The organism is Sphaerisporangium sp. NPDC005289 (assembly GCF_040607455.1).
GTDB lineage: Bacteria > Actinomycetota > Actinomycetes > Streptosporangiales > Streptosporangiaceae > Sphaerisporangium > Sphaerisporangium rhizosphaerae.
Window position 1 is genome coordinate 172,791 of the sequence record NZ_JBEXGS010000005.1, and the last position, 115,343, is coordinate 288,133.

90 protein-coding genes (1 of these 90 only partly in view) are annotated in these 115,343 nt (G+C 72.5%); 39 read left to right on the forward strand and 51 right to left on the reverse strand.

The genetic code is table 11. The features are described from left to right. The 6 genes in view from ABZT47_RS11500 to ABZT47_RS11525 are tightly spaced (at most 10 nt apart) and all read right to left on the reverse strand, a layout consistent with a single transcriptional unit that may run on beyond the window. Window positions 1-1,144 carry the 5' portion of a hypothetical protein gene (locus tag ABZT47_RS11500; protein ID WP_354839144.1) on the reverse strand. The gene continues 71 nt to the left of window position 1, outside the view, so only the first 1,144 of its 1,215 coding nucleotides appear in the window; it begins with the start codon at window positions 1,142-1,144; its stop codon lies off the left edge, out of view. Continuing rightward, window positions 1,137-1,649: a SigE family RNA polymerase sigma factor gene (locus ABZT47_RS11505; protein WP_354839147.1), complete on the reverse strand. Its 513-nt coding sequence runs from the start codon at window positions 1,647-1,649 to the stop codon at window positions 1,137-1,139. Before ABZT47_RS11505 ends, ABZT47_RS11500 begins: the two co-directional genes overlap by 8 nt. Further along, window positions 1,646-2,074 (reverse strand): hypothetical protein, encoded by a 429-nt coding sequence (locus ABZT47_RS11510; RefSeq protein WP_354839150.1) that lies wholly within the window; start codon window positions 2,072-2,074, stop codon window positions 1,646-1,648. Before ABZT47_RS11510 ends, ABZT47_RS11505 begins: the two co-directional genes overlap by 4 nt. Further along, entirely contained in the window at window positions 2,071-2,529 is a 459-nt protein-coding gene (locus ABZT47_RS11515) for a hypothetical protein (protein ID WP_354839153.1), read from the reverse strand. Before ABZT47_RS11515 ends, ABZT47_RS11510 begins: the two co-directional genes overlap by 4 nt. Window positions 2,530-2,539: 10 nt before the next feature. Beyond that, complete coding sequence (locus ABZT47_RS11520; protein ID WP_354839156.1) at window positions 2,540-3,373, reverse strand: carbon-nitrogen hydrolase family protein; 834 nt, start codon at window positions 3,371-3,373, stop codon at window positions 2,540-2,542. Between the two features lie 9 nt (window positions 3,374-3,382). Beyond that, window positions 3,383-4,402, reverse strand: coding sequence for a DUF418 domain-containing protein (locus tag ABZT47_RS11525; RefSeq protein ID WP_354839159.1), 1,020 nt, complete (start codon window positions 4,400-4,402; stop codon window positions 3,383-3,385). 251 nt (window positions 4,403-4,653) lie between these two features. Between ABZT47_RS11525 and ABZT47_RS11530 the strand changes: the two genes are divergently transcribed. The 3 genes from ABZT47_RS11530 (at window position 4,654) to ABZT47_RS11540 (ending at window position 6,519) form a co-directional block, all read left to right on the forward strand. Next, window positions 4,654-5,826: a pyridoxal phosphate-dependent aminotransferase gene (locus tag ABZT47_RS11530; protein ID WP_354839162.1), complete on the forward strand. Its 1,173-nt coding sequence runs from the start codon at window positions 4,654-4,656 to the stop codon at window positions 5,824-5,826. 89 nt (window positions 5,827-5,915) lie between these two features. Next, window positions 5,916-6,113: a ribbon-helix-helix protein, CopG family gene (locus tag ABZT47_RS11535; RefSeq protein ID WP_354839165.1), complete on the forward strand. Its 198-nt coding sequence runs from the start codon at window positions 5,916-5,918 to the stop codon at window positions 6,111-6,113. 25 nt (window positions 6,114-6,138) lie between these two features. Further along, window positions 6,139-6,519 (forward strand): Fic family protein, encoded by a 381-nt coding sequence (locus tag ABZT47_RS11540; protein WP_354839168.1) that lies wholly within the window; start codon window positions 6,139-6,141, stop codon window positions 6,517-6,519. A 22-nt stretch (window positions 6,520-6,541) separates the two neighbouring features. Here ABZT47_RS11540 and ABZT47_RS11545 read toward each other — a convergent pair whose 3' ends face one another. The 3 genes from ABZT47_RS11545 to ABZT47_RS11555 form a co-directional block, all read right to left on the reverse strand. After that, window positions 6,542-6,880, reverse strand: coding sequence for a hypothetical protein (locus ABZT47_RS11545; protein ID WP_354839171.1), 339 nt, complete (start codon window positions 6,878-6,880; stop codon window positions 6,542-6,544). 158 nt (window positions 6,881-7,038) lie between these two features. Next, window positions 7,039-8,151, reverse strand: a complete 1,113-nt coding sequence (locus tag ABZT47_RS11550; RefSeq protein WP_354839174.1) for a ring-opening amidohydrolase — start codon at window positions 8,149-8,151, stop codon at window positions 7,039-7,041. Between the two features lie 76 nt (window positions 8,152-8,227). Then, window positions 8,228-9,136 carry a carbamate kinase gene (locus ABZT47_RS11555; protein WP_354839177.1) on the reverse strand — a complete coding sequence of 303 codons (909 nt, stop codon included), beginning with the start codon at window positions 9,134-9,136 and terminating at the stop codon, window positions 8,228-8,230. Window positions 9,137-9,280: 144 nt separating this feature from the next. On the opposite strand from ABZT47_RS11555, the gene ABZT47_RS11560 reads away from it, so the two are divergent. The 7 genes from ABZT47_RS11560 (at window position 9,281) to ABZT47_RS11590 (ending at window position 15,094) form a co-directional block, all read left to right on the forward strand. Further along, window positions 9,281-9,856, forward strand: a complete 576-nt coding sequence (locus ABZT47_RS11560; RefSeq protein WP_354839180.1) for an SseB family protein — start codon at window positions 9,281-9,283, stop codon at window positions 9,854-9,856. Window positions 9,857-9,903: 47 nt separating this feature from the next. Continuing rightward, window positions 9,904-10,719, forward strand: coding sequence for an A24 family peptidase (locus ABZT47_RS11565; protein ID WP_354839183.1), 816 nt, complete (start codon window positions 9,904-9,906; stop codon window positions 10,717-10,719). Between the two features lie 186 nt (window positions 10,720-10,905). Beyond that, entirely contained in the window at window positions 10,906-12,084 is a 1,179-nt protein-coding gene (gene aroC, locus ABZT47_RS11570) for a chorismate synthase (protein ID WP_354839186.1), read from the forward strand. After that, complete coding sequence (locus ABZT47_RS11575) at window positions 12,081-12,587, forward strand: shikimate kinase (protein ID WP_354839189.1); 507 nt, start codon at window positions 12,081-12,083, stop codon at window positions 12,585-12,587. Before aroC ends, ABZT47_RS11575 begins: the two co-directional genes overlap by 4 nt. After that, on the forward strand, window positions 12,584-13,660 hold the full coding sequence (aroB, locus tag ABZT47_RS11580) for a 3-dehydroquinate synthase (protein ID WP_354839192.1): 1,077 nt from the start codon (window positions 12,584-12,586) through the stop codon (window positions 13,658-13,660). Before ABZT47_RS11575 ends, aroB begins: the two co-directional genes overlap by 4 nt. Window positions 13,661-13,877: 217 nt before the next feature. After that, the gene (aroQ, locus tag ABZT47_RS11585; protein ID WP_354839195.1) at window positions 13,878-14,312 is read left to right on the forward strand and encodes a type II 3-dehydroquinate dehydratase; all 435 of its coding nucleotides are present in this window, start codon (window positions 13,878-13,880) and stop codon (window positions 14,310-14,312) included. Further along, window positions 14,309-15,094 (forward strand): SGNH/GDSL hydrolase family protein, encoded by a 786-nt coding sequence (locus ABZT47_RS11590; protein WP_354839198.1) that lies wholly within the window; start codon window positions 14,309-14,311, stop codon window positions 15,092-15,094. Before aroQ ends, ABZT47_RS11590 begins: the two co-directional genes overlap by 4 nt. Window positions 15,095-15,369: 275 nt before the next feature. On the opposite strand, the gene ABZT47_RS11595 is transcribed toward ABZT47_RS11590, so the two are convergent. After that, window positions 15,370-17,898, reverse strand: coding sequence for a helicase C-terminal domain-containing protein (locus ABZT47_RS11595; protein ID WP_354839201.1), 2,529 nt, complete (start codon window positions 17,896-17,898; stop codon window positions 15,370-15,372). Between the two features lie 294 nt (window positions 17,899-18,192). Between ABZT47_RS11595 and ABZT47_RS11600 the strand changes: the two genes are divergently transcribed. Then, window positions 18,193-20,406, forward strand: coding sequence for a hypothetical protein (locus ABZT47_RS11600; protein ID WP_354839204.1), 2,214 nt, complete (start codon window positions 18,193-18,195; stop codon window positions 20,404-20,406). Between the two features lie 29 nt (window positions 20,407-20,435). Then, on the forward strand, window positions 20,436-22,034 hold the full coding sequence (locus tag ABZT47_RS11605; RefSeq protein WP_354839207.1) for a Na+/H+ antiporter: 1,599 nt from the start codon (window positions 20,436-20,438) through the stop codon (window positions 22,032-22,034). Window positions 22,035-22,112: 78 nt separating this feature from the next. Here ABZT47_RS11605 and ABZT47_RS11610 read toward each other — a convergent pair whose 3' ends face one another. Then, window positions 22,113-22,370 carry a UBP-type zinc finger domain-containing protein gene (locus ABZT47_RS11610; RefSeq protein ID WP_354839210.1) on the reverse strand — a complete coding sequence of 86 codons (258 nt, stop codon included), beginning with the start codon at window positions 22,368-22,370 and terminating at the stop codon, window positions 22,113-22,115. 42 nt (window positions 22,371-22,412) lie between these two features. Further along, window positions 22,413-23,159 (reverse strand): DUF2071 domain-containing protein, encoded by a 747-nt coding sequence (locus ABZT47_RS11615; protein ID WP_354839213.1) that lies wholly within the window; start codon window positions 23,157-23,159, stop codon window positions 22,413-22,415. 177 nt (window positions 23,160-23,336) lie between these two features. Between ABZT47_RS11615 and ABZT47_RS11620 the strand changes: the two genes are divergently transcribed. Genes ABZT47_RS11620 through ABZT47_RS11630 form a run of 3 tightly spaced genes read left to right on the forward strand, consistent with a single transcriptional unit; the run spans window position 23,337 to window position 24,556 of the window. Continuing rightward, on the forward strand, window positions 23,337-23,705 hold the full coding sequence (locus tag ABZT47_RS11620) for a hypothetical protein (protein ID WP_354839216.1): 369 nt from the start codon (window positions 23,337-23,339) through the stop codon (window positions 23,703-23,705). A 56-nt stretch (window positions 23,706-23,761) separates the two neighbouring features. Further along, entirely contained in the window at window positions 23,762-24,103 is a 342-nt protein-coding gene (locus ABZT47_RS11625) for a DUF202 domain-containing protein (RefSeq protein ID WP_354839219.1), read from the forward strand. A 24-nt stretch (window positions 24,104-24,127) separates the two neighbouring features. Next, window positions 24,128-24,556, forward strand: coding sequence for a DUF202 domain-containing protein (locus tag ABZT47_RS11630; protein WP_354839222.1), 429 nt, complete (start codon window positions 24,128-24,130; stop codon window positions 24,554-24,556). Window positions 24,557-24,575: 19 nt separating this feature from the next. Here ABZT47_RS11630 and ABZT47_RS11635 read toward each other — a convergent pair whose 3' ends face one another. Next, complete coding sequence (locus tag ABZT47_RS11635; protein ID WP_354839225.1) at window positions 24,576-25,691, reverse strand: ferritin-like domain-containing protein; 1,116 nt, start codon at window positions 25,689-25,691, stop codon at window positions 24,576-24,578. Window positions 25,692-25,780: 89 nt separating this feature from the next. Between ABZT47_RS11635 and ABZT47_RS11640 the strand changes: the two genes are divergently transcribed. Beyond that, window positions 25,781-26,485, forward strand: a complete 705-nt coding sequence (locus ABZT47_RS11640) for a TetR/AcrR family transcriptional regulator C-terminal domain-containing protein (protein ID WP_354839228.1) — start codon at window positions 25,781-25,783, stop codon at window positions 26,483-26,485. A 49-nt stretch (window positions 26,486-26,534) separates the two neighbouring features. Here the strand turns inward: ABZT47_RS11640 and ABZT47_RS11645 are convergent, their stop codons facing one another. Together ABZT47_RS11645 and ABZT47_RS11650 are read right to left on the reverse strand one after the other, a co-directional pair. Further along, a complete protein-coding gene (locus ABZT47_RS11645; RefSeq protein WP_354839231.1) occupies window positions 26,535-27,395 on the reverse strand; it encodes a hypothetical protein in 861 nt (286 codons plus the stop codon). Between the two features lie 477 nt (window positions 27,396-27,872). Next, complete coding sequence (locus tag ABZT47_RS11650) at window positions 27,873-28,871, reverse strand: LacI family DNA-binding transcriptional regulator (RefSeq protein ID WP_354839234.1); 999 nt, start codon at window positions 28,869-28,871, stop codon at window positions 27,873-27,875. Between the two features lie 167 nt (window positions 28,872-29,038). Between ABZT47_RS11650 and ugpC the strand changes: the two genes are divergently transcribed. The 4 genes from ugpC to ABZT47_RS11670 all read left to right on the forward strand — a co-directional run bounded on the left by ugpC (window position 29,039) and on the right by ABZT47_RS11670 (window position 34,071). Then, window positions 29,039-30,259: a sn-glycerol-3-phosphate ABC transporter ATP-binding protein UgpC gene (ugpC, locus tag ABZT47_RS11655; RefSeq protein ID WP_354839237.1), complete on the forward strand. Its 1,221-nt coding sequence runs from the start codon at window positions 29,039-29,041 to the stop codon at window positions 30,257-30,259. Window positions 30,260-30,564: 305 nt separating this feature from the next. After that, complete coding sequence (locus ABZT47_RS11660) at window positions 30,565-31,449, forward strand: hypothetical protein (RefSeq protein WP_354839240.1); 885 nt, start codon at window positions 30,565-30,567, stop codon at window positions 31,447-31,449. A 31-nt stretch (window positions 31,450-31,480) separates the two neighbouring features. Further along, entirely contained in the window at window positions 31,481-33,202 is a 1,722-nt protein-coding gene (locus ABZT47_RS11665) for a DUF4012 domain-containing protein (protein WP_354839243.1), read from the forward strand. Window positions 33,203-33,387: 185 nt separating this feature from the next. Further along, entirely contained in the window at window positions 33,388-34,071 is a 684-nt protein-coding gene (locus tag ABZT47_RS11670; RefSeq protein WP_354839246.1) for a hypothetical protein, read from the forward strand. Here ABZT47_RS11670 and ABZT47_RS11675 read toward each other — a convergent pair. The 5 genes from ABZT47_RS11675 to ABZT47_RS11695 are packed head-to-tail and all read right to left on the reverse strand — an operon-like array spanning window position 34,061 to window position 39,591. Further along, window positions 34,061-35,440, reverse strand: coding sequence for a polysaccharide biosynthesis tyrosine autokinase (locus ABZT47_RS11675; RefSeq protein WP_354839249.1), 1,380 nt, complete (start codon window positions 35,438-35,440; stop codon window positions 34,061-34,063). The genes ABZT47_RS11670 and ABZT47_RS11675 overlap by 11 nt on opposite strands. Window positions 35,441-35,444: 4 nt before the next feature. Continuing rightward, window positions 35,445-36,485 (reverse strand): MraY family glycosyltransferase, encoded by a 1,041-nt coding sequence (locus ABZT47_RS11680; protein WP_354839252.1) that lies wholly within the window; start codon window positions 36,483-36,485, stop codon window positions 35,445-35,447. Continuing rightward, on the reverse strand, window positions 36,482-37,471 hold the full coding sequence (locus ABZT47_RS11685) for an NAD-dependent epimerase/dehydratase family protein (protein ID WP_354839255.1): 990 nt from the start codon (window positions 37,469-37,471) through the stop codon (window positions 36,482-36,484). The genes ABZT47_RS11680 and ABZT47_RS11685 overlap by 4 nt, the downstream gene beginning before the upstream one ends. Window positions 37,472-37,483: 12 nt before the next feature. Continuing rightward, a complete protein-coding gene (locus ABZT47_RS11690) occupies window positions 37,484-38,437 on the reverse strand; it encodes an NAD-dependent epimerase/dehydratase family protein (RefSeq protein WP_354839258.1) in 954 nt (317 codons plus the stop codon). Further along, entirely contained in the window at window positions 38,434-39,591 is a 1,158-nt protein-coding gene (locus tag ABZT47_RS11695) for a glycosyltransferase (protein ID WP_354839261.1), read from the reverse strand. Before ABZT47_RS11695 ends, ABZT47_RS11690 begins: the two co-directional genes overlap by 4 nt. A gap of 484 nt (window positions 39,592-40,075) precedes the next feature. Between ABZT47_RS11695 and ABZT47_RS11700 the strand changes: the two genes are divergently transcribed. Together ABZT47_RS11700 and ABZT47_RS11705 are read left to right on the forward strand one after the other, a co-directional pair. Then, the gene (locus ABZT47_RS11700; RefSeq protein WP_354839264.1) at window positions 40,076-41,329 is read left to right on the forward strand and encodes a hypothetical protein; all 1,254 of its coding nucleotides are present in this window, start codon (window positions 40,076-40,078) and stop codon (window positions 41,327-41,329) included. Continuing rightward, on the forward strand, window positions 41,326-42,480 hold the full coding sequence (locus ABZT47_RS11705; protein ID WP_354839266.1) for a glycosyltransferase: 1,155 nt from the start codon (window positions 41,326-41,328) through the stop codon (window positions 42,478-42,480). Before ABZT47_RS11700 ends, ABZT47_RS11705 begins: the two co-directional genes overlap by 4 nt. A 154-nt stretch (window positions 42,481-42,634) precedes the next feature. Here the strand turns inward: ABZT47_RS11705 and ABZT47_RS11710 are convergent, their stop codons facing one another. The 5 genes from ABZT47_RS11710 to ABZT47_RS11730 all read right to left on the reverse strand — a co-directional run bounded on the left by ABZT47_RS11710 (window position 42,635) and on the right by ABZT47_RS11730 (window position 50,530). Next, entirely contained in the window at window positions 42,635-43,942 is a 1,308-nt protein-coding gene (locus ABZT47_RS11710) for a hypothetical protein (RefSeq protein WP_354839268.1), read from the reverse strand. 64 nt (window positions 43,943-44,006) lie between these two features. Then, window positions 44,007-45,116 carry a glycosyltransferase family 4 protein gene (locus ABZT47_RS11715; RefSeq protein ID WP_354839271.1) on the reverse strand — a complete coding sequence of 370 codons (1,110 nt, stop codon included), beginning with the start codon at window positions 45,114-45,116 and terminating at the stop codon, window positions 44,007-44,009. Between the two features lie 79 nt (window positions 45,117-45,195). Beyond that, window positions 45,196-47,547, reverse strand: a complete 2,352-nt coding sequence (locus ABZT47_RS11720; protein ID WP_354839273.1) for a hypothetical protein — start codon at window positions 47,545-47,547, stop codon at window positions 45,196-45,198. A gap of 67 nt (window positions 47,548-47,614) precedes the next feature. Beyond that, the gene (gene asnB, locus ABZT47_RS11725) at window positions 47,615-49,546 is read right to left on the reverse strand and encodes an asparagine synthase (glutamine-hydrolyzing) (RefSeq protein WP_354839276.1); all 1,932 of its coding nucleotides are present in this window, start codon (window positions 49,544-49,546) and stop codon (window positions 47,615-47,617) included. Further along, the gene (locus ABZT47_RS11730; RefSeq protein WP_354839279.1) at window positions 49,547-50,530 is read right to left on the reverse strand and encodes a methyltransferase domain-containing protein; all 984 of its coding nucleotides are present in this window, start codon (window positions 50,528-50,530) and stop codon (window positions 49,547-49,549) included. A 246-nt stretch (window positions 50,531-50,776) separates the two neighbouring features. On the opposite strand from ABZT47_RS11730, the gene ABZT47_RS11735 reads away from it, so the two are divergent. After that, window positions 50,777-54,943, forward strand: a complete 4,167-nt coding sequence (locus tag ABZT47_RS11735; RefSeq protein WP_354839281.1) for a DUF4082 domain-containing protein — start codon at window positions 50,777-50,779, stop codon at window positions 54,941-54,943. Between the two features lie 74 nt (window positions 54,944-55,017). Here ABZT47_RS11735 and ABZT47_RS11740 read toward each other — a convergent pair whose 3' ends face one another. The 3 genes from ABZT47_RS11740 to ABZT47_RS11750 are packed head-to-tail and all read right to left on the reverse strand — an operon-like array spanning window position 55,018 to window position 57,787. Continuing rightward, window positions 55,018-55,728: a class I SAM-dependent methyltransferase gene (locus ABZT47_RS11740; RefSeq protein WP_354839284.1), complete on the reverse strand. Its 711-nt coding sequence runs from the start codon at window positions 55,726-55,728 to the stop codon at window positions 55,018-55,020. 17 nt (window positions 55,729-55,745) lie between these two features. Next, complete coding sequence (gene rfbB / locus ABZT47_RS11745; RefSeq protein WP_354839287.1) at window positions 55,746-56,723, reverse strand: dTDP-glucose 4,6-dehydratase; 978 nt, start codon at window positions 56,721-56,723, stop codon at window positions 55,746-55,748. Next, entirely contained in the window at window positions 56,720-57,787 is a 1,068-nt protein-coding gene (locus ABZT47_RS11750) for a glucose-1-phosphate thymidylyltransferase (RefSeq protein WP_354839290.1), read from the reverse strand. Before ABZT47_RS11750 ends, rfbB begins: the two co-directional genes overlap by 4 nt. A 357-nt stretch (window positions 57,788-58,144) precedes the next feature. Here ABZT47_RS11750 and ABZT47_RS11755 point away from each other — a divergent pair, with 357 nt between their 5' ends. Then, window positions 58,145-59,131 carry a glycosyltransferase family 2 protein gene (locus tag ABZT47_RS11755; RefSeq protein ID WP_354839293.1) on the forward strand — a complete coding sequence of 329 codons (987 nt, stop codon included), beginning with the start codon at window positions 58,145-58,147 and terminating at the stop codon, window positions 59,129-59,131. A 339-nt stretch (window positions 59,132-59,470) separates the two neighbouring features. On the opposite strand, the gene ABZT47_RS11760 is transcribed toward ABZT47_RS11755, so the two are convergent. The 4 genes from ABZT47_RS11760 to ABZT47_RS11775 all read right to left on the reverse strand — a co-directional run bounded on the left by ABZT47_RS11760 (window position 59,471) and on the right by ABZT47_RS11775 (window position 63,242). After that, window positions 59,471-61,183, reverse strand: coding sequence for a PQQ-dependent sugar dehydrogenase (locus ABZT47_RS11760; protein ID WP_354839295.1), 1,713 nt, complete (start codon window positions 61,181-61,183; stop codon window positions 59,471-59,473). Window positions 61,184-61,581: 398 nt separating this feature from the next. Next, the gene (locus tag ABZT47_RS11765; protein ID WP_354839298.1) at window positions 61,582-62,013 is read right to left on the reverse strand and encodes an RICIN domain-containing protein; all 432 of its coding nucleotides are present in this window, start codon (window positions 62,011-62,013) and stop codon (window positions 61,582-61,584) included. 220 nt (window positions 62,014-62,233) lie between these two features. Further along, the gene (locus tag ABZT47_RS11770; protein WP_354839301.1) at window positions 62,234-62,437 is read right to left on the reverse strand and encodes a DUF397 domain-containing protein; all 204 of its coding nucleotides are present in this window, start codon (window positions 62,435-62,437) and stop codon (window positions 62,234-62,236) included. Next, on the reverse strand, window positions 62,427-63,242 hold the full coding sequence (locus ABZT47_RS11775; protein WP_354839303.1) for a helix-turn-helix transcriptional regulator: 816 nt from the start codon (window positions 63,240-63,242) through the stop codon (window positions 62,427-62,429). The genes ABZT47_RS11770 and ABZT47_RS11775 overlap by 11 nt, the downstream gene beginning before the upstream one ends. A gap of 233 nt (window positions 63,243-63,475) precedes the next feature. Here ABZT47_RS11775 and ABZT47_RS11780 point away from each other — a divergent pair, with 233 nt between their 5' ends. Continuing rightward, entirely contained in the window at window positions 63,476-63,817 is a 342-nt protein-coding gene (locus tag ABZT47_RS11780) for an ATP-binding protein (RefSeq protein WP_354839305.1), read from the forward strand. Between the two features lie 214 nt (window positions 63,818-64,031). After that, a complete protein-coding gene (locus tag ABZT47_RS11785; protein ID WP_354839308.1) occupies window positions 64,032-67,259 on the forward strand; it encodes a BTAD domain-containing putative transcriptional regulator in 3,228 nt (1,075 codons plus the stop codon). Here the strand turns inward: ABZT47_RS11785 and ABZT47_RS11790 are convergent. The 3 genes from ABZT47_RS11790 to ABZT47_RS11800 all read right to left on the reverse strand — a co-directional run bounded on the left by ABZT47_RS11790 (window position 67,234) and on the right by ABZT47_RS11800 (window position 70,562). Beyond that, window positions 67,234-67,923, reverse strand: coding sequence for an alpha/beta hydrolase (locus tag ABZT47_RS11790; protein ID WP_354839310.1), 690 nt, complete (start codon window positions 67,921-67,923; stop codon window positions 67,234-67,236). The genes ABZT47_RS11785 and ABZT47_RS11790 overlap by 26 nt on opposite strands. A 346-nt stretch (window positions 67,924-68,269) precedes the next feature. Next, window positions 68,270-69,043 (reverse strand): hypothetical protein, encoded by a 774-nt coding sequence (locus ABZT47_RS11795; RefSeq protein WP_354839312.1) that lies wholly within the window; start codon window positions 69,041-69,043, stop codon window positions 68,270-68,272. Between the two features lie 271 nt (window positions 69,044-69,314). Further along, entirely contained in the window at window positions 69,315-70,562 is a 1,248-nt protein-coding gene (locus tag ABZT47_RS11800) for a glycoside hydrolase family 16 protein (RefSeq protein WP_354839315.1), read from the reverse strand. 239 nt (window positions 70,563-70,801) lie between these two features. Here ABZT47_RS11800 and ABZT47_RS11805 point away from each other — a divergent pair, with 239 nt between their 5' ends. Further along, window positions 70,802-71,701: a helix-turn-helix transcriptional regulator gene (locus tag ABZT47_RS11805; RefSeq protein WP_354839318.1), complete on the forward strand. Its 900-nt coding sequence runs from the start codon at window positions 70,802-70,804 to the stop codon at window positions 71,699-71,701. 317 nt (window positions 71,702-72,018) lie between these two features. After that, window positions 72,019-72,636, forward strand: coding sequence for a hypothetical protein (locus ABZT47_RS11810; protein ID WP_354839321.1), 618 nt, complete (start codon window positions 72,019-72,021; stop codon window positions 72,634-72,636). A gap of 35 nt (window positions 72,637-72,671) precedes the next feature. Here the strand turns inward: ABZT47_RS11810 and ABZT47_RS11815 are convergent, their stop codons facing one another. The 6 genes from ABZT47_RS11815 to ABZT47_RS11840 form a co-directional block, all read right to left on the reverse strand. Then, the gene (locus ABZT47_RS11815) at window positions 72,672-73,109 is read right to left on the reverse strand and encodes a hypothetical protein (protein ID WP_354839324.1); all 438 of its coding nucleotides are present in this window, start codon (window positions 73,107-73,109) and stop codon (window positions 72,672-72,674) included. A gap of 189 nt (window positions 73,110-73,298) precedes the next feature. Further along, entirely contained in the window at window positions 73,299-77,069 is a 3,771-nt protein-coding gene (locus ABZT47_RS11820) for an AAA family ATPase (protein WP_354839327.1), read from the reverse strand. Window positions 77,070-77,169: 100 nt separating this feature from the next. Further along, window positions 77,170-77,841, reverse strand: a complete 672-nt coding sequence (locus ABZT47_RS11825; RefSeq protein ID WP_354839330.1) for a GNAT family N-acetyltransferase — start codon at window positions 77,839-77,841, stop codon at window positions 77,170-77,172. A gap of 284 nt (window positions 77,842-78,125) precedes the next feature. After that, window positions 78,126-79,280 carry a dTDP-4-amino-4,6-dideoxygalactose transaminase gene (rffA, locus tag ABZT47_RS11830; protein ID WP_354839726.1) on the reverse strand — a complete coding sequence of 385 codons (1,155 nt, stop codon included), beginning with the start codon at window positions 79,278-79,280 and terminating at the stop codon, window positions 78,126-78,128. A gap of 154 nt (window positions 79,281-79,434) precedes the next feature. After that, complete coding sequence (locus tag ABZT47_RS11835) at window positions 79,435-81,513, reverse strand: DUF4082 domain-containing protein (protein WP_354839333.1); 2,079 nt, start codon at window positions 81,511-81,513, stop codon at window positions 79,435-79,437. Between the two features lie 418 nt (window positions 81,514-81,931). Continuing rightward, complete coding sequence (locus tag ABZT47_RS11840; RefSeq protein WP_354839336.1) at window positions 81,932-83,062, reverse strand: ice-binding family protein; 1,131 nt, start codon at window positions 83,060-83,062, stop codon at window positions 81,932-81,934. 174 nt (window positions 83,063-83,236) lie between these two features. Between ABZT47_RS11840 and ABZT47_RS11845 the strand changes: the two genes are divergently transcribed. Next, a complete protein-coding gene (locus ABZT47_RS11845) occupies window positions 83,237-84,496 on the forward strand; it encodes a nucleotide sugar dehydrogenase (protein ID WP_354839339.1) in 1,260 nt (419 codons plus the stop codon). An 84-nt stretch (window positions 84,497-84,580) separates the two neighbouring features. Here the strand turns inward: ABZT47_RS11845 and ABZT47_RS11850 are convergent, their stop codons facing one another. Both ABZT47_RS11850 and ABZT47_RS11855 read right to left on the reverse strand, forming a co-directional pair. Beyond that, complete coding sequence (locus ABZT47_RS11850) at window positions 84,581-85,330, reverse strand: SDR family oxidoreductase (protein WP_354839342.1); 750 nt, start codon at window positions 85,328-85,330, stop codon at window positions 84,581-84,583. Between the two features lie 228 nt (window positions 85,331-85,558). Then, window positions 85,559-86,536 carry a pirin family protein gene (locus tag ABZT47_RS11855; RefSeq protein ID WP_354839344.1) on the reverse strand — a complete coding sequence of 326 codons (978 nt, stop codon included), beginning with the start codon at window positions 86,534-86,536 and terminating at the stop codon, window positions 85,559-85,561. A 243-nt stretch (window positions 86,537-86,779) separates the two neighbouring features. On the opposite strand from ABZT47_RS11855, the gene ABZT47_RS11860 reads away from it, so the two are divergent. Then, the gene (locus ABZT47_RS11860) at window positions 86,780-87,481 is read left to right on the forward strand and encodes a hypothetical protein (protein WP_354839347.1); all 702 of its coding nucleotides are present in this window, start codon (window positions 86,780-86,782) and stop codon (window positions 87,479-87,481) included. Between the two features lie 17 nt (window positions 87,482-87,498). After that, complete coding sequence (locus ABZT47_RS11865) at window positions 87,499-90,636, forward strand: AAA family ATPase (protein WP_354839349.1); 3,138 nt, start codon at window positions 87,499-87,501, stop codon at window positions 90,634-90,636. A gap of 247 nt (window positions 90,637-90,883) precedes the next feature. On the opposite strand, the gene ABZT47_RS11870 is transcribed toward ABZT47_RS11865, so the two are convergent. The 3 genes from ABZT47_RS11870 to ABZT47_RS11880 form a co-directional block, all read right to left on the reverse strand. After that, entirely contained in the window at window positions 90,884-92,425 is a 1,542-nt protein-coding gene (locus tag ABZT47_RS11870) for an aldehyde dehydrogenase family protein (protein WP_354839352.1), read from the reverse strand. A 283-nt stretch (window positions 92,426-92,708) separates the two neighbouring features. After that, window positions 92,709-93,686, reverse strand: coding sequence for a CHRD domain-containing protein (locus tag ABZT47_RS11875; RefSeq protein ID WP_354839354.1), 978 nt, complete (start codon window positions 93,684-93,686; stop codon window positions 92,709-92,711). Window positions 93,687-93,836: 150 nt separating this feature from the next. Further along, complete coding sequence (locus ABZT47_RS11880; RefSeq protein ID WP_354839357.1) at window positions 93,837-95,144, reverse strand: MFS transporter; 1,308 nt, start codon at window positions 95,142-95,144, stop codon at window positions 93,837-93,839. Between the two features lie 303 nt (window positions 95,145-95,447). Between ABZT47_RS11880 and ABZT47_RS11885 the strand changes: the two genes are divergently transcribed. After that, entirely contained in the window at window positions 95,448-96,359 is a 912-nt protein-coding gene (locus ABZT47_RS11885) for a site-specific recombinase (RefSeq protein WP_354839359.1), read from the forward strand. Here ABZT47_RS11885 and ABZT47_RS11890 read toward each other — a convergent pair. Together ABZT47_RS11890 and ABZT47_RS11895 are read right to left on the reverse strand one after the other, a co-directional pair. Next, complete coding sequence (locus ABZT47_RS11890; protein ID WP_354839729.1) at window positions 96,346-96,945, reverse strand: cupin domain-containing protein; 600 nt, start codon at window positions 96,943-96,945, stop codon at window positions 96,346-96,348. The genes ABZT47_RS11885 and ABZT47_RS11890 overlap by 14 nt on opposite strands. 56 nt (window positions 96,946-97,001) lie before the next feature. Then, entirely contained in the window at window positions 97,002-97,355 is a 354-nt protein-coding gene (locus ABZT47_RS11895; RefSeq protein WP_354839362.1) for a VOC family protein, read from the reverse strand. 87 nt (window positions 97,356-97,442) lie between these two features. Between ABZT47_RS11895 and ABZT47_RS11900 the strand changes: the two genes are divergently transcribed. From ABZT47_RS11900 to ABZT47_RS11930, 7 genes are all read left to right on the forward strand, one after another. Further along, a complete protein-coding gene (locus tag ABZT47_RS11900) occupies window positions 97,443-99,296 on the forward strand; it encodes an SWIM zinc finger family protein (RefSeq protein WP_354839365.1) in 1,854 nt (617 codons plus the stop codon). Further along, window positions 99,293-100,975, forward strand: coding sequence for a DUF5691 domain-containing protein (locus tag ABZT47_RS11905; protein ID WP_354839368.1), 1,683 nt, complete (start codon window positions 99,293-99,295; stop codon window positions 100,973-100,975). The genes ABZT47_RS11900 and ABZT47_RS11905 overlap by 4 nt, the downstream gene beginning before the upstream one ends. A gap of 348 nt (window positions 100,976-101,323) precedes the next feature. Beyond that, complete coding sequence (locus ABZT47_RS11910; protein ID WP_354839371.1) at window positions 101,324-102,388, forward strand: AAA family ATPase; 1,065 nt, start codon at window positions 101,324-101,326, stop codon at window positions 102,386-102,388. 325 nt (window positions 102,389-102,713) lie between these two features. Further along, window positions 102,714-104,948 carry a DUF5682 family protein gene (locus ABZT47_RS11915; protein WP_354839374.1) on the forward strand — a complete coding sequence of 745 codons (2,235 nt, stop codon included), beginning with the start codon at window positions 102,714-102,716 and terminating at the stop codon, window positions 104,946-104,948. A 120-nt stretch (window positions 104,949-105,068) separates the two neighbouring features. Continuing rightward, window positions 105,069-106,250 (forward strand): VWA domain-containing protein, encoded by a 1,182-nt coding sequence (locus ABZT47_RS11920; RefSeq protein ID WP_354839377.1) that lies wholly within the window; start codon window positions 105,069-105,071, stop codon window positions 106,248-106,250. Window positions 106,251-106,559: 309 nt separating this feature from the next. Then, window positions 106,560-108,080 carry an MFS transporter gene (locus tag ABZT47_RS11925; RefSeq protein ID WP_354839380.1) on the forward strand — a complete coding sequence of 507 codons (1,521 nt, stop codon included), beginning with the start codon at window positions 106,560-106,562 and terminating at the stop codon, window positions 108,078-108,080. A gap of 521 nt (window positions 108,081-108,601) precedes the next feature. Continuing rightward, a complete protein-coding gene (locus ABZT47_RS11930; protein WP_354839382.1) occupies window positions 108,602-109,717 on the forward strand; it encodes an enolase C-terminal domain-like protein in 1,116 nt (371 codons plus the stop codon). Window positions 109,718-110,146: 429 nt separating this feature from the next. Here ABZT47_RS11930 and ABZT47_RS11935 read toward each other — a convergent pair whose 3' ends face one another. From ABZT47_RS11935 to ABZT47_RS11945, 3 genes are all read right to left on the reverse strand, one after another. Beyond that, window positions 110,147-111,742, reverse strand: coding sequence for a BBE domain-containing protein (locus tag ABZT47_RS11935; protein ID WP_354839385.1), 1,596 nt, complete (start codon window positions 111,740-111,742; stop codon window positions 110,147-110,149). A 336-nt stretch (window positions 111,743-112,078) separates the two neighbouring features. Then, window positions 112,079-113,623: an LCP family protein gene (locus ABZT47_RS11940; RefSeq protein ID WP_354839387.1), complete on the reverse strand. Its 1,545-nt coding sequence runs from the start codon at window positions 113,621-113,623 to the stop codon at window positions 112,079-112,081. Between the two features lie 117 nt (window positions 113,624-113,740). Beyond that, a complete protein-coding gene (locus ABZT47_RS11945; protein WP_354839390.1) occupies window positions 113,741-115,234 on the reverse strand; it encodes a prolyl oligopeptidase family serine peptidase in 1,494 nt (497 codons plus the stop codon). Window positions 115,235-115,343: the final 109 nt, after the last annotated feature.

Here is a 115,343-nt window from a genome sequence, read left to right on the forward strand (position 1 = left end):
TCTCCTTGCCGCGGGCGTCGAAGCCGACGATCGTGTACCCCCCGGTGTAGAGGTCGCTCTCGCGCCCGCTGGGGGCGGAGAACAGGGCAAGACCGCGTCTCCAGGGGTCGCGGGCCGTGGCGGCCCAGATCGGGGCGCCCGTCCCGGCGGTCAGTTCGACCTTGGCCGTCCCCGCGGTGGCCAGGCCGAACCACCGGCCGTGCCCGAAGTGCCAGGAGATGATCCTCGCGGGCGCGCCCGCCGTCGCGCCGGTCCACAGGATCTCCGTCGCGGCGACCATGACCCCGTCGCGCAGCCAGGTGAACGTCCCGTCCGTGTGCAGCCGCGCGGTGAGCCCGCCGGGCAGGTCGACAGGGGGCGTCACGGGGGCCGCGCTCGTCGGGGAGAGCAGGAACGGATCGGGCGTCGTGCGGCCGAGGACCTCGCCGTCGGCGTCGCTGAACTCGAAGGCGCGCACCCGTGCCCGCGCCGGGTAGGTCACCGCCCACACGGCCGCGGGGGCGCCCTTCGGCCGGTAGATCACGCCGGGCAGCCGGGTCCCGTCCGCGGCGATGGCCGACACCTTCCTCACCTTGGAGCGGGCGACGCCGTAGGAGATCACCGTCTCCCCGCGCGACCAGTCGTCCGCCGTGCCGCCGACGTACCAGGCGTACTGGCCGGCGTGGCTAGGGTCGGCGTCCACAGGGCAGCCCGCGTACGTCCTACCGTGCAGAGCTGACTGCATGGCCCAGCAGAGGACGTCGTATCTTGGCGCATTGGACGGCACCGGCTGGTCGAGGCCCTGCTGTTGCGGCTTCCTGCTGAACCAGAGGCGCAGGTACCGGCCGTCGGCGGGGTTGACCAGGATCACCGGGTCGCCGACGGGAGGACTTTGCCGTGACTCGAGGTCGAAGGCGTCCTCGTGCCCCTTGGACGGGACCGCGGTGGTGGTCGCGCGGGTGGTGGGGTCGGACCCGGTGCCTGAGAGCACCAGCGGCACGCCGGCGGCCAGCGCGGCCACCGACAGCGAAGCGGCCGCCAGCGCGGCGAACCTTCTGCGCCGGGCCGTACGCAGGCGCCGCTGGACGCCGATCCACGCGTGCGGACTGGTCTGATAGGTCGAGGCACGGGCGCGCAGGGCCTCGCGGAGGTCGTCGTCAATCATCGTTGCTCTCCCTGAGGGCACGACCGAGGGCCGCGATGGCGCGGCTGGTGTGGCTCTTGACCGAGCCGGGGGACACGCCCATGGCATCGGCGATCTCGCGTTCCGACAGATCGAGCCAGTACCGCAGGACCAGGGCCTCGCGCTGGCGGCGCGGCAGCCGGTCCACGGCGGCGAGCAGGTCGCGGTGGCGTTCGGCGGTCAGGTACGCCTCTTCGCCGCCGCCCTGGGCGGGCGGAGGCTCGAGCCTGCGCAGGCGTACCAGCCGGAGATGGCGTATCCGGTTGCGGGTGAGGTTGCAGACGATCGCGCGGAGGTACGGCAGCGCCGCCGCGTCATCGCGCAGGCGCGCCAGCCGCGGGTGCAGGCGCGCGAAGGCCTCCTGCGCGATGTCCTCGGGATCGTCGGCGCCGAGCAGGCCCGCCAGCCGTACCATCGCCGGATAGTGCGCGGCGAAGATCTCGGCGAATGACGGCCTGCCCGGCGACAGCACGGGCGTTTCTGTCACACTCCAGAGACACTCAAGCCCTGGGCCGGTTGACAGGGGATCGGGACGCGCTCGACGCGGATGGAGTGGACCTCCTCGTGCGGCACGACCACCTCGTAGGCTCCGTGGTCGACCATCCAGTAGCCCAGCGCCTCGGCCTTGAGCCCGCTGTGACCGGTGTAGGCGATGTGCAGGCCGTCGTCGTCCTCGTCGAGGACCACGCACGGCTCGCCGCCGAACGCGCCGACCGTGCGCAGCAGCACCAGCCACTGCAGGTCTTCGCGCCGGACCTGCCGCCGCCAGTACGCGCCGGCGCGCTCGAAGCCCTCGCGCGGCTCCTCGCTGAACAGGATCACGTCGTCGGGGCCGGGGCCGAGGGCGGCCGCGTAGGTCTGGTCGTGCTGGTGGGCGATGAAGCCGAGACCGACGGGTTCGATGTCGGTCATGCGGCCGGCCGCCAGGTCAGGCCGTCGTAGTCGGCGAAGCGCCGCTCGCCGCGGGTGGTCAGGTGACGGATCTCGGCCCCCGCCGGGATGGGCATGGGCGGGGTGTGGAACTGGGGTACCACGTGCTGGCGGGAGGTGGTGAACCCGTTGCCCGCGAAGGGGGGCGAATCGTTCCAATCTCCGCCCATGTGCGGCCCGTAGGGGACGTCGTAGGTGTCGGTGTCGCGTACCAGCCACCGCAGGATGTACAGCTCGGGAACCGAGGGTTCGAGCTCGGACCCTTCGAAGGTCAGGTCGAGCGCGGACACGAGCTGCTCGGGGGAGGTCAGCCGCGAGCAGTCTTGGACGCGGTAGACGTAGCCCGAGATGATCGTGCGCTGGCCCGCGAGGTAGGGCACCAGCAGCCGAGGGGGAATGACCTTTTGCATCTGGGTGCTTGGTGCGGGCTCGCTCACATCCCGCATTTTACGATCTGCCGACCTCGGCGTTCCGCACGGAGCGATAAATATCTGGGCGCCGATGGGAAAGACAGGGCAGCGTGGCCCGCACCCGGTCGGTCTCGGCCGGGTCGATCTCGACCACCTGGACGGCGCCGCGGGGCCCCAGATCGGCGCGGACCACGCCCAGAGGGTCGACGAGCATGCTGCGGCCCACGCCGAAGCCGTCCCTGGCCTCCGGGTCGGGGGCCTGGCCGACGGCGATCGTCCACATGGTGTTCTCGATGGCCCGCGCCCTGACCAGGGTCGCCCAGTGCTCCTCCTTCATCGGGCCCGCGCTCCAGGCGGCGATGACGACGAACGCGTCGGCGCCCTGGTCGACCAGGGCGCGCGCCAGCTCGGGGAAGCGCACGTCGTAGCAGGTGATCAGGCCGAGGCGCAGACCCTCCAGCTCCACGACCACCGGCGTCTCGCCGGGGGCGACCAGGTCGGACTCGCGGGCGCCGAAGGAGTCGAACAGGTGGATCTTGCGGTAGGCGGCCCGCAGCCGCCCGCACCGGTCGAGCGCGACGGTCGTGTTGTGCACGCGCCCGTCGCCGTCGGGGTCCCCGGACTCGAACGTGCCGAGGACGACCGCGATCTCGTGGGCCCGCGCGGCGTCGGCCACGGCGGTCACGAACGGGCCGTCGACCGGCTCGGCGGACTCGGCGATCTCTTTGCCGAACCGGGTCAGCATCGCCTCGGGGAACACCGCGAGCGTCGCGCCGCGCGAGGCGGCCCGGCCGAGAGCGTCGCGGACGCGTTCGAGGTTGGTCTTGGGGTCGACGGACACCGGAAGCTGGCACAGGGCGATGCGGGTCACCCCACAAGCCTAAAGGTCCGGACCCCCGGCTGCCGAGGAGCGCGGGCGGCGGTTGGGGAGCGGCTCCCACCAGGTGACGCACCGCCACGCCCACTCCAGCGGCCCGTACCTGTACCGGGCGGTCCACCAGCGGGCGAAGGCCACCAGCGCCAGGATGGCGACCGCGGACACCACGAGCACGCCCGCGCGGCTGCCGTCCCTGGTGAGCAGCGGGAGCGCCGCCAAAGTGATCAGCGTGCCGGCCACGTACGCGGTGAGCGCGATGCGGCCGAGCGGCTCCAGCGCGGCCGTGAGCCAGGGCAGGCGCCTGGCGGCCAGCAGTAACCCGGTGCAGTACGCCGTGGCCGCGGCCAGACCGGCCAGCGGGTAGACGCTCACGGTGAAGGGGAAGCGGAACGTCGCGGGGTGCGCCCAGAGGTACAGCCACGCCCCGGTGAGCGCGACGGCCAGCGGCACGCTCACCAGGAAGGCCGCGCGCAGCGCGCGGCGCCCGGGGGCGTACGCGATCACGGCCATGCCCAGCAGGAACAGTCCAGGGATCAGCCACACGCCGCCCGCGTGGAACAGGACCGCCCACGACGTGGCGGCGGTCCCGGCGGTGAGCACCGCCCACCTGGGCAGGTAGGAGGCCGGCAGCAGGATGAGCGCGCCGGTCAGGGCGTAGGGGAGCAGCACTTCGCCCGGGCTCAGCGTCCGGTGGAGCAGCCCGAGGACGGCGAGCGCCGACAGCCGGCGGAGCAGCACGAGCCGGGGGTGGGACGTCCGGCGGGCGGCCGAGCGCAGGAACAGGACGAAACTGACGCCGAACAGCAACGAGAAGATCGGGAAGAAGCGGCTCTGCAGGAGGTTCTCGACCAGCCAGTCCGTGGGCGTGGTGGTGGTCCGGTGGACGGCGTCGGAGGTGTGCTGCCAGGTGTTGACCAGCGTGATCCCGCAGACGGCGAGGCCGCGCAGCACGTCCAGCTCCCGGATCCGGGCGGGGGCCGGTTCCCGGCGCTCTTCGGCATAGCGGACAAACCTGGCGACCACCTCAGCAGGCTAACGCCGCTGCGTCACCCGCGTCTTTCGGTGTGTGCGGATTTTCCGCCTGACATTACTTATTTCGGTATTTGTCCGCCTTTGACGGCGAAGCGGTGGGGTGTGGGGGTCGTGAAGTGGTTGGTCGCTGGCCGGTGGCCGGTGGCCGGTGGTCGATTCGGTCGATGGGGTTCGCGAACGCCTCCGGTGGGTGGGGGCGGAGGGTTCGGTGCGGGGAAGGGCGGCTGGGTAGGCTTGCCGGCGTGAACGAGCCACTGGTCGCCCGCATGCGCGAGTTCGGCACGACGATCTTCTCGGAGATGACGGCGCTCGCCGTGCGCACCGGGTCGATCAACCTGGGACAGGGCTTCCCCGACACCGACGGTCCCTCCTCCATGCTCGAACACGCCGTGACGGCGATCAGGGGAGGGCTGAACCAGTACCCGCCCGGCCCCGGGATGCCCGAGTTGCGGCAGGCCGTCGCCGAGCACCGCAAGCAGCACTACGGCCTGCTGTACGAGCCGGACGGCGAGATCCTGGTCACCGTCGGCGCCACCGAGGCGCTCGCGGCGTCGGTCCTCGCGCTGTGCGAGGCGGGTGACGAGGTCATCCTGTTCGAGCCGTACTACGACTCCTACGCCGCGGCCGTCGCGCTCGCCGGCGCGGTGCGCCGGACGGTGGCCCTGCGCCCTGCGGGGGACAGGTTCACCTTCGACCCCGACGAACTGCGCGCGGCCGTGGGCCCGCGCACCCGGGCGATCCTCGTCAACTCCCCGCACAACCCCACCGGCACCGTCTTCACCCGCGACGAGCTGGCGCTGGTCGCCGCCGTCTGCCAGGAGCACGACCTCATCGCGATCACCGACGAGGTCTACGAGCACCTGACCTTCGACGGCGTGGAACACGTGCCGATGGCCACGCTCCCGGGCATGCGCGAGCGCACCGTCATGATCTCCTCGGCCGGAAAGACGTTCTCGGCGACCGGATGGAAGATCGGCTGGGTGTGCGGTCCCCCGGAGCTGGTCGCGGCCGTCCAGTCGGTCAAGCAGTTCCTCACCTTCACCTCCGGCGCTCCGTGGCAGGTCGCGGTCGCCCACGCCCTGCGCGAGGAGCTCGGCTGGGTCGCCGGAGCGCGCGACGCGCTCGCCGCCAAGCGCGACCGGCTCATGGCGGGGTTGTCGGCGGCGGGCTTCGGCGTCTACCGGCCGGCGGGGACGTACTTCGTGCAGACCGACATCCGGCCGCTCGGCTTCACCGACGGGGCCGAGCTGGCCAGGCGGCTGCCCGAGCTGGCGGGCGTCGTCGCCGTCCCGACCCAGGTGTTCTACGACCACCCCGAGCTCGGCAGGCATTTCCTGCGCTTCGCCTTCTGCAAGAAGGACGAGATCATCGACGAGGCCGTCATGCGGCTGGCCCGCCTGGGACGGGCCGAGTAAAAAGCACTGACACCCGGTGTAAATGGTCATACACTCACCGTGTCCAAGCGTGACGCCGACACCGGATGCGTACCGTGGAGGTATTGGCCATGACGCTCAGCCTCAGTGAGGAGCAGACCGAGGCCCTGCGCCGGCGCGCGGAGAAGGAGGGGCGCAGCCTCCAGCAGGTCGTGCAGTCGGCCGTCGAGGAGTACATCGCCCGGCACGATGCCGACGAGGAGGTCCGCCGCCTGGGCCTCGCGGCGGCGAGCCGCTGGCGTTCGGTCCTCGACCGGCTCGCCGAATGACCGGCCACACCCCACCGGCGCGCGGGTGACGCGCTACCTGACCATGGAGCAGGTGGTGGATCTGGCACGGGTGACGCTCGGTGCTCCGCCTCGCCTGCGTGACATCGGGCTGCTCGACTCGGCCGTGCACCGGCCGCAGGCGTCCATGTTCGGCCACGAGGCCTACTCGCACGTGCTGGTCAAGGCGGCGGCACTGCTGCACTCGCTGGCCGTCCACCATCCCTTCGAGCGTGGCGCGCGGCAGGTCGCCTGGGTCTGCACCGTGGTCTTCCTCGCCTGCAACGGCGTCGAGGTTTACAGCGATGACGACGCGGTCCACGACCTGGTCACCTCCGTGGCCTCCGGCGCGTTCACCGAGGTGGACGAGATCGCCCAGGTCCTGTGGGGGTTCGCCGTACCGTTGTGAGGCGGCGCGCCCGGCCCAGTGGTCAGCCTCGCCGGCGGTTGGTGATCTTGCTCAGCGCGTAGGCCACGTTCACCGCGGCGATGAGCGCGAACAATAGGAGAAGGGCGGGGCCGGGCGACGGGATGCGGGCCACGATCGCGGCCAGCGGGATCGACATGGCCAGCGACCCGAGGCCCAGGGCCATCTGTGCCCAGTCGGGCCTCTGACGCTTGGCCGGGGTCGCGGCGAGCCGCGCGTCGATCACCGCGTTGACGCGGTCGACGAGCGACTCGGCGAGCTCGAGTTCGTACTGTGGGCCGAGCTCGCGGCGGGCGGCCATGGCGGCGGCGACTTCATCGCGCTCTAATCCCTGAGACTCCACGGCCCGATTCTGCCCTGTACGTCGGCCTCGTGGTGATATCCGGCGCAACGAATGTTCCCGGATGCTCGCCCCCGGTGCCCGGATCAGATCGGTGCCTCGCCGTCAGGCGACGGGGCGCACCCACCGGGAGGCGCTCACCTCCATCCTCACCTGCATCCTCACTGTCGGCCGAGGTCGGCGATGGCGGCGACGGGGCCGCCGCCAGAGGGGCCCTGGTGGACGGCGGCGACGGACACGAAGACGGCCGGGTCGCCGGTGACACTGGCCGCGACGCCGCCGACGGTGGCCTTGATCTGCCGGTGCCAGTGCACGTCGGAGTCGTCGAGCATGATGTTCCTGCGTCCGCGCACCCGGCCACTGGGGTCGGCCTCGCACTTCATGAACACGTTGACGAGCCGGTCGCCGAGGTCGCTCGGGTGCGGCCGGTCGGGCAGGTCGATGCCGCTGCCACGGATCGCCTCCCAGATCCCGTCGGCGTCGAGCGCGTCCTTCATCACGCTGTGCCCGATGCGGTAACGCCCGCCGATCCCGCGCACGTTGCCGACGACGACGATCTGGGCGCGGTCGAGTTCGACGCCGGAGGAGCACGAGGCGACGCTGGAGTACAGCGAGAGGTCCTTGTGGATCTGCCCGGCCGTGGGCATCTCGATCTCGCCGAGGGCGACGGCGATGCCCAGGGCGGTCGTGGAGTTGGAGATGTCCATGGAGGGGCCGGTGTCCTCGATCACGACCTCCTGGCCGCGCGACTTGGCCTCGGTGATCGTGGCGAGGGTGAGCAGCGGGGTCTTGGTCTGCACGTAGTGGACGTCGGCCGGATCCTCGATGCCCGCGATCTTCATGGCCTCGCGCACGCCGGCGGCGACCTTCTCCACCATCGCCGGGCGGCCGATGTCCTCGGGGAGGATGACCTCGCTCATGGCCACGCCGACGGAGACGCGCGGCTCGTCCGACGGCTCCACCGTGGACGGGTCGAGCGACGCGAAGATCGTGGCGTGCGGGCTGAGCACCCCGTCGGTGCCGCCGGACCACACCAGGGGCACCTGCGCGACCTCCTCCGGAGTCCGGGTGCCCTTGGCGATCAGCACCTCGCGGAACGCGCGGTCGGCCAGGATTCGGGTGTAGTCGTTGACACCGCCGTTCCCCTCGGTCTTGCCGATCACGGCGAGCACCCGGTCGGCGTCGATCACCCCGTCGTCGATGAGCCTCTCCAGCCCGGAGGCGTCGGTGACGCTCTCGATGGTGACCTTGCGCACCTCGATCGGATCCGGCATATCTCCTACCCTTCGGTCGTTCGCTCCGCTACGTCGGTCCATCTTCCCCACCGGCCGCGGCGTCGACCGGTCCGGCTCACCGGCCGACCACCGTGCCGGCGGCACCAATCAGCGCCTCGCCGAGGTGCTCCAGGGAGGTGATCACGGACCGGCCGCCGGCCTCGGCGAACCGTAGCGCGGCCTCCACCTTGGGTCCCATGCTGCCGCTCGCGAAGTGCCCCGCCGCCTGCAACTCGCGCAGCTCGGCGACGGTGGTGCGGCCGATGGGGCGGGCTTGGCCGGTTCCGTACCCCACGACGGCGGCGGGCACGTCGGTGGCCACGACCAGCACGGTCGCCCGTACGGCGCCCGCGAGCACCACCGCGGCCGCGTCCTTGTCGACGACGGCCTCGACGCCTTTGAGCGAGCCGTCGGCCTGACGGGCGACGGGCACCCCGCCGCCTCCGGCGACCACGACGGTGTACCCGGCGTCCATCAGGGCCAGGGCGGCGGGCGCGTCGAGGATCTCCAGCGGTTCCGGCGAGGCCACGACGCGCCGGAAGCCCCTGCCGGGGAACGCGCGCCAGGTCTGCCCGAACTGCTCGAACCTGCGCGCCTCGGCCTCGGTGAAGTACCTGCCGATCGGCTTGACGGGCGCGGCGAACGCGGGGTCGGCGAGGTCGACCAGGGTCCGGGACACCACGACGGCCGCCGGGTGGCCCAGGGCGTTGAGGATGAGCACCCCGATCGTGGCCTGGGTCTGCGCGCCGCACCAGTCGAGCGGGACGGGGGGCACGACCTCGGCGGCGAGCTGGTTCTTCAGCAGCAGGTTGCCGACCTGGGGACCGTTGCCGTGGGTCAGGACGACCTGGTGGCCGCCGGCGATGAGCGCGGACACCTGCGCCATGGCCCGCTCGATGGCCCGGCGCTGGTCGAGCGGGGAGGCGCTGCCGTCGGGCGCGGTCATCGCGTTGCCGCCGAGAGCGATCAGGACGCGTTCACCCACAGCCCGAAGCTATCGAGAGCAGTACGTCCCCCTCATTGGCGACATCTGCCCACGAAGAGCCGTCCCTTCGGATACATCCGCCGATTCAGCCGCCCTGTGGCCGCGTACCGGGGAGGGGAGAGGGGGTGGGTAGGCTCGTGAGTCGTGCCGAGCATTCCGCAGCCCCTGGTCCCCGACGACGACGGCGGCGCAGACGCGTCCGTGACGGCGGCGCTGGCCGCCTTCGCCGCGGGTACGGGGGACGCGGCCGCGGTGGCGTCCGCGCTGAGCACCGCGCGCCTGCTGGTCCCGGTGGTCGCGCTTCTGACGCGGGCCGAGGTCGGCGAGCACGGGCTCAAGCAGGAGAAAGAGAGCGAGATGGCGCTGCCGGTGCTGGTCGGCGCCGACGGCAGGAAGGCCGTCCCCGCCTTCACCGGCGTCGCGTCGCTCCAGTTGTGGCGCGCCGACGCCCGGCCCATCCAGGCGGCGACGCCCCAGGTCTGCCGGGCCGCGCTGAGCGAGGACGCCGCCGCCGTGATGGTCGACGTCGCGGGGCCGGTGCCGTTCGCGATCGAGGGCGGCCTGCTGCACGCCCTGGCGTCCATCGGCCGGATGCCGGCGGGGGACGACGCTTTGGAACCGATGCTGCGGGAGCTGTCCCGGCACGCCGAGGTGACGGTGGCCCGCGTCCCCGAGCGCAGACGCGGCCTGCTGCCCCGCCTGCGCCGACACGCGAGATGACCGCCGTTTCGCGGGAGAGGCGACCGCCGGGGCACTAAGGTCGGCGGGTGAGCCTCATCGTCGCCGAGGCCGCGCTCGCGGGTCTGCTCGCCGGAGCCTACGTCCGCGTCCTGGCCGGCGCTTTCACCCCTGCCGCCACCCGACCTGACGACGAGTCCCGCTTGCACGACGAGTTCGGACCTGACGACCAGGCCGGACCTGACGACGAGTCCCGACCTGACGCCCAGGCCGGACCTGACGACCGAACCGGGCCTCACGATCAGGCCGGGTACCAGGGGCCGGGGCGTGGGGCGTATTGGGCGGAGGGGCGGGAGGCGTTCCGGCGGGTGGTGCGGGCCGCGCCCGTGCCCGCGTGGCCGCCGGTGGTCGAGGCGGCGGTGGCGGCCGTGGTCGGGCTGGTCGTGTGGCGGCTGGAGGGCGATGGCCTGGTCGCCGCCTGGTTGTACATGGCCCTGGTGGGCTGCGCGCTCGCGGTGATCGACTGGCGGACCCAGCGGCTGCCCGACGTGCTGACCCTGCCCTCGTACCCGATCGTCGCCGCCCTGCTGGTCCCCACGGGACGGCTGGGGGACGCGCTGCTGGGCGGTCTCGCCCTGGCCGGCGCCTACGCCGTGCTGTGGTTCGCCCGCCCGGCCTCGCTCGGGCTGGGCGATGTGAAGCTCGCGGGCCTCGCCGGGATGCTCACCGGCGCCCTCGGCTGGGACGCCTGGCTCGCGGGCGCGATCGCCGGGCAGTTCCTCGGAGCCCTGTACGCCGTCGGCCTGCTCGCGACCCGCCGCGGCACGCTGAAGAGCCAGTTCCCCCTGGGGCCGTTCATCCTGCTCGGCACCCTCACCGCCCTGCTGGTCTCACCGTCCCCCTGACCGGCGCGTGGCCATGGCGGGCGGTGGGCTGTGGCGGCGCCTGGTCTCGCGTCCCTCTGACCGGTACGTGGTCCATGGTGGAGGGTGGGTGCGGCGTGCCTGGTCCCGCCGGTCCGTGAGCGGCGCGTGATCACATGGTGGACGGCGGGGTGAGGGCAGTGGGCCGTGCATGGAAGACTTGTCATCATGTTGCGCTGGTTGACCGCAGGTGAGTCCCACGGCCCTGAACTCGTCGCGATTCTGGAAGGGATGCCCGCCGGAGTGGCGGTCACGACCGCCGACGTCGAGCAGGCCCTGGCGCGGCGCCGCCTCGGGTACGGCCGCGGCGCGCGCATGAAGTTCGAGCAGGACGAGGTGACCATCGTCGGCGGCCTGCGCCACGGCCGCACGCTCGGCAGCCCCGTGGCGATCAGGGTCGGCAACAGCGAGTGGCCCAAGTGGGAGACGGTGATGGCGGCCGATCCGGTCGATCCCGACCTGCTGGCCGCCCAGGCCCGCAACGCGCCGCTGTCGCGTCCGCGTCCCGGGCACGCCGATCTGTCGGGCATGCAGAAGTACGGCTTCGACGACGCCCGTCCCATCCTCGACCGGGCCAGCGCCCGCGAGACGGCCGCCCGGGTGGCCCTCGGCCAGGTCGCCCGCAACTTCCTCAAGCAGGCGCTCGGCGTCGACATCGTCAGCCACGTGGTGTCCATCGGCACGGCCGACGCGCCGGACGGCATGATCCCCATGCCCGGCGATCTGGCCGCCGTGGACGAAAGTCCGGTGCGCTGCCTGGACGCCGAGGCGGGCGCGGCGATGATCGCAGAGATCGACACGGCCAAGAGGGACGGCGACACGCTCGGCGGGGTCGTCGAGGTGATCGCGTACGGGCTGCCGCCCGGGCTCGGCAGCTACGTCCACTGGGACCGCCGCCTGGACTCGCGCCTGGCCGGGGCGCTCATGGGCATCCAGGCGATCAAGGGGGTGGCGGTCGGGGACGGCTTCGCGACCGCGCGCCGCCGGGGCTCGCAGGCCCACGACGAGATCGAGAACACCGCCGAGGGTGTGCGCCGCATCACCAACCGGGCGGGCGGCGTCGAGGGCGGCATGACCAACGGCGAGCCGCTGCGGGTGCGCGCCGCCATGAAGCCGATCTCCACGGTGCCCCGCGCGCTGTCGACGGTGGACGTGCGCACCGGCGAGGCCGCCAAGGCCATCAACCAGCGGTCCGACGTGTGCGCGGTCCCCGCCGCCGGTATCGTCGCTGAGGCGATGGTCGCGCTGGTGCTCGCCGACGCGGCCGTCGAGAAGTTCGGTGGCGACTCCGTGGAGGAGGTCGCCCGCAACCTTTCCGGCTACCTGTCGTCGATGGTGATCAAGTGACCTCTCCCAGAGCTGTGCTCATCGGCCCGCCCGGGTCGGGCAAGTCCACCATCGGCCGCCTGCTGGCCGGCCGCCTGGGCGCCGGCTTCCGCGACACCGACGAGGACGTCGAGGCCGTGGCCGGCAAGCCCGTCTCCGACGTCTTCGTCGAGGACGGCGAGGAGCGGTTCCGCGAGCTGGAGGCCGAGGCCGTGCGCCGGGCGCTCGCCGAGCACGACGGCGTGCTGTCGCTCGGCGGCGGCGCCATCCTGCGCGAGGCGACCCGGGAGCTCCTGGCGGGGCACCCCGTGGTCTACCTGCAGGTCGGCCTGGCCGACGCCGTCCAGCGCGTCGGCCTGGCGCAGGCCCGCCCGCTGCTGGTGCTCAACCCGCGCAGTCAGCTCAAGCGGCTGATGGAGGAACGCCGCCCGGTCTACGAGCGGCTCGCCTCGCTCATCGTGGCCACCGACGGCCGCACGCCCGAAGAGATCACCGACGAGATCGTCAAGGGGCTGCCGGCATGACGAGCACCCGCATCACGGTCAAGGGCGAGCGCCCTTACGAGGTGGTCGTCGGCACGGGGGTGCTCGCCGAGCTGCCCGGCCTGCTGGGCGACGGCGTCGGCACGGTCGCGGTGGTGCATCCGGCCGGCCTTCCCGAGATCGCCCGCCCGGTCTGCGGCGCCCTGTCCACGGCCGGGCACACGGTCGTGCCGCTGCCCGTCCCCGACGGCGAGCGCGCCAAGTCGGTCGACGTGGCCGCCGAGCTGTGGTCGGCGTTCGGCCGGCACGGGATCACCCGCACGGACGCCGTCGTCGGCGTCGGCGGAGGGGCGACCACCGACCTGGCCGGGTTCGTCGCGGCCACCTGGCTGCGCGGCGTCAAGGTCGTGCAGGTGCCCACCACCCTGCTCGGCATGGTGGACGCCGCGGTGGGCGGCAAGACCGGCATCAACACCCCCGAGGGCAAGAACCTCGTCGGCTCCTTCCACCCGCCGGCCGGGGTGCTGTGCGATCTGGCGACGCTGGTGTCGGTGCCCCGGGAGGACTACGTCGCCGGTCTCGCCGAGATCATCAAGGGCGGCTTCATCGCCGACCCGGAGATCCTGCTGCTGGTCGAGGACGACCCCGAGGGCGCGCGGACGCCCGAGGGCCGGCACACCCGCGAGCTGATCGAGCGCAAGGTGCAGGTCAAGGCGGACGTCGTGGGGGCCGACCTGCGCGAGTCGGGCGTGCGCGAGATCCTCAACTACGGCCACACGCTGGCCCACGCCATCGAACGCGTCGAGGACTACCGCATGCGGCACGGCGAGGCCGTGTCCATCGGCATGGTCTACGCCGCCGAGCTGTCGCGGCTGGCCGGGCACGCGCCTGTGGGGCTGGTCGAGCGCACCCGCTCGATCCTCGCCTCGGTGGGGCTGCCGACGGCCTACCGCTCAGAGGTGTGGTCCCAGCTGCGCGACCACATGCGGGTCGACAAGAAGAACCGCGGGGCCCGGCAGCGCTTCGTGATCCTGGACGAGGTGGCCGAGGTCACCCGCCTGGAGGATCCTTCGGAGGAGCTGCTGGAGGCCGCGTTCCGCGAGATCGCGCGATGACGGCGGGCACGCGGACGACACGCTCGGAGCGTCGCTCGGCCCAGGACGGCGGGGTCCGCGCCGAATGTCACTCCGCCGTGGACGGCGGGGTCCGCGTTGAGCGTCGCTCGACGGGGGACGGCGGCGTCCGCGCGGAGGGTCGCTCGGCCGGGGTTCGCGGGGAGCGTGCCGATCTCGGCGGCGGCGTTGACGGGTACGAGCAGGCGGCGAAGGTGAGATGAGAACGGTCTTCGTGTTCAACGGTCCCAATCTGTCGCGTCTCGGCACGCGCGAGCCGGAGGTGTACGGGGCGGACACCTTCGCCGACCTCGAGGCGCTGTGCCGCCAGACCGGCAGGGAGCTCGGGCTGTCGGTCGACGTCCGGCAGACCAACGACGAGGCCGAGCTGGTCTCCTGGCTGCACGAGGCCGCCGACGGCGCGATCCCCGTGGTGCTGAACCCCGCCGCCTTCACCCACTACTCCTACGCTCTGCGCGACGCCATCGCCCAGCGCACCGCCCCGCTGGTCGAGGTGCACATCACCAACCCGGCCACCCGCGAGGAGTTCCGGCACACCTCGGTCGTCGCCGGGGTGGCCACGGGCACGATCGCCGGGTTCGGGCTTCGCTCCTACGAGCTGGCCCTGCGCGCCATCGCGGAGGACGCACGGTGACGACGGAACCGCACTCGTCCGGCAGCCCGTACACCTCGTACGCGGCGATCGGCGACAGCTTCACCGAAGGGCTCAACGACCCCGGCGCCGACGGGCACTTCCGGGGCTGGGCCGACCGCGTGGCCGAGCGGCTCGCCGCGCTGCGGCCCGACTTCCGGTACGCCAACCTCGCCGTGCGGGGCAGGCTGCTGGACCAGATCGTCGAGCAGCAGGTGCCGGCCGCCATCGAGCTGAAGCCCGACCTGGTCAGCCTGTGCGCGGGCGGCAACGACCTGCTGCGGCCGGGCGCCGACCCCGACCGCATGGCCAAGACCCTCGCGCGGGCCGTCCGCGACCTGCGCGGCGCCGGCGCCGACGTCGTGCTGTTCACCGGTGTGGACCCGCGCGACACGCCGCTGATGCGCCAGGTGCGCGGCCGGTGCGCGGTGTTCTACCTGCACGTCCGGTCCATCGCCGACCTGTACGGCTGTCACCTGGTCGACCAGTGGTCGATGCAGGCGCTGCGCGACTGGCGGGCCTGGAGCGAGGACCGCCTGCACATGAACGCCGAGGGCCACCGCTTCGTCGCCGCGAAGGTCTGCGAGGTTCTGGGGGTGCCCTCTCAGGACGACTGGCGCCACATCTGGCCGCCCCGCGAGCAGGTCGACCGCAGGGCCAAGCTGCGCGAGGACCGGCTCTGGGTCCGCGAGCACCTGCTCCCATGGGTAGGCCGCCGCCTGCGCGGCACCTCCTCGGGCGACACCGTCACCCCCAAGCGTCCAGGCCTCGAACCGTACGCCTGACGGCGAAAGGCGCGCATCCCGCCCGTTCCCACGTCGGGCGCCGCAGGAGGTCGCCGGTGCCGCCGTCCTGCTTCTCGCCGCCGCGGCGCCCCGGGTGGGGGCGGGGCGGCGGCGAAGGGAGACGGGCCGATCGGGCGCGTCTTTTCGCTTCTGTGCTCTGAAACGGCGGAACGGTGCATCTGACGGCGGAGCGGTGCGTGTGCCGTGTGGTCCGGGTTCGCGGCGGGCGGCGTGGGAGGGCGCCGGGGTCGTCGTTGGGTGGGTGGGGGCGGGGTCTATGACGGGGTGGTGGTGAGGCGGCGGAGGGCGGCGCGGACCTTCTGGGGGTCGGTGGTGGCCCAGAACGGCGGCAGCGAGTCGCGCAGGAAGCCGGCGTAGCGGGCGGTCGCGAGGCGGGGGTCGAGCACGGCCACCACGCCCTTGTCGTCCTGGCCGCGCAGCAGCCGCCCCGCCCCCTGGGCCAGCAGCAGGGCCGCGTGGGTGGCGGCGACGGCCATGAACCCGTTGCCGCCGCGTGCGGCCACGTGCCGCTGGCGGGCCGAGGCCAGCGGGTCGTCCGGCCGGGGGAACGGGATGCGGTCGATGATCACCAGGCTCAGCGAGGGGCCGGGCACGTCGACCCCCTGCCACAGTGACAGGGTGCCGAACAGGCAGGTGGCCGGGTCCTCGGCGAACTGCTTGACCAGCAGGGAGGTCGAGTCGTCGCCCTGGCACAGCAGCGGCACGCCGAGCCGTTCGCGCAGCGCCTCGGTGGCGGCCTTGGCGGCCCGCATGGAGGAGAAAAGGCCGAGCGTGCGCCCGCCTGCGGCCTCGATCAGCTCGGCGATCTCGTCGAGGTACTCCTTGGGCAGACCGTCACGGCCCGGCTGGGGAAGGTGCCGGGCGATGTAGAGGATGCCGCTGCGGGCGTGGTCGAACGGCGACCCGACGTCCAGGCCGGTCCACGCCTTGCGCTTCGGCCCTTCGCCCTGGCCTGGCGCGCCCTCCTGGCCGGGCCCTCGGCCCTGCCCTGTGGCGCCTTGCCGGCCGGGCTCTCGGCCCTGGCCAGGGGCGTCCTCCTGGCCTAGCTCTCGGCTCTGCCCTGGGGCGCCCTGCCGGTCGGGACCTCGCTCCGCCGTCTCGGAGGACTGCTGCCGCTCGGCGGCCGATCGCGCCGGACCGCTCTCGGCCGTGGGCGCCGGCCGCAGATCTTCCTCGCCGGCGGGACGGTCGGGGGCGGCGGCCGGGCGGGCAGGGCCGAGGCCCCATTGGCGGGCCATGCCGTCGAAGGTGCCGCCGAGGGCGAGCGTGGCGCTGGTGAGGATGACGGTGCGGTCGGCGAACAGCTTGTCGCGGAGCATCCCGCCGACGCTGAGCGGCGCGACCTTGAGCACGGCGGGACGGCGCTCGGTGGCGCCCTCCAGCCACACGACCTCGGCGCGGTCGACCTCGGAGTCGCCGCCGAAGGCGTCCAGGATGCGCACGGCCGTGTCGTGCACGTCGTCCAGCGCGGTGAAGGCCGCCTTGCGCTGCCCGGCCGTCTCGGGATCGTCCTTGTCGCGCCCGCCGCCCCAGCCGTCTCCGCCGCGCGACCCCATGGCGGTGAGGCACGCGAACGCGGCGTCCCGCAGGACCGACAGCGTCACGCCGAGGACCTGCGGGAGCTGGTCCAGCCGTCCCGGCGGCGCGGCGGCGAGCAGCGCCTTGAGATCTTCACCCGCCTCCTGGAGGCGGTCGGCGATGCCCTGCTCGATGAGCCGCCCGACGCGGCGCACGGTCGCCGAGACCGTGACGTCGGACAGCTCGTCGGTGACGACGCTCGTGACCCGGTCGACCAGCTCGTGGGCCTCGTCCACCACGACGACGTCGTGGTCGGGCAGGACGGCGAACTCCTCCATGGCGTCGATGGCCAGCAGGGCGTGGTTGGTGACCACGACGTCGACCTGGCCCGCGCGCTCTCTGGCCTGCTCGGCGAAGCACTCGGCGCCGCTCGGGCAGCGCTGCGCGCCCAGGCACTCCTTGGCGCTGACGGAGAACTGCCGCCACGCCTGCTCGTTGACCCCGGGCACCAGCTCGTCGCGGTCGCCGGTCTCGGTCTCCTCGGCCCACTCCTGGATGCGCTGGACCATGCGGCCGGTGGCGCTGACCTCGCGCGGGTCGAAGAGCTGGTCGCCCTCGTCGTCCGGCCAGGCGGCGGTCAGCTTGTAGCGGCAGAGATAGTTTCTTCTGCCCTTCAGGATGGCGAACTGTGGCTCATGGGGCAGATGGTCGGCGAGTGAGGCGGCGAGCCGGGGCAGGTCGCGGTCCACGAGCTGGCGCTGGAGGGCGATGGTGGCGGTGGAGACGACGACGGCGCTGTCGGACTCGATGGCGTGCCTGACCGCCGGCACGAGGTAGGCGAGGGACTTGCCCGTACCGGTGCCCGCCTGCACCGCGACGTGCTCGTCGTGCTCGATGGCGTGCCGGACGGCCTCCGCCATGGCGACCTGGCCAGGCCGTTCGGCGCCTCCGACGCCCGTGACCGCGGCCCGCAGGAGCTCGCCCACGGGCGGCAGGTCTTCCTCCTCCTCGAAGTCCTCGAGGTCCTCGAAGTCCTCCTCCGAGTCATCGGAGTCCTCGGAGTTCCCGAACTCCTCCCCGGAGTCGCCCGCGCGGGACGCCGGGTGCCCGCCGTACCCGGCGTCGTGTCCGTCCAGGTCGTCCCCGCCTGAGCCGTTCTCCCCGGGGGCGGCGGCGTCGCGGGCGTGGCCGGTCGTGCGGCCGGGGGCGTGGCCGGTGACGTCGTCGGGGACGCCTTCGAGGGCGCTGAGGGAGTCGTCGAGCACGGCATGCAACGCTACCGGCCCCACGGGGGTCGCCGTGCCCGGAGCGCCCAGCCGACCCGCGGCGCGTTCCGGGTCCATCTCGGCATTCCGGAACCCCGGTCGCGGACGGCGTGGCAGACTGGCGGGGCCGGGTCTCGGGGGGTCAAGGGCGATCCGCCGTTCGCCTGCCCGCTTCTGGGGCCAGTGTGCGAGCTGTGACCAACGGGGTCTGCCATGACGGCGACATGTACGGTTCGGTAGGGTTTCTTGAGGTTGAGTGGACGAATAAAGGCTGGTTAAAGCACGATGTCTGCCATGTCGGAAGTTGTCCCACTGCCGTCGTTCGGTGAGGTGTTCTTCGACGCCCGAGGCCAGGAGCGCGTGCTCCGGGTCACCTGGCACGACGGCACGCTCGTCCTCAGTCTCTGGCGGGGCGAGATGTGCACCGCCAGTTTCCGCATGCCGATGGAGGACGTCGGGCGTCTGCTGGACACGCTCGACGAGGGGTACGCGGAGGCGGGCGGCGAGTACGCCGAGGGGGAGGAGGACTACGGCGACGAGGCCGAGGACGCCGAGTACCCCCAGTACCCGGGCACCGGGCAGTATGCCAGGCCCGCAGGTGTGCCGGCCGAGGACGGCTACCCCGACGAGGACCACTACGCCGACGACCAGGCCTACCCCGACGAGCACGGCTACGCCGACCCCCACTCCTATCCGGACGGGCAGCCCGACCATGCCCAGGGCTACCCGCGTGAGGACGTCGCCGGCCCCGTGGGTTCCCTGAGCCCGAGCGACGTGCTCGTGGCGCGCGGCGCGGCGCCCGTCCCGGACAAGCTCGTCGCCCCCCGTCCCCGCCGGGGCGCGGACGACGCGCACGGCGGCCGCCGTCCCTCGAGGCCCGCGCCCCGGGCGGCCCGGCAGGCCGAGCACACAGAGCACGCAGAGCACGCGCCGTACGCCCAGCAGGCGCCGCAGGCGGAGTACCCGACCCAGGGCCTGGACTACCCCGCCCAGGTCCCGCAGGGCGACTACCCGGCCCGCGGCGACCATCCGGACCGTCTGGCGGCCTCCGGCCACCCCGAGCACCCCGCTTACTCCCCGAGCCCTGAGTACCCCGCCGATCCCGGTCACTCCGCGGGCCCCGGGTACCCGGCGAGCGCCGGTCACCCCGCCCGCCCCGAGTTCCCCGCCGGCCCTGATCTCCCGGCGGGTTCCGAGTACGCGGTGGGCCCCGAGTACGCCGCGCCGGACCTGGGGGCGCGGGCCGGCTACCGTCCCGAGGCCGGCCATCCGGCCTCCGCCGACCATCCCGTCCCCACCGGTCTCGCGCCGGGCGAGCTCCCGGGGCGGGGAGGCGGCCTGTCCGCGCGCCCTGAGCAGCCTTTCGGGACGGTCCTGCCCCAGGTGCCCCACCAGGCCGTGCCGTCCGTCCATCACCTCCCCGGGCCAGGGCCGAGCACGGGCCCCCAACCGGCCGCCGCGGAGTACGCCGCGCACCCCGACTACACCCCTCCCTCCGGCTTCCCGCCCTACCAGGCCGACTACGTCCCGCCCGCGGGCGGCGCCCCGCGCGCCGAGTACGGCGCGCCCGCCGACCCGGCGGCGCGTGGCGACTTCGGCGCGCGCGGCGAGCACTCCGGCCCGCACGAGCACGCCGGCGGCGCCGGCCCGGCCGGCCCGGCCGTCCAGGGCGGCGGCCCCGCCCGCCGCGGCGCCGCGGCGGAGTACGGCGCGGGAACCGAGTACGGCGCCGGGACCGAGTACGGCACGCGAACCGATTACGGCGCGGGAGCCCAGTACGGCGCGGCGACCGAGTACGGGGCCGGCGCCGAGTACGGCGCGGGAACCGAGTACGGGGCCGGCACCCAGTACGGACGCGGCGCCGAGTACGGGCGGGGGACTGACTACGCCCGCGGCTCCGATCCCGCGGGCGCGGCGGAGTACGGTGCGGCGCCCTCGTCCGGCTACGCCGCCTCCTCCGACTACCCCTCGGGGGCCGCTTCGCCCGACTACACCCCCGGTGCCACCTATGGGGCCGCGCCCGAGTACGGCGTGACGGCCGAGTACGGCCGCCCGGGCGGGTACGCCACTCCGCCGCTGGACTACTCCGCGCCGCCGGCCGGCTACGGCTCCACGGGCGAGTACCCGCCGCCCGCCGAGTACGGCGGGGCCCGTTACGGCGCGGGCGACCTGGACGCGGTGCCGCCGGAGAACCTCATCGTCAACGACTCCCTGCCGTTCGGCCAGGCGCCCGGCGGACGGCCGGAGGGGTCCTACCGGGCCGAGGCGCCGGGCGGCGGCTACGGCGACAACCCGCACCTGCCCTCGCAGGCCGCCGTGGACCCCTCGGATCCGCTGGGTCTCGGGGCCATGGGGCAGCGCCCGGCCGACTCCACCGACCCGGAGCTGCCGCGCCCGTACGTGCAGGACAACATGTTCACCACCGGTGAGCGGGTGCGGCCCGACGGCCGGCCGCGCACCGACGAGCACGGCCGCCCCTACCCGCAGGAGACCGGCCGCGACTGGTAGGGATCCCGCGCGGCATATCCTTTGGGACGATGAACATTACGACGGCGCTTCAGCTCGTGCTGCTCCCCGCCGGCGCGCTGGGGGTCGCCGCCGTGGCCCGCTGGCGCGGCTGGCCCACGCCGCTGCTGCTGGTGCTCGCGGGGCTCATCGCCAGCCTGGTCACCTCCCAGTTCCGCGGCGTCCCCGAGTACCGTCTCGACCCCGACATCGTGCTGCTGGTCTTCCTGCCGCCGCTGCTGTACTCGGCCGCGCTGGACAGCTCCTACCTGCGCCTTCGCGCCGTCCGGCGGCCGGTCGGGCTGCTGTCGGTGGGCCTGGTGCTGTTCACGGCGGCCGTGGTGGGCCTGCTCGTGCACGCCCTGATCCCCGGGATCCCTCTGGCGGCGGCGTTCGCGCTCGGGGCCATCGTCGCCCCGCCGGACGCCGTGGCGGCCGTCGCCGTGGGGCGCAGGCTCGGCCTGCCCCGCAAGGTCATCACCATCCTCGTCGGCGAGAGCCTGTTCAACGACGCCACCGCGCTGACGGCCTACCGCGTGGCGGTGGCCGCGGCGGTCGGCGTGGGCGTCAGCCCGCTCGCGGCCTTCGGGCAGTTCGCGTACGCGGCGGGCGTCGGGCTGGCCATCGGCCTGGTGCTGGCGTTCCTGGTCGGCAGGGTGTTCGGCCGGCTGCGCGACCCGCTGATCAGCAACACGATCTCGCTGCTGGTGCCGTTCGTGGCCTACCTCACCGCCGAGGCGGTGCACGCCTCGGGCGTGCTGTCGGTCGTGGTGGTCGGCATCCTGCTCGGCCACCGCATGAACCGCACCAGCTACGGCACGCGGCTGGTCTCGCACTCGATGTGGAAGGTGCTCGACTTCTTCCTGGAGATCGTGGTCTTCCTGCTCATCGGGCTGCAGCTCCCGCTCATTCTGCAGGGGCTGCGCGGGGAGAACCCCTGGCACGTCGCCGGGTACGCGGTCGCCGTCTTCGCCGCGGTGGTCGTCGCCCGCGTCGTCTGGGTCGTCCCCAGCACCTACCTGCCACGCGTGCTGTTCCGCAAGATCCGCGAACGGGAGCAGCGGCCGCCCGCCTCGTCGGTGGCGGTGATCGGCTGGGCGGGCATGCGCGGCGTGGTGTCGCTGGCCGCGGCCTTCGCCCTGCCGGCCGACTTCCCGGCCCGCGACATGGTGCTGTTCCTGACGTTCGTCGTCGTCATCGCCACCCTGCTGGTGCAGGGCCTGTCGTTCCCCCTGCTGATCAGGAAGCTCGGCGTCTCCAGCGAGCAGGAGGTCTACCGGGACAACCTGACCGAGGCCGCGGCCCAGCAGGCGGCGGCGGGCGCGGCGCTGGCGCGGCTGGACGAGCTGACCAAGGAAGGCGTGCTGGAGACCCACGCGGACGTCGTCGACCGCCTGCGCGTGCAGGCCGAGCGCCGGGCGATGGGCGCCTGGGAACGCCTGGGCGGCGGCGTCGGCCCCGAGGGCGAGGAGACGCCGAGCTCCCTGTACCGCCGGCTGCGCCGCGAGATGCTGGAGGCGGAGCGGTCGGTGCTGGTGCGCATGCGCGACGAGCGCCGCATCGACGACGAGGTGCTGCGCCGGGTCACCATGGAGCTCGACTACGAGGAGGCCACCCTGGCGCGCGACTGACCGCGCCCCCCGACGCCCGCGGGCGGCTCACCCCGCCCGTCCGCGCCCGGCCCTCGCCGGGTCTGCCGCGGTGCGCGGCTATCGGGCCAGGTGTGACATGCCCACCGTCTCGTGGACGAAGCACCACAGCCATTCCTCGCCGTCCTGGAAGGACCGCATCACCGGGTGACCGGTCTGCTCGAAATGCCGGGTCGCGTGGCGGCCGGGCGAGGAGTCGCAGCAGCCGACGTGGCCGCATTCGACGCATTTGCGCAGGTGGACGTAGCGCCGGCCCTCCGCCAGGCACTCCTCGCACCCGTCGGGCGTGCGCGGCTCCGCCTCAGCCCTGATCGTCATGTCTTCACAGTGACCCATTCGACCCCCCTATGGGTAGCGATGTTAGTGCAGGTGGCCGGGCGCGGCGGTCCGCGGCGGGCGCCACATGCCGATGCGCGTCGCGACGCCCGCGGAGGCGTGCACCAGCGGTGCCTCGCCCGAGTCGGGGAGCCCCGCGGCGCGCACGAGGTCCTGGCGCAGGTGGCGGAGCCGCGCGTGGCGCAGCGGCCAGGGAGGGTGCTCGACCTCCGCGTGGACCAGCCGGCCGGCGACGACGCTGAACAGCCGGTAGCGGTCGGTGAGGAAGCTCACCCGCTCGTCCCGCTCGTCCGGGGTCAGGGGCGCGCCGAGTTCGACGTCCGCGTCGCCCCGGGCGGCGGCGGGGCCGGGCCAGCGGCGGCGGCAGCGGTACCGGTAGAGGCCGTCCTCCACGCGCACGGCCATGCGCGACCAGTAGTAGGGGAGCCAGAACCCGGCCCGGGCGGCGAGCACGGCCGGCAGCCTCCCGGCGTCCAGCGAGAGGAACCACAGCCCCCGGCGCCCGTCGCCGTCCCGGACGTAGGTGCGGACGTTGGTCTCGGGGAAGCGCGACAGCCACGGCAGCGCCGGCACGGCGGGGGGCCGCACGCCCTCCATGAGGAAGGGCACCAGGCCGACGTAGGCCGCCTCGTCGAAGGTCTCGACGGTGAGGCCCGCGGGGAGCAGGCGCTGCACCGTGGCGGGCGGGTAGCGCCAGTGGATGAACGTCAGGGCGGTCCACCGCTGGTGCATCACCGGCAGGGAGACCTTCGGTGACCAGGTCGTGCGCATGGCCTGCTCCTACCCGGTGCGGCGGTTCCATGCTCGGGACCGGGGCTGGTGCTCTGACCGCCGATGGGCGTGCCGCCGGTGGCTCCCGAGCCGGCCGCCTTCTTCACGGCGGGCCGGATCCGACCTTTCCGAAAAGCGCGCGCGTCCGGTTCCGGGGAGTTGGATAGGGTCGAATTCATGCGACTCATCCCCCTCGCCGCAGCGACCGCGACCGGATTCCTCCTGCTCACGACGGGATGCAGCACCGTCGACAAGGCACAGGCGTGCATCGAGGCCAACAAGGTCATCGCCGAGACCGGCTCGAAGATCACCAGCCTGGCCAACGACCCGAAGGCGATGGACAAGGCTCTGGAGGACGGGGCCGCGAAGTTGCAGGACGTGGCCGACAAGGCCGGGAACACCACGCTGAACCAGGCGCTGGGCGACCTGGCCGACCGGTTCAAGGACCTCAACATCAAGGACGCCAACGACGCGGTGGACGCCGCCCAGAAGGTGGCGACCGACACCGCCTCGACGCTCAAGGCGATCGCCGAGGAATGCACCTGACGAGCGGCCAAAACCCGAGATCTCTAGGGGGAATGGCGCTGAATTAGCCTTTCCTCATGTCTGTCGAGGGGAAGGAGCCGGACCCCCGGTTCACGCTGGCCAACGAGCGGACGTTCCTCACCTGGCTCAGCACGTCGCTGGCGCTGAGCGCCGGCGGCGTGGCCATGGCGGCCCTGCCGCGGGACGTCTTCGTGCCGTGGGTCCGCACGTCGCTCGCCGTCGTGCTGGTGCTGCTGTCGGCGCTCGCGGCGGTCCTGTCCTACCCCCGGTGGCGCAACGTGCAGCGGGCGCTGCGCCATGAGCAGCCGCTCCCGCCGCTCGCCCTGGCCCCGCTGTTCGGCTACGGCGTCGCGGCGGTGGCCGTCCTCGCGCTGATCCTCATCCTGCTCGCCGGATGACCGATGCCAGGTGACCGATGCCGGGTGACCGATGATGACGACCCGGGCGACCGGGGTGATCCCGAGGACCGGGAGGGCCCCGACGACAGAGGGAACCCGGACGATAGAGGGAACCCGGTGACCCGGCCAGGACCGCGGGAGCGGCCCGGCCTGCACAGCGAGCGGACGCTGCTGGCGTGGATCCGCACGGGCACCGCGCTGGCGGCGGGCGGGCTCGGCGCGGCGGGCGTCGCCGGCCGGCACACCGGGGACGGACGGGCCGCTGTCCCCTTCGTGCTGGCGGCGCTGTGCGGGGCTTTGCTGCTGGCCAGGACCCGCGTGCGCTACCGGCGCGTCGAGCGGGCCGCCACCGAGGGGCTGCCGCTCGACGCGGGCGCGGACGCCCTGCTGGCCTGGCTCGGCGTGCTCGCCGTGGTCTCCGGCGCCGTCGCCTTCGTCCTGGTCTCCGCCTGAGGACGGCGCCGGGCGGCGGTCAGTCGCCGGAGCCGAGGGTGATGGTCTCGGCGATCTCCTCGGCGCGCTCGGCCTCCTCGGCGGCGAAGCGCTCGGCGTCCAGGCGCTCGGCGATGTCCTCGTCCTGCTTCATCAGCGCGTCGAGGTTCTGCCCGGCCATCTCCAGCACGCCCATGTCGGCGTAGGCCTTCTGCAGGCGCTCGCTCCACAGCCCGATGTCCTTGACGCAGGGGACGATGCGGCTGAACAGCAGCGAGCGGAACAGCTGGAGGTACTGCGACTCGTCGGTGGCCCGCATGGCCTCCTCGACCTCGGCGGGGGACAGGCCCAGATTCTCCCACTGCTCGACCCCGCGCAGGCGGTCGCGCATGAGGTAGCAGCCCTCGATGACGAAGTCCTCGCGCTCGCGCAGCTCGGCCTGCGACAGCTCCTTGTAGTAGTCGCGCAGGGCCATCCGGCCGAAGGCGACGTGCCGGGCCTCGTCCTGCATGACGTAGGCGAGGATCTGCTTGGGCAGCGGCTTGGTGGTCATGTCGCGCATCACGCCGAACGCGGCCAGCGCCAGCCCCTCGATGAGCACCTGCATGCCGAGGTAGGGCATGTCCCAGCGCGAGTCGCTGAGGGTGTCGTCCAGCAGGGACTTGAGGTACTTGTTGATCGGGTAGGCGATGCCGACCTTCTCCTGCAGGAACCGGGCGTAGGTCTCGGCGTGGCGGGCCTCGTCCATGGTCTGCGTGGCGGCGTAGAACTTGGAGTCCAGGTCGGGCACCGACTCGACGATGCGGGCCGAGCAGATCATCGCGCCCTGCTCGCCGTGCAGGAACTGGGAGAACTGCCAGGCGGCGCCGTGGCGGCGCACCTCTTTGCGCGTCTTGTCGTCCATGCGGTGCCACAGCGGGGTGTCGTAGATGGCGATGGACTGGTCGGGGATCCCCAGCACGTTGTAGGGGTCGACCTCAAGGCCCCAGTCGATGCGCCTGACCGAGTCCCACTGCTTGTCCTTGCCCTTCTGGTACAGGGCGAGCATGCGGTCGCGGCCCTCGTCGTACTCCCAGGTGAACCGGGTGGACCCCTTCATCTCCACGTCCCAGGTGGAGAGTTCGGCGGGGATGGTGTAGAGCTCGTGGGTCGACACAGGGGCCTCCAGGGGGGCGTACACCGTACGTCTCTGGAGCGTGGCACGTACGCTGTACGTACGTCAATCGCCCCGGTAAGAATGCTCACATGCCGCCTCTCACCCGTCCCCGCATCGTCGCCGCCGCCATCGACCTGATCGAGCGGGAGGGCGCCGACGCCGTCTCGATGCGGCGCATCGCGGCCGATCTGGGCGTCGGCGCCATGTCCCTGTACAACCACGTCAGCAGCAAGGCGGCGCTCCTGGACGCCGTCGCCGAGTTCGTGCTGTCGCAGATCTCCTTCACCGACGATCCCGGGGACGCGTGGACCGAGCGGGTGCGGGTGCAAGCGCGCGCGGTCCGGCAGATCGCCCACGACTACCCGCGCTCAACCATGCTGGTGATGAGCCGCCCGGTCCGCTCGCCCGCCGGGCTGTTCCCCCTGGAGCGGGCGCTGGCGACGTTGCGCGAGGCCGGCTTCTCCGGCGAGGACGCCGTCAGGGTCGTGCGCACGTTCATCGCCTACCTCGTCGGCTCGCTGATGCGCGAGGTCGGCGTCACCCCGGCCTTCGCCCCGGTGCACGACTCTGAGGACGGGCACCTGGCCGAGGTGGACGCCACGCTGTTCCCCCAGGTGGGCGCCCTGGCGCCTCTGCTGGTCGCGCGCGACCACGAGGAGGCGTTCGAGTACGGGCTGGACCTGCTGATCAGGGCGATCGCCCTGCAGCTCCAGGACTCGGCGCGACTCCAGGACCCGGCCGCCACGCGGCCGAAGGAGTCCACGGCCGCCAAGGAGGGAAGCGCCCGGGGGTGAGCCTCCCCGGGCGCGGAGTGCGCCCTTCCCCTGGGCACTCCCCGTCGGCTCAGTACCAGTTGTGCGAGCGGAAATGACCCCAGGCGCCGCACGGTGAGCCGTACCGGCCCTTGATGTAGTTCAGGCCCCACCTGATCTGGGTGGCGGGGTTGACCCGCCAGTCGTGCCCGATGCCGACCATCTTGCGCCCCGGCAGCGCCTGCGGGATTCCGTAGGCCCCCGACGAGGGGTTCTGCGCCCGGTGGTTCCAGTTGCTCTCTCTGGTCCACAGGCTGTCCAGGCAGCGGAACTGGGTCACCGGCCAGGCCCGCTGGGTGAGCAGCCGGTAGGCGATCGCCTTGTTCCTGCCCTTGGGCGTCGTGGGCGCCCACGCGCGGATCTGTGGTCGCGCGGAGGTCCGCCAGGTCCCGCGGTGCACGACGGCGGCCTTGCGCGCCGTCCCGCTCGCGGCCCTCGCCCTGGCCGTCGTGGCGGCTCGCGCCGCTCCGGCCTTCTTGACCGCTCCCGCCTTCTTGGCGGCGCCGGCCGTCGTGGCGGCTGTGGCCGCCCGGCCCGCCATGGCCGTCCTGGCGGCTGTGGCCGTCCTGCCCGCCTTGGCGGGCCGGGCCGCCTCGACGAGGCCGGTGGTGAGGCCCGCCCGGGTCCAGACCGGCACCCGGGGCCGGCTCAGGGACCAGGCCGAGATCCCCGGCCAGGCGGTGGTGGTGTGCGACCGGGCGCCGTCCGGCGCCGCCGAGACCGGCTCGGCCGGTCCGGTGTCAGGAACGGCCCGCTCCGCCGCTCCGACGGTGGTGGAGCCGGGGGTCGCCTCCGACTCCGCGATGGCCTGGGCCGCTCCGGCCGTCCCGTTCAGGACGGTGGCGGCGATGACGGCCGCGACTGCGCCACGAAAAGCGCGGTTACTGTCCAACTCGGTCCTATTCGTCGGGTCGCGTGCGGCAGGCGGCCGCACGCGGCGGCCGCCGTCGTCCCCCGCCCATGGCTCGGGCGGCAGGACGTCCGCGTGGCCGTTCCGGAATCGGTTGAGACACACCTGGTGTCCCCGGAAGGCGCCGCGACGGGTTCTAGGGCGGTTTCTAGTAGCCGCCGCGCCCGCCGCCGGCGATCCGCGACACGCCTCGGACGGTTGTTTGCGATCGGCGCGGCACATCTCTGCCGTCTCGCGGGGCCCGGTTGCCCCGTGAGGCGCCCGCCGTGATCCGCGGATGACGCAGAAATGCCGCACAGTTGAGGTTTCGGGCGACACCACCCGCGAATACCGGACTACCGCGACATCCCGCCCGGCGAGCCGCGTCCGCGGTGCATGCCGTTTTCCGGAAGGTTTCGTGGGATTGGCGGTGGTACGTGAGGGGGCGATGCCCGGAACATGACCCGGACGCCCGGCGGGTCAGCGGCGAGGGCCGCAGCTCGCGCGGACGATCAGCTCGGTGGGCAGGGTCACCGTGCGCGCGCGCCGGCCCTCGCGCAGGACCAGCTCGGCGGCGCGGTAGCCCATGTCCTGCGCGGGCTGGGAGATGACGGTGAGCGGGGGATGGCACAGCTCGGCCCACGGCACGTCGTCGAACATGATCAGCGACACGTCGCGCGGCACGCGCACGTCCAGCTCGCGCGCCGCCAGGACGGCCGCCTCGCCGAGCAGGTTGCCGCCCGCCACCAGGGCGGTGATGTCGGAGCGGTGCTGCAGCAGCCCGGCGGCGGCGGCGTAGGCGGAGTCGCGCGTCGCGTGGGCGTGCACGATCAGCTCTTCGTCGACGGGCACGGCCCGCGCGGCCAGCGCCTCGCGGAACGCGCGCACGCGCTGCGCCTGGCCGTGCCGGGCCAGCAGGGCGATGCGCCGGTGCCCGAGCCCGGCCAGGTACTCCACCGCCGTGCGCACGCCGGTGCGGTCGTCGGTGACCACCGAGGGGACGTGCTCGGCGCCCCGCACCGGGCGTTCGGCGAAGACCACGCCGAGCCCGGAGCGCAGGGCCGGCACCCACATCTCGCCGTCGCCGGAGGGAACGGCGATCACCCGGTCCAGGCCCTCCTCGATGAGCGTGCCGATGAGGTGGGCCTCGCGCTCGGGGTCGTCGCCGGTGGTGCCGATCATCACCGGCTCGCCCGCCGACCGGGCGCAGGACAGGACGCCGTCGGCCAGCCGTCCGTAGAAGACGTCGGTGATGTCCGGGACGAGCAGGCCGATGCCGCCCGTGCGGCGCCGGCGCAGGTTGCGCCCGAGCGCGCTCGGCCGGTAGTCGAGCCGTGCCGCGGCGGCCAGGACCTTCTCCCTGGTCTCGGCACTGGCCGACCCCGTGCCCGACAGCACCCGCGACACGGTGGCGACGCCCACCTCGGCCGCCTCGGCCACGTCCTTGATGGTCGTGCGACGCTGCCCGATCGGTCTCATGGAAACGATTCCATCATGAGTTCCACCGGCAAGCCAAGCCGGGGGACCCATCCGAAGAGTGTGAGAAGCCACTATTCCGGAAGGGCTTGACAGAGATGTCCGGTTCCGGTGAGATTCATGAAAACGTATCCACATCCGGCGGCACCCCGGACGCACGAAGGACGGCCATGGCAAATATCGTTCTGCGCAACGTCGACAAGATCTACGCCGGCGGTGTCAAGGCCGTGAACGGCCTCAACCTGGAGATCCGCGACGGCGAGTTCATGGTCCTCGTCGGCCCGTCCGGTTGCGGCAAGTCCACGGCCCTGCGCATGATCGCGGGTCTTGAGGACATCAGCGGCGGCGAGATCGCCATCGGCGACCGGGTGGTCAACCACCTGCCGCCGAAGGACCGCGACATCGCGATGGTCTTCCAGAACTACGCCCTCTACCCGCACATGACGGTCGAGGAGAACCTCGCCTTCGGCCTCAAGCTTCGCAAGATGCCCAAGGCGGACATCTCCAAGCGGGTGCAGGAAGCCGCCAAGATGCTCGGCCTGGAGCAGTACCTCAAGCGCAAGCCGGCCGCCCTGTCCGGTGGTCAGCGCCAGCGTGTCGCCATGGGCCGCGCCATCGTCCGCGAGCCGCAGGCGTTCCTCATGGACGAGCCGCTGTCCAACCTGGACGCCAAGCTCCGCGTCTCCATGCGCGCCTCCCTCAACACCCTGCACGAGCGCCTCGGCGTCACCACCGTCTACGTCACCCACGACCAGGTCGAGGCCATGACGCTGGGCGACCGGGTCTGCGTGCTGCGCGACGGCATCCTCCAGCAGGTGGACACCCCGCAGAACCTATTCGAGGCCCCGGTCAACCTGTTCGTCGCCGGCTTCATGGGCTCCCCGTCCATGAACTTCGTCAACGCCGAGCTGGCGCGCGACGACAGCGGCGCCGCCGTCGTCTTCGGCGGGTACAAGCTCCCGGTCCCCGACTCGACCTTCGCCGAGAAGCCGGGCCTGGACCAGTACCTGGGCAAGAAGCTGATCCTCGGCATCCGTCCCTCCGACTTCGAGGACGCCGCCTCCGCCTCGGGCCACTCCAACGGCTGGGCGCACATCCCGACCCGCGTCGAGGTCACCGAGGAACTGGGCAGCGAGATCAACGTGCTGTTCCTCATCGACGCGCCGCCGGTGGAGCACCGCGACACCGTGGCCGCCCAGGACACCGGTGACGACGACGACGCGGCCCTGCCCCTGGTCGGCGACAAGTCGCTGTGGACGGCCCGCGTCAACTCCCGCAGCCACGCCCGCTCCGGCCAGAACATCGAGCTCGTGGTGGACACCCACAACTTCCACTTCTTCGACACCGACAGCGGCCTGTCCATCGGGCACGCCGCCAACGTCGGCCGCTGAGCCCGCCGGTCCGGCCTCCGGGCCGGACCGCCGGACCGGTCCGTCCTCCGGGGCGGCCCGGCCCGGAAACGGGAAGAACCGGACACCTTCCCCGACAGGAAAGCCCCCGCCGTGCACCCCTCCCACGGCGGGGGCTTTTCCTGTCCGGCAAAGGGGGGGAATACCGGGACTGATCTTTGCGTAATAGGCGTGCGGCGGCGCACGGCCATTCGGCCCACGTGGATACAACGGGATGCATCGACATGTCGCCCTGCTGATGGGCGATGTCTCTATGGCCCGAATCATTGTCCATCGGGGAGTCCTGAATGGCCCGGAAACATGCGGTACCTATTCTTCTGGCAGCGGTGCTCACGGGTGGCGCCGCGACGGGATCGGTCGCGATGGCGGCCGTGGAGACCCACTCGTCCGCACTGAAACTCGCCGCGTACGCGCAGCCCGACACCCAGCCGCCGAGCCCGCCGAGAAACCTGCGGCTGACCGTGGTCCATTACTGGATCAACATCCTGAAATGGGATCCCTCCCACGACAAGCCCTTCTATCCGCCGCCGGGCCGCGTGGTGGCCTACGACATCTATGCCAGCACCTCGCCGTTCCGGCTCATCGGCAGCGTCCCGGGCAACGTGACCACCTTCATCGACCGGCGTCCGCCATGTGTAAAGGTGTCCTATTTCGTGCGGGCGAGGGACGCCGCCGGAAACGTCTCGGGGCCGAGCAACGTCGTCACCCGCCACCCGAGTCCGCATTGCCACGAGCATGACGAGGAAATCGAGACGCCGGCGAATTCCGTCGACGACATCGACCGGAATGTGGACGACCAGCAGCACCACTCCGACGACCACAACGAGATCATCAAGGCCGACAAGCTCTTCCACGTCGAGGGCGCCGACGACCACGGCGGCGGCCACCGTGACTGGTCGGGCCACGACGGCTACGGCGGCCACGAGTTCGGCGGGCCCGGCCACGAGGGCGCCGAGTCCGAGGCCGGCGGTGACCACGGCGGCGGCGACCACGGCGGCGGGCAGGGCGGCGGCGGCCAGGAGCACGCCGCGGCGCAGCCGGCCGGCCGGAGCCTGCCCTTCACCGGCGCGCCCGTGGCCGCGGTGGCCGGGGCGGGCGTGGTCCTGCTCGTGGCGGGCGCGGCCGGTGTGGTGATCTCCAAGCGGCGCCGCCGAACCGCTGGTGCGCGCTAGCCGGCGACGCCGGCTCATCCTCGCCGGCTCGGTGTTCTCCGCACTGGCCCTGGTCTCGTCCGCGGGATGGTCGGCGCACCTGGGACTCGGCGTCCGCGACCACCTGCAGGCGACCAGGGACTCCCTGGTGCACCTCCGCGCGGTGATGAGCGCCCGCGACCTCGACCGGATCGCCGTGACGCTGGCGCAGGCCAGCCGTCACGCGGCCGAGGCGCGGCGCCTCACCAGCGGGCCCGACTGGACGCTGCTCACCCACCTGCCCGTGGTGGGTGAGGGCGCCACGACGGTGCGGGGGCTGGCCGAGAGCGCCGCCGAGATCACCGAGGCGCTGACCGGGGTGCAGCGGACCGGCACGTCGTTCTTCACGGCCGCGCCTGGCTCCACCGACGACATGCGCCAGTTGCTGGACGGGCTCACGGCGGCGGCGCCGGTTCTCGACGGCGCCGCCGCCCGGCTCGCCCGGGCGCACGCCCGGCTGGCCGCCACCCCGGCGCGCACCGGCGCGGCTTCGGTGGACCAGGCGCGCGGCACCGCTCTGTACGAGCTGGACCGCCTGCGCCGCTGGATCGGCGGCGCGGCCACGGCGGCCGCGCTGATCCCGCCGATGCTCGGCAACGACGGGCCGCGCCGCTACTTCCTGGCCTTTCAGACCAACGCCGAGTCGCGGGGGACCGGCGGGCTGGTCGGCGCCTTCGGCATCCTGTCCGCCGACCGCGGCCGGACCCGCGTCACACGCTTGGCCGCCAACACCGGCATGGGCCCCGGTCCTGGCCCCGTGGCCGACCACGGCCGCGCCTTCCGCGCCCGCTACGGCCCGGGCGCGCTGGAGATGCTGTCCATTTCCAACCTCTCCCCGCACTTCCCCTACGCCGCCAGGACCTGGACCGCGCTGTGGGAGCGCCGGACCGGCCGGCGGCTGGACGGCGCGATCGCCATCGACCCGGTCGGCCTGTCCTACATCCTCGGTCTCATCGGGCCGGTCACGCTGCCGGGCGGCGAGAAGGTGACCGCGGCCAACGTCGTCGACCTGACCGAGCGCGCGGCCTACGCCCGCTACCCCGACCCCCTGGAGCGCAAGCGCTACCTCATCTCGATCGCCAGGGCCGTCGGCCAGGCGCTGCCCCGCTCGTTCGCCGAGCCGGCCCAGGTGCTGCCCGTGCTGAAGCCCATGGTCGAGGACCGCAGGATCCAGGTCTGGAGCCGGCACGACGCCGAGCAGCGACGCCTGTCCTCCTCCGCGATCGGCGGCGTGCTGCCCCGGCGGCCCGGACCGTACGCGGGGCTGGTGGTCAACAACTCGGCCGGCGGCAAGCTCGACTACTACCTCGACCGCTCGCTCTCGTACGAGCTCGGCCCGTGCCGGGACGGGCGGCGGACGAGCAGCGTGCAGGTCCGGCTGACCAACAACGTTCCGGCCGTGACGCTGCCCTCCTACGTGACCGGCAGGCTGGACTCCGGCCCGGACACGCACCCGGCGGGGTCCAACCTGCTGTGGGTGTCGCTGTACGCGGGGGTCGGCGCCGAGCTGAGCGGCGCGTCGGTCGACGGCGTGCCCGTGCAGGTGTCCACCGACGTCGAACGCTCGCATCCGGTCTACTCGACGCTGCTGGAACTCGGGCCTCGCCAGACCCGCACCGTGCGACTGGACCTGGTCGAGCCGGCCTCCGCCGAGCCGCCGCTGACCCCGGTGCAGCCGCTGGCCCGCCCGCAGCGGACCAGCGTCACGACCGCCCCGGGCGGCTGCGCCTCCTAGAGCCGGCTCCGGCCGCGCCTCCTTGAACCGGCTCCGGGCGGACGCGTCTCCTATGGCCGCCATCGCGCCGCGCGCGGCCCGCCGCGTGCGGCGCCCGGCCGCCGGCGCGAGGCCCCGCGGCAGGAAAGAGCCAAGGACGGCGCGTCGGCTCCGGCCGCCGCGCGGGGCCGATCTAGCGTCGCCTCATGGGGCATTCGGCGGCGGTGAGCGGCGGCAGCGGCGGCGGGGCGGCGGGTGTCGTGCCGCCCGGGCATGAGGGGTGCGGGCGGCGGTGCTGGAGGGACCTCGGCGCTCCGCCGGACCCGGCCGGCCTGCCGCGGTTCCGCATCCTGTTCGTGTGCACGGGGAACATCTGCCGCTCCCCGCTCGCCGAGCGGCTCACCCGGTCGGCCCTCGGCCCCTGTCCGGCGCTGGAGGTCGCCAGCGCGGGCACCCATGCCCTGGCGGGGGAGCCGATGACCGGGCACGCCGCGCGGGTTCTGGCCGAGCTCGGCGGCGACCACGCGGGATTCCGCGCCCGGCGACTGACGGCCGGGATGGTGGAGGCGGCGGACCTGGTGCTGGCCGCCGCGCGCGAGCACCGGGCGGCGGCGGTGGCGATGTGCCCGGCCGCCGCGGGACGGGCCTTCACGATCGCCGAGTTCGGCGTGCTGACGGGGGCCGTGCCCGCCGGGGCGGTGGACCGCCATGGGGATCTCGGGCCAAGGGCCCGCGCGCTGGTCGCCGAGGCCCGGACGCGGCGCGGGCTGGTCCGGGTGGACCAGCCCGACATCGGCGACCCCTACGGCCGCTCTCTGCGCGCCTACCGGGCGGCGGGACGGCTGATCGCCGGAGCGCTCACCGTCCCGTTCTGGCTGCTCACACCTTGACCGGCGTCCTGATCTCGCGCGGCGCGGTCTCGGCCCCGTAGCCGTATCCGTAGCCGTAGTACCCGCCGCGCCTGCCCGGAGCGAAGTTCAGCACCGTGCCGACCAGGCGGGCGTTGACCGACGCCAGCGTCTCCACGGCGCGGGCGATGTGCTCGCGGCGGGTCTTGCCGTAGCGCGCGATCAGCAGCGTGCCGTCGCAGACGGCGGCCAGCGCCGCGGCGTCGGTGATCGGCAGCAGCGGCGGCGCGTCGACGATGACCAGGTCGTAGTCCGCGACGAGCTCGGCGAGCACCGCGCGCATCCCGTTGGAGCCGAGCAGCTCGCTCGGGTTGGGCGGGATCTGGCCGCCCGGGAGCACCGACAGGCCGCTCGGGCCCCACGGCTGGATGACGTCCTTGAGGGCCGCCTTGTCGATCAGCACGTCGGTGAGCCCGGCCGAGCCCTCGATGCCCAGGTAGTGGGGGATGCGCGGGCTGCGCAGGTCGCCCTCCACCAGGATCACCCGCCAGCCCGCCTGGGCGAGGGTGATCGCCAGGTTGGCCGAGGTGGAGGACTTGCCCTCGTTCGGCAGGCAACTGGTGACGACCAGCGACTTCGGTCGCCGGTCGACGCCGATGAACTGCAGGTTGGTGCGCAGCGAGCGGAAGGCCTCCGAGCGCGTGGACCGGCCGTTCTCCCGGACGATCAGCGGGTGGTGCCGCGCGTCCTTCTCGTAGCCGATCACGCCCAGCACCGAGCTCCCGGCGCTCTCCTGCAGCGCCTCGGAGGACTTCACCGTGGTGTCCAGCCGGTCGCGCAGCACGAGCGTGCTGAAGGCGACCAGCAGCCCGATGATCAGGGCGAGGCCGAGGTTGACCAGCGGCCGGGGGGTGACCGGCACCTTCGGGACGTCGGCGGTGTCCACCACCGTGACCCGCACGGCCGGGCGGCTGCCGCGGGTGGGCCGCTCGATCTGGTCGATCACCCGGGTGAACCTGACCCCCAGGGTGTTGGCCAGGCGCGCGGCCCGCACGGGGTCGGCGTCGGTGACGGTGGCGCGCAGCAGCATGGTGGCCGGGATGGCCTCCGCCTTGATGGCGTCCTGCAGCCGCGGGATGTCCTCGCCGGTGGCGAGCTGACCGACCACGCGGCGGCTGGTGAGCAGGTTGGCGTAGGACTGGACGCGCTGCGTCGACAGCATCCCGGCCTGGTAGGCGGTGGTCAGGCTGCCCACCTTGTCGTAGCCGGAGACCATCATGGTGATCGTCGCGACGTACTTCGGCGGTGTCCGCGCGGTCAGGACGAGCGCGGCGGTCACCGACAGGACCAGCGACAGCACGAGCACCATCCAGCCCTTGCGCGCAAGTCGTACGAAGTAGAGCAGATCCACCTGGTCATCGCCGCCTTTCGGTGATTTTTGCGAGGTTGTCGACAGGACCGGCCGGCGCGTAGGCGGGCACGCCCTGCAGCAGGCCGATCAGGAGGGTGGCGACGCCGCCGGTGACGATGGCCGCGGCGAGCGCGGGCACCCATCCCACGGCGATCGCCAGGCACAGCGCGCCGGGCACCGCCGCGACCGCGCCGAGGGCCGCGGGCACGGCACGGGAGCCGAGCCCCATGCGGCGCAGCCGGTGGGACAGGTGGTCGGTGCCGCCCGACAGCGGGGAGCGCCCCGCGCGGATCCGCGACACCAGCACCACGCCGGTGTCGACCACGGCGACGAAGGTCCACAGCAGCAGCCCGGCGGCGGTCGTGCCGGCCGCCCGGCCGGTCTCGACGGCGACTGAGGAGCACGTGAGGGTGAAGCCGATGAACAGCGACCCCGAGTCGCCCATGAAGATCCTCGCGGGCGGCCAGTTGTGCGCCAGGAAGCCCAGGCACGACAGCGCCAGCGCGCCGAGGAGCACCGCGAACGCCGGCCGGTCGCTCATGAGGGCGGCCGCGGCCAGGAAGGCCGCGGTGACCGCGGTGACCGTCCCGAGGGCGCCGTCCATGTTGTCCAGCAGGTTGAAGGAGTTGGTCATCACGACGATCCACATCACCGTGATCAGCCCGTCCACCCATTGCCCGGTCACGGTGACGTGCACGCCGGACAGCACGACGCCGCCCGCGGCGACCGACTCCACCGTCAGGCGGGTCACGACGGGCAGCGAGGCGATGTCGTCGATCAGGCCGAGCGCGGCGATCGCCGTCGCGGCCAGGACGATCGCGGTGATCCGCAGGTCGGCCAGGCCGAGCGCGGCGGCCGTCGGCACGACGGTGCCGAGGACGATCGCCGGGCCGCCCAGGTAGGGGGTCGGGTGGTCGTGGGCCTTGTGGCCGCCGGGACGGTCGCTGAGGTTCCAGCGCAGCGCGAGCCGCCTCAGCGCCGGGGTGGCCGCCGCGCTCAGCACGCAGGCGCTCGCCATGGAGGCCAGGCCGATCGCCGCGTTCACCGCGCGGACACCGCGAGGTCCTCGCGGGCCTCGGCGATGATCTCGGAGAGGATCTCGTCCAGGTCGCGGCGCGGCGTCCAGCCGGTGAGCGCGCGGAGCTTGCCGGTGTCGGGCACGCGGCGCGTCATGTCCTCGAAGCCCTGCTCGTAGGCCTCGTGGTAGGGGATCAGGTCGATCCCCGACGTGGAGCCGACGTGCTCGATGATCAGCTTGGCCAGCTCCAGCATGCTGATCTCGTCGGCGGAGCCGACGTTGAATGTCTGCCCGATCGCCGCCTCGTGGTCCAGCAGCCGCAGCAGCGCGTCGACCGCGTCGGCCACGTGGGCGAAGCAGCGCGTCTGGGTGCCGTCGCCGTAGACGGTGAGCGGATCGCCGCTGAGCGCCTGGCGGACCAGGCGCGGGATGACCATGCCGTAGGCCGGGCTCTGCCGGGGTCCCACGGTGTTGAACAGCCGCACGATGATCGTCGGCAGGCCGCGCTCCTTGTGGTAGGCGTTGGCGAGGATCTCGTCGACGGCCTTGGCGGTGCTGTAGGCCCACCGGACCACGGCCGGACTGCCCAGGATGCGGTCGGAGTCCTCCCGCAGCGGGCCGTAGGAGTTCTTGCCGTAGATCTCGCTGGTGCTGGTGACCAGGATCTTGCGGCGGTACCGGTGCGCGGCCTCGATGACGATCTCCGAGCCGCGGATGTTGGTGGTCAGCGACCGCAACGGCTGCTCGACGATCAGTTTGACGCCGACCGCGGCCGCCAGGTGCACCACGATGTCGCACTGGTGGACCAGCTCGTCGACCACGAGCTCGTCCAGGACCGAGCCCTGGACGAAGCGCAGATCGGGGTGCGGGCGCAGGTTCGCCAGCCGCCCGGTGGACAGGTTATCCAAGATCACGACACGGTCGCCGCGGGCGAGCAGCGCGTCGGCCAGATGCGAGCCGACGAAGCCGCTCCCTCCGGTGATCAAGTAGGTGTTCCTTGACAGGGTGCTCACCGACTTCTCCCATTACATGTGAGACGCAGATTGGGATCTCATGGCTTGTTCGAACCAGCTCACGGTCATGCGGAGCCCGTCGGCCAGCGACATGGGACGCACGCCCGGGAACAGGTCGCGAAGCAGGCGGGGAGAGGCCTGTGACTCGCGGATGTCGCCCGTCCTCGCCGGGAGGAAGGCCGTCTCGACGGGCTCGCCGAGCACCGCGGACAGGATGTCGCGCAGCTCCAGCAGCGACACCCGGGTGCCGAAGGCGAGGTTCACCGGCGTCGCGCTGGTGACGCGGCGCTGGGTCGCCTGCACGATGACGTCGGTCACCGACCCCACGTAGGTGAAGTCCCGCGCCTGGCGGCCGTCGCCGTGCACGGGCACCGCCCTGCCGTCCAGGGCGGCCGACACGAACGTGGGGATGACCGCCGCGTAGGCGTGGTCGGCCGCCTGCAGCGGGCCGTACACGTTGAAGAAGCGGAACGGCAGCACCGGCAGGCCGAAGCTGCGCCCGTAGGCCAGCGCGTACGCCTCGGTGGCCAGCTTGCTCGCGCCGTACGGGCTGAGCGGGCGGGCCGGCAGGTCCTCGTGCTTGCGCGGTTCCAGGCAGTCGCCGTAGACCGAGGAGGACGAGGCGACGATCACGTGCGGCCTGGCCGCGCGGCACGCCTCCAGCACCTGCAGCGTCCCGGTGGCGTTGACGTTGTGCGAGGCCAGCGGGTCCTCCAGGGAGCGCGGCACCGAGGGCCGCGCGGCCAGGTGGACCACGGTCGTGGCCTCGCCCGCCAGCGGGGCCAGCAGGCCGGCGTCCAGGATGCTGCCCTGGACGAAGTCGACGTCCAGGCCCGCGAGGTTGCTCAGGCGGCCGGTGCTCAGGTCGTCCAGCACCGTCACGCGCCGCACCTCGGGCAGGGCGGTGAGCGCGCGGCACAGATTGGCGCCGACGAAGCCGGCGCCTCCGGTCACAAGGATTCTCATGGGGTGCTCGTCTCCGGGGTCGAGCGGCGGTGGTCGGACGCGCCGTGCAGCGATCGGTACAGGGTCTCGGTGTCGGCGACCAGCCGCTCCACGGCGAACGCGGAGGTCGTCCACGCCTGGGCCGCCCGGCCCATGCGGCGGGCCAGCTCCTGGTCCGACAGCAGCCGCACGGTGTGCGCCGCCAGCTCCCCGGCGTCCGGGGCGGCGAGCAGGCCGGTGCGCCCGTCGCGGACGACCTCGGCGACGCTGCCGACCCGCGTCGCGACGACGGGCGTGCCGGTCATGCCCGCCTCGATCAGGCTCAGCGGGGTGCCCTCGCTGTCGGAGGTCAGCAGCACCACGTCGGCGGCGGCGTACACCGTCTCCACGTCGCGGCGCCAGCCCAGCAGGTCCACCGGGCCGGGCAGGGAGCGGGCGTCGCGTTCCACCTGCTCGCGCAGCTCGCCGCCTCCGCAGACGAGGAACCGGCAGCCGGGCACGCGGGCGAGCACCTCGCGGGCGACCTCGAGGAGCCGGTCGGGACGCTTGATCCTGGTCAGCCGGCCGACGTAGGCGACGACGGGCGCGCCGGGCGGCAGCCCGAGCGCCGTGCGCGCCGCGGCGCGGTCGGGCACCGGGCCGAGGCGCACGCCGGGCGGGATCACCACGTACTGCTCCGGGCGGCCGATGCGGTTGCGCAGCAGGTCGTCGCGGACGCGCGCCCCGACGGTCACCAGCCGGTCCGACAGGGTGGCGAGGAAGCGCTCGGCGTTGACGTAGACGGCCCGCTTCGGCGGCGAGAAGTAGCCCTCGAGCAGGTGGCCGTGGAAGACGTGCACCCGCGCGGCGCCGACCCCCGACAGCGAGACCGCGAGCCGTCCGAGCGCGCCGGCCTTGGCGGTGCGGGTGTGGACGATGTGCGGGCGGAAGGTCCGCATCGTGCCGGCCAGCCGGTACAGGGCGCGCAGGTCGCCGGCCGGGTTGACCGACCTGCCGAGGCCGGGCACGCGGTGCACGGCGAGGCCGGCGTCGCCGAAGACCAGGCGGTCGCCCTCGCCGTCGTCGACGTGGCCGGTGTACAGGCGGTGGTCGAACTCCTCGGCGTCCAGCAGCTTGCACAGCCCCGACACCTGGGTGGCCGGGCCGCCCACGTTCATCCGGGCGATTATCTCCATGACACGTATCCGACTGGTCACCTCCGAGAAGCTAGCTGGCCGTTTGCTCTGTTCGCCGACACCGTCATGGTGGTGGCGAAATGTTTTCCCTATCCCTACCTGCGCATGATCGATCGGCATTCCCGGCGCCTGACGCGCGTGGCGCGTGGCGGTGAATGCTGCTCCTCCGGGACATCGTGGCTGGTGAGAGCGGTGCGGTGGCTGTTCGGGCCGGCGCGGGAAATGCGCTGAATCACCGTGAAAGCGGGGCGCGGCGCCGGAAACCCCATGGGTCGCCGCCGAAACTCGCGCGGTCCCGATTCCCTTTCACGCAGGTGAGCGAAAAGAGTCCGCAAACCAAGGTAATGGTCGGACCGCCGGCGTTCGCGGAAAGCGGCGCCCCGTATTCGCGGCGGCTAGCGTCGCCTCGCGGAGTCCGTGCCCGGCGGCCCGTCGCGGGCGACCGGACGGCCGCGGGGTGATCTCGAACTGAGGGTGCCCTTCCATGGAATATCTCATCGTCGCCGCCGCGGCGTTCCTGCTCGTCGGGACGATCCACACGACCGTCGAGCCCGAGGCGGTCCGGCGGGTGCTGCCGGTGCTGCTCGCGGCCTTCGCCGTCCGGCTGGCGGTGCAGATCCTGGTGATGCAGAACCACGTCATCCCCTACGGCGGTGACAACATCACCTACGAGTCCAGGGCGCTGGAGGTGGTGGCGTTCTGGAAGCGCGAGGGCTTCCAGTTCGTCACCTCCGAGGACATCCCGTCCCTGTACGCGGCGGCCATCCCGTGCAACGCCTTCGCCCTGGTGCTGTACGTGTGCGGCGGCCCGGCCCCGCTGGCCTGCACGGCGCTGGTCGCGTTCCTGGCCTGCGCCCTGTGCCTGGTCATGTACCGCTTCGCCCTGCTGGTGGGCGCCGACCGCCGCGCCGCCTTCCGGCTCATGCTGCTGACCGCCTTCATGCCGGCGTTCGTCCTGCACACCTCCGACATGTTCAAGGACGGCTTCAACGCCTTCCTCGTGGTCGCCTGCCTGGGCCTTGGCGCCTCGAACCTGCGGCGGTTCGACATGCGCAAGGTGGCGCTGCTGGCCGTGGCGCTGTGGGCCCTGTGGTACGTGCGCCCGTACATGGTGTTCATGTGCGCGATGCCGGTCGCCCTGGGCTTCGCGGGCCTGCGCAGGGTGCTGTCGGTGCGCACCCTGCTCATCCTCGCCGCGCTGCTGATGGTGCTGCCGTTCGCCGACCTCACCGAGAGCCCGCCGGTCGAGGCGATGCAGTCGCAGCTCGACTACGGGCAGTCGGAGCTGGTGCGCCGCGGCAACGCCGGCGGCGGCTCGGGCGTGATGTTCGACGACGGCGGCAACCCGTGGAACCGGCTCGGGCCCAAGCTGATGTACACGCTGCTGTCGCCCTTCCCCTGGACCGAGGGCAGCCTCACCCTGCAGCTCGGCAAGATCGAGGTGCTCGTGTGGTACTTCCTGCTGTTCTGGGCGGTGCGCGGGGCCGTGTGGCTGTGGCGCGAGGACCGGGCGACCGCCTGCTTCCTGCTGCTGTTCATCGTGCCCGGCACGATCGTGTACGCGACCACGATGGCCAACGTCGGCCTGATCTTCCGCCAGCGCATCCCGATCGTCATGGTCACCAGCCTGCTGGCCGCGGTCGCCTGGTCCCGGCACGTGCGGGACGCGCGCAGGGCCGCGCGGACGCGGCCGTCCCCGGGCGCCCGCCGGCCGCTGCCCGAAGGGACGCCGCGATGAGCGGGCGGCCCGCCCGGGGCGCCCTGCGCGTGTGCGAGGTGGTCAAGACGCTGGACGTGGGCGGCGTCGAGACGCTGCTGGTCGAACGGCTCCGCAGCGCGGCGGGCGGCGGCACCGCCTACACGGTGGTGTGCCTGCGCGCCTCGACCGCCGAGCTGATCGACCGGCTGCGCGACGCCGGCGTGACGGTGGTGAACCTCGGGAACGGCCCCCGCCCGCTGGCCGCGGCGCGCCTGGTCACCACGGTGCGCCGCCTGGCCCCCGACGTGCTGAACGTCCACTCGCCGATGCCCGCCGTCGTCCTGCGGCCGTTCGTCCGGCTCAGCCGCCGCCGGCCGATCCTGGTGTCCACTGTGCACTACAGCCGCCGGACCGGCACGGTGTTCGCCGAGCGCGTCACCTCGGGGGTCAGCACCGCGCTGGACCGCCTGACCCGGTGGCTGGACGACGGGACGGTCGCGGTCTCCTCGCAGGTGGCGCGCTCGCCGTCCACGCGGGGCGCCAGGCGCGTGCTGACCCGCCTGCACGGGGTGGACGTGGAGGAGCTGCGGCACTGGGCGGCGCGGCGGGAGGACACCCGCCGGGAGTTCGCCGTGCCGCCGGGGGCGTTCCTCATCGCCTGCGTCGCCAACTTCCGCCCGGAGAAGGACCACGCCCTGCTGGTCCGCGCCGCCGCCGAGGTGCTGCGGGCCCGGCCGGACGCGCTGTTCCTGCTGGCCGGCGAGGGCCCTTTGCGCGACCAGGTCGCCCGCGCCGTCGAACGGCACGGGGTGGCGGGCGGCGTGCGCATCCTCGGCCGGGTGCCGGGGGCCAGGAGGCTGGCCGCCGCCGCCGACCTGGTGGTGCTCAGCTCCGCCCACGAGGCGCTGCCCGTCGTGGTCATGGAGGCGCTCGCGGCCGGGGTCCCGGTGGTCTCCACCGAGGTGGGCGGCATCGCCGAACTGGTCCACACCGGGCGGAACGGCATCTTGACCAGGCCTGGATCTGCCCGCGACCTGGCGCGCGGGCTGCTGCGGGCCATGGATCCGGTGGTGCACCGCCGCCTGCGCGACGGCGCGTCGGCGAGCGCGCACAGCGTCGACATGGCGGGCACCGCCGAGTGGTTCGAAGACCTCTACCAGAGCCTCACCCCGGCCACCCGGCGCGGCTAGTGCGGTGACCACATACGTTCACCGGGCACGGCTCTCCACCCCCGGCCACGGGCTGCAGTGATCGGCGCCGGGTCGGCGGGTCGTGGTACGGCGATGCCGGCGCCTGCCACGGCGCCCGAGCCGGTGAACATTCATGGACAGCGCACTAGCTTAGCTAGCCCGCCTCGGCGCAGATGCGGCGTAGCAGCGCCGCCCACACGGCCGCCCCGGCGACGGCGGCGGCGAGCGTGCCCCATGCGAAGCACAGCGCGGTGCCGAGCGGGGCGGGGGAGAGCCACCGGGCGAGCAGCAGGACGGCGAGCAGCGCGGCGCCCTCGCCGGCGAGGTAGGCCAGCCGCCAGCCGGGACGCCCCAGAGCAAGCGGCAGGACGTTCGACCAGCACACCAGCCCCTTGACGCACGCCGCGGCCACGAGCACGGCGGCGACCGGGCCGATGGCCGCGTACTGCCGCCCGTAGACCAGGCGCAGCACGTCGTCCAGCAGCGGGAGCGCGACGGCGATCGCCGTCAGGCCGGCGGCGGCGAGCGGGACGCTGGCGCGCGCGATGTCCCGGCGGGCGTGCGTCCGCTCCCGCCCCGCCGCGGCGGCGCGGGCGAGCCGGGGGTACAGCATCGAGGCGACCGGCATGACCAGCGTCGCGTACAGCCGCCCCGGCGCCGAGGCGATCTTCAGGATCGTCACCAGCGCCGACCCGCCGAGCAGCCCGGCCACGGTGAGGACGCCGGACTCGGCGACCTCCGCCAGCGCCGTCCCGCCGGTGGCCTTGGCGGTGAAGGACACCAGGCCGTCCGGCAGCGGCGCCCCCGCCCGCGACGGACCGAGCCTCGCCAGCAGCGCCCGGGTGCCGAGCGCGCCGACCACCAGCCCGGCCAGCATCGCGGCCACCGCCTGCCCGGCCAGGTAGGCCAGCGGTCCCGCGGCCAGCAGTCCGCCGACCGGCAGAGCGAAGGAGACGACCGCGCACCCGAGGCGCAGAAGCCCCAGCTCGTGCAGCCGGTCGGACAGGGCGAACGACGCGCGCACCGCGCCGTTGGCCGCCAGCGCCGCCCGGCCGATGAGGGCCAGCGCCAGCATGCGGGCCAGGTCGTCCCCGGCCAGGCCGAGCAGCCAGGCCGCCGCCACGCCCGCGCAGCACAGGGCGGCCGCGAGGGCGCGGATCCCGACGTCCCAGCGGACCAGCCGCCGGTACAGCGCGAACCCCCGCCCGTCGCGCCGCTGCTCGATGGGCACGTAGCGCTGGACGGTGTTGTCCAGGCGCGGATCGAGGAACAGGAAGCACAGACCGGCCACCGACTGGGCGAAGATGACGCCGCCGGAGGTCTCGGCGCCGGTCACCCGCACCAGCGCCACCAGGCTGAGCGAGGACAGGACGGCCTCGGCCAGCCCGGCGGCGGCCAGCGTGGAGAAGGTCCGCAGGTGCCGCCCGCCGGCGGGGGCGCGGCCCGCGACCCGTTCACGCACGCTCACCATGACCGTGCGCGCATCCCGTCCGCGCGGGGCCGCCGGGGCCGCCGGGGCCGCGCGGTCATGAGGCGGTCGCCGGCAGCAGGGGGCCGCCGGGGAGCAGGGCGGTGTACCGCTCCTCGACGCGGGCGGCCACCGACGACCAGTCCAGCGTCGCGGCCGCCCGCAGCCCGCGTTCGATGATCTCGGGGAGGGCGCGGTCGCCCTCCAGCACCTCGCGCAGCCGTCTCACCAGGTCGGGGACCGAACCGCTGAGGAACGTCCGGTAGGCGCCGGCCTCGACGATGGGCTCCAGCGAGGTCTCCGAGGACAGGATGACGGGGGTGCCGAGCGCGAGGGCCTCCAGCGCGGCGGTGGGGATGCCCTCGCCGATGGTCGGGAGCCGGCGCGAGGCCAGCACGAACGCCTGCGCCCTCGCCACCAGCGCGTACACCTCGCTCTCCGGCAGGTGCCCGGCCAGGTGGACTCCGCGCCCGGTTCCGGCGAGCCGTTGGAGGGCGGCCCGCTCACTGCCCTCCCCGGCGATGACCAGCCGCGCGCCGGGGTGGAGGGCGCGCAGCGCGTGGAAGGCCTCGATGGTCGCCGCGTGGTTCTTGACCTTCTCCAGCGAGCCGACGCTCACGATCAACCCAGGTTCGACCGGCTCCCCGTGGTGGCGGGCGATGTGGCGCAGGTCCAGCCCGCTGGACATCGTGGCGATCCGCGACGCGGGGATGCCGGCCCCGCGCAGGTCCTGCGCCGGCCGCGCGCCGATGGCGATGAAGTCGTCGACGTGGCGGAAGGCGAACGGCATGATCGGCAGGTGGCGCATGGTCATGGCCCCGTGCACGGTCACCACCAGCGGAACGCCGAGGCGGCGCGCCGCCGGGCCGAGCGCCAGCGTCTCCCGGTGGTCGCCGTGCACGTGCACGACGTCCACCTCGCCCGCGTCGCGCAGCGCGCGGGCGCATTCGAGCCCGAAGGCCAGCACGTCCGACCTGCGGGCGAGCAGGCGGCTGCGCCGCGTCCGGCGCAGCGTGAGGGTTTGCGTGCCTTCCGGCGCCCGGCCGCGCCGGTGGGCGACCACCACCCGGTGCCCGCGGGCGAGCTGTTCGCGGGCCAGCCGCTCGATGTGACGCTCCAGGCCCCCCGGCTCGGGCGGCAGCCGGTATCCGACGTGGACGATGCGCATGTGACCTCTCCCGTAGGTGTGCGTGGGTCCCCTGTGCCCGCGCCGGGGACGGCACGGGCCTCGTCTCCTCCGAAGGCGCTCAGAGCGCCCGGGCGGCGAGCGCGGCCAGGTCGTAGACCGCGTAGTCGCCCGAGCGGTACACCGGCCGCGCGAACCCGCCGATGCCGAGGCCGTCGCCCGCCAGGTGCTCGTCCGCGAACAGCCAGCGGACGCCGTGGCGGTCGCGCATCTCCCGCAGGATCTCCCGCGAGGGGGCGGTGAACGCCGCGTCGTTCAGCCGGATCAGCCGCGCGTCCCAGAAGGGCAGGTACTCCAGCGGGACGCGCCCGTCCCAGCGGCGCAGGTTCGCCGCGGTGTAGGCCCACCCTTCGACCAGCACTCGCCGCTCGCTCAGCGCGGCCACCCAGAAGTGGTAGGAGGCGCACGGGCTCTCCTTCCCCCACTGGCAGTGGGCGTTGGTGGCCACCACGTCGTCCGGTCCGGAGTGGGCGCGCAGCCAGCGCGCGGCGGGGAGGATCCCATCGGGGACCGCCGCGGGGGCCGGTGCGGCCGTGGCGACGTCCGCGCCTCCGGCGAGCCGGCCCGCGGACGCCAGCACCCGCGCGTGCAGGTCCGCCGGCAGGCCGATGGCCGCGAGCATCACGGTCACCAGCGCCCAGGCGCGCAGCGCTCCGGCGCGGACGGTGAGCACCACGCCCGCGACCACGGCGAGGGCCGCCAGCGCGACGTAGGGCAGGTACAGCGACGCGACCGGCCGCCCCTCGGGCAGGGGCACGCGCACCCCGCACGACAGGGCGATCGCGTACACGGCGGCGGTGCCCGTCGCGGCGGCCAGCAGCGTCGCCCGCAGCGAGACCCCCGAGCGGCGCAGCAGCAGCAGGATGCCGTGCACCGTGACGATCACCATGTACGGGTAGGCGCCCCACAGGAAGAACAGCTGGCTGCGGCACGGGTGCCCGAACAGGGTCATCGTGCCGAGCCCCGCGGCGCCCATGCCGAGCATGAGCACCACGCCCGGCCGGGCCAGGGCCCCGGCCCGGCTGAGCAGGCCGAGCGTCCCGCCCCACACGACCAGCCAGCCCAGCAGGTAGACCAGGGCGATGCCGGCCGCCGCCCCGGCCGAGGGCAGCTCGGGCGCTGCGGGCCCGGTCACCTCACCCGTCCCGGTCAGCTCGGCGAGCGTCGTGCGCATCGTGAACAGCGGAGAGACGATCAGGCCCTGGCGCGCGCCGCCGAACAGCATGGTCTGGGCGTACAGGCACAGGGCGCCGGTCACGCCGAGCGCCGCGAGCGCCGGCCAGGGCGGGCGGCGGCGCCTGATCACACCCGCCGCGGCCACGGTCACCAGGCCCGCGCCGAGCAGAGGCAGGTAGGAGGCCTTGCCGCCCATGACGGCCACCAGCAGCACGCACGCCAGGACCCACCCGCCCGCGCTCCGCCGCCCCTCCAGCAGATCGGCCAGGATGACGACGAGCGGGGCGAACAGCATGGCGCCGAAGGTCTGGGTGGGGCTGGCCCAGGCCAGGTCGGTGACGCCGCCCCAGGTGAACGACCCGTTGGTCCCCAGGTACAGGCTCGGCACCGCGACGAACAGCGTGCCCGCCGCGGCGAGCGGCCCCCCGGCCCACGAGCCCGTGACGCGGCGCCCGGTCATGCAGATCAGCACGAGCAGCACCGCCAGCATGGGCAGCGCGCCCAGGCGGAACAGCAGCACCAGCGGCTCCACGCCGGTGACCCAGCTCGCGGCGGCGTAGTGCGCGTACACGAACCAGTGGTAGAGCAGCGGCTCGCCGGCGACCATGGGCACCGTGGGCGGCATGTGGTGCCGAAGCTCGCCGACCAGCGCCAGGTGGAACGGCATGTCGACGGAGGCGACGCCGAGCCCCGGCCAGGTGAGGGCGTGGGTGCGGAAGAAGCCGGCCGCGCCCCAGGCGACCAGGAACGCCATCAGCAGCGCCAGCGACCACGACGCCCACAGCGGCGTCCGTTCCAGCCCCGCCGGCGACCGCCAGTGCCGGCGCAGCCGGGGGACGGCGAGGAAGGCCGCCACGACGGTGACCGGCCAGGCGAGCACCAGCAGCGGCGCCCCGGCGGTGCGGGCGGCCATGTAGCACAGGACCTCGACGGCGTAGCCGATCGCCAGCCCGAGGGCGACCTCCTCGGCGCGGGTGCGCGCCCCGGCGTACAGGGCCCGCACCAGCAGCGTTCCGGGAAGCGCGAGGCCCGCGGCGACGTAGGCGGCGAACCGCGCCATGTCCGCGGCGGACACCCCGTAGTGGCTCAGCGTCGCCGCGGTGAGGGCCGTCACGGTCAGTCCCGGCAGCCACGGCGACCGGTGCGGCCGCCACCGGGGCGCGCGGTCCGCCTCGACGGCGGGGACGGCCTCCAGCGGGCCCGCGGGGCGGTCCTCGACGGACGGAGTGTGGGTCATGCGTGCAAGCTTGGCGAGACGAAGATCGATCGCAGGGCGTGGACGCCCACGCCGTGCGATGTCCTTGTCACTCCTTTATGTGCGCCAAACGGGACGCCGGGCAGGCGTTCGCCTCGACGGCGGCGCCGCCCGGCACGCCGTGGGCGCGGTGCCACAGCTCGAACTGCAGCAGCGTCCACAGCCGGGGCCCGTGGTCGCCGCCGTCCATGTGCCGCTGCAGCAGCTCGCGCACGGCCGCCGGCCGGAACAGGCCCCGCACCCGGGCGGTGTGGTCGGTGAGCACGTCGAAGGCCAGCTCGCGCAGCTCGCCCCGCAGCCAGGCGGCCAGCGGCACGCCGAACCCCTGCTTGGGCAGGTGCGCCAGCCCCGGGGGCAGCCACGGCGCCACGGCCCGTTTGAGCAGCACCTTGGTGTGGCCGCCCCGCACCTTGCACGAGTCGGGCAGCCGGGCCGCCCACTCCATCAGGTGGTGGTCCAGGAACGGCGAACGGGCCTCCAGCGAGTTGGCCATCGTCGTGATGTCCACCTTCACCAGCAGGTCGTCCGGCAGGTAGGTGAGGGTGTCCACGTCGAGCACCCGGCCGAGGTCGGAACCCGCCGCCGAGGAGTCGAAGGCGTCCCGCAGCAGCGCGTGGCTGTCCACGCCCGCGAGCCGCTCGCGCAGCACGTCGCCGTAGATTTGCCACTTCTGCTCGGGGGTGAAGCACGACATCAGCCGCGGATACCGCTCGGCGGGGGGCGCCGCGGCGAACTGCATGAGCCGGCCCAGCCGCCGGGGGAGCCCGCCGAACTCGCTGCGCTCGGCCACCAGCGCCCCGGCCCGCCCGCACGGGCCGGCGAACGCGCGCGGCAGCGACGGCATGCGCCCCGCCCGGGCCATCAGCGCGTGGCGCCGGTACCCGCCGAAGCACTCGTCCCCGCCGTCGCCGTTGAGCGCGACGGTGACGTGCCGCCGGCTCATCTGGGCGACGTAGAAGCTCGGGATGGCCGAGGAGTCGGCGAACGGCTCGTCGAAATGCCAGGCGAGCCGGGGCAGCACCTCCAGCAGGTCGGGCGTCACGACCAGCTCGTGGTGGTCGGTGGCATAACGCTCGGCGACCATGCGGGCCTTGTGCCGCTCGTCGTAGCGGTCGTCCTCGAAGCCGACGCAGAAGGTCTTGACCGGCTCGGCGCTCTGCATGGCCATCGCGGCCACCACCGCCGAGGAGTCGACGCCGCCGGACAGGAACGCCCCGATGGGGCGCTCGCTCACCATGCGCAGCCGGGTCGCCTCCAGCAGCAGTTCGCGCAGCCGCTCCTCCGCCTCGCGCTCGTCCACCGGTGGCCCGGGCGTGCGGTCGGGCCGCCAGTAGCGGCGCACGCTCGCCCGGCCGTCCTCCCACACCAGAAGGTGCGCGGGCGGCAGCTTGTGCACGCCCTGGAAGATCGACCACGGCGCCGGGACATACTGGTAGCTCAGGTAGTGGTGCAGCGCGACCGGGTCGATCTCCCGGCGCAGCGCCGGGTCCTGGGCCAGGGACTTCAGCTCGGAGGCGAACCTGATCGCGCCGGCGTCCGCCCACCAGTACAGCGGCTTCTTGCCGGCGCGGTCGCGGGCCAGCAGCAGCCGCCGCCGGTCGCGGTCCCACACCGCGAAGGCGAACATGCCGCGCAGCCGGTGCACCATCTCGTCCCCGTACTGCTCATAAAGGTGCACCAGGCACTCGGAGTCCCCGGCGCCGCGCAGCCGGTGCCCCTGGCGCGCGAGCTCCTCGCGCAACTCGGCGAAGTTGTAGATCTCGCCGTTGAACACCGCGGCGACCCGGCCGTTCTCGTTGTAGACCGGCTGGTCGCCGTGCGCGACGTCGATGATCGCCAGCCTGCGCATGCCCAGCGACGCGTGCTCGTCGTCGTGGAAGCCCTCGCCGTCGGGGCCCCGGTGGGAGATCACGTCGCACATGCGGCGCACCAGCGCCGGGTCGGGGCGGGACAGGGACGCCGTGCCGGCGATGCCGCACATCTACTTGACGCCGCCGATCACGTACAGTCCCCGGTCGCGCCGGATCGAGAACTCCCGCAGGCCGAGCTCCCGCGCCCACCGCGCGAGGCGGCGGCGCGGCTGTGGCCGCTCGTAGCGCGGCGCGAGCCAGTCGAAGGTGTCCAGCACCGACCAGTTGCGGATCATCTCGGGGTCGGTCAGGCCGAGGTGGCGGTGGTTGGCCACCGGGACCAGGCGCGCCAGGTACGGGCCGGCCTTCGGCACCGCGCTCAGCGCCGTCGACAGCGGCAGCAGGCGCGGCACGACCTGGTCCACCAGGGAGTACAGGCGGGCGGGCGGGATGCGCTTGGTGACCGGGCGCAGCAACTGGCGCGGGTGAGGATAGGCGACCATCGCCGCGTAGACGTCGACGCAGAAACGGCCCCCGGGGCGCAGGTACCGGAACAGCGTCTTGAAGGTGCGCTCGACGTCGGGCGTGTGCTGGATGACCCCGAAGCAGAACAGGTAGTCGAAGGACTCCTCCGGGAACGGCGCCTCGTACACGCTGGCCTGCACCAGCCGCAGGTTGGGGAAGCGGCCGTTGGAGGCGGCGTTGGCCTGGACGGCACTGGAGATGTCGAAGGAGGTCACCTGGGCGCCGGTCTGGCACAGCACCTCGGTGAAGCGCCCGGCGCCGCTGCCGCACTCGAGCAGCGTCCGGCCGTGCAGGTCCTCCGAGGACCAGCCGGTCGCGCGCAGCAGCCGGTCGCGGGTGATCGGCAGACCGGAGTGGGAGTCGAGCTGGGTGAGCCTGTGGCGGTTCCACTGGTATCCGAAGCCCTCCGCGTAGGTGTCAGGGGGGACGAAGCGCGGAATCCCGTTCTCGACGGGGTAGGTGACCGCGCAGGCGTCGCAGCGCAGCCCTTCCTCGTCGCGGAGCCGGCCCCGGCACCGGGGGCAGCGCAGCGCGTGGCACCAGGAGATCCCGGCGCCCGCGCCGTCGGACACGTAGTTGGGAAGCGTCATCAGACTGCCAATCCAGCGAGACATGGAGGATGGCCGGAGCCGGCCGGGTCGTGCGACTACCAGGGTCATATTACGGAGAGTGACCATCCGGGCGCGTTCATGGCCCGGGCGTGTCTCTCCCGATGCCGTCACCAGGCCCGCGCGGAGGGTCGCAGGCTCCCGGCCTGGGCAAAGGGCGGCAAGGATAGGGCTGGGCGGGTGCGTCCGGAGGTACGGCCGGGCGCGCGTGTTGTAACGCTTGCGCGCATGAGCATGACGTGGCCTTTTCACGGCCGTTCGCTGGACTCCGACGTACTCGTCACGGGCGGCCGGGTGGCCGGGCCGTCGTGGTGGACCTGGACGCGCCGGATCACCTTGGGCACCTGTGTGGCGGTCGTGCTGACGACCGCGGGTCCCTGCGGCCTGGCGTCGGCGGCGGGATCGCCGTCCGGCGCCTTCCGCCGGGCGGCGGAGTTCCCGACCGCCTCCGTCCAGCCCATCACCGCTACCGGACCCGCCGCGCGCGACGAGCGGGGAACGCCCGCCCCGGCCCCGGGCGAGGGGGCGGCGAAGCCGGGCGCCGGCGACCCCGGCGATCCGCCTTCGGGTGACCCGCCCGAAGGCGGCCCGCCCGAGGGCGGCTCCGGGAGTTCCCACGATCCGCCCCCGGCGGACCAGGCGGCCCCTCCGGTCACGGCGCCTCCTGGTACGGCGCCTTCGGGTACGGCGCTTCCTGGTACGGCGCCTCAGGGCGCGGCCGTTCCGGACACGGCCGCCCCGGACGCCGGCGTGCCGGGCCGGCGGACTCCCGGTGACACCGCCCAGGGGCGGGCCGTTCCCGGTCAGGACGGCCCCGCACCGGCCTCCAACGGCACGCGAGCGGAGCCCGGGGCGGCGGAGCAGGACGGCACCGGGCTGGAGGAGGCGGCGGCGCGGCTGCGCGCGGCGCGCGGACCCAGAGCGGGCGACACCGGGTGGCGCGCCGTCCAGAAGGCATGGGAGAAGCGGCAGCGGCGCGAGGCGCTGAAGGCGAAGGCCCGCCGCGCCGCCTGCCCGCCCACCTCGATCATCTGCATCGAGAACAGCCTGCCCGGCAGCCCGCCCAGCGAATGGGCCATCCCCGGCGCCGGTGACAGCAACATCCAGGGCTACGCCACCCAGATGAGCGTCAACGTCGGCGAGACGGCCCTGTTCAAGATCGACACCGCGGCGACGTCCTACCGGCTGGACATCTACCGCTACGGCTACTACGGCGGTCTGGGGGCCCGGCTGATCACGACGGTCAACCCGACCGCGACGCTGCCGCAGACGCAGCCCGCCTGCCTGACCGACCCGTCCGTCGGCCTGGTCGACTGCGGCAACTGGGCGGTGTCCGCCTCCTGGAACGTCCCGGCGAGCGCCGTCTCGGGGGTGTACTTCGCCAAGCTGGTGCGCACCGACGGCACGCCCGGCGCCAGCCACATCACCTTCGTGGTCCGCGACGACGGACGGCACTCGGAGCTGCTGTTCAAGACCTCCGACACCGCCTGGCAGGCCTACAACGCCTACGGCGGCAACAGCCTCTACACCGGCAGCCCCGCCGGCCGGGCGTACAAGGTGAGCTACAACCGCCCCTTCACCACCGCCTGCTGCTCGTGCTGCCTGGGCGGCAACGAGACATGGTTCTCCCTCGCCGAGTACCCGATGGTGCGGTGGCTGGAGGCCAACGCCTACGACGTCAGCTACTTCTCCAGCGTCGACACCGCGGCCCGCGGCGCCGAACTGCTGGAGCACAAGGTCTTCCTGTCGGTCGGCCACGACGAGTACTGGTCGGAAGACATGCGGACGAACGTGGAGAACGCCCGCGACAGCGGGGTCAATCTCACCTTCTTCTCCGGCAACGAGGTCTTCTGGAAGACCCGGTGGGAACCCAGCATCGACGGCGGCGCCACGCCGTTCCGCACGCTGGTCTGCTACAAGGAGACCCACGCCAACCAGAAGATCGACCCGAGCCCGCAGTGGACAGGGTCATGGCGCGACCCGCGCTTCTCGCCGCCGTCCAACGGCGGCCGCCCGGAGAACGGGCTGACCGGCACGCTGTTCATGGTCAACGGCGTGGTGAACGACGCCATCACCGTGCCGGCGGACTTCTCCTCGATGCGCATCTGGCGCAACACCGCGGTCGCGAACCTGCAGCCCGGCCAGGTGGTGACCTTCCCGGCCGGGACGCTCGGGTCCGAGTGGGACGTGGTGCCCGACAACGGGTTCGAGCCGCCGGGCCCGGTGAAGTACTCGCGCACGACCATCGCCACCCCGAACAAGTACCTGCTCGACTTCGGCAGCAACTTCGGGGCGGGCGTCGCCACGCACAACCTGTCGCTGTACAGGGCGGCGAGCGGCGCGCTGGTCTTCGGCGCGGGGACCATCCAGTGGTCGTGGGGGCTGGACGCCACCCACTCCAAGCCGGGCACGCCGACCGACATCACGATGCAGCAGGCGACCGTCAACCTGTTCGCCGACATGAACTGCCAGCCGGCCAGCCTGCAACCGGGCCTGGTCCCGGCCACCCCGTCCACCGACACCGCCCCGCCCACCTCGACGATCGACAGCCCTTCCACGGGCGCGTCGGTGGAGAGCGGCATCCCGGTCACGGTGCAGGGGACCGCGGCCGACACCGGGGGCGGCGTCGTGGCCGGCGTCGAGATCTCCTTCGACGGCGTGCGATGGTTCCAGGCGACCGGCCGCACCGACTGGCAGTTCAGCTGGCTGCCGAGCGGTTCGCAGCAGAGCGTCACCATCAGGGTGCGGGCGGTCGACGACATCGGCAACCTGCAGGTCCTGCCCACGACCGTCACCGTCACGGTGACCACGCAGTGCCCCTGCACCATCTGGCCGACGACGACCGTGCCGGCGACCCAGAGCAGCACCGACACCAAGTCCGTCGAGCTCGGCGTGAAGTTCCGGGCCACGGCCGCGGGCTACATCAACGGCATCCGGTTCTACAAGGGGTCGCTGAACACCGGCACGCACACCGGCAGCCTGTGGACCTCGTCGGGGCAACTCCTGGCCACCGCGACGTTCACCAACGAGACGGACTCGGGCTGGCAGCAGGTGAACTTCTCGGTGCCCGTCCCGGTCGACATCAACACCACCTACGTCGCCTCCTACTTCGCGCCGAACGGCAGGTACTCCTACAACCTCGCCTACTTCACCGCCGACGTGGTGAACGGCCCGCTCACAGCGCTGGCCAACAACGTGGACGGCGGCAACGGCGTCTACCGGTACGGGGCCACCAGCGGGTTCCCGACCAGCACCTACCAGGCGAGCAACTACTGGGTGGACGTGGTGTTCACCCCGATGGACAGCCTGTGGACCAACGCCACCACCCCGGCGAACCCGGCCAATCCCAACACCACCCCGGTGACCACGGGCGTCAAGTTCCAGGCGTCCACGACCGGCGAGATCAGGGGCATCCGGTTCTACAAGGGGGTGCAGAACACCGGCACGCACATCGGCAGCCTGTGGACGACCGACGGCCAACTGCTCGCCAGCGCGACCTTCACCAACGAGACGGCCTCGGGCTGGCAGCAGGTGAACTTCGCCACGCCCGTGCAGGTGAAGGCCGGCACGACCTACATCGCCTCCGCCTACGTGGCCTCCGGCCACTTCCCGTACAACCTTCAGTACTTCACCACGCAGTACAGCAACCCGCCGCTCACGGCGCTCGCCGACGGCGCGGAAGGCGGCAACGGCGTGTACGCCTACAACGCGGTGAACACCTTCCCGCAGAACACCTTCCAGTCCGCCAACTACTGGGTGGACGTGGTGTTCGCCGCGTCGCAGAGTCTGTGGAACAACGCGGCGACGCCCGGCGTCATATCCCACCCGGACTCCGACCCGGTCGTGCTCGGCGTGAAGTTCCAGGCCACCGCCAACGGGACCATCAGGGGGATCCGCTTCTACAAGGGCCCGCAGAACACCGGCACGCACGTCGGCAGCCTGTGGACCACGGGCGGCCAGCTCCTGGCCAGCGTGACCTTCACCGACGAGACCGAGTCGGGGTGGCAGCAGGCGTACTTCGCCACCCCGGTGCCGGTCACCGCGGGCACGACGTACATCGCCTCGTACAACACCACCGCGGGGCACTTCTCCTACACACTGCAGTACTTCACCGGCCAGTACACGAACTTCCCGCTCCTGGCCCCGGCGTCCGACGCCTCCGGCGGGAACGGCGTGTACGTCTACAGTCCTGTCAACGCCTTCCCGCAGTTCACCTACCAGGCGGCCAACTACTGGGTCGACGTGCTGTACGACCAGGGGAGCGGGGGCGGCGCACCACGCGTCACCGGACGACCCGGGGCACGCCGTCCCGAGGCGGGCGTCCCTGCGCCGCGCGTCGCCGAGGTGCGCGCGGCCGGGCCGTCCGGGGCGCGCCGTCCCGAGCCGCCCGCCTGACCTGCCCGTACACCGAAGTGGCCCCGCTCGCGTCCGCGAGCGGGGCCACCGTCGTCTCCACGGGTCTTCGGCCGTCAGCGCTCCGGGCGGCGCGCCCTGGTGATCAGCGAGACGCCGGGCAGCGACCGGACCGGCAGGTACCGCTCGGCCGCGATCACGGCGGACAGCGCCATGTTGACCAGTGGAGGCGTCTCCACGACGTCGGACCCCGAGGTGTGCTTCCTGCGGCGCGCCACGACCGGCCGCAGCAGGACGTTCCAGCTCCACATCCGCTCGATGACCAGGCCTTCCCGCGAGAGCACCGAGCGCAGCCCGTCGCGGGTGTAGCGGCGGACGTGCCCGGAGGCCACGTCGTGCGCCGACCACAGCGCCATGTCGCACGGCACCGTGATCAGCGCGGTGCCGCCCGGACGCAGCACGCGCAGGATCTCCCGGACGGCCAGATCGTCCTCCTCGATGTGCTCCAGCACGTCGAACGCCAGCACCAGGTCGAAGTGACCGTCCGGCAGGGGAAGGTTGCGCGCGTCGGCGTGGATGGCCTGCAACCCGCGCTCGCGCGCCAGGTCCACGGCCGTCTGCGAGAAGTCCGCGACCAGCGCGTCCCAGCCGTGGTCGACCAGGACGCGGGTGTTGCCGCCCCCCGCCGCCCCGATGTCCAGCGCCCGCCCGGGCGGGCCGAGCCGCCGCAGCTCGCGCAGCTCGCGCGCGAGGATGGCGCGTCGTTCGCGGAACCACCAGTGGCGGTCCTCGATCTCGACCGTGCGGCGAATCTCCGTGGCCTCCATGGCTCCTCCTAGTGACCCTATTGACCCGATGTCTTCAACGGCCGCCACCAGTCCCGGTGATCGCGGTACCAGCGGACGACCTCGGCCAGCCCGCGCTCGAAGTCGACCTCCGGTGCGAACCCGAGCGCCCCGATCTTCCCGCTGTCCACCGAGTACCGCCGGTCGTGGCCAGGACGGTCGGCGACCGGGACGACCATGTCCCAGCCCGCCCCGAACGCGGCCAGCAGCCGCTCGGTCAGCGCGAGGTTGGTCAGCTCGACCCCGCCGCCGATGTTGTACACCTCGCCGCCGCAGCCCTTGTCGAGCACGAGCTGCACGGCGCGGCAGTGGTCGTCCACGTGCAGCCACTCGCGCACGTTGCCGCCGTCGCCGTACAGGGGGACGGGCAGCCCGTCGATCAGGTTGGTGACGAACAGGGGTATGACCTTCTCGGGGTGCTGGTACGGCCCGTAGTTGTTGGAGCAGCGGGTGACCCGCACGTCCAGCCCGTAGGTCCGGTGGTAGGCCCGGCAGAGCAGGTCGCCCCCCGCCTTGGCGGCCGAGTAGGGCGAGTTGGGCCGCAGCGGCGCCGACTCCTCCCACGACCCGCCGGCGATCGACCCGTACACCTCGTCGGTCGACACCTGCACCACCGTGCGCACGCCGGCCGCCAGGGCCGCGTCCAGCAGCCGCTGGGTGCCCTGCACGTTGGTCGTCACGAAGTCCGCCGCGCCGGCGATCGACCGGTCGACGTGCGTCTCGGCGGCGAAGTTCACGATCACGTCGTGGCCGGGCACCACCTCGGCGAGCAGCCCGGCGTCGGCGATGTCCCCGTGGACGAACGCGTACCCCGGGTGGCCGGCGACCGGCCGAAGGTTGGCCGGGTTGCCGGCGTAGGTCAGCTTGTCCAGCACCGTGACCCGCGCGTCCGCGCAGGAGGCGTACGCTCCGGACAGCAGCGAGCGCACGTAGTTCGACCCGATGAAACCGGCCCCGCCGGTGACCAGCAGCCTCATGCCCGCACCTGCACCCTGCTGTGGTCGCCCACCATCAGCTGCAGCGCGTTCGGCACGCCCTGCGCCCGCACCACCTCGACGTTGCGGCCGATCAGCGAGTAGGTCAGCCGGGAGACGCCCCGAACCGTCGACTCCTCGCAGACGATGGCGTACTCCACCTCGGCGTCCTCCAGCACGCAGCGCTCGCCGATCGAGGTGTAGGGGCCGATGTAGGACCCGCTGATGCGCGCCCCCGCGCCGATCACCGCGGGCCCGCGGATCACCGACCCGCGCACCGAGGCCCCGGTCTCGATGACCACCCGGCCCGACACCTCCGACGACCCGTCGACGGTGCCGCGGATGCGCGGCTCGACGCCCTCCAGCACGATGCGGTTGCACTCCAGCATGTCCTGCAGCCGCCCGGTGTCGCGCCAGTAGCCGCTGACCAGGTGCGAGTGGACGCGAAAGCCGTTGGCGATCAGCCAGGTCACCGCGTCGGTGATCTCCAGCTCGCCGCGCGCCGACGGCCGGATCGCCCGGACCGCCTCGTGGATCGCGGGGGAGAAGGTGTAGACGCCCACGATCGCCAGATCGCCGCGCGGGCGGGCGGGCTTCTCCTCAAGGCTCAGGATCTCCCCGGAGGGCCCGAGCTCGGCGACGCCGTAGAACTGCGGCTCGGCCACCTTGGTGAGCAGGAGCTGGGCGTCGTGGCCGGCGTCGCGGAAGGCGTCCACCAGGTCACGGATGCCGCCCACCAGGAAGTTGTCGCCCAGGTACATGACGAAAGGGTCGTCGCCCAGGAACTCCCGGGCGATCAGCACGCAGTGGGCCAGCCCGAGCGGGGCCTCCTGGGGGATGTAGGTGATCTCCAGGCCGAACGCCGAACCGTCCCCGACGGCCTCGCGGACCTCCCGGCCGGTGTCGCCGATGATCATGCCGACCTCGGTGATGCCGGCGTCTCGGATGGCCTCCAGGCCGTAGAACAGCACCGGCCTGTTCGCGACGGGGACCAACTGCTTGGCCGAGGTGTGGGTCAGCGGGCGCAGCCTCGTGCCCCTTCCACCTGCCAGAACGAGCGCTTTCATCGCTCACTTGCCTTCCCGCGAGAACACATGGCCGATCGACGGGCCCGAATCTATGGGCGCTCGGACCACCTGGCCCCCCGACGTCCGCGGCTTTGCCGAACAATGGGCCCCCGGTTGCCGCCGCCGGAGGTCGGGTCACGCGGCCGCCGACGCCCGCGCCTGGTCCGTTCCCGTCCGTGCCCCCCTTCCCGCCCCGTCCGCTCGCGCAAACGGCTCCTCACGATCGGCAAAAGCCGGGCGGGCCCGTACCCGGCACGCGGCAACGCCGCGCCAAGGACACCGCCACGAGCCGCAGCGGTCCTGGCGTCCACCTGCGGCGATGTGGTCGGCTGCGGGCGAGAGATGATCGGGGGATCAATGTCGGTGTCGGTGGTCATTCCGTGTTACCGCTCCGCCCGGGTGCTTCCCACGCTGGTGGCAAGGCTGCTGCCGGTCCTGCGTGAGGTGTCGGTCCGGCACGAGGTGATCCTCGTCGTCGACGGCAGCCCCGACGACACCTGGCGGACCGCCGCGGACCTCGCGGCACGCTTCGACGTCGTCCGCGCGATCCACCTGTCGCGCAACTACGGCCAGCACAACGCCCTGGTCGCCGGGATCAGGGAGGCCGCGTTCGACGTCGTGGTGACGATGGACGACGACCTGCAGCACCTGCCCGAGCAGATCCCGCAACTGCTGGCCGCGTTGGAGGGCGACCGCCTGGACCTGGTGTACGGCGTCCCGCACAAGGAGGAGCACGGGCTGCTCCGCAGCCTCGCCTCCCGGTCGGTCAAGGCCGCCATGGCGCTCGCGCTCGGCGTGCGCACGGCCCGGGCCATCAGCGCCTTCCGCGCCTTCCGCACGCCGCTGCGCGAGGGCTTCCACGACCTGTCCGGCCCGCACGCCTCCCTGGACGTCGCCTTCTCCTGGGCCACCACCCGCGTCGGCTCGGTCAAGGTGCACATGAACGAGCGCGGCCACGGCCGCTCGGCCTACACGCCGCGGCTGCTGGTCCGGCACGCCATGAACATGCTCCTCGGCTACAGCACCACGCCGCTGCGCGTGGCCAGCTACCTGGGCTTCCTCGTGGGCGTCATCGGGCTGCTGCTGGGCGGCTCGGTGCTGTGGAGCTTCATCGCCGGCGACACCACGGTGGCCGGATTCACCACCATCGCCTCGATGGTCGCCCTGTTCTCCGCCGCCCAGCTCATGTCCATCGGCGTCCTGGGCGAGTACGTCGGCCGCATCCACGGCAGCGGCATGGGCCGCCCCACCTACGTCATCCGCGAACGGGCCGGCGCCCACATCCCCTCGGACCTCTCCTACCGCCCCACCCCCAAGCCCTACCGCCCCGGCGGCGTGAACTGACCCGGGCATCCCGGCGCCTGAAAGCCATGTGCGCAGCCGACGCACCTTGAGCGTTGAGCGCTGATCATCTTGTGGCTTCTGCCGCCTACCGGTGAGGTCTGGTGCCCCACCCCGTCGCCTGGTTGACTGGCGCTGTGCTGACCTCCCGGTACTCGACTCGGCCCTCTGGACGAGCTTTGGCGAAGCTGGTCCTGGTAACGCTACTGACGGGCGTCGTGCTCGCCTTGGGCGTGTGGTGGCTGCTGGCAGAGGTATGGGACGCCCTACTGGACGCCCTGCCGATATGGCTGCCTCATACCCGTTGACAGCACGAGCCGAGGCTGGCACGCCGACGAGGCGTTATCTGGCCGTGCAGGTGATGGGCGACGGAGCCGCGACAGCGCCGCCGGGCCAGCCGATCGGGAATTGCACCGTCACCGAATCGCCTGGCAGGAGTACGCCGTTCTGGGTGACGGTCACCGTGGATCCTGGCGGGTTGTAGCCGTTCCACTGCAGGTAGCTCAGCCCGTTGGGAACCGTGAAGACGACGGTCCACGAGGTGATGGGCAACGTTCCCGTGTTGCGCACCGTCAGTTCGCCCCAGGAGGCCGTCGTCCACTGGAGAAAGAACCGGATCGTCGCTTCGCAGGAGCGTGTACCCGTGGACGGCGACGGGCTGGGTGACGGTGAGGGGCTGGATGAGGGCGACGGGCTGGGCGTTGGCGAGGGGCATGGTGAAGGACTGGGCGAAGGTGAGGGACTGGGGGAGGGCGAGAGGCTGGGGGAGGGGGAGGCGCTCGGCGATGGCGAGACGCTGGGCGAGGGGGAGACGCTGGGGGACACTGACGGGGTGGGTGTGGGCGACGGTGAAGGGCTGGGCGAGGGGGAGACGCAGGGCGAGGAGCCGCCCGGCGACGAGGGCGACGGGCTGGCCGTCGGGGAGGTTTCCGGGTCGGATGGTGAGGGGGACGGTCCGGATGGTGAGGTTGACGGGCCGGATGGGCCGACGGGCGGGATCCGGATGATCAAGTCGTCGCCGGGGCCTGGCGTCCCCCTGCCGTCGCGGTTGCTCGTCGCCACCCAGAGCCAGCCGTCCGGGCCGACCGCCACGGTGCGCAGCCGGCCCGGCTTCTCCCGCAGCTCGGCCACGGGAGTGCCCACCCTGTTGCCGCCTCTGACCGGCACCGTCCACAGACGCTTACCGGCGAGGGCCGCGGCGAACAGCGTGCTGTTGGCGTACGCCAGGCCGCTGGGGGACGCCTCGCTATCGCTCCAGGTAACCAGGGGGTTCGCGTAGCTCGGGTTGCCGCACATGCCCTCGCAGGCGGGCCAGCCGTAGTTGAGACCCGGCCGGATGTAGTTGATCTCGTCCGTGGAGTTCTGACCGAATTCCGTGGCGTACAGCAAGCCGGCCTCGTCCCAGGCGAGTCCCTGAACATTGCTGTGGCCGTAGCTGTAGACCGGTGAGCCGGAGAACGGGTTGTCCGTGGGAACCGCGCCGTCGCGGGTGATGCGCAGGATCTTGCCGCCGAGGTTCGAGCTCTGGGCGTACGCGGGGTAGCCCGCGTCGCCCGTGGCCACGTACAGCATGCCGTCGGGGCCGAACGCGATGCGCCCGCCGTTGCGGGACTGGCCCCGGGGGATGTCGGCGAGGATCACCTGCTGGGCTTGCGGAGTGCTGAGCCGGAACCGGACCACCCGGTTGTCGGAGACGGAGCTGATGTAGGCGTAGACCAACTGGTCCTGCGCGAACGTTGGGGAGAGCGCGATGCCGAGCAGGCCCCCCTCACCTCCGGGGTACACGTTCGGGACCATGGCCACCTGTACGGGCGAAGACCCGGGACGCACCTGCGCGATCATCGCGGTGTCGCGTTCGGAGACGAGGGCGCTCCCGTCGGGGAGGAAAGCCATGCCCCAGGGCACCTGCAGCCCGACAGTGGCGACCTGTGCCCGGGTGAAGTCGAACCCGCCCGTCCCCGCGCCCGCGGCGGCAGGCCGGGTCACGACGAGCACCGTGGCGGCGATCATGGCGCAAAGGACGATGGAGAGTGCCGAGTACAGGTGCTTGGGCATCACACGCTCCGAGGTGGGACGGAGGCTACCGGCTCGTCCCCATCGAAAGCGCCGTCCGCGCCCGCGGCAATCATCGGGCGGGCACCAGCTCGCCGACCTGCGCGTACGCCGCCCGCCCCCGCCCAGGGACGGGAAACTTTCACGACCCGGCACGAGGCGCCGTGGATCGGCGGGCGTTCTCCGGCTCGGTCCACCGAGCAGGCCGGAGGGGAAGCTTGTGGCGTTGCACGGACCTGGCGGCGGAACACATCTTCGAGTCCGGCGAGCGCCTGGTGCACAGAGTCCGGATGGCTGCGGCGGTCAGCGCGCCGATCTTCTCGTCGTGGATAAGCGGCCACGTCGGCCATCGCGGTTCGGCGGGCGGCAGTTGATCGACGGGATCGCCGGTGTGATCGGTGCTATGACTTACACTCCTCGAAGAACCACATCTGGTTCTGCCCCTCCCATCTTCCCCATACCGCTATCCGCGTTCCGGGGTCGGAGGACCCACGGTTCGTGACTTCGAGATCTTTCTTGCAGTTGGGGACACACACGCGGCAGGACAGCGCGACCGCCTCCTCCTCCCACACGTGCCACTCGAACGAGGATTCCCGCAGAAGGGCGCCGTCGTCATTCTTCGGCTGTAGATTGGTACTGAGGTATGTACCTGTTCCGACGTTTCGCAGGGTCCACCCACCCCCGATCCGGTTGAGCTGCCACATCTGGGTGTCACTGTCGTTCAAAGGATTCCCGACGGCATGGACCGAGCCGCCGTCCTCAGCGATATCGATATAGGTGCCGGACTTCGCGTTCCGTATTCTATAGACTTTTCCTGATTCGATGTCCGTCAAGTTGCCCGTCCTTTCCCGGTGCCGGCAACGGATCTGAACCTCCGTGCTCCTTGAGTTATCTTGCCGCACATGTTCTTTCCCGACCACTTACCAGGCGGCAACGTCCGACAGGTGACCCTGCGGATCCGAGCCCGCTCGACGCCGGATCGCGCCAGATCGCCCTCCCGCGCGATCCGACACCGGCCGCCCTCCCGGCCGCGACCTTACGGGCTTGGCTCGCTCAGCCGTCCAGCGTGCGGGCCTTGAGGCCGGTCACGAATGCCGACCACTCGGCCGGCGCGAAGGCCAGTTGGGGGCCGCCTGGGTTCTTGCTGTCCCGGACTCCGACCAAGCCGGGCAGGTTTGACGCGACCTCGACGCAGTTGCCCTGGTCTGCGCTGAAGGTGCTCTTGCGCCACTGTGCGTTCCGGAGGTCACCCGTCACGTTGGTTCACCACTTCCCTGATGAGCTTGACCGACTGCTTGAACGGTAGAGCCTCGGCCCTAATCGCGTCATATCTAGCAGTTAGTTGGCCGATGACCTGACGGTCATCTATAGTCCGCCCGAAGGGCTGGCCCTCCGCATAGGCGGCGTAAGCCGACCCGTTCCGTTCAGCGATGATGAACCCACCTGCCAGCCCGCAGTGCGCCTCGGCCTCGTAAGGGACGACCTGAATCGTCACCGTTGGACGCTCAGCGGCTTCGAGTACGAGTTGTAGCTGCTCCCGCATCACTTCGGCCCCACCAATGGACCGATGAAGTACCGACTCGTCCATGACAATGCTGATCATCGGGGGTTTGTTCTGGTGAAAGATGGACTGTCGCCGCATCCTGCCCGCTAGACGCTCCTCCACCTCCTCGCCAGTGATGCCTGGAGATGCCGCGAACATTTCGCGGGCGTACGCCTCCGTCTGTAGGAGCCCTGGGATGAGGACCGGCTCCCAGCTGTGAAGTGCCGTGGCCTCCGCCTCTTCGTCGAGCCACGGCCTGATGTACTCCGGAGCCCGCTCCCAGGTGGTGGCGGCGTACAGGCGCATCATGGCGCCGTCCAGCTCCAAGACCTTGTCGCACAGCTCGGCGAACTTCTTGGTCGGTGGCCGCTTCAGGGTCTCGACCATCGCCACATGGCTGTCCGAGTATCCGAGCTGCGCGGCCAGCCGGTGTTGCGTAAGCCCCGCCTCACTTCTGTGTTTGCGTAGCTCGAAGGCGAAAAGTGCTCGCGGTGACTCGTGTGGATCGATCTCTTGCACGGGGGAGAAGGCTGCCTTTCGGGCTAAATTTGGGTGTTACTACTAACTCACATTCCTGCTCTCAGGACTTGCGGTGAAGCCGAGAGGGAAAATCGCTACCGATGATATCCCCGTTTCGTCACTCTGGTCAGGCGAAAGTCATCTGCGACCCGCACCTCCCCAGTGCGAAAGGCTGACAAATGAGGGCAGGAAGTCTGCTAGGCGTCATAGATTTGGTTGGAGCTCCTGAGTCGGTGTCGATCGCGCGGGAGTTCGTGAAGGCGAAGCTCGGCGAGGATCATCCGGCTTTGGACGACGTGACGCTGCTGGTTTCCGAGCTTGTCACCAATTCCGTACTTCACTCGAATTCGAGGAACGGCGGGAGGATCACCCTCGCTCTGGCCGACTGCTGCGACCTCATCCACGTGGACGTGGTGGACGCCGGGGGTGAGACGGCCCCCGAGGTCCGTGGCGACATGTACGCCGAGGGCGGCCGGGGCCTCATGCTCGTGGAGACGCTGTCCTACCGGTGGGCCGTCCACGACGACGTTGCAGGCAGAACGGTGTGGTGCCAGGTCAAGTACAAGCCGGCGTAGGACACACCGTCATGCCCCGGCATCGGCGCCTCGGTGATCACGTCGGCTCGTCCAAGGTGGCGGCATGCGCCGCTCCCCACCACGTCGTGCGCGCGGGGAGCGGGGGCGGCGCGGGCCCGTAGCAGAGTCGTACACTTCCCGCGCAGGGACGGGTGCGCGATCCGGCCCGCGTGGCCGGCGCTCCGTCATGGCAGTGCAGAGGGGGGTGACCAGCGTGGCCGTGTCAGTTCGTCCGAGTGGTGGCGAGGCCGGTTCCGCGTCCGGCATCCTGCGGCTGCGGATTCTCGGTCCGTTGCGGCTCTGGCGTGGCGATGTCGAGCTGGACGCCGGACCCCGGCAGCGGGCGTATCTGCTCGCGCTGCTCCTGGCCCGTGAGGGCAGGCTGATCAGCACGAGCGAGCTGGTCGATGTGATCTGGGACGGCGACGCCCCGGCCAGCGCGGTCAACCTCGTCCACAAGCACGTCGGCGCGCTGCGGCGCCTGCTGGAGCCCACGCTCCCGATCCGCGGGACCGGCTCATACCTGCACCGCAGGGGCGACGGCTATGTGTTCGCGGCCGGGCCCGGCATGCTCGACCTGGCCGTCTTCCGGGACCTCGTGCAGCGTGCCGAGGCGGACCTCGCCGGGCGGCGTAGCGAGGCGGCGCTGGACCGCTATGTGGAGGCATTACGGCTCTGGCAGGGTTCCGCGGGCGAAGGGCTGGCCTACGGACCGGCCGCGATGTCGCTCTTCGCGGGGCTGGACGGCGAGTTCTTCGCCGCGTGCGAGGCGGCGGCCGACCTGGCGGTGTCCCTTGGCCGCCCGGAGCCGGTGCTGTCACCGTTGCATCTGGCCGCCTCGATGGCGCCATTGCACGAGCCTGTGCAGGCCGGCCTCATCTCCGCCCTGGACGCCGCCGGGCAGCAGGCGCAGGCGCTGTCGGTGTTCCGGACGGCCCGCAGCCGTCTGGCCGAGGAGCTCGGCATCCATCCCGGCCCGGCATTGCAGGCCGCGCATCGGCGGGTACTGAGCAGGACCCCGCCGCCGCCCGCCGGGACGCGGCCCGCCGACAGCCTGGTCGGCCGGGTCGAGGAACTGGCGACGCTGCGGCAGGCGGCGGAGTCGGCACTCACCGGCGGCGCGGGGCTCGTCATCGTGGAGGGCGAGCCGGGGGTGGGCAAGACCCGCCTGCTGGAGGAGACCGCCGCCGAGGCGGGCCGGCGCGGAGCGCTCGTCGTCTGGGGCCGCTGCCTGGAAGGGGACGCGACGCCGTCCATGTGGCCGTGGGTCCAGGTGCTCGGCACGGTGCTGGGCGCGCTGCCCGCCGCGGCGCGCGAGAGGTGGCTCGCCGGTGACCTCGGCCGTCTCGTCGCCGCGCGCGACGACGGCCTGGCCGCGCCCGCGTTGCCGGACGGCGGCGTCCAGTTCCGCCTGTTCCAGCAGGTCGTGGCCGCTGTCGGCGAGTTCTCGGGGTCGCGGCCGGCGCTGCTCGTCGTCGACGACCTTCAGTGGGCCGACGTCGCCTCGTTGCGGTTGTTCAGCCATCTGGCGGCCCAGCCGCCCGGCGGCACGGTGATCATCGGCGCCCTCCGCGACCGCGCGCCGGCGCCCGGTACCGAGCTGTCACGGATGCTCGCCGCGGTCAGCCGTGTCCCCGGCCACCGTCGCCTTCACCTCGGTCCGCTCGCCCTGGACGAGGTGGCCGAGATCGTCCGTGGCGAGACCGGCCAGGCCCCCGGACGGGAGGCCACCCGTGGCATCCACGCCCGCACCGGCGGCAACCCGTTCTTCGTCCGGGAACTGTCACGGATGCTGGCCGACGGCGGCGGGCTCACCGGGGATGACGTGGCACGGGCAGGGGTGCCGTTCACCGTGCGGGACATCGTGCGCGACCGGATGGCCGGCCTCGACGACGACGCCCGGGACCTGCTCCAGGTCGCCGCGCTCATCGGCCGGAACGTCTGCCTCAACCTGCTCGCCCATACCGCCGAGATCGACCTCGCGACCTGCCTCGATCGCCTCGAACCCCTGGACGCGCTCGGCCTGCTCGCGCCGGTTCCCGGTGACCCGTACAACTTCCGTTTCTCGCACGACCTGGTCCGTGAGTCGGTCGCCGAGACCACCCCGCGGCGGCGGGCGCCCCGGCTGCACCTGCGCGTCGCGGAGGCGCTGGAGAGCCTCGACAGGGAGGATGAGTCCGTCGCCGAGAGTCTCGCCTATCACCTGTGCGCCGCCGGTCCGCTCGCGGACCCGGCCCGCACCGCGCGGTCTCTGGTGCGCGCGGGTCGCAGCGCGGCGGCCAAGTCCGCGTTCGAGTCCGCCGAGCGGCACCTGCGGATGGCCGCGCGGATCGCGCGGACGGCGGGGCTGACGGAGCTGGAACTGTCCGCGCTGTCACGGCTCACCGCGGTCGCCGGGATGCGCTCGATGTACGGGACCTCGGCGGACCTGCTGGAACGCGCCGAGCGACTGGCCCGCGACCTCGGCCGGGAGGTGGAGGCCGCCGACTTCCTCTTCTCCCGCTGGGTTCTGCACGCTCAGGCCGTCCGGCTCGACCGCAGCGGCCCGCTGGCGCGCCGGCTGCTCGAACTGGGCGAGGCGTCCGGCGACCCGATCGTGCGCTCGTATGGCCTGCGCGCCTGGGGTATCCAGCAGTGGGACGTCGGCAACATCGGCGAGGCCTTCCGGTTTCTGAACCAGGCCGACCGGATCATGCCCGGCGACCTCGCCCGCCGTGAGGGGAACCCGGTCCGGCACGACCTGCAACTGCTCTCGGCCGGATTGCTGGCGGAGACGACCGCAGTGCACGGCGACGTCGAAGCGGCACAGGCACTGCTCGGCACGCTGCGGACCGACGCGGGCGACAGCCTCTACGGGGTCACGATCTGGGCCACCATCGCGGTGAGGATCGCCGTGGTCGTCGGCGACCCCGTCTCGGCGCTTCACGCGGCGGAGCGGGGAATCGCCGTGGATCCCGAGTGGTCCTTCGTCTTCCTCGGCACCTACCAGCGGCTGGCCCGGTGCTGGGCGCTGGCCATGACCGGTCGGGACCCGGCCGGCGCCGCGGCGGAGGCTGAACGGATCATCGCCGCGAACCTCCTCGACCCGCCGCGCTCGTGCGTCGCCACCTGGTACGGCCTGCTCGGCGACATGCGCCTCATGGCCGGATCGCCGGCCGAGGCCGCGACCGCCCTTGACCGGGCCGACCACTACCTCGACACCTATGGCCAGCGCTACTCCGAGGGCCTGATCCTGCTGCTGCGGGCACGGGTGCTGCGGGCTCTCGGCGAGCCCGTCGCGGTCGTCAGGGCCGCCGCGGAGAGGGCCCGGACGCTGTCGGCCGCACGCGAGGCCCACCTTTTCGCCCGCCGCGCCGCGGCGTTCCTGGCAGAGCTCGGCGAGGAGCCGGGCGGCCACCGCCGCCCGGCTTTCGGCGTCAACTGCCGGCGGCCGCCTGCTTGATCAGGTCGGCGACGGCCTGCGGCTGGGAGATGTAGATGGCGTGGCTGCCGGAGGCCTCCACCACCGTGGCGCCCGCGCGCTCGGCCATCTTGCGCTGAAGGGCCGGCGGGATCGTCCGGTCACCGGTGGAGACCAGGTACCAGGTGGGCTTGCTGCGCCAGGCGGGCTCGGTGACCATGCCGCCGGCCGCGCCGAGGCCCCAGGGCACCTGCGAGTCGGCCATGAACGCGGCCAGTTCCGCGGGCAGGTCGCCGGCGAAGGCGCCGTGGAACTCCTCGCGGTCCAGGACCAGGAAGTTGTCGCCCACGGGGACGATCGGCGGCGCGGGCGTGCCGGGCGGGGAGTCGGCGAGCAGCGTCTGCACCGACTCTCCCTTGTCGGGCGCGAACGCGGTGACGTAGACCAGCGCCGACACCCGCGGATGGGTACCGGCCTCACTGATGATCGAGCCGCCGTAGGAGTGCCCGACGAGCACGGTGGGACCGTCCTGAAGATCCAGCACCTGCCGGACCGCCTCGACGTCCCCCTCCAGCGTCAGCCCCGGGTTCTGGGTGACGCTGACCCGGTAGCCGTCCCGTGTGAGCAGGCCGTGGACGCCCTGCCATCCTGACCCGTCGACGAAGGCGCCGTGCACGAGCACGACGTTGACCGCGGTGGAACTCATGATGCCTTCTCCTCGCGTACTGGAGTGTGCGAACGCAAAGGAGGCGCGTTGCCTCGTGTCCAAAGCGTACGAGCGTGTACTTCCTCAACACTGGGCGGAAAGTGACCGCGCCGCGCCGGCGAGGTAGGGGCGGCCGTACACGGGATGCGGAGTGGTCGAGCGCATGCGGCACATCGGCGTTGACGTGACGCACGCCGCCGAAGTCGTGTCCGCCCGGTAGGCGGTCACGGCGGAGGCATCTTCGCCCGCCGTCGCTCCAGGGGACCGCCGAGGCCGGTCTCCCAGAGGTGTGCGGCGGCGGTCCGCAGGCGGTTCCTGCCGGCTCCGCCTGCGGACTGGATGTGAGCTACCAGGGCGCGTACGCCCAGCCGAACGGCCTTTGGAAGTATGAGATCGGTTCTATTCCAATCCGCCCATTGGCACTACTGGAGTAAACATTGCCTCCACCGATGCTGATGGCGACGTGGCCGGCCGAGCTGGTGTCGTAGAAGACCAGGCTGCCGCGTGGGGCGTTCGTGTAAGGCTGCTGCTGGGCCCGGGCGTTCCAGTTCGCCCGCGCCGTCGCGTAGCGGCCGCTGGTGCCGAAGGCGTTCTCCACGGCCAGCTCGCACTTGCCTTCATAGTCGGTGCGGCCGGTGTTGTTGTAGAACCATTGGATGGCGCGTTCGCCTGGATCTTTGCTCGCCCAGATCGGGCTTGAGCCATACAGGACCAAGTTGCCGTCGGTCTGCATGACCAGCCGGTTGCCGCCGCGGTTCTGGGTGTTGGTGGTGAACAACACCCCGGAGTCAGCGTAGATGACAAGGTTGCCATCGGACTGCATGACGAGCCGGGCGTTCGTGCCGTGGGTGTTGCTGGACCACAGTGGGCCGTTGGGTCCGTAGACGACGAAGTTGCCGTCGCTTTGCATGCGCGCCTCGTAGGTTCCGCCCGGCGAGAAGATGCCTTGGTTCTGGGCCCCGTAGAGCGTCTCGTTGGTGCTGCCGTAGAGCGTGTCGGATCCGGCTCCGGCGAGTGCGGAGGCGGCTCCGGTGACCTGTGTGGCGGTGCATAGGGCAAGTAAGAGAAATAGATGGGTGAGTATCCGGCGCGGTCGCCGGATCAATGGATTGATTGGCATGGGGGTACCTTCTCGGTGGTTGACAGGAATCAGACGAGGCCGGCGTAACTCGAGGTGCCCGATGAGTGAGGCACCGCCGGCGGCCATGTTGCGCCGGTGACCCTTTGGCTTGGGTGGCGCGGAGCGAGGCGGCCATCGGGGCCTGTAGAAGGTTATGAGGTACGGGTCCTCGCCTCCTCACGCTCCGATCAGGGGGACATATGAAGTCGGGCGGCTCGGAACGTAGCTGTGAGATGACCGCGGGATCCCGGCGTGGTGGGGATTTCTCCTTTCACTGGTATTGGGTGTGGGAGTTTTGGTACATCCGGATCCAGTCGATGTCCTGGCGGGCGGCGCGCATCGGGCCGGTGGCCGGGATCATGTCGAGCTGGGCGCCGCCGTTGGTGACGTTGAAGTACGGGACAGCGGCATTGACCGTGCAAACGAGGTTGCCATCGACGTACCACGTGACCGAGTTCGGCTGCCAGTCGATCGCGTAATTGTGAAACTGCGTTGAATCGATCGCCAGCGGGCAGTAGGTCTGGGTTCCGTCGTGATGCACGAAGAGGTCGATCTCCGGGTCACCGACCGGGCGCTCGGCGAAGTCGATCTCCGCGCTCTGCCAGTTGTTGTCGTCGGCCGGCCAGAGCAGTGGCACCGCGCCGTACCGGCCGCCGGACATCGAGAGTTGGACTGCTCGCTCTCGGACCTCGATGCGCCCGTACTTGAAGGGCCTGGTCCTGGCGTAGAGGCCGCCCGTCACACCATCCGCGGTACCGGATACTGACAGGAAACCGCCCGACTCGGTGGTCTGCGCCGCGCAGCGCCGGCCGTGGCCGTTGAAGCCGGGCGTGCAACCGGTCCGCTGGCCGGGATCGGCGCCGAACAGTCCCCACTTGGCGAGGTCGACGCTGGTCGCGTTGTACTCATCGGACTGGCCGGCGACGGCGGAACCCCACCCGTAGCGGACCGCGGCCGAGTCGCTGGGCGATGTGGTGGCGAGTTGGTAGTTGCAGACGGTGGCCTTGAAGTCCGTGCCGGTGGCCGAGCCGAAGTCGCCGATCTGCAGGACGTGGGCGAAGGCCGCACCGCTGGGCACGGTGAAGGTCGCCGACACGAGCACCCAGGTGCCCGCCGACGCCGTTGAGGCCGGCAGTGTGACCGATGGCGCTTGCTGTTCGCCCAGATAGTCGCCGGTCGAGCTGAACCAATCGACGGCGATCTTCGCCGACCCGGAGCCGAACACGACCGCGTCTTTCGCGGAGACCGTCCAGCTCTGGCCGGGGGTGACGGAGAGCGAGGGCATGTAGAACTCGCGGCCGCCGGTGTCGAACGCCCAGCTCGCGCCGATCGGTTCACCGACCGGGTCGCGGCTGACCGAGGCGCCGTCGAGTGAGCCCCAGTCGTTCAGATCGGACGCCAGCACGGGATTGCTGCAAGCGTTCGTGTCAGCGGCGGCCGGACTGCCGTCAATGGTGACCAGGATGGTTGCCGCGAGCGTGGCCACAGCGATCAGCCTTGCCCAGGAACAGGTGGCCATCGTGCTCCTTCACATCGATATCGCAGAGGGGTCTGGACCACGACAGCCTCTATCCAGCAATCACGACTAGTGAAGGGTTTTTATGCTCCTGGTAACGTTTCATAGGGTTCGCGCAGGCCGTACGGGGGCAACTCGAAACGTTACCGATGCGAGGGCTGATGGATCGAACTCCGCCGCGCCGCAGAAAGCCCGGCCCGATGGCCGAACTTCCGCCCGATGTCCCGCCACGGCGGCGAGCCTTGATCGAAGAGATGCGTCGTGGCCGTGACCAAACCGCTCGCAGCATGCAAGAACTGGCCACCCAGATGTACGCGTCGAAGGCGACCATAAGCCGATGGCTCGCCGGCAAGGCGCAACCTACGCGCGAGCAAGCACAACAATGGGCTGAGCTATGCGGAACGGACCCGGACCTCATTGGCAATCTGTGGGATGACGCGCATAACGCTGCCTCACCGCTTGAACCATCCGAGCCACTTGTACGGGTGGAATCAGCGCCGGCTGCCGCAACGCGGCGTCGCTGGGCCGCGCCGTTAGCCATCCTCGCAACCGTTGTTGTCGTTGCCGCCGGGGGCGCCATCTGGTGGACGTCCAATCGTAATGACCAGCCGACACCGGTCTGCGCGGGTAAGGCGACCGGACCGGCCATGGTCCAGCCCACACCTGACCACGCCGCAGGGGTCACCTTCTGCCCCGTAGAGATCAACGAGGGACGATTACCCATCACCGGGCCGTTCCGGCTCTCCGGTCAAGTCCGGGGCCCACTGACCATCCGCCAACGCATGGTCTTGCTGGTCTCCAGCGATCCGAACACCTGCGACGCATTGGGCAACGCCGCTCCCGACGCCCGCATGTATCTCCATGAAGCTCAGATCGGATCATCGGACGGCAGTTGGTCCTACATCGACACCCTCGGCTATGAAGAAGCCGTCACCTACGCCCGCAACTTCGTGTACGTGCTGGCGCCCAGCAACGACGTGCTCAATGAGATCTACAATGACCGAGATCATTACCTCGCGAACGGCGGCGACGAAGGCTCCTACGCCGGCCTGACCCGACTACCGGCGGGGGCAGAGATTCTCGCCCACTTCGACGTTCCGGCCGGGCTCTATCACGGTAAACCTGGCACGTGTCACAAATGACTCAGACACGCTATGGCGTCTCTCTTCCGGCCCGGGTGCTGGGCGTGTCGCGCCAGGGCTACTACGCCCGCCCGTAGAGCGAGGGAGGCGGCATGGACGCGCTTCCCCTCGTCGGGGATCGTCAGCGCCAGGTCGCGTTTCGTCGCCTTCGCGCGCGTCGCTCGCCAGCCCCAGCCTCGCATCGAACCCTGAAAGTCTGGTCCCATGTTCCGCCCCCGAAGGTCGCGGAGCGTCCGGCCCGGGTGGAAATCCGCATGCGAGGCGGTGCGGGCGTTCCGTACGCTGCGGGAGTGTTGCCGGAGCTGGCGTGGCCTGCGATGACCCATCGAGAGGCCACGGCCGAGTTGGTGCTGGCGGGGTGGACGCCGTGCGGCGTCGGGGACTGGGCGGTCGGGCTGCGCTCTCCCGACGGCATGTGGGTGGCCAGGGTGTGCCCGTTCGACCCGGCCTATGCCGCCTTCCTCGAACTGTGCCGCCGCCGGCCCGGCAACCCCTACCTGCCGCGCGTCGCCTTCGACACCCCGCTGAACGGCGGCGGCACGCTGGCCGTGCTGGAGTTCCTGGCCCCACTCGACGCGGCGCGGGCCAAGGAGGTCGCCCGCCAGTGGCGGGACGGCGAGGGCGATGCGCCCCTCGCCGAGGTACGGCGGGCCGCCGCGGAGGTCGACGCGGAGTTCCGGGCCCGAACGCCCTGGTGGGACGGCATCGACCTGAACGCCGGCAACGTGCGGCGGGCGCTCGACGGGCGGGTGGCGGTCATCGACGTGTTCTGCATGGACGGCGCCTCCCTCTACGGGCAGGTCCTCCGGGACGCCGATGTCGTCCGCGCCCGGTTCCCCGGCAGTCGTCACATCCTCGACATTCCCTACATCGCTCGCGAGAGCACGCCCGAGGAGATCGAGACCCTGCGCACGGCCTGGCGGAGCGCGCCGTAGGTTGCGGTCGTATGCCGCCGCCCGCCGGTCGGGGGTCAGTCGCAGTACGGGTGGCCCGGGGACAGGGCCGCGAATCTGATGGGCAGGGTGTGTCCGAGTTCGGCCTTGACCGCGAAGCACCCGTTCTTGGCGTAGGCCTCGGTGAGGCGCTTCCTGGCGTTGTTGTAGGGGAGGACCAGCGCGACCGCGCAGCCGAGCGCGACCAGGCGGTTGGGGATGCGGGCGCAGATGATGTCGGCGGCCGGCCCGCTGAGCCAGTCGGCCCGGTCGGCCGCCCTCTTCATCGTGGCCGTCGTCGCGGGGGAGAAGGAGAAGGTGCAGCTCAGCCCCGAGCACCTGGCACGCACGGCCGACGTGGTGGCGGCGTGGGCGGCAGCGGCCTGGATGAGGGCGGTCTGGGCGGGGGTGGCGGCGACCAGGGCGGCGAGCAGTGCGGCCGAGGCCGCGGTGGTGGTGAACAGTGAAGCGCGCATGGGGTGACTCCTCGACGGAGGTTTCGTGGTCGGGACCACCGTCGGGGAGCGTGCGCGCGTCCGGCGAGCGGACCGGACGCCTTCGTGCGGACGGCTCCGTCCGGCCTGTTCAGAGGCGTGGCGGCGGCGGTGCGGGGGTGTCCGACGGCACCGGACACCTCACGGGGAGGTCGCCGTGTACGGCTCGCGTCATGGGCAGGTCGCCGTGTACGGCTCGCCGCCGGGGAGGAACTGGTTCCACTCCTGCCAGGTCAGCGACCGCCCGGCCACCGCGCACATCGCCCGGTACGGGTCGGACGGTAGGCGCAGAGGCCACCGTCTGACGCTCCCGTCGCGCGCGACGGCCAGCACGGTGGCGCCGTCCGGAGTGAACGTCAGGCTCGCCGGTCGCTCGGTGCGGCCGGCGGGCGGCGCGACCGCGATCTGGCGCCGCGACCTGACGTCCCACAGGCGCAACGTGCCGTCGGAGTCGCCGGTCGCCAGGTAGGCGCCGTCCCCGCTGACGGTCATGGCGGTGACGGAGGCGGGGGCCGGGAAGGGGTTGCCGATCTGCGCCAGGTCGCTGGTGCGCAGCACGCGGATGAGAGCGCCGGTGTCGGCGCCGTTGGTCTCCGCCGTCATGATGGCCCTGCCGTCGGGGGCGAAGGCCATGGCATTCGCGCCGAAGCTCAAGGGGGGCGAGGCGGCGATCTGCCGCAGGGTGGTCGTGCCGCGCAGCGTGATCCTCTCGCCCGACGTGGCGATCACGCTGTCGTCCCGGCTGACGGCGATGGCCCTGAACGAGTCGGGGAGGCGGTCGATGGCGCTCACCGGGCGGCGGGTCGCGAGATCCATGACGACGAGCCGGGTGCCGTCGATGGTCACGGCCTCCTCGCCCTGCGTGAGGCGGGGAACGCCGGCGACCAGGAGGCGGCCGTCACGGCCCAGGGCGATGTCGTTGTTGACCGAGAACAAATCGGTCGATCCGAGATCCACCGGGTCGCCGGTCGGGTGGCCGGTGGCGGCGTCCAGCACGCGGACCGAGCCCTGCAGACGCCGGTCGGACGTCCACCCGCGGACGGCCAGGACGCGGCCGTCGCCGCTGATCGCGGCCCCGCTGACGGACTCGACGGCGGGCGTGGGCCCGGGGACCTGGGCCCAGACGGTGGTGTCCCAGACGCGGGCGTTCCGCTCTCCGGCGGTGGTCACCAGGCGGGTGCCGTCGGCGGAGTAGGCGAGATCGACGATGAAGGTGTCATGGCCGCGCAGGACGGCACCCGCCGGTCGCCGGGTGCGGGCGTCGAGGAAGCGGACGACGCCGTCGCCGCCGCCGACCGCGACGGTCCGGCCGTCCGGACTGTAGGTCATCGCGTACACCGAGGTGCCGGCGCGAACGGCTTCGCCGACCTTGCGGTAGGTGGTCAGATCCCACTGCTGGATCAGGCCGCTGTCCTCACCGAGGTTGTCGTTCGAGGTCATGATGGTCTGCCCGTCCGGGCTGAAAGCCATCTCCCCGGCCAGGATCGGCGGCCCGTACGGCCGGCGGGTGGCCAGGTCCCAGACCTGCCAGCGGGACGTGGACCGGGAGTGGTCGGTCTGGACGGCCAGGGCGGAGCCGTCCGGGCTCAGCCGGGTCCACACCTCCCGGCCCTTGCGCAGCGGGCCGATGGCCGGCCCGACGCGGCGCCACGTCCTGGTGCTCCAGCGCTGGACGATCTGGGCCCCGTCGGCCGTGGTCAGCGTCGCCCCGTCGCGGCTGAAGACGATGGCGCTCAGCGCGTCCTTGTGACCGGTCAGCGGTGCGGTCAGCGGCCGCCCGGTGGCGGCGTCCCTGATCAGGACCACGCCGTCGTGTTCCTCGTCGCCGTCGCCCGAGGCGATGACCGACCCGTCAGGGCTGAACACGATGGGGTAGACGCCGGAGGCGTGGCCGGTGAGCGGCGCGCCCTTGGGACGGCCGGCGGCGTCCCACAGCCGCACCTTCCCCTCCATGTCGCCGGTGGCGAGGGTCCGGCCGTCCGGGCTGACGGCGACCGCGGTGACCTCGGCGGACGGGCTGTTCAGCACGGCGTCCAGCGGTGTGGCCAGCGCCGCCAGCATGCCGTACCTGGCCTCGTCGGTCGGCGTGTAGCGCCACGCCGCCGCGGAGAGCAGGCCGGACAGGATCGGATCGGCCGTGCGCATGACCTCGCCGCGCGCCGTCAGCAGCCGCGACACCGCCTCGCGGCGCTGCGCCTCGGCCCGGCCGGCGCTGCGCGTCGCGAGCACACCGGCGGCCGTGGCGGTCAGGGTCAGGACCGTCAGCATGACCACCGCCGCCCGGCCCACCCATCGCAGGCGCGCGGCGGCGCGCCTCGCCTCGGCGGCGGCCCGCTCCGAGGCGGCCAGGAAGGCGCGGGTCCTGGCGTCGGACGCCGGGTGCGCCCACGACGCCGCGTCGTAGGCGTCCCGCGCGGTCTGCAGCCGGTTGCCGCTGTACAGGTACGCGGCGTCGCGCCCGCCCTGGTCCCAGGCCGCCGCGTCGAGGTCGAGGCGCTGCAGCACCACCAGGTCCGCGCGGTCCTCCTCCACCCAGGTCCGCAGCCGGGGCCAGCCGCGGATCAACGCCTCGTGGGTGATCTGTACCGTCGAGGCGTCGACGGTGACCAGCCGGGCCTGCGCGAGACGGTCCAGGACCTCCTGGTGGAGCGGATCGGCGGGCAGTTCGGCAAGCGGCATCCGCCGCGCGGTGTCGGCGGTGTCGACGCCCAGGTGGACCAGCCGGGTCAGCAGCCTGCGGGCCGTCCGGCGGGAGGTCGGGTCCAGGGCGTTGACGGTGGCGTCGGCCGTCTGGGCCAGCGACCGGACGATGCCCCCCGACGCGCGGTATCCGGCGAGCGTCAGATTCGTGCCCTCGCGATGCGCCCAGGTCTCGCGCAGCGCGTGCGACAGCAGCGGCAGCACGCCGACCGCGCCGGCATGGTCGCGGTCGCTGCGCAGGTCTTCCAGCAGCAGCTCGGCGAGGCCGTCCTGCAAGGTCAGGCCGGCCACACGCGCCGGGCCCCGAATGACCTCCAGCAGGTTCTCCCGCGTCATCGGCGTGACCGCCACCGGGCGCTCGACCGCGGCGACGAGTTCCGGGTACTGGACGCAGTGGCCCAGGAAGTCGGCCCGCACGCCGAGGACGACCACGAGCGGGCCGCCCGCGTCGGCGCCCAGCGCCGTCACGACCTCGACGAACTTCCCGCGCCCGCTCTCCTGGCCGCCGGTGAACACCTCCTCGAACTGGTCGACGACGACGGCCCTGCCGGACCACAGGCTCCCGAGACGCCTGGACAGGGACTCCGGGGCGACGTCATGGCCGGTTCCGGCGAGTTCGCACAAGGTCGGCCACGCGTCGGCGCCCGGGGTGAACACCACCGGGGCGGTGGCGGCGTCGCGGGTGAGCGCCGGCACCAGGCCGGCCCGCAGCAGGGACGACTTGCCCGACCCCGACGGCCCCATGACGATCAGCACGCCGCCGGCGCCGGCGATCCGGTCCAGCAGCGCGGCCGTCAACTCGTCACGGCCGAAGAAGTACGCGGCGTCGGCCGGGCCGAAGGCTTCGAGGCCGCGGTACGGCGGTGGTGGCGCGGCGGAGCGAGGGGCGGCGCGGGCCGCGTCGCGGAGGTGCTCGCGGTCGTCGGTCTCTTCGCGGAGCACCCGGTAGGCCGCGTCCCAGGCGTCACGGTCGCCGAGCCCTTCCGGCAGGACGCGGGCCGTCTCGGCGGCCACCCGGATGCAGGTGTCGACGAAGACCTCGAAGTTGTGCCGCTCGGGCCGGACGGGCCGGCTCTGGCTGATCATCCCGTCGACCGTGCTGCGCCGCAGCCGTATCGGTTCCTGGCCCGCACGGCGCCGGGGCGTCCGGGCGCTGGCGATCGTCAGCGCCCGCACGGAGAGCCCCGAGGCGTCCTTCAACGCCCGTAATCGCAGGGCGAACCGTGCCCTGGCCTCCTCCACACCGCGAGTGTAGGCCGGGCACCCGCGCCGTGTCCGGCGCACAGGTGACCGTCCCCGGACGCTTGGTGACCGCGATCCCGGCGTGACGGCGGGCGGGGCGCTATCGGAGCAGGTGCACGGTCAGGACCGTGCGGACGGGTTCGAAGCCGTAGCGGGACCAGGCGCGCTGGACGCGGACGTTGTGGGCCTGGGTGGAGATGAGCACGCGCGTCGCGCCGCGGGCGAGGGCGTGGTCCTCCACGCCCTTGAGGAGGTGACCGTACAGCCCGCGTCCCTGGGCCGAGGGGACGACCCCGGCCAGCAGGATCTCCGTCGCGGGGCCGTCCTCGTCCAGGGTGGCCAGGCCGAGCAGGGCCTGGGTGCCGGGGTCGTGCAGCGCGAGGCAGTGACCTGCCTCGGCGGAGCGCAGCGCCCATTCGCGGTATCCCGCGGTCGCCTGGGCGGCGGTGAACAGGGGGTTGGCCGCGTAGTGGTTGGCGTAGCCGGAGAAGATGGCGTCCACCAGGTCCTCTACCTCGACCGCCCCGCTGATCGGCCTGGTGCCGAGGTCCGGGGACGGTTCGGGCGGGCGGCCGCGCCCGGCGATCAGGTGCCAGTACACGAGCGCGTCGGCGAACAAGGCCGTGCGGCCCAGTCCGGTGAGCCCCGCGTACCAGGTGACGTGCTCGGCGGGGTAGCGCAGGACCAGGACCTCGGCGGTCGAGGCGAGGATCGCCTCGCGCACGTCGTCCAGGCGGGCGGGGGAATCGGCCGTGACGGTGAGGCGCTCCACGGTCCGGCCGAACCGCGCCGTCTCCAGTGGAGAGGGTATGGCGCGCAGATGCGAGGGCCAGGCGCGGGTAAGAGACGGCGCGCCCGAGATCGGGTCCGTTGCCGGTAGTCGCGTCGTGTCCGGCTTCAGGTCCGGCGTCGCGTCCGGGGCCTGGTCCGATGCCGGGACCCCCGCCGTGTCCGGGTTCAGGTGCCGTGTCGCGTCCGGGGCCGGGTTCGATGTCGTGGGCGTCGCGGCGTGGGTGGGGGACGCCGGGGTGGGGCCGGTGTCGGTGTCGCGGGGGGTCACGGTGTGCGGGGCGTGTAGGAGCGGACGGCCTCGATGACGCGGGTGATGTCGGAGTCGGTGAGGCCGGTGAACAGCGGGAGCCGGACGAGGCGGTCGGCCACGTCCTCGGTGACCGGGCAGCCGCCCTCGGCCGTGCGGCCGTAGCGCAGGCCCGCCGGGGCGGTGTGCAGAGGCTGGTAGTGGAACGCGGCCCGCACGCCCCGCTCCGCCAGGTGGGCGATGATCCCCTGACGGGAGCCCAGGCAGGGCATCAGCAGGTAGTACAGGTGGGCGGGGTGGGCCAGGCCGGGCGGGACGGTGGGCCGGGTGACGCCGTGGGCGTCCGCCCAGTCGGCCAGCCCGGCGTGGTAGGCGTCCCACACCCGGTGCCGCCGCGCTTGGATGGTGCCGAACTCCTCCAGTTGCGCGGTGAGCTGCGCGGCCAGCACATCGGAGGGCAGGTAGCTGGAGCCGATCTCGACCCAGCGGTACTTGTCCACCTGGCCGCGGAAGAACCGGCTGCGGTCGGTGCCCTTCTCGCGGACGATCTCGGCGCCCGCCACCAGGTCGTCGTCGTTGAGCAGCAGCGCGCCGCCCTCCCCGCACTGCGCGTTCTTGGTGACGTGGAAGCTCTGCGCCGCCATGCGGCCGAAGGACCCGAGGGGCCGGCCGTGATGGGAGCCGCCCAGCCCGTGGGCGTTGTCCTCGATCAGGGCGAGGCCGTGGCGGTCGGCGATCGCGCACAGGGTCTCCATCGCGCAGGCGACCCCGGCGTAGTGGACGACCACGATGGCCCGCGTGCGCTCGGTGAGGGCGGCCTCGACCAGCCGCTCGTCCAGGTTGAGCGTGTCGGGCCGGCAGTCGGCGAACACCGGGACCGCCCCGCGCAGGGCGTAGGCGTTGGCCGTGGACACGAAGGTGAACGACGGCATGACGACCTCGTCGCCGGGGCGCAGGCCGAGCAGGATCGCCGACATCTCCAGCGCGTGCGTGCAGGAGGTGGTCAGCAGCGCCTGGCGGGTGCCGGTCAGCTCGCGCAGCAGCGCGGTGGCGCGCCGGGTGAACGGGCCGTCCCCGGAGGTGAGCCCCCCGCGCACCGCCTCGGCGAGGTAGTCCAGCTCGTTCGCCGCCAGGTGGGGATGGTTGAAGGGAATCGTGCCCAGATCGATCATGCTCACCCGGGCAGTCGACCACCGGCGGGGCGGCGGAGGGAACCGTGTCGGCGCCGGCGTTGGCGAGCTCTTGCGAAAGCCTTACGTCCGCGTCGACCGGGCCCGGCTCCGCCCGCCAGGGGAGAGCCGGGCCCGTCAGGGGGCGGGGGAAGGGCTAGGTGATGGTGAAGACGACGTCCACCCAGTAGTTGGAGCTCTGGTGGGTGCTGGTGGGGAAGGCGTTGGTGGCGCTGTAGGTGTAGACGCCGTTGCCGCCCTGCTGGCCGTCCAGCAGCGCTATGAGCGAGCCGCTGGTGAACTGCGAGGTGAAGTACGGGGTGGTGTTGGAGAAGAACCCCGAGGTCGTGTGGTAGGAGGCCACGTAGGTGGTGTCGGCGCTGATGGACACCGGGGTGGAGAAGTTGGCCTGCTGCCACCCGGAGGCCGTTTCGCCGCTCGCGGTGGCGCTGGCGAGCAGCGTGCCGCCGGCGGTCCACAGACTCACGGTGTGGGTGCCGGTGTTGGAGGAGCCCTTGTAGAACCGTATGCCCTCGATGACACCGGCCGTGGTGGCCTGGAACTTGACCCCGACCACGACGGCGCGCGAGTCGGCGTTGTTGGCCACCGCGGGGGTCGCCGTGGGCGCCCACAGGCTCTTGGCGGGCACGAACACCACGTCGACCCAGTAGTTGGCGGACTGGTAGGTGCTGGACGGGAAGGCGCTGGTGGCGCTGTAGCCGTAGACGCCGTTGCCGCCCTGGACGCCGTCGGCGAGCGCGACGAGCGGGCCGTTGGCGTGCTGGGTGGTGAAGTAGTTCAGCGTGTAGGAGAAGTGCCCCGACGGGGTGAAGTACGAGGCGACGTAGGTGGTGCCGGCGGTGACGGCGACCGGGGTGGAGAAGTTGACCTGCTGCCACCCCGAGGCGGTCTCGGCGCTGAAGGTCGCGCTGGCGAGCAGCGTGCCGCCGGTGGTCCACAGGCTGCCGACGTGGGTGCCGGTGTTGGTGGAGCCCTTGTAGAACCGGATGCCCCTGATCGTGCCGTTCGACGTCGGCTGGAACTTCACGCCGAGCGTGACGGCGCTGGTGTCGGACGACGCGGCGACGGCCGGGGTGTCGGAGGGCGTCCAGATCGAGGTGGTGACGGTCTGCACGATCTGGTTGGACGTGCTCGGCGCGAAGTGGACGATGCCCTCGCTGCTTGAGGTGTCCCCGCCCAGGTAGACGCCGGTGATCGGATGCTGCCCGGCCGGAAGGGCCGAGGTGGTGAAGGTGGCCACGCCCGAGGCGTCGACGAAGTCGGAGCCGATGACCGTGTCGCCGTCCTTGAAGGCCACCCGGCCCTGCGGGATCAGGGTGCCCGAGACCTGGCTGACCGTCGCGGTGTAGGTCACCGACTGGCCGTCCCTGGTGGGGTTGGCCGAGGTGCTCAGGGCGGTGGTGGTCGGCGGGTCGTCGGGCACCGTGATGCGGGTCTTCGGCCCGCTGGTCGTGCCCTGCAGGACGGCCGTGCCGCCGAGGGCGACGACGCGGCCGAACACGGCGGCGCCCGCGCTGACCGTCACGTTGTTGGCGGCCAGCACGTTGCCGCGGAAGGTGGAGGTGGTGCCCAGCGTGGCCGAGCCGCTGATCTGCCAGAAGACGTTGTCGGCCTGCGCGCCGTTGATCAGGGCGATGTTGCTGACGTTGGCGGTCGTGAGCGTGGCGGCGCGGAAGATGAACAGGGCGTCGGGGTCGTCCTGGGCGTCGAGCGTGAGGGTGCCGGTGATCTGGAAGGTGCTACCGCTGTTCGGGGTGTGAACGCCCGGGGGCTTGGTGGTGGCGCCGAGCTCGGCGGCCACCGGGACGACCGGGGTGCGGGCGGCGGCATCGTCATAGGCGGCGTCGGCGTCGGCGATGGCCGCCGCGGCCGCGGCGTCGCCGGCGTGGGTGGACCCGCTCACGGTGCCGGGCGGGAAGCCGACCACCGAGCTGCCAGGGCTGACCCCGAGGTCTCCGGTGACGGCGGTCTGGTTGGTGTTGGAGACGGCGGTGCCGGCGAGCACCCCGAACGAGGCGGCGTTGCCCAGGCTGATCGGCGGCTGCGCCGCGCCGGCGGGCGCCGGGACGGCGATGGAGACGGCGACCGTCAGCAGGGCCGACAGCGCCGCGGCGATACAGGCCCGGCCGGCGTGCCGGCGCGGGCGGACGCCCGCGCGCGGGCGGTGGCTGTCACTCGGGAGAGGGGAACTGCTGGTGTGGGGGGACTTCGACATGCGAATCAACTTCTCGGCGATCTCGGCGCCCGGGAGGGGCGGCCGATGGGGTACGCGTCGAGGCCGGGCTCAGGATCTTCCGCGTAGGACCGCCCGGGTCACCGGGACGGCCGGAGATGGGGCGTGAAGACGCGCCACGCCTGGGGGAATCTCCTGACATGTGCTGACAATGGCGCCTTTAATGGTGTCGACTGGGATTGCGGGGATCATGGGGGCCTCGGTAACGCTTTGCGTCGCCACTTTACGCCGCCGGTTCTCTTGCTGACAATACTTTCCGGAGCGTTATTCGCTTTCCTATTGTTCATAAGATGATTTAAAGCCATTTATCACCATAAGGGGCCGGAGAAAGGCCGCGCCCGCCCTCGCCCATATGGGGAAGGCGAGGGCTTAGCGGGCCGGCGCCCGTGGCCGCCGCCGGTCAGCGGATCACCTGCTGGACGAGCACGGCCGACTGGCTCGGCTCGAAGTAGACCCACCCCTCGTTGACCGCGGTGCCGTTCGGCACGTAGACGGCGGTCATCTGGCGCGCCCCCATCGGCAGCGCCGAGGTGGTGAAGGTGGCCACGGCGGAGGTGTTCAGCGGCGCCGAGCCGATGATGACCGAGCCGTTCCTGAACAGCACCGTTCCGGTGGGCACGAACCCCTGGTCGGTGCCCATGACCGTGGCCGTGAAGGTCACAGGCTGGTTGACGTGCGAGGGGTTGGGCGAGGAGGTCAGCGTCGTCACGGTCGGCGGGTTGGTGGGAACGGTGATGCGGGTGGCCGGTCCTGAGGTGGTGCCCGCGGCCTGGACCACCGAGTTCAGCGCGATGGCCCGGCCGAACATCGCCGCCCCGGAGTTCACCGTGACCGAGTTGCGGGCCAGCACGTTGCCGCGGAAGGTCGACAGGGTGCCGAGGAACGCCGAGTCGCCCACCTGCCAGATGACGTTGTCGGTGCGCGCTCCGTTGAGCAGGTCGATGTTGCTGACCCTCAGGGTGACCAGCGTCGACGCCTGAAAGATGAACACCGCGTTGGGGTCGCCCTGGGCGTCGAGCTTGAGCGTCCCGCTCAGGATGAACGCGTCGCTCGGCGTGTCGTAGACGCCCGGCGTCATCACGGCGTCGTCGCCGATGACCTGCGGCACGGTGGCGGTCGGCGGGCGTCCGGCCGCGTCGTTGTAGGCCGCGATGGCGGCGGCCCTCTCCCGCCGCGCCTCGGCGTTGTCCTGGTCGACGCTGCCCCTGACCATGCCGGGCGGGAAGCCGGTCACCGTGGTTCCCGGGCTCACGTTGACGTCCCCGACGATCAGGGTCATGCCGGTGTTGGTCACCGCCTTGCCGGCCAGGACCGCGCAGTCGGCCGCGTCGCCGAGCGCGACGGGCGGCACCACGATCCGCGGGACGCGCGGCTGCCCCGCGGCGGCCCGCGCGCCGGGGGGAGACTCCGGCCCGGCCGCGGCGTGCGCCGCCGCCGGCAGGACCGCCAGGCAGGCGGTCACAAGGGCCGCGGCCGGCAGGAGACGACCGGCGCTTCGCCGGAAGAAAGCCGAGAAAAAGGTCTTCGACATATTATCGTCCGCTCTTCAGGGTCAATACCGCTCTAATCGGCGTCTCGCCTCACTATCTCCGGTGCGGTTCCCGTGCGCGGAACGACACGCCCGGGGCGCCGCCGGATCGGCGTTATAACAAGGGCGGCCTTTTACAGTCGTGCATATCGTTTCCGAAGACCCGGGGGTCTGGATATGCGTGAAAAGCTGGTCGTCGTCGGGCAGGGATATGTGGGCCTGCCACTGGCCATGAGGGCGGTCGAGGCCGGGTTCGATGTCGTGGGCATCGACGTGGACGAGTGGCGGGTCAAGCGCCTGAACGCCTTCGAGTCCTACGTCGAGGACATCAGCGGCGAGGAGCTCGAGGCCGCGCACCGCTCCGGCCGCTACCTGGCCAGCGCCGACTACGCGGACGCCGAGGCGTTCGACGTCTGCGTGATCACCGTGCCGACGCCGCTGCGGGACGGCGTGCCCGACCTGCGCCACATCGGCTCCGCCGGCGCGGCCATCGCGCCGCTGGTGCGGCCGGGCGCCACGGTGGTCCTGGAGTCCACCACCTACCCGGGGACCACCGAGGAGCACCTGCGCCCGCTGCTGGAGGAGGGCTCCGGCCTGCGCACGCCCGAGGACTTCCACCTCGGCTACAGCCCCGAGCGCATCGACCCGGGCAACACGCGGTGGCGCCTGGACAACACCCCGAAGGTCGTCTCGGGCATCGACGAGGCATCACTGGAACGCATCCGCGCCTTCTACGGGCGCATCGTGCGCGAGGTCGTGCCGGTGTCCTCCCTCCAGGTCGCCGAGCTGTGCAAGCTGCTGGAGAACACCTTCAGGCACGTCAACATCGCGCTGGTCAACGAGCTGTCCATCTTCGCCCAGCAGTTGCGCATCGACGTCTGGGAGGCCATCGACGCCGCCTCCACCAAGCCGTTCGGCTACATGCGCTTCACCCCGGGGCCCGGCGTCGGCGGCCACTGCCTGCCGATCGACCCCTCGTACCTGTCGTGGCGGGTCAAGCGCAGCCTCGGGCACAACTTCCGGTTCGTGGAGCTGGCCAACGACATCAACGACCACATGCCCGACCACGTCGTGCAGCGGCTCGCCCTGGCGCTGAACCAGCGGGGCAAGCCGGTCAAGGGCAGCCGCGTCCTGGTGCTCGGCCTGTCCTACAAGAAGAACGCCGGCGACTGCCGCGAATCGCCGGCCATCGAGGTGACCAAGGCGCTGTGCAAGCTCGGCGCGCGGGTGAGCGTCGCCGACCCGCACGTGGACACCTTCCTGCTGCCCACCGACTTCGACATGGTGCGGCTGACCGAGGCCGAGCTGTCGCGCGCGGACGCCGTCGTGGTGCTCACCGACCACGACTGCTTCGACTACGAGCTGGTCCAGAGGGCGAGCGCCTTCGTCTTCGACGCGCGCAACCGCTGCCGGGGGGACAACGTCGAGCGGCTGTGACCCCGGGACGCCCGGCGGCACCGGCCCGGGCGGCCTGGGCGGTCCGGGCACCGGCCTGGGCGGTCCGGGGAACGCCTGGGCCGCTCAGCGGCCGGCGCGGCGGGACAACCGGCCGAGCACGCCGCGCGGGACGTACCTGCCCACCGCGGCGATGAGTTTGTAGCGGGGGTCGGGCACGCTCACCGGCACGCCGCGGGCCAGGTCGCGCATGGCGGCGTCCACCACGCGGTCGGCCGACAGCCACAGGTAGGCCGGGATCTCCGATGCGTCGATCGAGGCCCGCTCGTGGAACTCGGTGCGCACGAACCCGGGGCACAGCGCCATCACGCGCACCCGCGGCTCGGGGATCTGCGCGGCCAGTGACTCGCTGAAGTTCACCACCCACGCCTTGGACGCGCTGTAGGTGCCGTAGGGGAAGAACGCCGCGACCGAGGCGACGTTGATCACGCCGCCGCGTCCCCGGGCGCGCAGGCCCGGCAGGGCGGCCAGCGTCAGGCGCAGCACCGCCTCGCAGTGCACGCGCAGCATGACCAGCTCGTCGGCGACCGGGACGTCCAGGGCCTCGCCCGGGTGACCGAAGCCGGCGTTGTTCACCAGCAGGTCGACGCCCTCGCGCAGCCGTTCCTCCACCGTCGCGATGCCCTTGTCGGTGGCGAGGTCGGCGGGCAGCGTCTGGCAGGACACGCCGTAGCGCCGGTGCAGCTCCGACGCCGAAGCGGCCAGGCGCTTCTCGTCGCGGGCGACCAGGACCAGCGAGAAGCCGTCGGCGGCGAGCCTGCGGCAGAAGGCGGCGCCGATGCCGGCGGTCGCGCCCGTGATCAGTGCGGTGGGCATGCGGAAAGACTAGTGGGCCGTCCGCGAAGGTTGTCCGCGCTGGGCGCCATAACCGGCGCCGGCATCGCCGTACCACGCCCCGCGGATCCGGCGCCGATCACCTCCAGCCCATGGCCGGATGGGGAGCCGCGCTCGCCGGCCGTATGGTCACCGCGTCGGCGAGAAGCGCCGTACGTCATCGGTCACCCGGCGGCGGGCGGAGACGGCCCGCCGCCGGGGGCCGATGGGTCAGCCCCGCGGGCCGCCCTCGGACATCCCGTGCACGGCCGGGATCGTTCCCAGCCGCCCCGCCTGGAAGTCCTCGAACGCCTGCTGCAGCTCTCGCTGGGTGTTCATGACGAACGGCCCGTAATGCGCCATCGGCTCGCGGATCGGGCGGCCCCCGAGCAGGACCACCTCCAGGTCGGGCGTGTGGGAGTCCTGCCTGTCGTCCGCGCGGACGGTCAGCGAGGAGCCCTCGCCGAAGACGGCGGTCTGGCCGAGGTGGACCGGGCGGCGCTCGGCGCCGACCGTGCCGCGGCCCGCGAGCACGTACGCCAGGCCGTTGAAGTCCTCGCGCCACGGCAGGGTGACCTCCGCGCCCGGCGCCAGCGTCGCGTGGATCATCGTGATCGGCGTGTGGGTGATGCCGGGACCCGCGTGGCCGTCCAGCTCGCCGGCGATGACGCGCAGCAGCGCGCCGCCGTCGGGGGAGGTGAGCAACTGGACGCTGCCGCCACGGATGTCCTGGTAGCGGGGCGCCATCATCTTGTCCTTGGCCGGGAGGTTCACCCACAGCTGCAGACCGTGGAAGAGCCCGCCGGACACGACCAGGTGCTCCGGCGGCGCCTCGATGTGGAGCAGCCCGCCTCCGGCCGTCATCCACTGGGTGTCGCCGTTGGTGATGGTGCCACCGCCGCCGTTGGAGTCCTGGTGGTCGAAGATGCCGTCGATGATGTAGGTGACGGTCTCGAAGCCCCGGTGTGGATGCCAGGGGGTTCCCTTGGGCTCTCCGGGCTGGTAGTCCACCTCGCCCATCTGGTCCATCATGATGAACGGGTCCAGGTGACGGTAGTGGATGCCGGCGAAGGCCCGGCGGACCGGGAAGCCCTCGCCTTCGAAGCCGCTCGGCGCGGTCGTGACCCCCCGCACGGGACGGGGCACGGCGTCGGCCGGCGCGGCCACGCGCGGCAGGCTCAAAGGGTTGTCGATGGTTACGGCCGGCATGGGAACCCTTCCTACAGGTCGGCGGCGAGGAGCCGCCAGGGGAGCGACGATACTCCCCCTAACAGAAGTTTAGATTTCAACTATTCCCGAGCGGTGGCGGGGTCGCCGAACGTCCGGACATGTAACAAGTTGAGCTAACTTGCGGCAAGATTTGGTCAAGATTTCCCCAGCCAAGGAAGGGGAGGAGCTCCGAAAAGCGGGCACAGTTACCGTGTTGGCCCGCAAAGCGGAGGTATGGCCCCTGTGGAGAGAACGCGGGTGGGGGCACGGCTGGTCGTGGCGGCGGCGATCGCCGTCCTGGTCGGGGCGTCGGCCGGCTGTGGTGGTGCGGATTTCACCTATGTGATGGGCGGCGACGGGCAGAGCTACTTCAAGGTGCCCGCGTCGTGGCGCAAAGTGGACCAGAAGTCCCTCGACGAGAAGATCTTCGGCGACATGAGCTCCGCGCTCGCGCAGGCCGAGAAGAAGCTGTCATGGACCGTCGCCTATGACGGGTTCGGCACCCCGTCCGCCGACCACCTGCTCGCCTCGGCGGCCGTGCCCGACGAGCCCTTCGCCTTCGCCATGGTGTCCGCCCTGACCGAGGCGCAACGCGACCAGGTCTCCCTGAACGGGCTGCGCAACGCCGGGATGCTGCCGGTCGTGGTCACCGACGAGCTCCGCAAGCAGATGGAGGAGTCGGCCGCCTACCCCTTCAAAGGTTTCGAGCTCCTGCACGACGAGGTGCTGCCCTCCGACAACGGCGTCCGGGGCGTCCACGTGGTCTACAACTTCAAGGTACTCGGAGGTCCGGTGCAGACCTTCGACCAGACCGCCTACCTCGCCGCCGACGGCACGCGCGTATCGGTCCTGCTCATCCGCTGCTCGGCCACCTGCTACCGGGAGCGCGCCGGGGAGATCGGGAAGATCGCGCAGTCCTTCAAGGTCAAGCGAATTCCCGGGTGACCGGGTGAGGAGCCCCGATGAACCAAGCCCCCGCCCCTGACCGGCCCATGGGGCTTCGCGCTCCGGACTCCGGCCCCGCCGACCTCGGCAGGGGCACCATGCCGTTCTGGGACCGCGTCAAGTTCCTGTTCGTGCTGACGCTCGCCTTCTTCGTCCTGGTGTGGCACACCATGGCGGAGTACGAGGGCATCATGCCGTTCGGCGATGCCGTGCGGGTCATGGCGGCGGACCGCACCGGACAGATCATCATGGCCCTGATGGGCCTGGAGGTCCTGCGCCAGGTGCACTTCCTGGTCAGCGAGCGCTCTCCCCGCTACCACCGCCTGTGGACGGTGCGGGTGTTCGGCGGGTTCGACCGGTGGAGCCGCCGCCGGTTCAGCGACTGGAACCGCTACCGCATCGCCCGGGCGCTGAAGTGGCTGTTCTGGATCGCGGTCCTGGCACTGGTGCTCGGCCAGGTGCTCGACGTCTCGCCCGCCCTGGCCCTGTTCCAGGCCCCCGCCCTGCTGTGGCAGGTGCTTCCCTACGGGCTGCAGCTCGCGTTCGGCTTCTTCTTCGTCATCGTCCAGTTCGTCGGCCTGTTCTGGTTCATGTCCAGAGGCGGCGTCGAGACCTACTTCCCCGACGACATCAAGACCCGCTTCTCCGACGTGTGGGGACAGGACCACGTCGTCGAGCGGGTCAAGGAGAACATCGTCTTCCTGGAGAAGCCCGACGAGATCGAGGCCAAGGGCGGCTACGTGCCGAGCGGCCTGCTGCTGTGGGGGCCGCCCGGCACCGGCAAGACCCTGATGGCCGAGGCCGTCGCCGGCGAGACCGGCCGGCCCTACGTCTTCGTCGACCCGGGCGCCTTCATCAACATGTTCATGGGCATCGGCATCCTGAAGGTGAAGTCGCTGTTCCGCAAGCTGCGCAAGCTCGCCCTGCGGTACGGCGGCGTCATCGTCTTCTTCGACGAGGCCGACTCGCTCGGACGGCGCGGCGCGCTCGCCCAGCAGGGGCCTCCCGGGTCGGCCGGCTTCTCGCCCGCGGCGCCGTTCCGCACCGACGGCTGCCACGGGTTCGGCTACCTGTCGGAGAACACCCGCGCGGAGCTGACCCGCCAGGCGCTCGGGCCGTCCCGCGCCGAGGCGCCCGCGCCCGGCCGCGACCGGGTCGTCAGCCCCATGGGCGGCATGATGGGCAGCGGCGACCAGGGCACCCTGCAGGCACTGCTGACCGAGCTGTCGGGTCTGAAGAAGCCGCGCGGCTTCCTCAACCGCTACGTGCGGCGGCTGCTCGGCATGCGCCCCAAGCCGCCGCCCAAGTACCGCATCCTGGTCATGATGGCCACCAACATGCCCAACTCGCTGGACGAGGCGCTGCTGCGGCCCGGCCGCATCGACCGCATCTACAAGGTCGGCTACCCCTCCAAGGCGGGGCGCGTGCGCACCTACCAGGGCTACTTCGAAAAGGTCCGGCACGAGCTCACCGCCGAACAGCTCGACAAGCTCGCCACGATCACCCCCTACGCCACCGGCGCCACCATCAAGGACCTGGTCAACGAGTCCCTGATCACCGCCATCCGGGGCGGGCGCGATGTCATCACCTGGGCCGACGTCCTGACGGCCAAGCGGCTCAAGCAGCTCGGCCCGCCCGAGGACGTCGAGTACATCGAGCGCGAACGCCACGCCGTCGCGGTGCACGAGGCCTGCCACGCCGTGGCCGCCTACCGCACCCGCCAGCACCTGGAGATCGACCTGGCCACCATCGAGAAGGGCTCGGACTACCTCGGCATGGTGTCCAGCATCAAGCCCGAGGACCAGTTCACCCGATGGCGCAGCGAGTACGAGGCCGACATCATGGTCTCGCTCGCCTCGCTGGCCGGAGAGCGCATGTTCTTCGGGGAGGACAACTCCTCGGGCGTCTCCGGGGACCTCGAGAGCGCCACCATGGTCACCGGGCTCATGGAGGCGTACTGGGGCATGGGTGTCGGCGTGGCCTCGCTGCCCGCGCTCCAGCAGCTCGGCATCCGCGACGGCAAGGCCGCGCCGCCCGCCGGCGGCGGAGGCGGCATCGGCTACACCCAGGAGCCCGGCGGGCGCCGCGACCACCTCACCCCCGACATGCTCGCCGAGCGCATCGAGTTCAACCTGGCCAGGCTGCTGAAGAAGACCGAGGACCTGCTGCGGGCCAACCGCCGCGAGATCCTGTGCGTCGCCCACGCCCTCGAGCAGCACAAGACCCTCAACGGCGACGACGTCGTCGCGGTCATCGAGTGCACCCGGGGGCCGCTGATCGACGGCGCGGACTACGGCTCCGACGCGTTCTTCGAGGAGATCGAGGCATACCACGAGGTGGCCGCCGACGCGCACCGCACGCACAGCCGCGTCACCACGGCGCTGCCCCGCCCCCGCGTGCCCGAACCGCCCGTGCCGGTCATCGCCGGCCGGCTGCTCCCGTACACCGGCACCGCGACGCCCACCCTGATGCCGCACGCTCCGGGCGAGGGGCACGGGCCCGCCGGGCCGGTGACCGGCGACGGCCCGGGTGCGGTGACCGGTGAGGGAACGGGGCTGATCGCGGCACCCGGCAACGGCTCGGGAACGGGCAACGGCTCGGCGGCCGGAAACGGTTCGGCGCGCGCACCCGGAAGTCAGGCGGTGCCCGGGGGTCAGGCGGTGTCCGGGGGTCAGGTCGTGCCCGGGGGGCAGGCGGTGCCCGGCTCGGCCGGGTCGCCGGAGTTCATCCCCTGGAGCCCCGACCGCCCGCGCTCCGGCCCGGGCCCGGGGCCGCAGCCCGGCATGGAACCGCCCGCCGTCAAGGCCCGGCGGATTCGTCCCGTTCTCATCGCGCTGGCCGCCGCCATCGCCCTGGTGGTGTTCGTCCTGGCCGGCCTGGCCCTGTTCGGCGGCGCGCCCGCGATGGGCGCGGACGTCTCCGCGCTCTCCTCCACCAACCTGGTGGCCGGGCTGGTCGTGCTGATCGGCCTGCTGATCGTCTGCGGGGTGCTCGCGTTCGTCATGCTCAGGGCCCAGCAGGCGACCCGGGTCAGGGCCGAGGAGGCCAGAGACCGGGCCACCGAGCGCGCGCAACTGCTGGCGGCCGCCATGGACCCCGAGACGGCCATGCGCCTGCTCGGCTACGACGGCCGAGGCGGCCCCGGCGCGCCCTGACGTCACCGGCCGACCCTGGACACGCCGTCCGCTGGAGGAGGGCACCCCCGGCGGTCCCTGACCCCACCCGCCGACCCTGGACACGCCGTCCGCTGGAGGAGGGAGCCCCCGGCGGTCCCTGACGGCACGGCCCTCCACCTCCGCCCACGTGCTGGAGGTGATCGGCGCCGGGTCGGCGGGTCGTGGTGCGGTGGTGGCGGCGCCCCGCTACGGCGCCCGAGCCGGTGAACGTTCGCAGGACAGCCCGCTAGAGGCGGAACTCCAGGTCGGGGATGATCTCGGCGACGTCCATCTGCGCCTTCTGCAGACGGCCCGAATAGTCCCAGTTCATCGCCTGCCAGCGGGTGAACTGGTCGAGCACCCACTGGCCCGACTGCCGGCTGCCGTTGCCCGATTTGCCGTTGCCGCCGAACGGCAGGTGGGCCTCGGCGCCGGAGGTGGAGTTGTTGACGCTGACCATGCCCGCGCCGATGCCCGACCGGAAGCGGAACGCCGCCGCCGGGTCGGTGGTGTAGATCGACGACGACAGCCCGTACCCCGGCCGGTTGGCCAGTTCGATCGCCTCCTCCAGTCCGCCGAACGCGGTGACGCCGACGATCGGCCCGAAGGTCTCCTCCATGAACAGCCGGTCGCCCGGACGTACCCCGTCCACGACCACCGGGTGGTAGTACAGGCCGCCCGCGCCGTCGAAGCCGCCCCGGGGGTTGTCGGCGGTGATGCGGCCGGTCGGCCCCGTGACCACCGTGTGGTGCGGCTCCACCCAGCCGAGGTAGTGCTCGTAGCGCTCGGCGAACCGGTGGTCGAGCATCGGGCCGTACAGCACCTCACCGGCGGGGTCGCCGACCGTGGCCTTGGCCACTGCTCTGGCGTACCTGCCGACGAACTCCTCGTGCACCGACCTGTGCACCAGGACGGTGCCCAGGGACGTGCAGCGCTGCCCGGCCGTGCCGAACCCCGAGAACAGCGCCCCCTCCACGGCGAGGTCGAGGTCGGCGTCCGGCATGACCACCATGGGGTTCTTGCCGCCCAGCTCCAGGCACGGCGACTGCAGATGGCGCCCGCACAGCGCGCCGATCTCGCGGCCCACGGCCGTCGACCCGGTGAAGCCGACCTTCTGCACCGTGCCCTCCGTCAGTGCCTGGTCGAGCCCGGCGAAGGTCGTCGCCCCGTCGGCGAACACCAGGTTCAGCACCCCGTCCGGCAGGCCCGCCGCCGCGAACAGCCGGTACAGCGCGTGCGCGGAGGCGGAGGCGTACTCGGCGGGCTTCCACACCACGCTGTTGCCGCACAGCAGCGCCGGCACCAGATACCAGCTCGGGACCGCCACCGGGAAGTTGCCGGCCGTGATCACCGCGGCCACCCCCACCGGCGTCCGGAAGGTGAACAGGCTCTTGTCCGGCATCTCCGACGGGACCGTCTGGCCGTACAGCCGCCGGCCCTCGCCGAGGAAGAAGTCGCACGTGTCGACGATTTCGCGGACCTCGCCCATGGCCTCGGCGTACGGCTTGCCGATCTCGTCGGTCACCAGCCTGGCCAGCGTCTCGGCGTTGGCCTCGACCAGCCGCCCGATGGAGGCGATGACCCGCCCCCTGACCGGCGCGGGCACCCGCGCCCACTCGCGCTGCGCCGCCGAGGCCACGCTGCACGCCCACGCGAACGTCGCGGCGCCGGCGAGCCGGACGCTCGCCACGGTCTCGGCCGTCCTGGCGGGGTTCACCGAGTCGTAGGTCGAGGCGTTGGCGTCCTCGGCGGCCTTGCCACCGACGACGGAGACGATCTGGCGGGTCACCGTTGACCTCCTCGCATGGGCGCTTGCCTGCCATTGTTCCGCCTGACCAGTCATTCCCCAACTCGCGCCGCCCTCCCGCGGGCCTCGCCGGACCCGCCGGCCGCGTCCGCGACGTCCTGGAACGCCACCGCCCGCCGCACGAGGACGCACGGCGGGCGGGGCGGTGAGGGTCCGCGGAGACCGCGGGGGACCGGAGGACCTCCCGGCGGCCAAAAATCACCGGGGGACTTCCGGGGTCATCGGGAGGTTCCGGCTCCGTGGATCGTCCAGAGGATCTCGGGGGTCACCAGGAGCCGTGGGCGGAGCGGAGCCGGCCGCGGACGGCGCCGTCGGGGAACCCGGTGGTGTGCAGGTTGGTGTACCAGTTCTTCGGCGTCTTGACGATGCCCCTGGCGATGTCGCCCTTCACCGGCGCGACGCCCGCGATGCCGTACACGCCCGCGGGCAGGCCGTTGGCGTCGGCGAACAGGTCCACGACCACCGGGCCGTTCTTGCCCCTCTTGCCGCGGTGGATGTGCCCGTTGGTGACCGGGTCCAGACGGGTCCAGACGGTGGCGTAGTACAGCTTGGAGCCCTTGACACCGACCAGCCACTGCGAGGCGCCGTCGGGGTCCCCGACCTTCTTGCCCGGTTCACGGACCTCCTGCGCGCCGCTGCCCTCCGAGTGCAGCCGCGTGTGGGTGTCCCGCGCGAGGACGCCGGCCAGGTCGATGGGGTGCGACACCCGCTCGAGCTGGGCGCGTACCGCGCCGCCGGGGAACTCGCCGGTGTGCACGTTGAGGTAGAACTTCGACGGGCTCGCCTTGATCGAGGCCAGCAGCCCCCGGTCGGCCTTCACCGTGCCGGCCAGGGCGCGGGCGCTGCCCGGCAGGGCCTCCCCGAAGAACGGGATCTTGACATCGCCGTTGACGCCCGCCTTGCCCTTGTGGATGTGGAACGCGGTGGGGGCGGCGATGCCTTCCCACCGGACGGCGTAGGTGACGCGGTCGCCGCTGACCCGCAAAGCGACGAGAGCGGCGCCGTTCTTGTCCCCGACGGCGGGCCCGCCCTTGACCGGGACCTCGTTGCGGCCGGTCAGATGCCCGACGAAGTAGGCGTCCGACGAGACCGCCGCCGCCGGGGCCGCCGAGGCGGAGGCCGGTGCGGCGGCGGTCCATGCGCTCGCGGACCGCGGCGCCGCCTGGGCCGCCGACGGCGCGAGGGCCGCCGCCGCCAGCCCGGCGGCCAGGACGACGCCCGGAAGAGCGAGGGTCTTGTTCATTTCCGGTACCTCTCATGTCACTGCTCGGTTGCGGTGCTTGCCCCCTTCATTCGCGGGTGAGCCACTGTTGGATTGCTTGTCGAATGTGCACTTTTACTCATTCGCACTACCGAACAAATAGGACATAAGCCGCTACAATCCCGCCCTTGGTCAGACTCGCGCGGCCTCGTCGGTGGTCGCGGCGGCATCGGCGTCCTCCACCCCGGCCGGGGCCGCGGGCAGGCCGCGCACGCCGGGAACGGCGAGGACGACGCAACAGGCGACCGCCTGCCAGACCGCGCCGAAGGCCAGCACGCCGGTCACCCCGGCGGCCGAGGCCGCCGGACCCGCGACGGCCAGCCCGACGGGGCCGAGGACGAACGCCCCCACACCGGTCAGAGAGGTGACCCGCGCGAGCACCCCCGCCGGCAGGTACCGCTGGTTGGTCGTCGCGTAGAGCGTGCCGCACACCGCGGAGCCGGCGCCCGCGACCAGCGCGCCGGTCGCGATCACCGCGACCGGCGCCCCGGCGGCGATCGCACCCGACGGCAGAGCCCAGCCGAAGGTGGCGACGGTCGCGACCAGGAGGGGGCGGCGCACCGCCCGTCCGCCCATCATGGCGAACCCACCTCCCACGGCCCCGCCGCCGTAGCACGCCATGATCAGCCCCCACGCGCCGGCCCCGCCCAGCCGCTCCTGCGCGACCACGGGCCCGAGCACCAGGAACGGCGCCCACACGAGCATGTTGAACAGCGTGAACTGCAGGGTCGTGACCCAGAGCCAGGAGTGTGCGCGAAAGTGCCGCCACCCCTCCGCCAGTTCCCCGATCGCCCTTCCTCGCATGGCCGGTACCGGTGGGGGACCGGGGCTGGCCAGGCGGAGGAGCATGAGCGCGACGGCGCTCACCGCGTACGTGCCCGCGTCCAGGGCGACCACCGCTCCCGGGCCCAGCACCGCCACGGCGACCCCGGCGAGCGCCGGGCCGCTCACCGACGCCAGGGACTGCGCCAGGCCCGCGAGCGCGTTCGCGTCCCGCAGCTTGCCCGCGTACCGGTCACCGCCGGCGGCGACCCGCGGGATGAGGGCGCCCCGTGCCGGCATGAAGAACGCCTCCCCGGCCCCCCACACCGTGACGAGCGCGACGAAAGCCCACAGGGGCGGACGTCCGGCGAGCAGCAGGACGGCCAGGGTCGCCTGGGTGACACAGCGCAGGACGTCCGAGCTCACCATGACGCGCCGCGGGCCCACCCGGTCGGCGACGACTCCGGCGAACGGCATGAGCGCGACCATGGGGACGATGCGGGCGGCCATGACGTACCCCAGCTCCGACTGCGTGCCCCCGCCGCCGAGCACCGCGAAGGCCAAGGCCAGCGACGCCATCGCCGAACCGAGCAGCGAGGTGGCCTCGCCGACGAAGAACAGCCGCAGATCCCGATGAGCCAGCGCGGCCATGCGCCGCCGAAGCCTTTTCCCGACCATGCCCCTCACCCTGCGCGGTGGGCATCAGGCCATGCAACGGTTCGGCTGAGAGAAGTTGAGTCCCTTTACTGCACCATCTTCCAGTGACGCATCCGCTCTTGACGTATCCCTGCTGACCTGATGATCCGTCCGGCTAGACTTCGACCGCCGGCGGTCGTCCGGCAGGTCTTTTACTGCGGCAGCGCTCGTCTCGAAGATGCCGGTCGGCGATGTTTTACTGCGGTTTCGTACATTCGACAACGAGGTGGCGAAGCGACGCCACCTCGGCACCGCCCGTGGCGGGCGAGAGGGAGGCGACACGTCGTGCACCCGAGCACGCACGGTGGCGAGGGCGATGTGACCACCTCCCCGCCGCCCGTCGAATACGCCGTCGCGATCGACCACTATCTGGCCACGCTCCGGCTGGGAGAGGCGTCGCGGCGGGTCTACCGCATCGCGCTGGCCACCTGGGCCTGGGCGCTCGTCGGCAGGACCCCGCCGCGGGGGAGGGCGCGCCGCGGCGCCGTCCCGCCCATCGTGCCGCTGGCCCTGCTGGACGCGCCGGCCACCGCGCTGCGCCTGCGTTCGGCGCTGGACGAGCGCGCCGCGAGCGCCGACCCGCGCACCGTCGGCCGCGAGCTGTCGATCCTGCGCGGAGCCCTCGCGTGGTGGCGCGTGCGCGGCTGGATCGACGGCGATCCGCTGCACGTCGCGGGCGCACGGCTCCGGTCTCCCGCGGCGCCGGCGGCCGCGCTCGCGGTGCTCACCCCTGAGCAGGTGGCGCAGATCTTCGGCCTGCCGGCCGACCTGCGCGAACAGGCCTGCTGGCGCCTGCTGTACGAGACCTCGGCCACCGTGGAACGCGTGCTCGCCCTCGACGTCGACGACCTCGACCTGGCGCGGCGGCGCGTCAGGGACTCCCCGTCACTGCGCTGGGGCCCCGGCACGGCGCGGCTGCTGCGGCTGCTCCTGCTCGGCCGCACCACAGGCCCGCTGCTGCTGACGCGGCGCCGCGCGGCCCCGGGCACGCCCGAGCACGACCGCTGCCCGGTGACCGGCCGCGGCCGGTTGTCCTACCGGCGCGCGGCCGAGGTGTTCACCGCCGCCACCGTCCCGCTCACCCCCTCAGGCCACGGCTGGACGCTCCGCCGGCTGCGCTCGGCGGGGGCGGCCCACCGGCAGCGGCCCGCGCGCCCGCCCTTCAGGCCGGACGGGCACGAGGTCACAGGGCCGTGAAGTCGGCGAAGTCGAAGCCGGGAGAGACCACGCAGCTCACCAGCACCTGTTCGGCGCCGGCCGGGCGTGCCGCCTGCCAGGTGCCCGCCGGCACCAGGGCCTGTGGCACCTGACCCCGCTCCACCGCAGGGCCGAGCGTGATCTCCCGCCCGGCCGCCGGCCGGTCACCGTCGCCGCCGAGCACGAGGGTCAGCGGACCGCCACGGTGCCAGAACCACACCTCGTCCGACCGGACCGCGTGCCACACCGACTCCTCGCCCGGCTGGAGCAGGAAGTAGATGCCGGTCGCGCTCTGCCGCACCGCGCCGTACCCGGCCGGCTCGAAGCCTTCCGAGGTCCGCCACGTCTCGCGGAACCACCCGCCCTCAGGGTGGGGGAGCAGGTCCAGCGCCTCGGCCACCGGCGGGCGCCGCTGCACCGCGACGAACCGCCCCGACACGTCCCGGCGCAGGAACCGCAGCCCGCCGTCGTCGTCCACGGCCACCACCGGCTCCGGGCCGCTCAGGCTCGCGTTGGCGACCCGGAGGGCATCGTCGTCATCGGCCGCCTCCAGACCGGGACCATCGGGACAGGCGGCGAGCGTCATCACGAGCACAGCCGGAACTCTAGTGCCCTGCTCAGCTCGCGACACTGGTGCCCTGCTCAGCTCGCGCGTTCGCCGAGGACGCAGAACTCGTTGCCCTCGGGGTCGGCGAGCACGACCCACGGCACCGCCTCCTGCCCCACGTCGGCCCGGCGGGCGCCCAGTGCCAGCAGGCGATCGACCTCGGCCTGCTGGTCGACCGGGCGGAAGTCCAGGTGCAGCCGGTTCTTGCCCGCCTTCTCCTCCGGCACGGGGGCGAAGAGAAGGCCCGGCAGCACGTCCTCGGCCAGCCGGATCTCGTACTCGTCCTCGGCGTCGTTGACCACGACCCAGCCGAGCGCCTTCGCCCACCACTCGCCCAGCGCGACCGGGTCGGCCGAGTCGATGACCACTTGCTCCCAGATAAGACTCATGGTGCTCCCGTACCCCTGGTCCGGGAGGTATTCCGGCCCTTTCGCGCGGCCCGGTTTTTGTCGGAGGCCGTGGCTAATGTGCCTGGTGTGATCGAACGTTGGAGCCGTGAACAAGTGCTCGCGCTCGCCCCCGACGCATCCTCCCAGAAGGGCGCGCAGAGCGTGAGCACGCCGGCGAAGTGGCCGGCGACGGGGGCGACGCCCGACGTGCTCTGGGGTGAGTGCAAGGGCAGCGGCGCCACGCCGTACCGCGCGTGCGTCGACCTTGCCGAGCCCGCCTACCGCTGCACCTGTCCGAGCCGCAAGTTCCCGTGCAAGCACGCGCTCGGCCTGCTCCTGCTGTGGTCCGCCGACGGCGTCCCGTCCGCCGATGCCTCACCCGACTGGGTCACCGAGTGGCTCGAGCAGCGCCGAGCCCGCGCCGCCAAGGCCGCCGCGCCACGAAGCGGCACCCCGACCGCCGGCCCAGGGACAGCCGGCCACGCCGACCCCGGCTCGGCTGGTCACGCCGGTCCGGGGACGGCCGGTCACGCAGGTCCCGGGACGGCCGGTCACGCCGGCTCCGGCTCGGGCCCCGGCCACGCGGCGATCCCGCCCACGGGCGACACCGAAGGCGCGGCCGGTGAGGGCATCGGCGCGCAGGCAGAGCCCGGGGCGCCGGGGCTCGCCGACGGGGGGACGAGGCTTGCGGATGGCGGACCGGGTGTCGTGGACGGCGGGCCGGGTTCCGCCGACGGCGGCGAGCCCGATCGGCGGGCCGTCCAGCGTGAGCGGCGGGTGGCGGCGGGCCTGTCCGAGCTCGAACGATGGCTGGCCGACCAGATCGGCCAAGGCTTGGCCGGGGCCCGGAAGAGCGCTCCGGCGCAGTGGGAGGAACTGACCAGGCGGCTGGTCGACGCGCAGGCGCCCGGTGTCGCCGGCGTCGTCTCGCGTCTGCCCCGCGTGCTCGCCGAGGAAGACTGGCCCGCCCGGCTCCTGGGTGAGTACGGCCTGCTCCACCTGCTCGCGGTCGGCTACCGCCGCGCGCCCGAGCTTCCCGCGCCGCTTCGTGACACCGTCCGGTCGCGGGTGGGTTTCCCCACCTCCCGAGAGGAGGTGCTGGCGGGGGCGACCGTGCGCGACCACTGGCACGTGCTCGGCTCACGCGACGAAGAGCAGGACCGTCTCGTCTCACGCCGGGTCTGGCTGCGCGGGCGCACCAGTGGCCGTTTCGCCCTGGTGCTGTCGTTCGCTCCGCCCGGTCAGGCCCTGGACGCCTCGCTGGTCACCGGCACCGTCATGGACGCCGAGCTGGCGTTCTATCCCGGTGCCGCCCCGCTGCGCGCGCTGGTCGCCGTCCGGCACCAGGCGGCGCCGTCCGGGCCCCCACCCGGGGCCGGGGCGCGTGCCGCGCTGGACGAGTTGGCCGCCGCGCTCGCCGCAGACCCGTGGCTGGAGTCCTGGCCCGTCGTGCTGACCGATGTCGTCCCCGCCAGACGCGCTGACCGATGGCTCCTCGCCGACCTCACCCCGGCCCCGGATGACCGTCACAACCCAGGGGCTGACCGGCACGGCCCGGGAGGTAACCGGCAGCACCCGGGGGACGAGCACGGCCAGGGGAGTGAGCGGCATGGCCCGAGGGGTGGCCGGCATGACTCGAGGGGTGAGCGACACGGCCCGGGGGATGACGGGCACGGCCCGCAGAGCGAGCGGCACGGTCCGGAAGGTGACCGGCACGGCCCGGGAGGTAACCGGCAGCGCCCGGGGGACGAGTGGCACGGTCCGGGGGGTGCGCGGCCGGGGCTACTCGGCGGGATGCCGCTGCATGCCTCGATGGGCGTCCCGTGGCGGCTGCTGGCCGTGTCCGGGGGCGAGCCCGTCACCGTCGCCGCCGAGTGGACGCCAGGTGGCCTGCGCCTTCTCACGACATGGGATGAGGAGAACCGGGTGGTGGTCCTGTGAGTACGGCTGAGGAGCGGGGGAGCGGCGGCGTGGTGATCACCGGGGAGGAGTGGGAACGGTTGGTGTCGGCCGCGCTGGTGGGCACCGATCGGCGGCCCGTGCCCGGTCTGCTGGGCAAGGCGGCGGCGCACACGGCGGGCACGCGGGCGGGACAGCGGCTTCACAGGGGCGAGCCGCTGCCCATCGCGTCTCCCGAGGAGCAGCCACTGGTGCCGCGCGCGGCCGGTGAGCGCGCCGCGCGCATCCTCGGCGGTGAGCATCCCCGGCTGCTGCCCGAATGGCTGGAGGCCGCCGCCGCGCGGGGGTACCGCCTGCCGTCGAAGCTCATCCCCTCGGTTTTGGACCAGGGGGCGCGCGACCGCTCCCTGCGCCCTCCCATCGGCGTGCTGGCCGGGGCCAGGGGGCGCTGGCTGGCCTCCCTCAACCCCTCGTGGGCCTACCTCCTCGAAGAGGCCTCCGCCCACCTGCCCGCCACCGGTAGTGGACCTCCGGGCACGGTCGGCTCCCCACCCCCTGGCGGACCTCCGGCAGGTGGCGCCTCTCCGGACGCGGGTGATCCTTTGGCAGGTGGCACAGCTTTGGACGCGGGCGGACCTCCGGCAGGTGGCGTCTCTCCGGCTGGTGGCGGGTCGCCGGGCATGGGTGGAGGGCCGGCCGTTGAGGGGACCGGAGGGCCTGGGGAGCCGGGCATGGGGGGCGGCGATGGGGAGGGGCCGGACGATGTGAGTGTGCCGACGCATCCTCTCTGGGAGTTCGGCACGCGCGGCGATCGGCTGTCCTACCTGCGAAGTCTGCGCACAGCCGACCCCGTGGGCGCTCGCGCGCTCTTGCTGCGGAGCTGGGATGAGGAGTCTCCGGAAGACCGGGCCGCGTTCGTCCATGTCCTGGCCGAGGGGTTGTCGATGGCGGACGAGCCGTTCCTCGAGGCCGCGCTCGATGATCGGCGGCGCGAGGTCCGGGGCCAGGCGGCCGACCTGCTCACCCGGCTGCCCGACTCCCGGCTCGGCCGCCGGATGGCCGAGCGGGCCGCCCGGTGCCTGCGGCTGGCCGGTGACCGGCTCGTCGCCGAGCCGCCCGCCTCCTGTGACGCCGCCATGGAACGCGACGGAGTCCGCGCGCGTGCGCCCGGCGGCACGGGCCCGCGCAGCTGGTGGCTCCAGCAGATCGTCGCGCACACCCCGCTCGGCTTCTGGACCGGCCACTTCGGGCGTACGGCCAAGCAGATCGTCGCCCTCAACAACGGTGACTGGTCCAGAGAGGTGAGGCTCGGCTGGGAGCGGGCCGCCGTGCTGCAGAACGACGCCACGTGGGCGCGGGCGCTGTTCGCCGTGGAGCCGCTCACCGACCTGCTCGCCGTCCTGCCTCCCGGCGAGCGCGCCGACAAGGCCGCCGAGCTGGTTCGCGACCAGCCCGTCGACGGCCAGCTGATCATGATGCTCGGTGGCGTCCCCGCTCCGTGGGGCGCGGCGCTGGCGAAGGCCGTCCTGGAGAAGATCCTCGACACGGTGGAACGCCAGCCGTGGAACCTCGGCGAGCTGGTGCGGCTGGCGGGCGAGCGCGTCGACCCGGCCTTCCATCCGATAGCGGCGCGGCTGTCCCTCGAACCGCCGGTCCAGGAGGTCGCCGCCACCCTGCGCTTCCGCTCCGACATGCTCGCCGAACTGGAGGCCGGCGCGTGAATCTCGTCCCGCATCGCCGGCCCGTCACGCGGCCCGGCTTGCCCCATCTCCCCGAAGGAGGGCATGCCGACCCTCCTTCCGCGATCTCGCCTCCGGGCGAAGCGCGCGTGAGGCGTTCTGATGCGCTCCCGCCTCCAGCGGGCGGGGGCGTCGAGTGCACTCCTTCGATCTTCTTGTCCACGGACGGACGCGGGACGCGTCCACCCGCGAGGTCGCGGCGCGCAGGCGGGCGTGATCCCGTCGGCCCGCCGCGACGGCCGCGCGGGGGCGCGGTGGCGGCGCGACCGGTTCGTCCTCTGACCCCCATCTTCGATCTGGCCGACTACGCGGAAGCGAGCTGAAGCCGACATGACCGTCCTGCGTCCGCATGCGGAAGACCTTTATGCCGAGGAGCTGGCGATCCTGGCCAAGTCCGACGACCGGCCGAGGCCGCCGGGCTGGCGGCTCTCGCCTTGGGCGGTGACCACCTACCTGCTCGGCGACGGCCGGGAGATCACGCCCAAGTACATCGGGCCGCGCCGCATCGTCGAGGTCGCCGTCGCCACCCTCGCCACCGACCGGGCACTGTTGCTGCTCGGCGTCCCCGGCACCGCCAAGACCTGGCTGTCGGAACACCTGGCGGCCGCGATCAGCGGCGACTCCACGCTCCTGGTACAGGGTACGGCCGGCACCGCCGAGGAGGCGATCAGGTATGGGTGGAACTACGCGCGGCTGCTCGCCGAAGGGCCCTCGCGCGAGGCGTTGACGCCCAGCCCTGTCATGCGCGCCATGGCCGAAGGCCGGCTAGCCCGTGTCGAGGAGCTGACCCGCATGCCCTCAGACGTGCAGGACGCGCTGATCACCGTCCTGTCCGAGAAGACGCTGCCGATCCCGGAGCTGAACCAGGAGGTCCAGGCCGCGCGCGGGTTCAATGTCATCGCCACGGCAAACGACCGCGACCGCGGCGTCAACGAGCTGTCCAGCGCTCTTCGGCGGCGGTTCAACACCGTCGTCCTGCCCGTGCCCAACACGGCCGAGGAGGAGGTGGAGATCGTGTCCCGCCGGGTGGCGCAGCTCGGCCGTTCGCTGGAGCTGCCGCCGACGCCCACCGGGCTCGAGGAGATCCGCCGAGTGGTCACCGTGTTCCGTGAACTGCGCTCAGGGGTGACGGCGGACGGGCGCACGACGGTGAAGTCCCCCAGCGGCACCCTCAGCACCGCCGAGGCGATCTCCGTGGTGACCAGCGGCATCGCGCTGGCCGCCCACTTCGGTGACGGCGTGCTGCGCGCCGGGGACGTGGCGGCGGGCATCGTCGGCGCGGTGATCCAAGATCCCGTGTCCGACCGCGTCGTCTGGAACGAGTACCTGGAGACGGTCGTGCGCGAGCGCGCCGACTGGCGCGACTTCTACCGGGCCTGCCGCGATGCCTCCTGATTCCCCCGCACACGTCATGACGCCCCTGGTCCCGGCCACCGGCGAGCCGGCTCGGCGACCCGCGAAGCCGGCCCCGGCCATCGCCGAGGCCGTCGAGGGGCCCGCCGCGGCGCCCGCGGTCCCCTCCACGGTGTCCGCCCAAGATCCTCCAGTCGCTCCGGCCGAAGGCGGAGGCGCGGGTCGAGCGGAAGACGAAGCCGATGCCGGTCTCGAGGCCGAGGATTCCGGCATCGGCCAGGTGACCGATGGCCGGAGCGCCACAGGGCGTGCGTCCGAGGGGCGGGAGGCCGGTGGGCGTCGGGTGGGGGCCGGGGCGGCGGTCACGGTGCTCGGCATCCGTCACCACGGGCCGGGCTCCGCCAAGGCCGTGCTCGCCGAGTTGGACAGACTGCGCCCCGACATCGTGCTCATCGAGGGCCCGCCCGAGGCCGACGCGCTGGTCGCCCTGGCGGGCGATCCCGGCATGGAGCCGCCCGTCGCCCTGCTCGCTCACGTGCCGGGCGACCCGGCCAGGGCGGCCTTCTGGCCGTTCGCCGGGTTCTCACCCGAATGGCAGGCCATCCGGTACGCGGCCCGCGCGGGCATCCCCGCCCGCTTCTGCGACCTGCCCGCCGCCCACAGCCTGGCCGAACACCCAGCCCTCCCACAGCCGGACAACGCCCCCGAGGCCGATCGGAGACCGGAGGAGGGGGTGCGGCTGGATCCCATAGGGGAGTTGGCGCGGGCGGCCGGGTACGACGATCCGGAGCGCTGGTGGGAGGACGCCGTGGAGCACCGCGGCGGTGACACCCCGTTCGAGGTGATCGCCGACGCGATGGCCGCGGTCAGAGAGGGGTACACCCCGCACGAGCACGAGGCCCGGCGCGAGGCGTACATGCGCAGGACGATCCGCGCCGCCTTCAAAGAGGGGCACCGACGCGTCGCCGTGGTCTGCGGCGCCTGGCACGTGCCGGCGCTGCGCAAGCCGGGGCCCGCCGCGCCCGACGACCGCATCCTGCGCGGGCTGCCCAAGGTCAAGGTGGAGATGACCTGGGTGCCGTGGACGCACGGCCGTCTGGCCTCCTGGAGCGGCTACGGCGCGGGCATCACTTCGCCCGGCTGGTACGACCACCTGTTCAGCGCGCCCGACCGCCCGATCGAGCGGTGGCTGGCGGCGGCCGCCCAGGTGCTGCGCGAGGAGGACCTTCCGGTCTCCTCCGCCCACGTCATCGAGGCCGTGCGGCTCGCCGAGAGCCTCGCCGTCGTCCGGGGCCGCCCGCTGGCCGGGCTGAGCGAGGTCACCGAGGCGGTCAGGGCGGTGCTCTGCGAGGGCGACGAACTGCCGGTGGAGCTCATCCAGCGGCGCATGGTCGTCGGCGAACGCCTCGGCCACGTCCCCGACGACACTCCGATGGTGCCGCTCCAACGTGACCTGCGCGACCGGCAGCGGCGGCTGAAGCTCCAGCCCGAGGCGCTCGAACGCGACCTCGACCTCGACCTGCGCAAGCCGCTCGACCTCGACCGCAGCCGCCTGCTGCACCGGCTCGGCCTGGTCGGCGTCCCCTGGGGCGCCTCGCGCGAGGCGCGCGGCAAGGGCACCTTCCGCGAGTCGTGGACACTGCGGTGGCTCCCGGAGTTCGACATCGACCTCATCGAGGCGGGCGCGTACGGCACCACCGTCCCGGCGGCGGCCACCGCGCGGGTGCGCGAACTGGTCGACCTCGGCACGGTGCGGACGGCCCGGCACGCCGCGCCGAGCGCCGGCTCCGCCGCGCGACCCGCGGTGACGCTGGCTGACCTGACCAGGGTGGCCGAACGGTGTCTGCTCGCCGACCTGCCGGAGGCCCTTCCCGACGTCCTCACGTCCATCTCCACAAGGGCGGCGCTGGACAGTGACGTCACCCACCTGATGGCGGCGCTGCCGGCCCTGGTGCGCGCCCAGCGCTACGGCGATGTCCGCGGCACCCCGGCCGCCGGCCTGTCGGTCATCGTGGAGTCCCTGCTCGGCCGCATCTGCGCGGGACTCCCGGCCGCGGTCACCGGGCTGGACGACGACGCGGCCCGCGAGGTGCTCGGCCATGTGGACGCCGTCCACGCGTCGGTGGGCCTGCTGGAGTCGCGCAGGCAGGGCTGGCTGGCCGCGCTGCGCGGCGTCGCCGAGCGGCGCGACCTGCACGGGCTGATCGCCGGCCGGTTGACCCGCATCCTGCTCGACGCCGGCACGATCGCGACCGAGGAGGTCGCGCGGCGCATGTCCCGTTCGATGTCGGCCGGCAACCCGCCCGCGCGGGCGGCGGCGTGGGTCGAGGGGTTCCTGTCGGGCAGCGGCCTGCTGCTGGTCCACGACCCGGGCCTGCTCGGCCTGATCGACACGTGGCTGACAGGGCTCACCGCCGAGGCGTTCGTGGACGTGCTGCCCTTGCTGCGGCGGACGTTCGCCGCCTTCAGCCCGCCCGAGCGCCGCGCCATCGGCGGGCGCGTGTCCTCCGGCGAGTCCGAGAGGGCGAACACGCCCGAGGCGGACGCGGACCGTGCCGCCCCGGCCGTGCACACCGTGCTCTCCATCCTGGGGAGCGCCTGATGCGCCGGACGGCGGGCCGGGGTGCCACTTCCCTTGGCACTCCGGCCCGCCGCCGGAGCCGGCGCGGGACGCCCGCCGCCGGAGATGACCGGTACGCCGGACGGGTGGAGGGAGATCGGCATGGATGAGCGGTTACGGCGATGGCGGCTGGTGCTGGGCGGCGACGCCGACGGCACCGGATGCGCGCTGGGCGGCGATGACGCCCAGATGGACGCCGCGCTGGCCGCGCTCTACAACGGCGGGCGCGGCTCGGGCGATTCCGGCCGCGGCGGGGGCGGCGACTCCCCGCGCGGTGCGGGGCTGGGCGCCTCGGCGCCGCGGGTGGCCCGCTGGCTGGGCGACATCCGCACCTACTTCCCTTCCACGGTCGTCCAGGTGATGCAGAAGGACGCCATCGAACGGCTCAACCTCACCCGCCTGCTGCTCGAACCCGAGATGCTCGAAGCCGTCGAGCCCGATGTGCACCTGGTCGGCACGCTGCTGTCGCTCAACCGGGTCATGCCCGAGACGGCTCGCCAGTCCGCCCGCACGGTCGTGCGCAAGGTCGTCGAGGACCTCGAACGGCGGCTGGCGCAGCGCACCAGGACCGCCGTCGCCGGGGCGCTCGACCGGTCGGCCCGCACGCACCGCCCGCGCCGGGTGGCCGACATCGACTGGAACCGCACGATCCGCGCCAACCTGAAGAACTACCTGCCGGACAGGAACACGGTGGTGCCGTCCCGGCTGGTCGGGTACGCCCGCCGGCAGCGCGCGGTGATCCGCGAGGTGACCCTGTGCATCGACCAGAGCGGTTCGATGGCGGCGTCGGTGGTGTACTCCAGCGTCTTCGGCGCGGTGCTCGCCTCGATGCGGTCGCTGCGCACGTCCCTGGTGGTCTTCGACACCAGCGTGGTGGACCTCACCGAGCAGTTGCACGACCCGGTGGAGCTGCTGTTCGGCACGCAGCTCGGCGGGGGCACCGACATCAACCGGGCCATCGCCTACTGCCAGGGGCTGATCACCCGTCCGGCGAACTCCATCTTCATCCTCATCAGCGACCTGTACGAGGGAGGGGTGCGTGAGGAGATGTTGCGCAGGGTCGCCGCGATGACGGCGGCCGGCGTGCAGGTCATCGTCCTGCTCGCCCTGTCCGACGAGGGTCAGCCGCACTACGACCGTGACAACGCCGAGGCGCTGGCGGCCCTGGGAGTCCCCGCGTTCGCGTGCACGCCGGACGCCTTCCCCGGGCTGATGGCCGCGGCGATCGAACGGCGGGACATCGCCCAGTGGGCCGAACGCACCCTGTCGGTCCGCGCGACCTGACGGCCACCGCGCCGGTTCGACGCCATGCGGTGGTGACGGGCCGTGAGTCGGGAGGTGATGTGGCCGTGGCCATCGGGGCGACGAGGGTGAGAAGGGTTTTGCGGGGATGGGAGTGTTTTGGGATGGTATGTGAGTTTTGTTGATTCGCTCGTACAGAATGAGAAGCTCAATCATGATCGGGGCCGTGACCGGCGGGCCGTTCCGGAGCCGCCGCACCTCGGGTGACGCGGGCCGGGAGGGCCGGCTTAGGGCGAAAGGCCTAGGTAGGGGGCCGATGTGGCGGACGCGACGGACTCATACGGTGAGCGCGTGTCCTCAGCAGTGATCGAATCTCCGCCCATCTCGCCGCCCGGCGTGTTCAGCCGTCCGTACCGGGGACTCAGCGCCGGCATCGTCGCTCTCGTGCTGCTCATCGCGTTCGAGTACCTCGCGGTGGCGACGGCGATGCCGGTGGTCGCCCGCGCGCTCGACGGGCTGCCGCTCTACGGGCTGGCCTTCAGCGGGTCGATGGCCGCCAGCGTGATCGCCACCGTCGCGGGCGGCCGGTGGAGCGACGTGCGCGGCCCGGTCGCGCCGCTGTGGACGGGGATCGGCGGGTTCACCGTGGGCCTGCTCATCGCCGGGCTGGCTCCCACGATGCACGTGCTCGTCCTGGGCCGGTTCGTGCAGGGCATCGGCGGCGGCCTGTTCTCGGTCGCGCTGTACGTGGTCGTGGCGCAGGTGTACCCGCCGGAGATGCACCCCCGCGTGTTCTCCCTGCTGGCCACGGCATGGGTGCTGCCGTCCATCGTCGGTCCGGCGATCACCGGCACCGTGGTGGAGCACGCCGGCTGGCGGTGGGTCTTCCTGGGGATCCCGCTGCTGGTGGCCCCGGCCGCCGTCGTGCTGTGGCACGGGCTGACCGGACGGTCGGCCGCCGACAGGCCGCAGGACGCACCGCAGGGCGCGTCACCCCAGGTCCCGCCCCAGGACGCGCGGCATGGCGCACCGCAAGCCGCCGCGCCACCTCAGGCCGCGTCCCAGAACGCGCCGCATGGCGCACCGCAGGGCGCGTCACCCCAGTTCGCGCCCCAGAACGCGCCGCATGGCGCGCCCTCCGGCGCCGATTTTCGTGCTCGGCTCGCCTGGGGCGGCGTCGTCGCCGTCGGCGCGGCCCTGCTGCAGTACGGCAGCGGCCTGGGCGGCGACGGCTATGTGCTGCTGGCCGTGGGGCTCGCCGTCCTCGCCGTCGCCCTCCCGCGCCTGCTGCCCCGTGGCACGATGCGCGCGGCGCGCGGGTTCCCGACGGTGGTATTGCTGCGCGGTTTGGCCGCCGGGGCGTCGTTCGCCGCCGATGTGTTCGTGCCGCTGATGCTGACCGGCGAGCGCGGGCTGAGCCCCACCTTCGCAGGCCTGTTCCTCACCGGGTCGGCCCTGACCTGGTCACTCGCCTCCTGGATCCAGGGGCGCCGCCGGTACGACCGCACGCGGTTGCTGCGCGTCGGGACGTTCCTGGTCGCCGCCGGCACCGCCGGCACGGCGTTGCTGGTCTTCGACTCCGTGCCGCTCGCCGCCGGCCTGGTCGCATGGTTGGCCACCGGGTTCGGCATCGGCCTGGTCTACCCGACGCTGTCGGTCCTCACCCTTGAGCTGTCCGCCCCCGGCGAGGAGGGCAGGAACAGCTCCTCGCTCCAGATCGGCGAGTCGGTCTTCTCGGTCGTCGCCATCGCCGTCACGGGTGCGCTGTTCGCGGCGTTCGACACCGCCTGGTGGGTGTACCTCGCCTGCTTCGGCCTGATCGTCGCCCAGGCCGCCCTCGCCACGCCGATCGCCGGCCGCACCGGACGCTGAACTGACGCCCCGAAGACGCCCGCGTCCCCGCCTGGCCTGACCGTCGCCCGGTCCGCCGATCACCGGCCCGGGTCGTCCTGGCGTCATGATGTGACCAGGACTCATGACCGGTCCGGGGTCGCCCAGCGGCTTATGACGGGCCGGATCGCCCCGAGTGTCGCGATGTGGCCCGGATCCATGACAGGGTGCCGGAGCCGCCAGGCGTCGTGATGTGGCCCGGACCATGACGGACTGGACCCTGGGGTCTCCGTGTCATGGTATGGCCTGGACTCGCGACGGACCGGGCCCCAGGGGCCCTGTGTCGTGGTGTGGTCGGGCCTGTGATGGGACGGGGAGGCCCCTATCGTGGCGTGGTCTGACCGTCTGTCGGGCCGGGGGCTGACAGGCGGGCCACCAGCGGGAATGTCGCGCGCGGAGCGCCTCGCCGACCGGAGGTCTCCGCCCGCGCGGGCGGCCCGCGTTTCGAGCGCCTCCTCGCAGCGGGCACCATGGAAGGGACAGGTGTTCGATGAGGGGGTTCCATGCCGCGCGTCCGTGAGCTCGAGGTCTTCCGGCTCGTGCTGCCCTACGGCAGGCGTCCGGAGAGCATCCTGGTCAAGCTCACCGACTACGGGGGGATGACCGGGTGGGGGGAGGTCGTCCAGCCCGCGGAGCTCCGGCCCGCGCAGGGGACGCACACCGCTACCGCCCATGGCCAGGACGATATGGGCGCCGCTGAGGCCGCCGACCGCGATCACGTGCTCGGCAAGACGTGGGCGACGCTGGAGGAGTCTCTCGGCCCCGCGCTTCTCGGCGTCGACTGGGAGCACCCCGACGAACTGGGCACCGTCCCCGGCGGCACCGCCGTCGACCTGGCCTGCTGGGACCTGTGGGCGCGCATGCAGGGCGTCCCGCTGGCCCACGCGATCGGCGGCACCCGCACCTCCCTCATGGCGACGGTGCGACTGGCCGCCGAGCGGTCGCTCGAGGCGATGGTGGCCCGGGTGAACCGCCACGTGTGCGCCGGCTACGCCCACGTCACCCTGGACGTCCATCCCGGCTGGGACGTCGAGCCGGTGCGCGCGGTGCGGCAGGCCTATCCCGCCCTGGCGCTCGCCGTGGACGCCCGCGGCGCCTACACCGACGTCTCGGCGCTGGAGGCGCTGGCCTCCTACGACGTGACGGCCATCGAGCGTCCGTTCGGCGGCCCGGACACCGCCCCCGACCTCGACATGCACGCCGAACTGCAGGACCGGGTCACCTCGCTCGTCGCGATCGAGGTGCACTCGGTGGCCGCGCTGCGTGAGGCCGTAGCGGCGCGGGCCGGCGGCGCGCTGCTGCTGCGCCCGTCCCGCTTCGGGGCGCTGCGCGCCGTGCGGACGGCGCACGACGTGGCTGTGGCGGCCGGGTGGGACATCACCGCCGCCGGCGGGCGCGGCACCGGCCTGGCGCGCGCGGCCACGGTCGCCGTCGCCAGCCTGCCCGGGTGCACGCTGCCCAGCGACGTTACCGAGCCGCCGCGCAGCGCGCAGATCGTGACACCCCCGGTCGGGGCCTCCGGCGGCGTCGTCGCCGTCCCGCTCACCCAGCCGGGCCTCGGCCACCTGGTCGACGAGGACCGCGTCCGCCGGCTCGCGGGCGACTCCTTCCGCCTCTGAACACCGAACCGGCAGGACCGGCAGGACCACCCGATGCAGGTGAGGCACGGCGGGACCGGCAAGACCACCCAGGACCGGCGGGACCACCCAGTGCAGGTCAGGCCCGGCAGGACGGGCAAGACCACCCAGGATCGGCAGGACCGCCGAGGACGGGCCAGGACCGGCAGGGCCGCCCAGGGAAGGTCAGGACCGGCAGGTTGCCGATGAACGGGGACGGTCGCTTATGACCGCCAGGGCCGCCGATGAGCGGCCGGGATCGATATGACCGGTCAGCACCGCCGATGAACGGCCAGGGGCTGCCCATGGAGCCGGCGGCATCGGTGGATCGGCCGGGGCGGATAAAGCGGATAAGGCGGATGAGACGGCGGAGGCGGCCGGGCTGGACGGGAGTCGTGCCGGGGCCGTGCCGGGGGCCGTGCCCGAGGGGCGTCATCTGATCGACTGGTCGTGCCGGAAGATGTCGTGCGGGTCCCAGGTGTGCTTGGCCTGCCGCAGGCGTTCGTAGTTGTCGCCGTAGTACAGGCGGTACCACGGCACGTCGGAGGTGTTCCACTGTGGGCTGCTGAGATCGCGGTCGGGATAGTTGATGTAGCACCCGTCGGTGACGGCGTCGGGGTCCGTCGCGCCGTCGGCCGAGGCCGGCACCGGGACGCCGCCGGAGGCGTGGTAGACCCGGCGGTACAGTTCGCGGATCCAGCGTTCGTGGACGGCGTCCTCGGCCGGGTCGGTCCAGTACGTCTGGTACTGCAGCTTCATGATCGAGTCGCGCTGCGCCACGGCGGTCTCGTGCGCGCCGACCGCGTTGATCGCGCATCCGTAGGTGTCCACCTGGATGAGCGCCTCGGGGTTGGCGTAGGCGGTGGTGTCGTAGTCGTCGCCGGGGACCTCGGTGTCGTCGCGCGCGCCGGACAGGAAGTTCCACATGACCCGCACCTGCTGGTCGGGGAACGGTTTGCGCATGTAGGCCGACTTGTACTTCCCGCGCCGGCCCGCGCCCGCGCCGTTGAGGGTCTGGGTCGCCTGGATCCACGGCATCAGGCGGGGCTCGTCGTGCAGCCCTTCCATCGGCGGGTGCTCGCCCGTCTCCACGTCCAAGGTGGCGCGCGGCGCGTCCACGCCGTCCTCCATCTGGGCGAGGAAGGCGTCGAGCCGGTCGCGGCCGGCGGCGGGGTTGGTGGCCTCCACCTGCGTGATGAGCCCGATCTTCCCGGCCGCTCGCTGCGTGAGCTTCAGGATGGAGAACAGGCCGGCGTACTCGCTGCCGGGGGCGCTGTTGTCAGCGCAGAACCGCCCGAAGTTCCCGACGAGCCGGGCGAAACGGTCATAGGTCATGCCCTCCCAGCTCCAGCCGACGGCGCTGAGCCAGACGTTGATCGGCGGCCGGGGGAGGTCCTTGAACCAGTAGCGGGTGATCACCCCGAAGTTGCCGCCGCCGCCCCCGGTGTGCGCCCACCACAGCTCGCGCAGGTCGCCGTCGTCGTCCCTGCGGGCGATCACCGCTTGCGCCTGGTAGTCGCCGCGCGGTTCGCGGCGCACGACGACGACCTCCACGGCGTACAGGTAGTCGACCGTCAGGCCGTGCCGGCGCGACAGCAACCCGTACCCGCCGCCGCAGATGTGGCCTCCCGCGCCCACCGAGTAGCAGGACCCGGCGGGCAGCGTGCGCCCGGACTCGCGGTACAGCCGGGCGTAGTTGTGCCAGTTCGTCGCCCCGGCCTCCACGCAGTACGCCCCCATGGCGGGATCGTGGTGGACGCGGTCCATGCCGCCCATGTCGATGATCACCTGGACTCCGTCGGCGGCCACGAAATTCTCGTAGCAGTGGCCGCCGGAGCGCACGGTGACCCGGGTGCGGCCGCTGTTGAGGGCCTCGTTCAGGGCGCCGATCACCTCGCCGGTCGACCGCACGACTTTGACGTAGTCGGGCCGGGCGGTCCAGCGCTGGTTGGAACCCTGGCACAGCGCGCCGTACCTGTCGTCGATGCCGGTCACGGTGATGCCCGAACCGGCTTCCGCGTTGGACACTGCGCTCTCCTTGTGGGGGTTGGCGGCGCCGCCGGCGAGAGGCGCCGGGACGCGGGCGTCCGGGACCTGCCGGCCCGGTGGTGCGGCGGCAGGGGACCGCGGGACGCGCAGGGGCGTGGGGTTCGCGAGCCGCCGGAACAACGCTCGTAACAGGCCACCCGGAGCGCGGATGAGGGAACGGGGAGGACGCGTCATGGCGGACGGCTTTCAGCACGGCCGCGTCGCGGGGGGCGGACACACGAGTAAGACTTACCGTAGCCGACCGACTACGTGACGTGGTCGAGGCGTCGCCGTTATCGAACCGTGACCAAGGGGTCGGGGCGGAGCTCCCGGTCCTCAGGCGCCGCAGATGCTCCGGTCGGCGTGCTTGCCCGGCGTGCCCGCGCGGGTCGCCGAGGGGGACGGGGTGCCAGGACCCGAGGCGGCCGACGAGGGTGAAGCCGTGACCGGGCCGCCCGCCGAGGGCGAGATCGCCGGGGATGCCGCGGACGCCGAGGGCGAGGTCACCGCGGACGCCGCGGGGGAGGGCGTCGCGGGGCCCGCCGCCGAGTCGCGTATCGCCTTGGCGCTGCGCGCGCGGATCAGCGCCCAGTCGGGGTCGGCGGTGCTGACCAGCGGTGGCACGAACTGCACCCCGGTTACCCGCGCGTCCCGCACCTTCAGCGCGAGCGGCACCAGGTGCTCCAGCATCGACCGGGGGATGTCGGTGCGGAACATGCCCTTCGACGCCCGCGCCAGCTGGTTGAACCTGATCAGCACCGTGCCGGGGTCGGTCTGGTGGAGCAGGGCGTCCAGCACGCACCGCTGGCGTCCCATGCGCGTGTAGTCGTCGCTGTAGGTGCGCGAGCGGGCGAACCACATGGCGTCCGCGCCGCGCAGCCTGCGGGTGCCGGCCTTGACCAGGCCCTCGTTGTACTTGCCGAACACCACGTCGGTCGGGACGGTCAGCGTGAGGCCGCCGAGGGCGTCGATGATCCTGGCCAGCCCCCACATGTTGACCAGGGCGTACCAGTCGACGTCCAGGCCCAGGGTGTAGCCGATGGTCTGCTTGAGCGTCTCGGGGCCCATGCCGTGCCGGCCGCCGAACAGCTCGGGGTGGGTCTCGGCGTACTCCCACACCGAGAACAGCAGGTCCTCGCGGGAACCGTCGGGGTTGGCGGGCAGGCGGAAGCCGTCGGGGAACCTGCGCCGCATCGGAGTGCCCGGGGGGAAGCGCACCTTCTCCAGGTTGCGGGGAAGGCTGAGCAGCACGGTGTTGCCCGTGCGCACGTCCACGCTGGCCATGTTGAGGCTGTCGGTGCGCACGCCCACCCGGTTCGGCTGCCAGTCGCCGCCGAGGAGCAGGATGTTCACCCGCGTCCTGCCCGCCCACGGGTCCACCGGGCGGGAGCCGGGCGTCGGCGCCGCCGCCACGGTGGGCGGGGCGTCGAAGACCGTGTCCAGCGTCTCCCCGGACACGATCGCGTACTGGGCGACGACGACGAACGGCAGCGCCACGCTGACCGCCAGGATCCCGGCCAGGACGCCGGAGACCACCTGTCCCGCCTGCGGCAGCTCACCGGGGTTCAGGACCACGTACGAGCGGACCAGCAGCGTGAACCAGCCGAGCGCCGCGACCAGCGCCACGGCGATCACGGCGCGCAGCCATCCGGGGTCCAGCAGGCGCCCGGCCAGGCCGGCGTCCGCCGTCAGCGCGACGGCCGTGACCGCCGCGAGCAGCACGCCGTACGCGCCGAGCAGCAGGAACCCTGTGCGGCGGTGGCCGGCGCGCAGGTGCGCCGCGCCTGGCACCAGGGCGGAAAGAGCCGTCCACCCGATGACCGCGGCCGTCCCCCGCGGCTTGATCTTCTCCGGCAACGCTGCCCCATCCTCTTCGATCAAGGGGGCAATGTATCCAGCGCAGCCGACGCGGACGTGAACATGCAGGGAACGGCGGTCGAGTTGTACGGGTATGCCGGGAAAGATGTGTCCGACAGGTCAGCGGGCAGGCACGCCGGGTTACCAGGGGATGCCGAACAGCCCGTAGTAGGCGGCGGTGACCATGAGCATGGCGGTGCCCCCCAGCACCGCGGCGAGCGCGAACCGCTGCCAGCGCCCCGGCTCCCAGCCGTCCCGCAGCGCGGCGATCAGGGCCGCGACCGTCGTCACCTCCTGCACCAGCATCAGCACGGCCAGCACCCGGACCACCAGCCACCCGGCGAGCACGGCCGGCCACGCCCCGGCCTGGTTCACCGAGAACAGCACGATCAGCGTGATGAACGCCGTCACGGCGGCGAGCAGGCCCACCCCCGTCCACGCCATGCGGCGCAGGCGGCGGCGGATCCCCGGCCACAGGTCGGGCCGGGACACCAGGGCGTCCCGGCCGCGTAACCGCACCACCATCTCGGTCACCGGGGCCGCGACGTACCCGACGGCGGTGAGGGTCAGCGCGAAGCCGAGGATGGCGCCGCGCGCGTACCAGGGCGCCGTGGGCACGTCGGCCGCGACGTAGCGCTGCACGGGCGTCGCCCCCGCGACCTGCAGCCCGGCCGCCGGCGCCGCCGTCCTTGGCAGGTTGAGAACCCAGTTGGCCAGCGTCTCCAGGTAGCCGTGGGCGAACGGCCCGCCGTTCACCCGCATCGCGTGGTCGGCCCCGCCCAGGAAGCGGATGGTGTAGTCGGCGTTGTCCGCCTCCCGCAGGGCCGCGGTGAGCTTCTGGGTGCTCTCGACGAACGGGATCGAGGGGTCCATCGTCCCGTACAGCGCCAGCATCGGCTGCGTCACCCGCTGTAGCACCGGCACGCTGTCGTAGCGCAGGAAGTCGAAGCCGACGCCGCCCATCGCCTTGGTCAGCAGCTCGCGGACCCCCGCGGGGGCGTGCAGGCGCTGGAGTTGCTCGTTCAGCGCCCACGCCACCTGGCGCATCGGCGAGACGACGGGGGCGGACACCATGACGGTGTAGGCGACGTCCATGCTCTTGGCCGCGGCGATCGGCAGCACCCAGCTGCCCTCGCTCACGCCCCACAGGCCCGCGCGGCCCGGGTCGACGTCCGGGCGCCCGCGCACCGTTTCGATCATGCGCAGCGCGTCGTCGGCGAGCAGGGAGAAGTCGCGGTGGCGGAAGTCGTATCCGACGGTCCGCTTGTCGTAGGTGAGCGTGACCACACCCGCCCGGGCCAGCCAGGTCGCCTGCGTGGTGAACTCGCCACGGTCGCCCGACCCTGAGCCCTGGACGAAGACCAGCGCCGGGTGACGGCCGGGAGTGCGCGGCGACCTGATCGTCGCCGTCAGCGTGGTGCCCTGGGCCGGCACGGAGATGTCCTTGACGTCGATGGCGCCGTAGTGCGGGACCGGGCGGTACTCGGCGGCGGGCTGCGCCGGCAGGGCGCTCAGGCCCGCGCTCTGGGTCAGCGGGGGCGGGTCGAAGGAAGGCGGGGACAGCACGTAACCCACCGTGGCCAGGATCCCCAGCAGGACCCCGGTCGCGACGCTCAGCCGGCTCCGGACGCTCACGCCACCTCCTCGTGCGGCGGCTCGTCGTCGGACCGTCGTGCCGCGGCGGCCCACAGGCCCGGCTCTGGCGCGCGCATGTCCTCTATACGAGGGCGTTCCGCCCTTAATA

What these genes read in the sequence shown, in the direction of transcription:
- ABZT47_RS11510 (WP_354839150.1), bottom strand. Translation starts at nt 2,074, where the DNA reads ATGACCGACATCGAACCCGTCGGTCTCGGCTTCATCGCCCACCAGCAC.
- ABZT47_RS11535 (WP_354839165.1), top strand. Translation starts at nt 5,916, where the DNA reads ATGACGCTCAGCCTCAGTGAGGAGCAGACCGAGGCCCTGCGCCGGCGC.
- ABZT47_RS11550 (WP_354839174.1), bottom strand. Translation starts at nt 8,151, where the DNA reads ATGCCGGATCCGATCGAGGTGCGCAAGGTCACCATCGAGAGCGTCACC.
- aroC (WP_354839186.1), top strand. Translation starts at nt 10,906, where the DNA reads ATGTTGCGCTGGTTGACCGCAGGTGAGTCCCACGGCCCTGAACTCGTC.
- aroB (WP_354839192.1), top strand. Translation starts at nt 12,584, where the DNA reads ATGACGAGCACCCGCATCACGGTCAAGGGCGAGCGCCCTTACGAGGTG.
- aroQ (WP_354839195.1), top strand. Translation starts at nt 13,878, where the DNA reads ATGAGAACGGTCTTCGTGTTCAACGGTCCCAATCTGTCGCGTCTCGGC.
- ABZT47_RS11600 (WP_354839204.1), top strand. Translation starts at nt 18,193, where the DNA reads ATGTCGGAAGTTGTCCCACTGCCGTCGTTCGGTGAGGTGTTCTTCGAC.
- ABZT47_RS11605 (WP_354839207.1), top strand. Translation starts at nt 20,436, where the DNA reads ATGAACATTACGACGGCGCTTCAGCTCGTGCTGCTCCCCGCCGGCGCG.
- ABZT47_RS11610 (WP_354839210.1), bottom strand. Translation starts at nt 22,370, where the DNA reads ATGACGATCAGGGCTGAGGCGGAGCCGCGCACGCCCGACGGGTGCGAG.
- ABZT47_RS11615 (WP_354839213.1), bottom strand. Translation starts at nt 23,159, where the DNA reads ATGCGCACGACCTGGTCACCGAAGGTCTCCCTGCCGGTGATGCACCAG.
- ABZT47_RS11620 (WP_354839216.1), top strand. Translation starts at nt 23,337, where the DNA reads ATGCGACTCATCCCCCTCGCCGCAGCGACCGCGACCGGATTCCTCCTG.
- ABZT47_RS11625 (WP_354839219.1), top strand. Translation starts at nt 23,762, where the DNA reads ATGTCTGTCGAGGGGAAGGAGCCGGACCCCCGGTTCACGCTGGCCAAC.
- ABZT47_RS11640 (WP_354839228.1), top strand. Translation starts at nt 25,781, where the DNA reads ATGCCGCCTCTCACCCGTCCCCGCATCGTCGCCGCCGCCATCGACCTG.
- ABZT47_RS11650 (WP_354839234.1), bottom strand. Translation starts at nt 28,871, where the DNA reads ATGAGACCGATCGGGCAGCGTCGCACGACCATCAAGGACGTGGCCGAG.
- ugpC (WP_354839237.1), top strand. Translation starts at nt 29,039, where the DNA reads ATGGCAAATATCGTTCTGCGCAACGTCGACAAGATCTACGCCGGCGGT.
- ABZT47_RS11660 (WP_354839240.1), top strand. Translation starts at nt 30,565, where the DNA reads ATGGCCCGGAAACATGCGGTACCTATTCTTCTGGCAGCGGTGCTCACG.
- ABZT47_RS11670 (WP_354839246.1), top strand. Translation starts at nt 33,388, where the DNA reads ATGGGGCATTCGGCGGCGGTGAGCGGCGGCAGCGGCGGCGGGGCGGCG.
- ABZT47_RS11690 (WP_354839258.1), bottom strand. Translation starts at nt 38,437, where the DNA reads ATGAGAATCCTTGTGACCGGAGGCGCCGGCTTCGTCGGCGCCAATCTG.
- ABZT47_RS11695 (WP_354839261.1), bottom strand. Translation starts at nt 39,591, where the DNA reads ATGGAGATAATCGCCCGGATGAACGTGGGCGGCCCGGCCACCCAGGTG.
- ABZT47_RS11700 (WP_354839264.1), top strand. Translation starts at nt 40,076, where the DNA reads ATGGAATATCTCATCGTCGCCGCCGCGGCGTTCCTGCTCGTCGGGACG.
- ABZT47_RS11705 (WP_354839266.1), top strand. Translation starts at nt 41,326, where the DNA reads ATGAGCGGGCGGCCCGCCCGGGGCGCCCTGCGCGTGTGCGAGGTGGTC.
- ABZT47_RS11715 (WP_354839271.1), bottom strand. Translation starts at nt 45,116, where the DNA reads ATGCGCATCGTCCACGTCGGATACCGGCTGCCGCCCGAGCCGGGGGGC.
- ABZT47_RS11720 (WP_354839273.1), bottom strand. Translation starts at nt 47,547, where the DNA reads ATGACCCACACTCCGTCCGTCGAGGACCGCCCCGCGGGCCCGCTGGAG.
- asnB (WP_354839276.1), bottom strand. Translation starts at nt 49,546, where the DNA reads ATGTGCGGCATCGCCGGCACGGCGTCCCTGTCCCGCCCCGACCCGGCG.
- ABZT47_RS11730 (WP_354839279.1), bottom strand. Translation starts at nt 50,530, where the DNA reads ATGACGCTTCCCAACTACGTGTCCGACGGCGCGGGCGCCGGGATCTCC.
- ABZT47_RS11735 (WP_354839281.1), top strand. Translation starts at nt 50,777, where the DNA reads ATGAGCATGACGTGGCCTTTTCACGGCCGTTCGCTGGACTCCGACGTA.
- ABZT47_RS11740 (WP_354839284.1), bottom strand. Translation starts at nt 55,728, where the DNA reads ATGGAGGCCACGGAGATTCGCCGCACGGTCGAGATCGAGGACCGCCAC.
- rfbB (WP_354839287.1), bottom strand. Translation starts at nt 56,723, where the DNA reads ATGAGGCTGCTGGTCACCGGCGGGGCCGGTTTCATCGGGTCGAACTAC.
- ABZT47_RS11750 (WP_354839290.1), bottom strand. Translation starts at nt 57,787, where the DNA reads ATGAAAGCGCTCGTTCTGGCAGGTGGAAGGGGCACGAGGCTGCGCCCG.
- ABZT47_RS11755 (WP_354839293.1), top strand. Translation starts at nt 58,145, where the DNA reads ATGTCGGTGTCGGTGGTCATTCCGTGTTACCGCTCCGCCCGGGTGCTT.
- ABZT47_RS11760 (WP_354839295.1), bottom strand. Translation starts at nt 61,183, where the DNA reads ATGCCCAAGCACCTGTACTCGGCACTCTCCATCGTCCTTTGCGCCATG.
- ABZT47_RS11790 (WP_354839310.1), bottom strand. Translation starts at nt 67,923, where the DNA reads ATGAGTTCCACCGCGGTCAACGTCGTGCTCGTGCACGGCGCCTTCGTC.
- ABZT47_RS11795 (WP_354839312.1), bottom strand. Translation starts at nt 69,043, where the DNA reads ATGCCAATCAATCCATTGATCCGGCGACCGCGCCGGATACTCACCCAT.
- ABZT47_RS11800 (WP_354839315.1), bottom strand. Translation starts at nt 70,562, where the DNA reads ATGGCCACCTGTTCCTGGGCAAGGCTGATCGCTGTGGCCACGCTCGCG.
- ABZT47_RS11810 (WP_354839321.1), top strand. Translation starts at nt 72,019, where the DNA reads ATGACCCATCGAGAGGCCACGGCCGAGTTGGTGCTGGCGGGGTGGACG.
- ABZT47_RS11815 (WP_354839324.1), bottom strand. Translation starts at nt 73,109, where the DNA reads ATGCGCGCTTCACTGTTCACCACCACCGCGGCCTCGGCCGCACTGCTC.
- rffA (WP_354839726.1), bottom strand. Translation starts at nt 79,280, where the DNA reads ATGATCGATCTGGGCACGATTCCCTTCAACCATCCCCACCTGGCGGCG.
- ABZT47_RS11835 (WP_354839333.1), bottom strand. Translation starts at nt 81,513, where the DNA reads ATGTCGAAGTCCCCCCACACCAGCAGTTCCCCTCTCCCGAGTGACAGC.
- ABZT47_RS11840 (WP_354839336.1), bottom strand. Translation starts at nt 83,062, where the DNA reads ATGTCGAAGACCTTTTTCTCGGCTTTCTTCCGGCGAAGCGCCGGTCGT.
- ABZT47_RS11845 (WP_354839339.1), top strand. Translation starts at nt 83,237, where the DNA reads ATGCGTGAAAAGCTGGTCGTCGTCGGGCAGGGATATGTGGGCCTGCCA.
- ABZT47_RS11850 (WP_354839342.1), bottom strand. Translation starts at nt 85,330, where the DNA reads ATGCCCACCGCACTGATCACGGGCGCGACCGCCGGCATCGGCGCCGCC.
- ABZT47_RS11855 (WP_354839344.1), bottom strand. Translation starts at nt 86,536, where the DNA reads ATGCCGGCCGTAACCATCGACAACCCTTTGAGCCTGCCGCGCGTGGCC.
- ABZT47_RS11865 (WP_354839349.1), top strand. Translation starts at nt 87,499, where the DNA reads ATGAACCAAGCCCCCGCCCCTGACCGGCCCATGGGGCTTCGCGCTCCG.
- ABZT47_RS11875 (WP_354839354.1), bottom strand. Translation starts at nt 93,686, where the DNA reads ATGAACAAGACCCTCGCTCTTCCGGGCGTCGTCCTGGCCGCCGGGCTG.
- ABZT47_RS11880 (WP_354839357.1), bottom strand. Translation starts at nt 95,144, where the DNA reads ATGGTCGGGAAAAGGCTTCGGCGGCGCATGGCCGCGCTGGCTCATCGG.
- ABZT47_RS11890 (WP_354839729.1), bottom strand. Translation starts at nt 96,945, where the DNA reads ATGACGCTCGCCGCCTGTCCCGATGGTCCCGGTCTGGAGGCGGCCGAT.
- ABZT47_RS11895 (WP_354839362.1), bottom strand. Translation starts at nt 97,355, where the DNA reads ATGAGTCTTATCTGGGAGCAAGTGGTCATCGACTCGGCCGACCCGGTC.
- ABZT47_RS11910 (WP_354839371.1), top strand. Translation starts at nt 101,324, where the DNA reads ATGACCGTCCTGCGTCCGCATGCGGAAGACCTTTATGCCGAGGAGCTG.
- ABZT47_RS11920 (WP_354839377.1), top strand. Translation starts at nt 105,069, where the DNA reads ATGGATGAGCGGTTACGGCGATGGCGGCTGGTGCTGGGCGGCGACGCC.
- ABZT47_RS11930 (WP_354839382.1), top strand. Translation starts at nt 108,602, where the DNA reads ATGCCGCGCGTCCGTGAGCTCGAGGTCTTCCGGCTCGTGCTGCCCTAC.